At 61.9% G+C, this 112,555-nt stretch carries 98 protein-coding genes and 3 pseudogenes (1 of these 101 cut by a window edge); 51 read left to right on the forward strand and 50 right to left on the reverse strand.

The window, feature by feature from the left end; all coding sequences use genetic code 11:
* The first annotated feature begins 126 nt into the window (after nucleotides 1-126).
* The 3 genes from CFE428DRAFT_RS37220 (at nucleotide 127) to CFE428DRAFT_RS11460 (ending at nucleotide 1,237) form a co-directional block, all read left to right on the forward strand.
* Entirely contained in the window at nucleotides 127-285 is a 159-nt protein-coding gene (locus CFE428DRAFT_RS37220) for a hypothetical protein (RefSeq protein ID WP_157447485.1), read from the forward strand.
* A 182-nt stretch (nucleotides 286-467) separates the two neighbouring features.
* A complete protein-coding gene (locus tag CFE428DRAFT_RS37225; RefSeq protein ID WP_157447486.1) occupies nucleotides 468-635 on the forward strand; it encodes a hypothetical protein in 168 nt (55 codons plus the stop codon).
* An 80-nt stretch (nucleotides 636-715) separates the two neighbouring features.
* Nucleotides 716-1,237, forward strand: coding sequence for a hypothetical protein (locus CFE428DRAFT_RS11460; protein WP_006979696.1), 522 nt, complete (start codon nucleotides 716-718; stop codon nucleotides 1,235-1,237).
* Nucleotides 1,238-1,259: 22 nt separating this feature from the next.
* Here CFE428DRAFT_RS11460 and CFE428DRAFT_RS11465 read toward each other — a convergent pair whose 3' ends face one another.
* Complete coding sequence (locus CFE428DRAFT_RS11465) at nucleotides 1,260-2,159, reverse strand: VPAMP-CTERM sorting domain-containing protein (protein ID WP_006979697.1); 900 nt, start codon at nucleotides 2,157-2,159, stop codon at nucleotides 1,260-1,262.
* A 158-nt stretch (nucleotides 2,160-2,317) separates the two neighbouring features.
* On the opposite strand from CFE428DRAFT_RS11465, the gene CFE428DRAFT_RS11470 reads away from it, so the two are divergent.
* A complete protein-coding gene (locus CFE428DRAFT_RS11470) occupies nucleotides 2,318-2,686 on the forward strand; it encodes a hypothetical protein (RefSeq protein WP_006979698.1) in 369 nt (122 codons plus the stop codon).
* A 79-nt stretch (nucleotides 2,687-2,765) separates the two neighbouring features.
* Entirely contained in the window at nucleotides 2,766-3,512 is a 747-nt protein-coding gene (locus tag CFE428DRAFT_RS11475; RefSeq protein WP_006979699.1) for a hypothetical protein, read from the forward strand.
* A gap of 27 nt (nucleotides 3,513-3,539) precedes the next feature.
* Here CFE428DRAFT_RS11475 and CFE428DRAFT_RS11480 read toward each other — a convergent pair whose 3' ends face one another.
* Entirely contained in the window at nucleotides 3,540-4,487 is a 948-nt protein-coding gene (locus CFE428DRAFT_RS11480; protein WP_006979700.1) for a hypothetical protein, read from the reverse strand.
* Nucleotides 4,488-4,659: 172 nt separating this feature from the next.
* On the opposite strand from CFE428DRAFT_RS11480, the gene CFE428DRAFT_RS11485 reads away from it, so the two are divergent.
* The 3 genes from CFE428DRAFT_RS11485 to CFE428DRAFT_RS11495 all read left to right on the forward strand — a co-directional run bounded on the left by CFE428DRAFT_RS11485 (nucleotide 4,660) and on the right by CFE428DRAFT_RS11495 (nucleotide 7,097).
* On the forward strand, nucleotides 4,660-5,157 hold the full coding sequence (locus CFE428DRAFT_RS11485; RefSeq protein WP_006979701.1) for an FmdB family zinc ribbon protein: 498 nt from the start codon (nucleotides 4,660-4,662) through the stop codon (nucleotides 5,155-5,157).
* The gene (locus tag CFE428DRAFT_RS11490; RefSeq protein ID WP_006979702.1) at nucleotides 5,154-5,627 is read left to right on the forward strand and encodes a hypothetical protein; all 474 of its coding nucleotides are present in this window, start codon (nucleotides 5,154-5,156) and stop codon (nucleotides 5,625-5,627) included. Before CFE428DRAFT_RS11485 ends, CFE428DRAFT_RS11490 begins: the two co-directional genes overlap by 4 nt.
* Nucleotides 5,628-5,702: 75 nt before the next feature.
* Nucleotides 5,703-7,097 carry a DUF1501 domain-containing protein gene (locus CFE428DRAFT_RS11495; protein WP_006979703.1) on the forward strand — a complete coding sequence of 465 codons (1,395 nt, stop codon included), beginning with the start codon at nucleotides 5,703-5,705 and terminating at the stop codon, nucleotides 7,095-7,097.
* Nucleotides 7,098-7,176: 79 nt separating this feature from the next.
* On the opposite strand, the gene CFE428DRAFT_RS11500 is transcribed toward CFE428DRAFT_RS11495, so the two are convergent.
* Nucleotides 7,177-8,517 carry a c-type cytochrome domain-containing protein gene (locus tag CFE428DRAFT_RS11500; RefSeq protein WP_006979704.1) on the reverse strand — a complete coding sequence of 447 codons (1,341 nt, stop codon included), beginning with the start codon at nucleotides 8,515-8,517 and terminating at the stop codon, nucleotides 7,177-7,179.
* A gap of 269 nt (nucleotides 8,518-8,786) precedes the next feature.
* On the opposite strand from CFE428DRAFT_RS11500, the gene CFE428DRAFT_RS11505 reads away from it, so the two are divergent.
* Nucleotides 8,787-9,422: a sigma-70 family RNA polymerase sigma factor gene (locus CFE428DRAFT_RS11505; protein ID WP_006979705.1), complete on the forward strand. Its 636-nt coding sequence runs from the start codon at nucleotides 8,787-8,789 to the stop codon at nucleotides 9,420-9,422.
* 306 nt (nucleotides 9,423-9,728) lie between these two features.
* On the opposite strand, the gene CFE428DRAFT_RS11510 is transcribed toward CFE428DRAFT_RS11505, so the two are convergent.
* From CFE428DRAFT_RS11510 to CFE428DRAFT_RS11550, 9 genes are all read right to left on the reverse strand, one after another.
* Nucleotides 9,729-10,919: a PP2C family protein-serine/threonine phosphatase gene (locus CFE428DRAFT_RS11510; protein WP_006979706.1), complete on the reverse strand. Its 1,191-nt coding sequence runs from the start codon at nucleotides 10,917-10,919 to the stop codon at nucleotides 9,729-9,731.
* A gap of 88 nt (nucleotides 10,920-11,007) precedes the next feature.
* Nucleotides 11,008-11,598 carry a hypothetical protein gene (locus CFE428DRAFT_RS11515; RefSeq protein WP_006979707.1) on the reverse strand — a complete coding sequence of 197 codons (591 nt, stop codon included), beginning with the start codon at nucleotides 11,596-11,598 and terminating at the stop codon, nucleotides 11,008-11,010.
* 157 nt (nucleotides 11,599-11,755) lie between these two features.
* The gene (locus tag CFE428DRAFT_RS11520) at nucleotides 11,756-12,226 is read right to left on the reverse strand and encodes a TPR end-of-group domain-containing protein (protein WP_006979708.1); all 471 of its coding nucleotides are present in this window, start codon (nucleotides 12,224-12,226) and stop codon (nucleotides 11,756-11,758) included.
* Between the two features lies 1 nt (nucleotide 12,227).
* A complete protein-coding gene (gene pepF / locus CFE428DRAFT_RS11525) occupies nucleotides 12,228-14,054 on the reverse strand; it encodes an oligoendopeptidase F (protein WP_006979709.1) in 1,827 nt (608 codons plus the stop codon).
* A gap of 489 nt (nucleotides 14,055-14,543) precedes the next feature.
* Nucleotides 14,544-16,019 carry a hypothetical protein gene (locus CFE428DRAFT_RS11530; RefSeq protein ID WP_006979710.1) on the reverse strand — a complete coding sequence of 492 codons (1,476 nt, stop codon included), beginning with the start codon at nucleotides 16,017-16,019 and terminating at the stop codon, nucleotides 14,544-14,546.
* A gap of 52 nt (nucleotides 16,020-16,071) precedes the next feature.
* Nucleotides 16,072-16,989 (reverse strand): NAD(P)-dependent oxidoreductase, encoded by a 918-nt coding sequence (locus CFE428DRAFT_RS11535; protein ID WP_006979711.1) that lies wholly within the window; start codon nucleotides 16,987-16,989, stop codon nucleotides 16,072-16,074.
* Between the two features lie 128 nt (nucleotides 16,990-17,117).
* Entirely contained in the window at nucleotides 17,118-17,927 is an 810-nt protein-coding gene (locus tag CFE428DRAFT_RS11540; protein WP_006979712.1) for an MBL fold metallo-hydrolase, read from the reverse strand.
* Between the two features lie 261 nt (nucleotides 17,928-18,188).
* Nucleotides 18,189-19,430 carry an MFS transporter gene (locus CFE428DRAFT_RS11545; RefSeq protein ID WP_006979714.1) on the reverse strand — a complete coding sequence of 414 codons (1,242 nt, stop codon included), beginning with the start codon at nucleotides 19,428-19,430 and terminating at the stop codon, nucleotides 18,189-18,191.
* A 74-nt stretch (nucleotides 19,431-19,504) separates the two neighbouring features.
* Entirely contained in the window at nucleotides 19,505-19,744 is a 240-nt protein-coding gene (locus tag CFE428DRAFT_RS11550; RefSeq protein WP_006979715.1) for an FmdB family zinc ribbon protein, read from the reverse strand.
* Between the two features lie 173 nt (nucleotides 19,745-19,917).
* Between CFE428DRAFT_RS11550 and CFE428DRAFT_RS11555 the strand changes: the two genes are divergently transcribed.
* The 6 genes from CFE428DRAFT_RS11555 (at nucleotide 19,918) to CFE428DRAFT_RS11580 (ending at nucleotide 26,762) form a co-directional block, all read left to right on the forward strand.
* On the forward strand, nucleotides 19,918-20,265 hold the full coding sequence (locus CFE428DRAFT_RS11555) for a DUF4870 domain-containing protein (protein WP_006979716.1): 348 nt from the start codon (nucleotides 19,918-19,920) through the stop codon (nucleotides 20,263-20,265).
* A 3-nt stretch (nucleotides 20,266-20,268) separates the two neighbouring features.
* Entirely contained in the window at nucleotides 20,269-21,063 is a 795-nt protein-coding gene (locus CFE428DRAFT_RS11560; RefSeq protein WP_006979717.1) for an Fpg/Nei family DNA glycosylase, read from the forward strand.
* A gap of 144 nt (nucleotides 21,064-21,207) precedes the next feature.
* Entirely contained in the window at nucleotides 21,208-22,404 is a 1,197-nt protein-coding gene (locus tag CFE428DRAFT_RS11565) for a PQQ-like beta-propeller repeat protein (RefSeq protein WP_006979718.1), read from the forward strand.
* A gap of 204 nt (nucleotides 22,405-22,608) precedes the next feature.
* Nucleotides 22,609-23,913 (forward strand): outer membrane protein assembly factor BamB family protein, encoded by a 1,305-nt coding sequence (locus CFE428DRAFT_RS11570; RefSeq protein ID WP_006979719.1) that lies wholly within the window; start codon nucleotides 22,609-22,611, stop codon nucleotides 23,911-23,913.
* A 140-nt stretch (nucleotides 23,914-24,053) separates the two neighbouring features.
* Nucleotides 24,054-24,509 carry an REP-associated tyrosine transposase gene (locus CFE428DRAFT_RS11575; RefSeq protein WP_006979720.1) on the forward strand — a complete coding sequence of 152 codons (456 nt, stop codon included), beginning with the start codon at nucleotides 24,054-24,056 and terminating at the stop codon, nucleotides 24,507-24,509.
* 174 nt (nucleotides 24,510-24,683) lie between these two features.
* Nucleotides 24,684-26,762: a threonine--tRNA ligase gene (locus tag CFE428DRAFT_RS11580; protein ID WP_006979721.1), complete on the forward strand. Its 2,079-nt coding sequence runs from the start codon at nucleotides 24,684-24,686 to the stop codon at nucleotides 26,760-26,762.
* Nucleotides 26,763-27,016: 254 nt separating this feature from the next.
* Here the strand turns inward: CFE428DRAFT_RS11580 and CFE428DRAFT_RS11585 are convergent, their stop codons facing one another.
* The 7 genes from CFE428DRAFT_RS11585 to CFE428DRAFT_RS11620 all read right to left on the reverse strand — a co-directional run bounded on the left by CFE428DRAFT_RS11585 (nucleotide 27,017) and on the right by CFE428DRAFT_RS11620 (nucleotide 32,993).
* Complete coding sequence (locus CFE428DRAFT_RS11585) at nucleotides 27,017-28,009, reverse strand: cytochrome-c peroxidase (protein WP_006979722.1); 993 nt, start codon at nucleotides 28,007-28,009, stop codon at nucleotides 27,017-27,019.
* Between the two features lie 365 nt (nucleotides 28,010-28,374).
* Nucleotides 28,375-29,418: a S1C family serine protease gene (locus tag CFE428DRAFT_RS11590; protein ID WP_006979723.1), complete on the reverse strand. Its 1,044-nt coding sequence runs from the start codon at nucleotides 29,416-29,418 to the stop codon at nucleotides 28,375-28,377.
* 34 nt (nucleotides 29,419-29,452) lie between these two features.
* Complete coding sequence (locus tag CFE428DRAFT_RS33460; protein ID WP_006979724.1) at nucleotides 29,453-29,986, reverse strand: hypothetical protein; 534 nt, start codon at nucleotides 29,984-29,986, stop codon at nucleotides 29,453-29,455.
* Between the two features lie 16 nt (nucleotides 29,987-30,002).
* Entirely contained in the window at nucleotides 30,003-30,719 is a 717-nt protein-coding gene (locus tag CFE428DRAFT_RS11605; RefSeq protein WP_202797414.1) for a sigma-70 family RNA polymerase sigma factor, read from the reverse strand.
* Nucleotides 30,720-31,024: 305 nt separating this feature from the next.
* Nucleotides 31,025-32,146: a M24 family metallopeptidase gene (locus CFE428DRAFT_RS11610; protein ID WP_006979726.1), complete on the reverse strand. Its 1,122-nt coding sequence runs from the start codon at nucleotides 32,144-32,146 to the stop codon at nucleotides 31,025-31,027.
* Between the two features lie 117 nt (nucleotides 32,147-32,263).
* On the reverse strand, nucleotides 32,264-32,623 hold the full coding sequence (locus CFE428DRAFT_RS11615) for a dihydroneopterin aldolase (RefSeq protein ID WP_006979727.1): 360 nt from the start codon (nucleotides 32,621-32,623) through the stop codon (nucleotides 32,264-32,266).
* 7 nt (nucleotides 32,624-32,630) lie between these two features.
* Entirely contained in the window at nucleotides 32,631-32,993 is a 363-nt protein-coding gene (locus tag CFE428DRAFT_RS11620) for a DciA family protein (RefSeq protein WP_006979728.1), read from the reverse strand.
* A gap of 140 nt (nucleotides 32,994-33,133) precedes the next feature.
* Here CFE428DRAFT_RS11620 and CFE428DRAFT_RS11625 point away from each other — a divergent pair, with 140 nt between their 5' ends.
* Both CFE428DRAFT_RS11625 and CFE428DRAFT_RS11630 read left to right on the forward strand, forming a co-directional pair.
* Nucleotides 33,134-33,949: an amidohydrolase family protein gene (locus CFE428DRAFT_RS11625; protein WP_202797415.1), complete on the forward strand. Its 816-nt coding sequence runs from the start codon at nucleotides 33,134-33,136 to the stop codon at nucleotides 33,947-33,949.
* Nucleotides 33,950-33,955: 6 nt separating this feature from the next.
* Nucleotides 33,956-37,792, forward strand: a complete 3,837-nt coding sequence (locus CFE428DRAFT_RS11630; RefSeq protein WP_006979730.1) for a PVC-type heme-binding CxxCH protein — start codon at nucleotides 33,956-33,958, stop codon at nucleotides 37,790-37,792.
* Between the two features lie 40 nt (nucleotides 37,793-37,832).
* Here the strand turns inward: CFE428DRAFT_RS11630 and CFE428DRAFT_RS11635 are convergent, their stop codons facing one another.
* Nucleotides 37,833-38,660 carry a DeoR/GlpR family DNA-binding transcription regulator gene (locus tag CFE428DRAFT_RS11635; protein ID WP_049975617.1) on the reverse strand — a complete coding sequence of 276 codons (828 nt, stop codon included), beginning with the start codon at nucleotides 38,658-38,660 and terminating at the stop codon, nucleotides 37,833-37,835.
* Nucleotides 38,661-38,814: 154 nt separating this feature from the next.
* On the opposite strand from CFE428DRAFT_RS11635, the gene CFE428DRAFT_RS11640 reads away from it, so the two are divergent.
* From CFE428DRAFT_RS11640 to CFE428DRAFT_RS11670, 8 genes are all read left to right on the forward strand, one after another.
* The gene (locus CFE428DRAFT_RS11640; RefSeq protein ID WP_006979732.1) at nucleotides 38,815-40,560 is read left to right on the forward strand and encodes a PTS fructose-like transporter subunit IIB; all 1,746 of its coding nucleotides are present in this window, start codon (nucleotides 38,815-38,817) and stop codon (nucleotides 40,558-40,560) included.
* A gap of 30 nt (nucleotides 40,561-40,590) precedes the next feature.
* The gene (gene ptsP / locus CFE428DRAFT_RS11645; RefSeq protein WP_006979733.1) at nucleotides 40,591-43,050 is read left to right on the forward strand and encodes a phosphoenolpyruvate--protein phosphotransferase; all 2,460 of its coding nucleotides are present in this window, start codon (nucleotides 40,591-40,593) and stop codon (nucleotides 43,048-43,050) included.
* Nucleotides 43,047-43,994: a 1-phosphofructokinase gene (gene pfkB / locus CFE428DRAFT_RS11650; protein ID WP_006979734.1), complete on the forward strand. Its 948-nt coding sequence runs from the start codon at nucleotides 43,047-43,049 to the stop codon at nucleotides 43,992-43,994. The genes ptsP and pfkB overlap by 4 nt, the downstream gene beginning before the upstream one ends.
* Nucleotides 43,991-44,467, forward strand: a complete 477-nt coding sequence (locus tag CFE428DRAFT_RS11655) for a hypothetical protein (RefSeq protein ID WP_006979735.1) — start codon at nucleotides 43,991-43,993, stop codon at nucleotides 44,465-44,467. Before pfkB ends, CFE428DRAFT_RS11655 begins: the two co-directional genes overlap by 4 nt.
* A gap of 2 nt (nucleotides 44,468-44,469) precedes the next feature.
* Nucleotides 44,470-45,330 (forward strand): carbohydrate porin, encoded by an 861-nt coding sequence (locus CFE428DRAFT_RS11660; protein ID WP_237705485.1) that lies wholly within the window; start codon nucleotides 44,470-44,472, stop codon nucleotides 45,328-45,330.
* A gap of 23 nt (nucleotides 45,331-45,353) precedes the next feature.
* Nucleotides 45,354-46,055, forward strand: coding sequence for a histidine phosphatase family protein (locus CFE428DRAFT_RS11665; protein WP_042724857.1), 702 nt, complete (start codon nucleotides 45,354-45,356; stop codon nucleotides 46,053-46,055).
* A 53-nt stretch (nucleotides 46,056-46,108) separates the two neighbouring features.
* Complete coding sequence (locus CFE428DRAFT_RS37230) at nucleotides 46,109-46,264, forward strand: hypothetical protein (protein WP_006979738.1); 156 nt, start codon at nucleotides 46,109-46,111, stop codon at nucleotides 46,262-46,264.
* Nucleotides 46,265-46,346: 82 nt separating this feature from the next.
* Nucleotides 46,347-47,615 (forward strand): MDR family MFS transporter, encoded by a 1,269-nt coding sequence (locus CFE428DRAFT_RS11670; RefSeq protein ID WP_006979739.1) that lies wholly within the window; start codon nucleotides 46,347-46,349, stop codon nucleotides 47,613-47,615.
* Between the two features lie 166 nt (nucleotides 47,616-47,781).
* Here CFE428DRAFT_RS11670 and CFE428DRAFT_RS11675 read toward each other — a convergent pair whose 3' ends face one another.
* The 9 genes from CFE428DRAFT_RS11675 to hemQ all read right to left on the reverse strand — a co-directional run bounded on the left by CFE428DRAFT_RS11675 (nucleotide 47,782) and on the right by hemQ (nucleotide 55,250).
* Nucleotides 47,782-48,243, reverse strand: a complete 462-nt coding sequence (locus tag CFE428DRAFT_RS11675) for a hypothetical protein (RefSeq protein WP_006979740.1) — start codon at nucleotides 48,241-48,243, stop codon at nucleotides 47,782-47,784.
* A gap of 265 nt (nucleotides 48,244-48,508) precedes the next feature.
* Nucleotides 48,509-48,973, reverse strand: coding sequence for an REP-associated tyrosine transposase (locus CFE428DRAFT_RS11680; protein ID WP_006979741.1), 465 nt, complete (start codon nucleotides 48,971-48,973; stop codon nucleotides 48,509-48,511).
* Nucleotides 48,974-49,331: 358 nt separating this feature from the next.
* On the reverse strand, nucleotides 49,332-50,447 hold the full coding sequence (locus tag CFE428DRAFT_RS11685) for a twin-arginine translocation signal domain-containing protein (RefSeq protein WP_006979742.1): 1,116 nt from the start codon (nucleotides 50,445-50,447) through the stop codon (nucleotides 49,332-49,334).
* Nucleotides 50,448-50,631: 184 nt separating this feature from the next.
* Nucleotides 50,632-51,066, reverse strand: coding sequence for a DUF5069 domain-containing protein (locus CFE428DRAFT_RS11690; protein WP_006979743.1), 435 nt, complete (start codon nucleotides 51,064-51,066; stop codon nucleotides 50,632-50,634).
* An 84-nt stretch (nucleotides 51,067-51,150) separates the two neighbouring features.
* A complete protein-coding gene (locus tag CFE428DRAFT_RS11695) occupies nucleotides 51,151-52,116 on the reverse strand; it encodes an NAD(P)-dependent oxidoreductase (RefSeq protein ID WP_006979744.1) in 966 nt (321 codons plus the stop codon).
* 236 nt (nucleotides 52,117-52,352) lie between these two features.
* Nucleotides 52,353-53,027, reverse strand: coding sequence for a hypothetical protein (locus tag CFE428DRAFT_RS11700; protein ID WP_006979745.1), 675 nt, complete (start codon nucleotides 53,025-53,027; stop codon nucleotides 52,353-52,355).
* A 9-nt stretch (nucleotides 53,028-53,036) separates the two neighbouring features.
* Nucleotides 53,037-53,834 (reverse strand): ATP-dependent sacrificial sulfur transferase LarE, encoded by a 798-nt coding sequence (larE, locus tag CFE428DRAFT_RS11705; RefSeq protein WP_006979746.1) that lies wholly within the window; start codon nucleotides 53,832-53,834, stop codon nucleotides 53,037-53,039.
* Nucleotides 53,831-54,337, reverse strand: a complete 507-nt coding sequence (locus tag CFE428DRAFT_RS33465) for a DUF1648 domain-containing protein (RefSeq protein WP_006979747.1) — start codon at nucleotides 54,335-54,337, stop codon at nucleotides 53,831-53,833. Before CFE428DRAFT_RS33465 ends, larE begins: the two co-directional genes overlap by 4 nt.
* Nucleotides 54,338-54,422: 85 nt before the next feature.
* Complete coding sequence (gene hemQ / locus CFE428DRAFT_RS11715; RefSeq protein WP_006979748.1) at nucleotides 54,423-55,250, reverse strand: hydrogen peroxide-dependent heme synthase; 828 nt, start codon at nucleotides 55,248-55,250, stop codon at nucleotides 54,423-54,425.
* Between the two features lie 281 nt (nucleotides 55,251-55,531).
* Between hemQ and CFE428DRAFT_RS11720 the strand changes: the two genes are divergently transcribed.
* Nucleotides 55,532-55,768 carry a ferredoxin gene (locus CFE428DRAFT_RS11720; protein WP_006979749.1) on the forward strand — a complete coding sequence of 79 codons (237 nt, stop codon included), beginning with the start codon at nucleotides 55,532-55,534 and terminating at the stop codon, nucleotides 55,766-55,768.
* An 89-nt stretch (nucleotides 55,769-55,857) separates the two neighbouring features.
* Here CFE428DRAFT_RS11720 and CFE428DRAFT_RS33470 read toward each other — a convergent pair whose 3' ends face one another.
* Nucleotides 55,858-60,267: a PVC-type heme-binding CxxCH protein gene (locus tag CFE428DRAFT_RS33470; protein ID WP_006979750.1), complete on the reverse strand. Its 4,410-nt coding sequence runs from the start codon at nucleotides 60,265-60,267 to the stop codon at nucleotides 55,858-55,860.
* A 264-nt stretch (nucleotides 60,268-60,531) separates the two neighbouring features.
* Nucleotides 60,532-62,031, reverse strand: a complete 1,500-nt coding sequence (locus tag CFE428DRAFT_RS11730) for a hypothetical protein (protein ID WP_006979751.1) — start codon at nucleotides 62,029-62,031, stop codon at nucleotides 60,532-60,534.
* 198 nt (nucleotides 62,032-62,229) lie between these two features.
* Between CFE428DRAFT_RS11730 and CFE428DRAFT_RS11735 the strand changes: the two genes are divergently transcribed.
* The gene (locus tag CFE428DRAFT_RS11735; protein ID WP_131989441.1) at nucleotides 62,230-63,066 is read left to right on the forward strand and encodes a helix-turn-helix transcriptional regulator; all 837 of its coding nucleotides are present in this window, start codon (nucleotides 62,230-62,232) and stop codon (nucleotides 63,064-63,066) included.
* Between the two features lie 247 nt (nucleotides 63,067-63,313).
* Here CFE428DRAFT_RS11735 and CFE428DRAFT_RS11740 read toward each other — a convergent pair whose 3' ends face one another.
* Together CFE428DRAFT_RS11740 and CFE428DRAFT_RS11745 are read right to left on the reverse strand one after the other, a co-directional pair.
* On the reverse strand, nucleotides 63,314-63,955 hold the full coding sequence (locus CFE428DRAFT_RS11740) for a M15 family metallopeptidase (RefSeq protein ID WP_006979753.1): 642 nt from the start codon (nucleotides 63,953-63,955) through the stop codon (nucleotides 63,314-63,316).
* Nucleotides 63,952-64,575, reverse strand: a complete 624-nt coding sequence (locus tag CFE428DRAFT_RS11745; RefSeq protein WP_006979754.1) for a 3-keto-disaccharide hydrolase — start codon at nucleotides 64,573-64,575, stop codon at nucleotides 63,952-63,954. Before CFE428DRAFT_RS11745 ends, CFE428DRAFT_RS11740 begins: the two co-directional genes overlap by 4 nt.
* 148 nt (nucleotides 64,576-64,723) lie before the next feature.
* On the opposite strand from CFE428DRAFT_RS11745, the gene CFE428DRAFT_RS11750 reads away from it, so the two are divergent.
* Together CFE428DRAFT_RS11750 and CFE428DRAFT_RS11755 are read left to right on the forward strand one after the other, a co-directional pair.
* A complete protein-coding gene (locus CFE428DRAFT_RS11750; protein WP_006979755.1) occupies nucleotides 64,724-67,141 on the forward strand; it encodes a c-type cytochrome in 2,418 nt (805 codons plus the stop codon).
* A gap of 497 nt (nucleotides 67,142-67,638) precedes the next feature.
* Nucleotides 67,639-70,554 (forward strand): PVC-type heme-binding CxxCH protein, encoded by a 2,916-nt coding sequence (locus tag CFE428DRAFT_RS11755; RefSeq protein WP_131989440.1) that lies wholly within the window; start codon nucleotides 67,639-67,641, stop codon nucleotides 70,552-70,554.
* Nucleotides 70,555-70,616: 62 nt separating this feature from the next.
* Here CFE428DRAFT_RS11755 and CFE428DRAFT_RS11760 read toward each other — a convergent pair whose 3' ends face one another.
* Nucleotides 70,617-71,426: an AraC family transcriptional regulator gene (locus CFE428DRAFT_RS11760; protein ID WP_006979757.1), complete on the reverse strand. Its 810-nt coding sequence runs from the start codon at nucleotides 71,424-71,426 to the stop codon at nucleotides 70,617-70,619.
* A gap of 212 nt (nucleotides 71,427-71,638) precedes the next feature.
* On the opposite strand from CFE428DRAFT_RS11760, the pseudogene CFE428DRAFT_RS38890 reads away from it, so the two are divergent.
* Together CFE428DRAFT_RS38890 and CFE428DRAFT_RS38895 are read left to right on the forward strand one after the other, a co-directional pair.
* A pseudogene (locus CFE428DRAFT_RS38890) lies at nucleotides 71,639-74,857 on the forward strand (PSD1 and planctomycete cytochrome C domain-containing protein); the annotation flags it as partial.
* Nucleotides 74,858-75,161: 304 nt separating this feature from the next.
* Complete coding sequence (locus CFE428DRAFT_RS38895; RefSeq protein WP_042724859.1) at nucleotides 75,162-76,601, forward strand: DUF1501 domain-containing protein; 1,440 nt, start codon at nucleotides 75,162-75,164, stop codon at nucleotides 76,599-76,601.
* A 51-nt stretch (nucleotides 76,602-76,652) separates the two neighbouring features.
* On the opposite strand, the gene CFE428DRAFT_RS11775 is transcribed toward CFE428DRAFT_RS38895, so the two are convergent.
* Nucleotides 76,653-77,333 carry an HAD family hydrolase gene (locus CFE428DRAFT_RS11775; RefSeq protein ID WP_006979760.1) on the reverse strand — a complete coding sequence of 227 codons (681 nt, stop codon included), beginning with the start codon at nucleotides 77,331-77,333 and terminating at the stop codon, nucleotides 76,653-76,655.
* Nucleotides 77,334-77,540: 207 nt separating this feature from the next.
* Here CFE428DRAFT_RS11775 and CFE428DRAFT_RS11780 point away from each other — a divergent pair, with 207 nt between their 5' ends.
* Nucleotides 77,541-78,722: an MptA/MptB family glycosyltransferase gene (locus tag CFE428DRAFT_RS11780; protein WP_006979761.1), complete on the forward strand. Its 1,182-nt coding sequence runs from the start codon at nucleotides 77,541-77,543 to the stop codon at nucleotides 78,720-78,722.
* Between the two features lie 298 nt (nucleotides 78,723-79,020).
* Here the strand turns inward: CFE428DRAFT_RS11780 and CFE428DRAFT_RS11785 are convergent, their stop codons facing one another.
* Nucleotides 79,021-79,560 (reverse strand): DUF1802 family protein, encoded by a 540-nt coding sequence (locus CFE428DRAFT_RS11785; protein WP_049975618.1) that lies wholly within the window; start codon nucleotides 79,558-79,560, stop codon nucleotides 79,021-79,023.
* Between the two features lie 91 nt (nucleotides 79,561-79,651).
* Here CFE428DRAFT_RS11785 and CFE428DRAFT_RS11790 point away from each other — a divergent pair, with 91 nt between their 5' ends.
* Nucleotides 79,652-80,368: a CehA/McbA family metallohydrolase gene (locus CFE428DRAFT_RS11790; protein ID WP_006979764.1), complete on the forward strand. Its 717-nt coding sequence runs from the start codon at nucleotides 79,652-79,654 to the stop codon at nucleotides 80,366-80,368.
* Between the two features lie 126 nt (nucleotides 80,369-80,494).
* Here the strand turns inward: CFE428DRAFT_RS11790 and dltB are convergent, their stop codons facing one another.
* The 7 genes from dltB to CFE428DRAFT_RS11820 all read right to left on the reverse strand — a co-directional run bounded on the left by dltB (nucleotide 80,495) and on the right by CFE428DRAFT_RS11820 (nucleotide 87,788).
* Nucleotides 80,495-82,081, reverse strand: coding sequence for a D-alanyl-lipoteichoic acid biosynthesis protein DltB (dltB, locus tag CFE428DRAFT_RS11795; protein WP_006979765.1), 1,587 nt, complete (start codon nucleotides 82,079-82,081; stop codon nucleotides 80,495-80,497).
* Nucleotides 82,078-83,937, reverse strand: coding sequence for a D-alanine--poly(phosphoribitol) ligase subunit DltA (gene dltA, locus CFE428DRAFT_RS33475; protein WP_006979766.1), 1,860 nt, complete (start codon nucleotides 83,935-83,937; stop codon nucleotides 82,078-82,080). Before dltA ends, dltB begins: the two co-directional genes overlap by 4 nt.
* A gap of 4 nt (nucleotides 83,938-83,941) precedes the next feature.
* The gene (locus CFE428DRAFT_RS37235; protein ID WP_006979767.1) at nucleotides 83,942-84,085 is read right to left on the reverse strand and encodes a teichoic acid D-Ala incorporation-associated protein DltX; all 144 of its coding nucleotides are present in this window, start codon (nucleotides 84,083-84,085) and stop codon (nucleotides 83,942-83,944) included.
* Nucleotides 84,086-84,089: 4 nt separating this feature from the next.
* Entirely contained in the window at nucleotides 84,090-84,335 is a 246-nt protein-coding gene (gene dltC / locus CFE428DRAFT_RS11805) for a D-alanine--poly(phosphoribitol) ligase subunit DltC (RefSeq protein WP_006979768.1), read from the reverse strand.
* Between the two features lie 117 nt (nucleotides 84,336-84,452).
* Nucleotides 84,453-85,673: a D-alanyl-lipoteichoic acid biosynthesis protein DltD gene (dltD, locus tag CFE428DRAFT_RS11810; protein ID WP_006979769.1), complete on the reverse strand. Its 1,221-nt coding sequence runs from the start codon at nucleotides 85,671-85,673 to the stop codon at nucleotides 84,453-84,455.
* A gap of 122 nt (nucleotides 85,674-85,795) precedes the next feature.
* Nucleotides 85,796-87,268 (reverse strand): DNRLRE domain-containing protein, encoded by a 1,473-nt coding sequence (locus CFE428DRAFT_RS11815; protein ID WP_006979770.1) that lies wholly within the window; start codon nucleotides 87,266-87,268, stop codon nucleotides 85,796-85,798.
* Nucleotides 87,255-87,788, reverse strand: coding sequence for a sigma-70 family RNA polymerase sigma factor (locus tag CFE428DRAFT_RS11820; RefSeq protein ID WP_006979771.1), 534 nt, complete (start codon nucleotides 87,786-87,788; stop codon nucleotides 87,255-87,257). Before CFE428DRAFT_RS11820 ends, CFE428DRAFT_RS11815 begins: the two co-directional genes overlap by 14 nt.
* A gap of 535 nt (nucleotides 87,789-88,323) precedes the next feature.
* Between CFE428DRAFT_RS11820 and CFE428DRAFT_RS33480 the strand changes: the two are divergent.
* The 9 genes and pseudogenes from CFE428DRAFT_RS33480 to CFE428DRAFT_RS11850 form a co-directional block, all read left to right on the forward strand.
* Nucleotides 88,324-89,172, forward strand: a pseudogene (locus CFE428DRAFT_RS33480) (DUF1549 domain-containing protein); the annotation flags it as partial.
* Nucleotides 89,108-89,416 (forward strand): annotated as a pseudogene (locus tag CFE428DRAFT_RS41030) (DUF1549 domain-containing protein); the annotation flags it as partial. The pseudogenes CFE428DRAFT_RS33480 and CFE428DRAFT_RS41030, both read left to right, overlap by 65 nt.
* 33 nt (nucleotides 89,417-89,449) lie before the next feature.
* A complete protein-coding gene (locus CFE428DRAFT_RS33485; protein WP_006979773.1) occupies nucleotides 89,450-89,818 on the forward strand; it encodes a hypothetical protein in 369 nt (122 codons plus the stop codon).
* The gene (locus CFE428DRAFT_RS33490) at nucleotides 89,734-91,203 is read left to right on the forward strand and encodes a DUF1553 domain-containing protein (protein WP_157447487.1); all 1,470 of its coding nucleotides are present in this window, start codon (nucleotides 89,734-89,736) and stop codon (nucleotides 91,201-91,203) included. The genes CFE428DRAFT_RS33485 and CFE428DRAFT_RS33490 overlap by 85 nt, the downstream gene beginning before the upstream one ends.
* A gap of 133 nt (nucleotides 91,204-91,336) precedes the next feature.
* Nucleotides 91,337-92,770 carry a DUF1501 domain-containing protein gene (locus CFE428DRAFT_RS11830; RefSeq protein ID WP_006979775.1) on the forward strand — a complete coding sequence of 478 codons (1,434 nt, stop codon included), beginning with the start codon at nucleotides 91,337-91,339 and terminating at the stop codon, nucleotides 92,768-92,770.
* A complete protein-coding gene (locus tag CFE428DRAFT_RS11835) occupies nucleotides 92,767-93,699 on the forward strand; it encodes a ThuA domain-containing protein (protein ID WP_006979776.1) in 933 nt (310 codons plus the stop codon). Before CFE428DRAFT_RS11830 ends, CFE428DRAFT_RS11835 begins: the two co-directional genes overlap by 4 nt.
* 184 nt (nucleotides 93,700-93,883) lie before the next feature.
* Complete coding sequence (locus CFE428DRAFT_RS11840) at nucleotides 93,884-94,645, forward strand: ABC transporter ATP-binding protein (protein ID WP_006979777.1); 762 nt, start codon at nucleotides 93,884-93,886, stop codon at nucleotides 94,643-94,645.
* A 109-nt stretch (nucleotides 94,646-94,754) separates the two neighbouring features.
* A complete protein-coding gene (locus tag CFE428DRAFT_RS11845; protein WP_006979778.1) occupies nucleotides 94,755-97,121 on the forward strand; it encodes an ABC transporter permease in 2,367 nt (788 codons plus the stop codon).
* Entirely contained in the window at nucleotides 97,121-98,377 is a 1,257-nt protein-coding gene (locus tag CFE428DRAFT_RS11850; protein WP_006979779.1) for an efflux RND transporter periplasmic adaptor subunit, read from the forward strand. The genes CFE428DRAFT_RS11845 and CFE428DRAFT_RS11850 overlap by 1 nt, the downstream gene beginning before the upstream one ends.
* Nucleotides 98,378-98,689: 312 nt before the next feature.
* Here the strand turns inward: CFE428DRAFT_RS11850 and CFE428DRAFT_RS11855 are convergent, their stop codons facing one another.
* From CFE428DRAFT_RS11855 to CFE428DRAFT_RS33495, 3 genes are read right to left on the reverse strand one after another with little or no spacing between them, the layout of a single operon-like run.
* Nucleotides 98,690-99,049, reverse strand: coding sequence for a Spx/MgsR family RNA polymerase-binding regulatory protein (locus CFE428DRAFT_RS11855; protein WP_006979780.1), 360 nt, complete (start codon nucleotides 99,047-99,049; stop codon nucleotides 98,690-98,692).
* A complete protein-coding gene (gene metF, locus CFE428DRAFT_RS11860; RefSeq protein WP_006979781.1) occupies nucleotides 99,046-99,939 on the reverse strand; it encodes a methylenetetrahydrofolate reductase [NAD(P)H] in 894 nt (297 codons plus the stop codon). The genes CFE428DRAFT_RS11855 and metF overlap by 4 nt, the downstream gene beginning before the upstream one ends.
* A 24-nt stretch (nucleotides 99,940-99,963) precedes the next feature.
* Entirely contained in the window at nucleotides 99,964-100,824 is an 861-nt protein-coding gene (locus CFE428DRAFT_RS33495; RefSeq protein ID WP_049975620.1) for an alpha/beta hydrolase, read from the reverse strand.
* 88 nt (nucleotides 100,825-100,912) lie between these two features.
* Between CFE428DRAFT_RS33495 and CFE428DRAFT_RS11870 the strand changes: the two genes are divergently transcribed.
* The 6 genes from CFE428DRAFT_RS11870 (at nucleotide 100,913) to CFE428DRAFT_RS11895 (ending at nucleotide 105,704) form a co-directional block, all read left to right on the forward strand.
* Entirely contained in the window at nucleotides 100,913-101,638 is a 726-nt protein-coding gene (locus tag CFE428DRAFT_RS11870) for a class I SAM-dependent methyltransferase (protein WP_006979783.1), read from the forward strand.
* Nucleotides 101,639-101,699: 61 nt separating this feature from the next.
* Nucleotides 101,700-101,921: a hypothetical protein gene (locus tag CFE428DRAFT_RS11875; RefSeq protein WP_006979784.1), complete on the forward strand. Its 222-nt coding sequence runs from the start codon at nucleotides 101,700-101,702 to the stop codon at nucleotides 101,919-101,921.
* Nucleotides 101,918-102,322, forward strand: a complete 405-nt coding sequence (locus CFE428DRAFT_RS11880; RefSeq protein WP_042724860.1) for a type II toxin-antitoxin system VapC family toxin — start codon at nucleotides 101,918-101,920, stop codon at nucleotides 102,320-102,322. The genes CFE428DRAFT_RS11875 and CFE428DRAFT_RS11880 overlap by 4 nt, the downstream gene beginning before the upstream one ends.
* A 1-nt stretch (nucleotide 102,323) precedes the next feature.
* Nucleotides 102,324-103,196: a 50S ribosomal protein L11 methyltransferase gene (locus CFE428DRAFT_RS11885; RefSeq protein ID WP_006979786.1), complete on the forward strand. Its 873-nt coding sequence runs from the start codon at nucleotides 102,324-102,326 to the stop codon at nucleotides 103,194-103,196.
* A 135-nt stretch (nucleotides 103,197-103,331) separates the two neighbouring features.
* Nucleotides 103,332-104,495, forward strand: a complete 1,164-nt coding sequence (locus CFE428DRAFT_RS11890; protein WP_006979787.1) for a nucleoside-diphosphate kinase — start codon at nucleotides 103,332-103,334, stop codon at nucleotides 104,493-104,495.
* A gap of 48 nt (nucleotides 104,496-104,543) precedes the next feature.
* Entirely contained in the window at nucleotides 104,544-105,704 is a 1,161-nt protein-coding gene (locus tag CFE428DRAFT_RS11895; protein WP_006979788.1) for a pyridoxal phosphate-dependent aminotransferase, read from the forward strand.
* Between the two features lie 215 nt (nucleotides 105,705-105,919).
* Here the strand turns inward: CFE428DRAFT_RS11895 and CFE428DRAFT_RS11900 are convergent, their stop codons facing one another.
* The 4 genes from CFE428DRAFT_RS11900 to CFE428DRAFT_RS11915 form a co-directional block, all read right to left on the reverse strand.
* Entirely contained in the window at nucleotides 105,920-106,363 is a 444-nt protein-coding gene (locus CFE428DRAFT_RS11900) for a hypothetical protein (RefSeq protein ID WP_006979789.1), read from the reverse strand.
* Between the two features lie 123 nt (nucleotides 106,364-106,486).
* Nucleotides 106,487-106,882 carry a hypothetical protein gene (locus CFE428DRAFT_RS11905; RefSeq protein ID WP_006979790.1) on the reverse strand — a complete coding sequence of 132 codons (396 nt, stop codon included), beginning with the start codon at nucleotides 106,880-106,882 and terminating at the stop codon, nucleotides 106,487-106,489.
* A gap of 358 nt (nucleotides 106,883-107,240) precedes the next feature.
* Complete coding sequence (locus CFE428DRAFT_RS11910; RefSeq protein ID WP_006979791.1) at nucleotides 107,241-109,214, reverse strand: ATP-binding protein; 1,974 nt, start codon at nucleotides 109,212-109,214, stop codon at nucleotides 107,241-107,243.
* Nucleotides 109,207-110,694: an ATPase domain-containing protein gene (locus CFE428DRAFT_RS11915; protein ID WP_006979792.1), complete on the reverse strand. Its 1,488-nt coding sequence runs from the start codon at nucleotides 110,692-110,694 to the stop codon at nucleotides 109,207-109,209. The genes CFE428DRAFT_RS11910 and CFE428DRAFT_RS11915 overlap by 8 nt, the downstream gene beginning before the upstream one ends.
* A 171-nt stretch (nucleotides 110,695-110,865) precedes the next feature.
* On the opposite strand from CFE428DRAFT_RS11915, the gene CFE428DRAFT_RS11920 reads away from it, so the two are divergent.
* The 3 genes from CFE428DRAFT_RS11920 to CFE428DRAFT_RS11930 all read left to right on the forward strand — a co-directional run.
* Nucleotides 110,866-111,699: a PhzF family phenazine biosynthesis protein gene (locus CFE428DRAFT_RS11920; protein ID WP_006979793.1), complete on the forward strand. Its 834-nt coding sequence runs from the start codon at nucleotides 110,866-110,868 to the stop codon at nucleotides 111,697-111,699.
* A gap of 160 nt (nucleotides 111,700-111,859) precedes the next feature.
* A complete protein-coding gene (locus CFE428DRAFT_RS11925) occupies nucleotides 111,860-112,390 on the forward strand; it encodes an SRPBCC family protein (protein WP_006979794.1) in 531 nt (176 codons plus the stop codon).
* A 3-nt stretch (nucleotides 112,391-112,393) separates the two neighbouring features.
* Nucleotides 112,394-112,555: the 5' portion of an ArsR/SmtB family transcription factor gene (locus CFE428DRAFT_RS11930; protein WP_006979795.1), read on the forward strand. Its footprint extends 186 nt past the window's final position; only the first 162 of its 348 coding nucleotides appear in the window; the start codon lies at nucleotides 112,394-112,396; its stop codon lies beyond the right edge, outside the window.

Consider the following 112,555-nt stretch of genomic DNA (forward strand, 5'->3'; position numbering starts at 1 on the left):
GATCGCCCCTCCCAGGGAACCGTTATCACGCCGATTGTTCCACGGAGGCGAGAGCCGCGAGTCTTTTCTTGCGCCTTCAACCAGATGGGTCTGTCATCCAGATTCTCCACGTAGATGACACCTCCCATGCACCGCCTTTTGCTTTTGCTCCTCGCCGCTGTCGTTTTGAGTTCCTGCGCGAGCCAGTCTCCTACCGATGTCACCAAGTCCAGCAAACGCGATGCGTATCATCGCGGTTGGGAGGTATCGAGTTACGTGTCGAGCGAGACGACTGTCGCGAGATAGAGAAACAAAAGAACGGCCGGCTGTTTCATCCCGCCCAAAGCAAGCCTGCGCAAAGGCGCTGCGGTGGGTGCCGCGCGAAATCGGTTTTGATTTTCCGTGCGTGGGAAAAAATGAGTCGCAGGATCGTTGAACGCAGGCGGCTTCCTGCTACGGTGCGCCGCCCCAAAATGCCAGAACTCCGGATGAGAAAAGATTCCGATTACCTTCAGTTTCGCCCATATCACGCCTTTACTGCTCACGCCACGCGCCCAGAGCAGCTCACCGGAGGTATACGGTGGTGGCACGCCGCGATGATCTTTGGCGCGGCGGCGCTGCTGCTTGCGGTGGGAGCGTGGCTCTGCTTCCGCTAGGCCGTTGACGCCCGTCGGATCGACATTGGACGCATGCGGTAAGCGCGTTCATCTTTGTTCGACCGATTTCGATACTACCCTTGAGCACTTTGCCGTCGTCTTCACTCGCCGAGCCTGAAATCGCCTCACCCGAGGCGCTGGATGAACTGATCGCCGCAGTGGCCGATCTGCAGAGCGCGGCTGAACACGAATTGCGTGATCGGCGGGAGTGGCTCAGTCGCGAACTGGCCAGCGTCGAGGCTGAATTGGCGGACTTGGCCGAGGAGTCGCCGGTGGAAGAGAAGCCGCAGCCCAAGGAGACCACGGATTCGGTGAGGAAGCTGACGTTGCCGGAATTGATCGCGGTATTGGAAGCGGCGCCCGAACGCACGCTGAATATCCGCAAGGCGCATTTCGATGTGAAGAGCGTCAAGGCGCTGGCCAAGGCGAATCCGCAACGATTGCAACTCGGCGGCAAGGGTGGCTGGCCGACGGTGACCTTGGTGGAGTTATCCGATCCGCCGCTTCCCGAAACACCGGCGAAGGAATCGCCGCAGGGGACGTTTTCCTTCGGCGAGGCACTCGCTGGGTCGCGTAAGAAGAAACGCAAACCCAAGAAGTGAGCGCCGGAGAACACGTGGTGACTTAACGCGATCGCGGAGCCATCGGCGTCCTGGGCAGGAACGGCGCCGCGATCAGGATCAGCAGCACGGCCAGCACGATGTATCCCCAGCGCGGCATGGCCGGCACCACCGGTGCGGGGCCGATGATGGCTTCGATCTGGTTCGCGTATTGGGCAACGGTCTGGAAGTAGGAATGGTCGGGCTGATTTCCCGGCGTCGAAGGATCTTCATCGTAGAGGGCCTCGTTGTCGGTATCGACGTCGGAATTGATACCGACCAACGTCCACGTGCCGTTGAGATTCTCGAACAGGCCGCCGCCGGAATCACCGCCCGTGAGCTGACCGGTCTGGGGGCCAAAGGTGATGTCGAAGGTCGTCATTAGAAACGTGAAGCCGCTGACCGGATCAGTGCTGTAGTTGCCCAGTGTGGCGCTCGTGCCCCAGCGCTCGAAGCGCGTGGAGTCGTCGCCCCAGTTCCAGCCTTGATTGGGAATGGCCGTGCCTCTGCCCACGCCCCAGCCGATCATGGTGGCCGGTCGGTTGAAGGTGTTATCGATGGTGCTGGCCAGGTGCAAAAAAGGCAGGCCCGGGTCGCTCACGATGCGAATGATGCGCAGATCCGCGTTGGTAATGGCGACCGGGATGAAAGTCGTATCGACCGCGTAGTTGACCCCGTTGAGAAAGACATTGTTCATGTCGTTGTCGACGTGATTGGCGGTCAGGACGTAGCGATTGCCGAGATAGACCCCCGAGGCCCGCGCGCCGAAGTGATCGTCCAGGCGCGCCACGTATTGCCACGGCGCGCCGTTCGTCGGAGTTACGCGGTTGGCGCTTTCGTCGGAGTTGATGACAATGACTCCGAGCGCCGGCCGTGCCAGAGCAACTAGACCGAACACGAAGAACTGTAGGGCGCGGATCTTCATGGCAGTTAAACTGCGTAGAGGAGCGAGTTTCGCCGGAGCGTTCAAGCCCCGAGCCTCTCCGGAGATGAAAATCGGACAATGTTTGCTTTCCTTGTTTCGCCCCGTTCGAGAATCTCGTTGACCACTGCTTGCGTCGCGTTAACAAAGTGTTCCCATCTATGAATCGCCATACATGGCTGACGATGTTGTTTCTCCTCGGGGCCGGGATCGTGGGTTGCGTCCACGCAGAACCCAAAGCGTACGATCTCGTGAAGTATCAGGGCAAAGCCGGGAGCGTGACGATTGCGTTCGATTTCGCCGATGGCTATCCGGAGGCCAGCACGATGAAGATCACCGAAGGCAAAAAGACGACGGCGTTCAATCTGGAGGGATTGGACAACATCCAATTTGTACCGGCGAAGGGCGGCGGCTCGATCAAACGGGTCTCACTGGATCTGAGCGGGGACGATCGCGCTCCGGCCAAGGTGACCGGAAGCTATGTGGCTGGCGAAAAGACGGTTGCCTTCACGTTGACGAAGCGAAAGTAGCCGGATGCGGAACAGGCGACGGATTGGACAAACCGCTTCGCCCTTGCCGCGGCGATGAGGAGTCGCTTTTTTAGACCGAATGTCTTCCTCTTCCTCCCGAGCTTCTGCCCAGCCCAACGACCGGCGATGGCTGGTCATCGTGCTGATTCTCCTCGCCGTGGTGAGCTGTTCCGTCGGTGGCTGGATCTATTGGCAAAAGAGGCAGGCCAGGCAGGAGGAGATGCAGGCCCAGCGGGACAAGACGACGCCTTCGCCGATCAGCGCGATTGAAGATGTCACTGCCGCGCGTGCTCTGGCGAATTACTTGAACCGCATCCGCGCCCAGGTCCGCGAGCACGAGGCGGCCTACGTGCGTCTGCAGCGGTCGAAGGCGCTGGCGTGGAATTTTCCGCAGCGGGAAGATATCGAGAAGGCCCGGCAGGTCGTGCGCGATTTTCTCAGCACCAACCAGCGGCTGGCGGACAGCCTGGAACACGGTGAGAGCTTCATCCGCGCGGAACTGGAGACCGCAAAGGTCCCTGCGGCGGTGCGCGATTCGGTTCTCGAGCGTTATGAGAAGACACAGAAGCCGTTGCTGCCGATGCAACAGCGCATCCGCGAGAGTGACGATGCGATCGGACAGAACGCCCTGGCGGTGCTCGATCTGCTCGATTTCAACTGGGGGAACTGGACCCGCGACGAAGCCACCGGCCGCATCGATTTCCCAAACACGATTACGTTGGCGACCTTCAAGGAGTACGTCGGGAAGATTGCCGACGCCGCGAATGACCGGAAGCAGGCGGAAGACGACCTGGCGAATTACCGCCGGGATCACCCGACGCAGTGAAAAGTCGGGCGGAATGATGAACGGCGGCTAGCGGTGATAAGCCGACGCGGTGTTGTCGAAGGGATCGTAGATGTCGCGGCTATTGCGGGAGGGCGCGTAGACGAAACCGTAGAGGTCCTTTTTGATGTCCACCGGATCGAGTAGCAGGCCCATCTTGGTGGCGCGCGCTTTGTATTCGATGAGCACGCGCCGGGTGCCGTTGAGACCCCACATCTTGAAGCCGGTGCCGAAAAGTCCGCCATTGGGGAAAAGCTCCTCCAGGCCGGCCATCGCGTGGAAGCAATTGATGGCGATCCGATCCTTGCGAGTGAGGCGATCGTCGGCGCGGTATTTGATGGCCCCGCTGTTGAGCAAGTGCAGGCGACGGACGGCAAGATTGAACGCGGTCTCGGTGATTTCGTACGGGCCCCACATGCCGATGGCGTTTTTGGCGTTTACGCCCAACTTGATGGTTTCATCGAGCTTGAAGCTTTTCCCGGGCGAGATCGGGCACTTGTTCCACGAGGCGAAGAGGCGGCTCCCGAAACCATCGAACACGCACAGGTCGGGATTCCGATCGAAATCGTGTGGTATCCAGCTAATGGTGAAAGCCTCGAAGTCGCGGTTCTGGTATCTTCGCAATTCCAGCCCCTCGGTGAGTTGCGGATGCCGGTCATTGGCGAACACGCGGATCACCGACATAAACGAATGCGAAAAGGCCGGGTCGTTGCCTTTGTTCTCGTAGGCGAATGGGATGATGAAATAGCGGTCGTGGGCCAATTTGCCCTTGGCGAGCTTCGCCGTGACTTTGGCTTTGATGTGATTGGTGATCTGCTCGAAGACCGGCACATCGTAGTTGGAAAAATCAGCATCCGGCTTGCCCCAACCGGCATGCGCCCTCGTCGGGGAACCAAGGAAGAGCGCGCAGGCGAGGAAGGCGAGTGCCGAGAACGTGAAAGACGCGAACGCGTGAGAGAGAAGACGGGAATTATTCATCGCACTTCCGATTTCTGCGGAAGAGGTTAACGGAGCGTGCGCAGAGCGGCGAGTGCAAAATGCCAATTTAGAGGAAGCCGATGCGAGACACAACGCCGGCACGGAAGCGAACCGCCTTTTTCCCTGGGCCCTTTACGTCCTAAAGAACCTGCAATAGCGTTGCTATAGAGCGATGAAACAAAGTCTCCTCAATCGCTGCAATGACTGCGGGCATACCTGGTTCCCGAGAGGCTTTGATATTTCCAAAAAGTGCCCGAGTTGCGCGGGAGCGGATGTCGATAAGACCGGTTTTATGTATCTGGCCTTGCTGGCCGTGATGGCGGTTGGGGCCGGCATCTTTTGGGCGACGGATCGCCCCCACAAGGCGGCCCACACGGCGGCGGTCCCCGCGGCCACGCCGATGATGCATATGAAGTCGCGCGGGAGTAAGACCGCGTCGGATATTCCCCTCGGGCCAATCACGATCAACAATGAGGCGGACGGCCGGCGCGAGGCGTTGCGGCTCTACCCGGATCTCGGCATTGCGAATTCCCCGTTGAACCGGGAATTTGTCATCCGCTACAACAGCTACCAGCGGCTCGAACCGGAAGTCTTCCGGAACCCGTCGTGGCCGGTGATCCTGGCGAAGGAAAGTGCGGCGGCGATCGGCGAGCCGTTGAAAACCCCATGAAGATCTGCCCGAATTGCGAGTTCTCCAATGACGAACGCTTTCCGACGTGCGCGTATTGCAACGCGATGATCATGGACGTCCCGGTCACCCCCTCCGCCGATCCCGATGATCTCGAGCACGAGCGGCGCGCGCTTTCCGAAACGCGTCATCGGACGATTCGCGGGCAGGTGGCCTGGGCGGGTGTGCTCTACGCGATCGTCATTGCATTGACCGCAGCGACGCTCGGCCAGGTGGATCATCCGCTGGCGCTCGCGCTTTATGCCGGCAGCGGCTTGCTGGTGACGTTCGCGATCACCCGCAACATCGCCGGGCAGTTTTCCGCGTCGCTGCTGCAAGGCATTCTCACCCTTTTGCTGATCCTCTGTTTTGGGCCCATCCAACTGTTCTCGATATTCATGCTGGTCGGCCACATCATCGTCCCGAGCATCCTGTGGCATTGGATCGAGCTGATCTACAGCGCGAATCGCTGAAGGGCGCCAACCGGTACCCCAGCTTGCGCGGTGGGGCCTAAGCGGCGATAATTTCGGGGATTAAACACGTTGGCCATGTCCCCCTTCGCCTGCCCCAATTTCCAACACGCGGTCAGCCGTCGCCATGCGCTCAAGGTGGGCGGACTCGGGCTGCTCGGGCTGAACTTTCCCCAGATCCTCAACGCCGAGGCTTACGGCACGAATGAGAAGCTGAAGGCCAGGGCCAAGTCAGTGATCTTCCTTTTCCAATGGGGCGGGCCGTCGCACATCGATATGTTCGACATGAAGCCGGATGCGCCCGAGGGCATCCGCGGGCCGCACAAGCCGATCGCCAGCAAGGCCGACGGCATCCAGGTTTCCGAGCATCTGCCGAAGACGGCGAAGATCATGGACAAGGTGACGCTCATCCGGTCCATGCATCACACGATGAAGAATCACAACTCGGCCGGCTATTATGCGCTGACCGGGCATGCGCCGCCGAGCGACGACCAACGCTTGCGCGATTCGCTGGATCTCTTCCCGGGCTATGCATCGATCGTCAACAAGCTGGCGCCGCTGAAGGGCGACATGCCGACCTCGGTGTCGTATCCCTACGTCATTAGCGATGGCTCGGTCACGCCGGGGCAACAAGCCAGCTTCCTGGGCAAGGATAACGATCCGCTGACGGTGCTGGAGGATCCGAATTCACCGTCGTTTTCGTTGCCGGAATTGAGCCTGCCGGTGGACATCCCCTTCGAACGGATGCAGGCCCGCCGCGAACTGCAGCAGCTCATCGACCAGCAGGCGAAGCTCATGGACATCTCGCCGCAGGCGCGGGGATTCGATGGCTACTACGATCGCGCCATCGGCATGCTGCAATCGCCCAAGCTGCGCAATGCTTTCAATCTTTCCGCCGAGCCGGAGAAGGTGCGCGAGGCTTATGGCCGCTCGACTTACGGCCAGAGTTGCCTGCTCGCACGTCGCCTGGTCGAGGCCGGGACGAAATTCGTGACGGTGTATTTTGCGCCGAGCATCGGTGGACAAAGCACCACCGAAGGCGGCTGGGACACGCATGGCTTCAACAACACGCGCATGTTCCCGATCATCGAGAAGTTTCATCTGCCGATCACGGAACAGACGCTGCCCACGTTGCTCATCGATCTCGAGGAGCGTGGGCTGCTCGACTCTACGCTGGTAGTCTGGATGGGCGAATTCGGCCGCACGCCGAACATCAACAAGAACGTGAGCCGTGACCACTGGCCGATGTGCTACACGACGCTTCTCGCCGGCGGCGGGGTGAAGCGTGGCTTCGTCTACGGCGCGAGCGACAAGACGGGTTCGTATCCGGCGGAAAATCCGGTGCGCCCCGACGACCTCGCGGCGACGATCTACGCCGCGCTCGGCATCGACCCGCATACGGAGTTGCGCAGCGCCGCGGGGCGGCCGGTTCTCGCGGCGGATGGGAAGCCGGTGATGGGGATTTTTGCCTGAGTAGTCAGTTCAGTAATCAGTAATCAGTCGCTTGCGCGGAGAGACTGTTTTCTAAGCACTCAACACTAAGCACTCCCGCCTACGGGCTCGCGACGAATCGCCGCACCCAAGTCCCGCACCCGAGATTCCAAACGCACACCGTACCGTCATAGCTGCCGGTGGCGATTTGGTCCGGGTTCGATCCCACGGCGAGGGCGCTGATCGCATCGGGCTGTCCGTAGAGGGTGAAAAGCGTTTCGTCGTCGGGCGTTTCGATGCGCAGCAGACCATCTTCCCCGGCTAAAGCGAGTCCGCCCGTCACCCAGGCCAGACGCTCCGGATGTCCGGCCACGTCGGTCCGCTTCGGCTTCTTCTCGGTGGTCGTCCATTTCCAGTAGTCGAGCGGGCTGTTTTGCGCGAGGGACAGGACGGTGTCGCCATCGTGCGAGAAGATGGCGGCGTAGACGGCCGTTTCGTGGCCGGTGTAGGTCGATTCCAGTTCACCCGTAGCGGCGCTGGAAATGCGCACCGTGCGATCCCGGCTCGAGGAGAGCACGTGGGTGCCGTCGGGAGAGTAGGCCACGCTCTGCACCCAGTCCGCGTGATTGCGCATGATGTGCGCCTGCTTGCCGCTCTTCACGTCGAAGAGCCGGATGGTGCGGTCAGCGCTGCCGGCGGCGAGCTGCGTGCCGTCAGGATTGAAAGCCACGCACAAGGCCATGTCCGGCAAATCGCAGAGGAAGCGTGGCTCGGCGTTCGGGCTGGGATCGATCAGGATCACCGTGCCCCACTGCGCGGGCGAGCCGCCCGCCACGGCGAGTTCTCCGGTTTTGCGATGCCAGGCGAGCGCGCTGATCCGCTCGGGGAGGCCGCCGATACGCCGCACGAGCGCCCCGGTATCGAGATCCCAGATGGTTACCTCGTAATAACCCGACACGGCGAGCTGCGTGCCGTCCGGGCTGAAGGCGAGCGCGGTGATGGGCGCCGGGCGCGGGTACTTCACCGGCGCGGATTTGAGCAGCGACTCGCGGACGAGTTCGGAAAGCGGGCGGTCCGCCGGTCCGCCATCATTGACCGCGCCTTCCTTGATCCAACGTTCGATCAACGCGATCTCGCTGGCCGGGAGAGCGTCCGCCTTCTGCGGCATGCGATCGTTCGCGTCCTTCTCGATGAGTCGTTGATAGAGCTCGGAATCGCCGATCTTGCCGGGCGTCAGCGGAGCAAGGTCGCTGTCGCCGGCCTTGGACATGCGCTTGAGGCTGTCGAGGCGGTAGCCGCCCTTGGCGGAATCCTCGCCATGGCAGGCCGCGCAGCGGCGCTGCAGCATCGGGGCGATCTCCTTCCGAAAGCTCACCGCCGTTTCCGTCGCCGCCCGCGTTTCGCCGAGCAGCGCGACGAGGGCGAAGAGCAGCGACGAAGCGGTCAGGCGAAGAGGGGGCATGGCAAAAATCACCGCCCCACATGACCCGCGGCACGAGCGAAAGTTAGGGCTGGTGCGATGGTAGATGGAGGGTGGCACGAAGCGGCGGAAAAGGGTCGATTCGCGGAGTCAAAAAGAGTCAGGTGTATTGTATCTATACGATACAGATATGTATTGAAATAATACACACTTCGCGGACAAAATCCTGACGCTCCAGAGTAAATGTCCGCTGGCACGGGGATGGCAATAGAGGATCTCGACTCCACTCAAACTTCAACCTCTCGCACGTCATGCTCTACGAATTTGATCAGCAACAAATCGCGACTTTTATCTCGAGCGAGGTGACCGATGAGCAACTCATGGCCCGCATTCAGGCGGGGGACCAGGTAGCGCTTTCGGCCATGTATCATCGGCACACGCCCATCCTCCGCACGGTGATTTCCCGTGTGGTGCACAATGAATCCGACGTCGACGATCTGCTTCAGGAAGTGTTCCTGGAGCTCTGGAACCGTTCGCAAAGCTACGACGAAATGAAGGGCAAGGTCCTCGGCTGGCTGGTGACGCTGGCCCGCCGGCGGGCGATCGACAAAGTGCGCCGCCGCCAGGCCTATGCGCGTGCGGAAGAGCGTCTGCGTCTCGAAACCGAACACGAGCCGCAAATGGCCCGCTCTCACGGGGTGGAAGAGGACGTGAATGCGGCGGACCGCTCGGAAGTTTTCCAGCGCCTGCTGGCCGCTCTGCCGCAGGCCCAGCGTGAGGCTTTGCACCTCGCCTACTATCGCGGCCTGAGCCAGCGCGAGATCGCCGCCAAGACGGGTATTCCGCTCGGCACGATCAAGACCCGCCTCGAGCTCGCAGTGCGCAAGATTCGGACAGCCATCCTCTCACTCGGTGGTGCCGAGGAGTGGGCCCTCAATCACAACTAGCAAGAGAACCATTTGGTTTTGGATTTCGCCTGCGGCCCTCCGCACTCAGGGCCGCGGGCGATCTTGTTTTCGCAGATGCTGCCGCGGCTTTAATGGAACCAAAAGCTGCGTCTGCTGTCGTCTCAGAGACGCGCTTTAAGAGGGTGTAACGAAACTAATTCGGGATGAAGAGTGACCACGAATTACGCGGATTTCACGGATTACAGAAATCCGCGGCGGCTCGTCTCATCCGTGAAATCCGCGTAATCCGTGGTCAAAAACTCCTTTTGTCCGACTTTCGGTACGCCCTCTAAGGGATCCGCCGCATTACGATCGCTGCAGTGCAATCGCGGCGATGTCGTCGTCGCTGGGAGCGCCGTCGGAGTTGCCGCGCAGGGCGGTGAGCAAACGATCGAAGAAGGCGACGCCCGGCTTAATTCCGCGCAAGGTTTCCCGCAAATGGTTGGGCGTGAAGCGTTCGCCATCCGGCGACTTGAAGGAGAACAAGCCATCGGAATAGAGCACGGCGACATCGCCGGCTTCGAGGGTCACGTGTTCCTGCTCGTAAACGTCTCCGTCCTTCAGGCCGAGCAGTGTGCCATGCGGCCCAAAGGCGTCGATGTTGCCATTGACCCTGCGGACGAAGAGCGGAGGGTGTCCGGCGCCGGAGAAGATGACGTCGCCTTGCGGATCGATGAGCGCGCAACAGCCGGTCATGAAGGCGCGTCCGCCGAAGACCTTGCGGAATTCGTGATTGACCGTGCTGAGGATCGCTCCCGGTTCGCGCTCAGTCTCGCAGGCCTGCCGGAAAAGCTGTACCGCGAGGGCGGTCAGCAAGGCGGCGGCGGCGCCATGTCCCGTGGCGTCCACGATCCAGAAGTGCCAGCAGCCGTGGCCCGCCGGACGCCAGCCGAGGACATCGCCGCCGACCTCGATGACCGGTTGATAGATTGACTCGACGCTCCAGCCCTCGGCCGTCGGCAAGCGCGCGGGGATCAGCGCCTGTTGCGTCGCATGCGCCGCCGCGAGATCCGCCTCGTGCTCCGTTCGCCAACGGGCGAGTTCGTCGTTGCGCTGACGCAGTTCATCGGCCATCGAACGCAGGCGCAGTTGCGTGTGAATGCGCGCCGCCAGCACATCGCGGCTGACCGGCTTGGTCACGAAATCGTTGGCTCCGGCTTGCAGACACCCGATTTCCTCCACTTCGCCGGCGTGCGCCGTGAGCATGATGACCGGCAGGTTTCGCAAATCCTCGCGGTCGCTGGCCCGCAAGAGGTGGCAAACCTGAGCCCCGTCCAATTGCGGCATCTCAAAATCGAGCACCAGCAAATCCGGCAATTCGTCGGTCGCCAGGCGGAGCGTCTCCTCTCCATCCGCCGCCTGCCGCACTTCAAAGCCCGAGCGCTGCAAAGATTCGCTGAGCAAGCGCCGGGAAACGGCCTCATCATCCGCGAGAAGCACACGCGGCTTACGCTGATCGGTTACAGTTTCAGAATTGCGGGGCTGATGAGGCTCCATCTCGTCTGGAATCGCGGGTCTCCAACGACGTGGCCGCAAGAAGATTTCAGAATAGAGTGCGATCTCTCGGGTGAGCGAATCGTCGCTCTCAATAGGGCCGAACAAAATAGGGCGGCTTAATTGCCCCGACGTCGGTCATTTTGATGAAGGCTTCCTTTTGCTTGATGTAGTCCGAATCCGATTGCGGCTTTGATTTGGCCTCGCTGCCACTAATTTCCACGTATTCGAAGTAGTCAAATTTCGGAACGCAGACTTGGAAAAAACGAGTCCCTTTGTCGGGGGTGGCGTAACCCGAATCGAATTGCAAGCCGGCCCCCGAATTTAAGGTCCACGACATCGCGTCGCCTTTTTCCAAGTCGACGGATGCGATGACCTCCCCATTGACGATAAACTCGATGTGATGAGTGACTACGGGTGCAGACGCTTTTCCCGGGTGCGATGGCATTGAGACGTTCGTGGTCCGTTCGATCGTCCGATAAACGACTTTCCCGTGCCGCTTGTATTCGACGTAATTGTCCGAGTGCGCGATCTTGAACTGGGGATGAGGCTCCATCCATTCGAAGGTTTTTGGCTCGGAGGGCACCAACTGGGCGTGAAGGTGAATGGGGATCAAAGCAAAGATCAACAGCACGCACCGAGGAAGGAGAGTGAACAACCATTCTTGCAGGGAATATTTCATGGGGGGATAGATTGAGGATCTGGTCTGAAACTTTGCTCCCGGCCCGAGGCGGAATCGATCTTCGAATTCACGGCGAACGGACGAAGAGCGCTTCGCTCCGCAATACGAGGAGCCGCGGTGGGCTATCGCCTGGGAAATCCGATGCAGCGCTGACACCCTACTCTTCCCGCAATGCCGCGAGATCCGGGTCGCTCTTCGCGAATTCGCGGAATTTTTTGTCGAGCTCGAAGCTCTTCTCGAGGTGAATCCGGGCGAGTTCGAGATTGCCCAAGGCGCACTCGTAGCAGGCGAGATTGTAGTGAAAGGTTGGCTCGGCGTGGAGCAACTCAGGGCCGGCGAGCAGCATGTCACGGGCTTCGTCGGTGCGGCCGAGTTCGTGCAGGCAAAAAGCGGCGTGAATGAAGCCGGCTGTTCTATCCGGAGCCACTCTGCAGAGCGAACGGCTTGCCGTGAGCGCCAGTTTCCAGCGTCGCGCTTGCATGAGCACGACGGTGCGCAACTCCACGACCGCCGGGTGGCTCGTGCAATCCTCGGGGAGCGACTCGAGTTCGCCGAGCGCGTCGTCGTACATCCCCAGTTCGCAGTAGCCCTGCGCGGCCAGCAAGGTGCGTTCGTGACCCTCGATCATGCTAACTCAAGAGTCCTTCCAGCTCTTCCACCCGCCGCGCGAAAAGCTGCAGCGTCGCTTCGACCGGCGCGGGGCTCGACATATCGACACCCGCTTTCTGCAGCGTCGGAATCGGAAACTCCGAGCCGCCCGATTTGAGGAAGCCGAGGTAACGCGTCGCGTCTTTGGTCTCGAGCACCTGGCCGGCGAGTGCGACCGCGGCGCTCAGGCCCGTGGCGTACTTGTAGACGTAGAAGGCGCTGTAGAAGTGCGGGATGCGCAGGCACTCCAATTCCAGCGCGCTGTCGATGACGAAATCGGGGCCGAAATACGCTTCGAGCAGTTCACGATAAATACCGCGGAACGTTTCGAGGGTAAGCGGTTCGCCGGCTTCTTCCCGGGCGTGGGCGACCTTCTCGAATTCAGCAAACATGGTCTGCCGAATGACCGTGGCGCGGATGTCATCGATCTGCCGATTGATGAGATAGGCGCGCATCGCCTTGTCCTCGGTGTGTTCCAGCAGATGATGCGTGAGCAGCTCTTCATTGAACGTGCTCGCGACTTCCGCGAGGAAGATCGGGTAATCGTAGGTCTGGAACGGCTGCGAGCGCTGCGAGTGCCACGTGTGCATCGAGTGGCCGGCTTCGTGGGCGAGCGTATAGACGTCGGAGAAGACGTCGTGCTTGTAGTTCATCATGATGTACGGCGGGTTGCCGTAGCTCGAGGAACTGAACGCACCGCTGCGCTTGCCCTTGTTTTCGTAACGATCGCACCAGCGTCCGCGCACGCCCTTGCCGAGGGTCTGCACGTATTCCTCGCCCAGCGGAGCGAGAGCGGCGAGCACCTTGTCGCAGGCCTCATCCCACGAGATATCCGCCTCGATGTTCGCCACGATCGGCACGTTGGTATCGTAGGCGTGGATCTCTTTCAGCCCGAGCACGTGGCGGCGCAGTTCGAGATAACGGAAGAGCGGCTTGAGATTCGCCCGCACGGTGGAGATGAGATTGTCGTAAACGCTCACCGGCACGTCGTCGTGGAAGAGCGCGTTTTCGCGGGCGCTCGAATAATTGCGCGCGCGGGCGCGGAAGACGTCGGACTTGATGGAACTCGCGAGCGTCGAGGCGACGGTGAACTTGTGCGCGTCGAACTCGGCGTAGAATTGGTGCCACGCTTTCTTCCGCAATTCCGGGTCGCGCTTGACCATGAACGAGCCGTAACTCGACTGCGACAGCTCGCGCTCGACGCCCTTCTCGTCAGTGATCTTGCCGAAGACCATGTCTACATTCGTGAGTTGCGAGAAGGTCTCGCTATGTCCACCCAAGGCGCTCGAGCCGAGCGCCAGCAGGCGTTCCTCCGCGGTACTCAAGGTGTGCGGCTTCAGCCGGCGGCGCTTGCGCAGCGGGGTGATCCACTCGGCCAGCGCGGGCTCGCGCAGGTAGGCCTCGAAGGCCTCGTCGGAAATGGCCATGATCTCCGGCTCGACGAAGGCCTGCGATTCGCCGATCAGCGTGAAGAGGTTTTCGAGCTGCGCTTCGCGCGACAGGTTCACGTTATCCGAACTGTCGCCCGAAGTTTGCAACGAGGCGTAGTGCGCGAGGCGTTCGATGGTCAGGCTGAGCGCTTTCTCAAACTCCAGCAGATCGCGCAGGGTCTGCGCCGATTCCCCGACGCGTCCTTTCCATTGCGCGACCTTCGGATAGTCCTGCTGCAGCTTTTCAAAAGCGGCCTGCCAATCGGCCGGCGTGGGATAAAGCAGCGTCAGATCCCAAGTATCCTCGAGGCGGACCTGGTCGCGCGTGGGAATCGCGCCCGCGCCGGTATCGTCTTTGTCAAAAAATAGTGTCTTCATAAGAGTCAGTGGATGTGTCCCGGATTTTCCTTCATGGCCAACGAGGGCAAGATTGCGGTGAAACGGCTGGTTGTCCCGCAGGGACACAGGACCGTAGCCGAGGGTAAAGCGAGCTTGCGAGTGCCACCCCCGGACACTTGTCCTCCACAGAAGCCACCCTGAAAGGGTGGAGGAAACTCCCTATAGTGAGAAATTCCCGCACCACCTCCGGGGTGCATCCGTTTTGAGGGTGTCTTCCGGGGGTGGCGCTCGCAAGCTCGCTTACCCCCGGCTACGGTCCAGCAGCCCTCCGGGCTGAGACCGACGTTCGCTGAAAGTGAAGGCAAATTGACGACGCTCCGCGGGGAGAATTTCCCCGCGGTCAGGAGCCTGAAATTCTGCCGGCCCAAGGGCCGCTGCCAGAATGATTGCGTCATCGCCCGAAGCTAAGTGGTGACCAACGGAGACGCAAGATGGTCGTGGACGTGACCAGGAGAAGAGCCGCGCTGCTCAGTTGTGGAGCGCGCTGCCGGGGCCGGCACCGCCGGGGCCGAGCGCAGCGCCTGGCTGAATCGTGGTGACCGGCGGCTTTGGAAGCTGTCCGGTGGTCGAGATACCGGGCGGGAAGGGGCCGCGTTGGGCCGCCTGCTGCAACAGGGCGCTTTGGGCTTCCTGCTGGTTGTGATTCGCATTCGCCGCCGCGGCCGCTTCATGGGCAAGCAGGAGGTGCTGTTGCGATTGTTGCGCGGCGGCTTGCTGCTGCAGAAGGCGCTGCTGATTGGCGGCGTTTTGGTTGACGAGGAGATGCTGCTGTTGTTGCGCGGCGACGTTCTGGCGCTGGAGCAACTGGCTCTGCGCGGCATTGGCCTGCTCCTGGAGGAGGAAGTGATGCGCTCCGGCGGAGGCGGCGACGAGCAACTGGGCGCGCGCGCTCTGGGCTTCCACCAGCAACAGATGTTGATGCGCGGCGGTGGAGGCCTCGTTCAGCAACAGGAAGTGGTGCTGTGCGGCGGCCGTGTTTTCCAGGAGCAAATGGGCATGCGTACCCGTCGCCGACGTAGTGAGAAGATGATGCGCCGAGCTGGCCGTGGTCTCGAGCAACAGGTGTGAATGCGCGGCGGCGGCAGCGGTCGAAAGCAGATGGTGCGCTGAGCTGGCGGTGGTCTCGAGCAGCAGATGCGAATGTGCGGCCGCGGCGGAAGACAGAAGCAAATGGTGCGCGGACCCGGCCGCTGATGCGAGAAGCAGGTGCGAGTGGGCAGCGGCCGATGCGGTCGAAAGCAGATGATGCGCAGCGGCGGAAGCTTCGGTGAGCAGGAGGTGATGCGAAGCCGCGGTCGATGCCGTGAGGAGCAAGTGGTGATGGGCCGCGGCGGCGGTGGCTTCCTGTAAGAGGTGGGCGTGCGCGGCCGCAGTCGCGGCGACGAGGAGATGGTGCTGCGCACTGGCCGCGGATTCAGAGAGAAGAAGGTGCGCATGAGCCGCGGCCGCGGATTGCTCCAGCAAGAGGTGATGTTCAGTCGCGGCTGCCACGGCGAGGAGGAGCTGATGATGCGAAGCGGCGGCTGCCTGGACGAGGATGAGATGCGCGTGGGCTGCGGATTCCCGCTCTTGCAGCAACAGATGCTCATGCGCTGCCGCTGCTGCCGCCGTGAGAAGGTGCTCCCGGGCCGCTGCGGCCGCGACGTTGAGCAAAAGATGATGGTGGGCGGCCGCGGCCGCCGCTTGCTGTGAGAGGTGATGTTGCGCTGCCGCGGCCGAGGCTTCCAGCAGTTGGTGGTGCGAAGCGGTGGCTTCCTGCTGCTGGAGGAGATGCTGTTGGGCGGCCGCGTGCGCGCGCAGTTGCAAAGCCGCCGCGTCGTCATTCGGCTTGGGCGGCTTCGGCGGAGAGGGCGGTTTCGGCACGGCGAGACTCACCACGGCGGACAGGCACAGCAGGACTGCTGTGAGCGCAAAAAAGATGGGGAGGGAGCGGCGCCGCTTCATGAAACTACTTACACATAGCCTGAGAGATGCTCGCCGGGAAGTCTTTCTTATACTATCTCCCCAAATGCCGGTCCTTGAAGGTCAGTTCGCCGATGCCGGATTTGTCCAGTTCGCCCAGACCTTCGAAGACCATCTTGTCGTATTGCGCCTTGGTGGCTTCGGCGATGGGTAGCTCGAGGCCCTGCTCATGGGCGAGGGTCACCGCGATGGTGCTGTCCTTGGCCGCGTGGGCGGCGCTGAAAAAGCAACTATGGTCGCGATTTTGCATGTCTTCGCCATCGGTCACCAGCACGCGTGAGGCGGCGCCGGTCTGGCTGAAGACTTCACGGACCAGGGTGAGATCCAAGCCGAGCGCACTGGCCAGGCCGAGACCTTCGGCCAGACCGGCGGTGTTGATATTCATCACCATGTTGACCAGCGCCTTCACCTTGGCTGCCGAACCGGTCGGGCCGATGTAACGCACGGAGTTGCCCAGCTTTTCCAGCAGCGGCTTCGCGCGATCGAAGGCCGATTGTTTGCCGCCGCACATGAGATACAGCGTGCCTTCGCGGGCCTGCGTAATGCTTGAGGCCATGCAGGCTTCGAGGCTCTGCGCGCCAGCTTCGGTGGCGCGGGTCTCGACGAGTTCGTGGGTGCCGGGCGAGACGGTGGCACAATTGATGAACAGCTTGCCCTCCGCGACGGTCACGCCGCTCTTGGTGCCGAGCAGCGAATCGCTACCACACCCGACGGAGCCGAAGATGTCGTCCATCGCTTCGTCATCGCTGACGACGGTGATGATGATGTCGGCGGCGGAAGTGACCTCCGGCAACGTGGCCGGGGCGGCGCAGCCGAGTTCCCCGGCGAGGGCCTGGGCGGCGGCGGTATGTTGATCGAAGACGGCGGTGATGGCGAAACCCGCATCCTTCAAGTGGCGAGCCATGTTCGACCCCATGCGGCCGACTCCGACGAACGCTATTTTTTCAGTCATGATGGGAAGGTTGGGATATGACGAGTGACGAATAACGAATGACGAATTTGACGACCGAACGCGAAGGTTTCGTTATTCGACATTCGTCATTTTCATTCGGCCCCGTCGTCGCACATGCGCTTAAACTCTTACGAGAAAAACGGGTTGTGCTTTTTCTCTTCACCCACCGTGGTCAAAGGGCCGTGGCCGGGAGCGATGATGGTGTTGTCGGCAAGGCTGATGATTTCCTTTTTGTTCGTGGCCAGCGCGTCGGCGTAGCTCACGCCGCCGCCGCCCATGGAGCCGGCGAACACGGCATCGCCCACGACGGCGACGGGTTGCGCGAGGCCGGTGACGACAAAGGTGATGCCGCCCTTCGAGTGGCCCCACGTGAGGCGCGATTCGATCTTCAGCGAACCGATCGTCCAGGTACGTCCGGCGGCGAAGGACTCCGCGCCTTCGATGGGCTCGCGTTCGCCGACGAAGGCGGGCGCGCCGGTCTTTTCCTTGAGACGGTCGAGGTCGAAAATGTGATCGCCGTGGGTGTGCGTAAGGAGCACGTATTTCACGCTGAGCTTCTTCTGCGCGATGAGCTCGAGCATGCCACTGCAGTCCGCGCCGGTGTCGAAGGCAATGGCTTCGCCGGTCTTCGGATCCCACACGAGGTAGGAATTCACGGTCATGTCCTCGTAGGGCGTGTTGAATTGCGCCAGGCCGTCGATCGCCACGGGTTGTGGCGCCCAGCTTTCATTGCCCGAAGCGGCCAAGGCATCGGCGCCGAGATGCAGCACCGGAGCCACCTGGCGGGCGGAGGCTTCGTTCCACTCGCCTTCACGCAGGGCATTGATGGCGGCGGCGTCCGCGCCGGATTTCTCGGCGACCTGGCTGTCGCTGAGCTTGAGACCGCGCATCGCTTTGCCGACGATGTCGTTGAATTTGTCTTCGAGAGGAATGGGCATGAGGTGGGGTGAGTGATGTTGTTGGTGGGAAGGTGTGGTGTTGCGACCACGATTTTCCGAGCCCTTTTCTGTTACGCTTTTGCGGAAAAAGCGGTCGGGGAAAAATGCGGGAACATGTGTGGTCATCCGAAATGGATCTTGTAGCGCAGATAAAACGCCCAGACCCAAAGAGCGACGCAGAAGAAGAAAAAGATCAGCAGCGCCATCGCGAGTCGGAAGAATCGGTTGGCGCCTTTCATTGATGATCGGGCGAGCGACCGGCTATGCCGTCGCCACGCCTGTGTCTTCGCCCGGAGTTTTGAAATCGAGCGGCTTCATCGCGAGGATGATCAGAAAGGCGACCACCATAATGCCGGCACTCGCACTGAAGGCGACGATGTAGCTGTGATTCGCGATGGCGAGGACGTCGGGCGCAAGCGGGCGATCCCAGTCGGAAAATGCCGCCGGCAGCGGGAGCGCGGCCAGCGCCGGACCGAGGAACCGGCCGAGCGCACCCGCGGAAGCGTTTAGGCCAAGCACGCGGCCCTGGGCGCGGCCGTGGACGTGCCGCGAGGCCATGCCGGTGAGTGTCGGGACAAGCAGGCCATTGCCGAGCGCCATGAGGGCGGTGACCCAGAGAAAGGCTCCCGTGGTATCCGCTCGCGGGAGCAGATACAGGCTGATGGCGAGCAAGACCGCTCCCAAGGCCGCGACGGGTTTTTCAATGCGATCCATCGGCAAGCGGCGCAGCAGACCGCCCTGCACGAGCACGGCGATGAAGCCGACATAGGCGAAGGCGTAGCTGGTATGGCGCATGTCGTAGTGAAGGTGATCCTGGCAGAAGAGCGCGAAGAGCAGGTGGATGAAGGCAAAGCCGGTCGTGGAGAGCAGGGTGGCGGCGAGCAGCAGGCCGATGAAGCGGCCGCGGCCTTCGGCGAAGACTTCGCCCAGCGGGGAGGCTTCCTTGGGGTGCAGGCGTTTTTCTTCGGTCAGGGTTTCCGGCAGGCGCACCCATACGAGCACGGCATTCAGCACGGAAAGCGCGCCGGCAAAGTAGAAGGGCAGGGAAGGCGAATAAAGGCTGAGCAAGCCGCCGATGGCCGGACCGAGAATGAAACCGAGGCCGAACGCGGCGCCGATCTGACCCATGGCGCGCGAGCGCTGCTCCGGCGGGGTAACATCCGCGATGCAAGCCTGCGCCGTGGCGATGTTACCGCCGCTGCCGCCATCGATAATGCGCCCGAGAAAGAGCATCCACGCCGCGGAGGCTCCGCCGGTAATGAAATAACCGATGGCGGTGCCGATGATGCTGACCAGCAGCACCGGTTTGCGGCCCACGCGATCGGAGATTTTGCCGATGATCGGGCCGGAGAAGAGTTGGACGAGCGAGAAGATGCCGACGAGCCAGCCCAATTCGGTGGGGCCGAGCTTGAAGGGTGCGCTTTTCGCGTAGACGGGCAGCACCGGGATGACGATGCCGAAGCCGATCATCGAGATGAAGATCGTGAGGAAGATGGGTCCCATCGGGGACCGCGCAGGGGTGGGGTTGGCGGATGTTTCCACGGGAACGCGCATGAAAGGCGAGTGCGCGTCGCGCGTCAATGGCAGCCGCAACCGGATCCACACGAACCTCCGCCGCCGCCCATCTGGCGCTGCATGTCGGCATGCTTGGGCGTATTGTATTTGCTCATGTAGCCGAGCCCGCCGCTGATGACGCGCCGGATGGGCTCTCCGGTCTCGGGATCCTTGGTGAGTGGCTCGTCCTTCATGCTCTGCCGCACCTCAAAACGGCGCACGGGTTTCTTCGGATTAGTCGTCTCGTAAATATAGGTGGGCATGGTGGAAAAGGATGAAGGATGAAGGCGGAAGGATGAAGGCGGAAGGATGAAGAATCTCTCCGGGCGTAAGTATCCCGAAAGGCTTTTTCTTAAGCTGGTTCTGGGTATTTTTCCAGTGGCGGTGGAGCGCGTTTACAGTTGTCCAACAGCTCAAGGCGCGGCAAACTCGTGGCATGGACCTTCCAGACAAGGACGCTCGCAACATGGCCATGTTTGCTCATCTCAGCACCTTTGCCGGGCATTTGATTCCCTTCGGCCACATCGCTGGGCCCTTGATCATCTGGTGCCTGAAAAAGGACGAGATGCCGTTCGTCAACGACCAGGGAAAGGAGGCGCTGAACTTTCAGATCACGATGACGCTGGCCTTTATTGTCGCCGGGTTGGCCATTCTCATTCTCGTCGGCATCGTGCTGCTGCCGGCGGTGTGGCTGTTCGATATCATCGTAACGATCATCGCGGCGGTCAAAGCCAACGAGGGCGTGGCCTACCGCTATCCGTGTTCCATCCGATTCATCAGCTAAGCCGTGCCTGAGCTCGCTGAAGTTGAGTATTACCGCAAGGAGTGGGACGCAGGCCTGCGGAAGAAGATTACCGCCGTGGAATTGCATGCGGGGAAGCGCATTTTTCGCGGCGTCGATACGAAACGCCTCGCCGCCACGCTGAAAGGCGCGGCGTATACCGGTTCCGAGGCGCGTGCGAAGCTGATGTGCTTCCGCTTTTCCGGTGGCGTCTGGCTGGGCGTTCACCTCGGGATGAGCGGTGAGCTACGCGTCGAGGCCAAAGACTTTGAGCCAGGCAGGCATGATCACCTCGTGCTCCGGCAGAGCGCGCGATCGCTGGTCTTCAGCGATCCGCGGCAATTCGGGCGCGTGCATTTCCACGAAGGTCGCGCTGAGCCGGAGTGGTGGGCGAAGCTGCCGCCAGCGGTGACGTCGCCGGAGTTCACGCTGGAGCGAATGAGCGCATTCCTGAAGCGCCGTGCGCGGCTCGCGGTGAAGGCGGCGTTGCTCGTGCAGACGGCTTTTCCGGGCGTGGGCAATTGGATGGCCGATGAGATTCTCTGGCAGGCCCGGATCGATCCGCGTGCGCTCTGCGGGAAGTTGTCCAGGAAACAGATCGCCGCAATTTGGGAAAAAGCGCGCGAGATCTGCCAGGTCTCGCTGGATACCATCGGCAAGGATTATTCCGATCCGCCAGAGGACTGGCTCATTCATCAGCGCTGGACGAACAAAGGATTATGCCCGCGCGACGGACTGCAATTGAAGACCGCGACGATCGGCGGCCGCACCACCCGCTGGTGCGCGCGCTGTCAACGTTAACCGCAAAATTCGGATAGCTGCAAAGAGGCGCAAAAGGCACAAAAAGGAAGGCGGTCAGAGGATTCCCCTTTTGCGTCTTTTGCGCTTTTTTGTGGCCAACTCCGTGGTTTGACTCCGTCTTGTCATCCCCGTAGCAGTAGTCGCATGAATCGCCCTCTCCTTCTCGTGGCGTTTGTTTGTTTGCTCGGTTCGGCAGCCATGGCTGACTGGACCTTCTATCGCGGCCCCTCCGAAACGGGCGTGTCCCCGGAAAAAATCGGCACTCTGCCCATGGGCGGCTTGCGCGAACTGTGGAAAGCGAATGTCGGCACGGGTGCGTCATCGATCACCGTGAGCGGTGATCGCGTCTTCACCATGGGCAACGTGCAGCAAAACGACGCCGTCTGGTGTTTCGACGCGAAGAGCGGTCGCGTCCTGTGGAAATACGAATACCCGCTGAATGTGGACAAGCGTAGCTTCGAGGGCGGCACCGCCTCGACGCCGACGGTGGATGGCAACCGGCTCTACACGGTGAGCCATCAGGGCGATCTTTTCTGCTTCGACATCGCGACCGGCAAGCCGCTCTGGTATAAACATTACCAGCGCGATTTCGGCGGGAAGCGGCCTTACTACGGCTACGCCGCGTCGGTGCTCGTGGTGGGCAATACGCTCATCTGCGAAGTCGGCGCGAAGGGCGGCTCGACCATGGCGCTTGACAAGACGAACGGCAACGTGGTGTGGAAGAGCGGCGACGACGACCTGGGTTACGCGTCGCCGGTGTTGGCGGATATCCTCGGCAAACCGACGCTCGTGCTTTTCAAGTCCAACCAACTTGTGGGTCTCGAATCGCAGACCGGCAAGGAACTATGGCGGCACGAATGGAAAACGGAATGGGACATCAACGCCGCTACGCCCTTGGTCAGCGGCAATCGCATCTTCGTCACCTCCGGCTACAACGCCGGCTGTGCGCTGCTGGAAGTCACCGAGAGCGGCGTAAACGAGCTCTGGCGCAACAAGAACCTGCGCTCGCATGTCAATTCCCCGGCGCTGTGGCAGGGGGCGATTTATGGGGTCGATAACCAGGCAAACCCGAAATCCCCGCTCGTATGCCTCGACCTCGCCACCGGCAACGTGAAGTGGTCACAGAAGCTGGGTGGCGGTTCGTTGGTCATCGCGGACGGCAAACTCGTCGTCCTGACCGAACCGGGCGAATTGGTCATCGGCGACACCTCCCCCGCTGGTTTCAAGCCGCTCCTGCACCAGCATGTCCTGCCGAGCCGATGCTGGGTGCAGCCGACCGTGGCGAATGGCCACGTTTATTGCCGGAACAACAACGGGGATTTGGTCGCCTTGGCCTTGTAAAGAACGGAGCCGCCAGGAACCGGAGGCAGCCGCAAAGAGGCGCAAAAACCGCCAAAGAAATCCGGCGGCTGCTCTCTTCTTTTTGCGTCTTTTGTGCCTTTTTGCGGCCATTCCTCCTCAAGCCATCTTTGGCGGCTAAGGCCGCGCTGCTTTTCCGGTTTCATCTTGCGCCATTCTTCGGCTATCTCCTCCGTCCACCGTCGCATGAAAACCCTCCAGACCCTCGCCCTTCTCTCCCTCTCCACGCTCGTCGTCCATGCGGAAAACTGGCCGCAATGGCGCGGCCCGGCGCTCAATGGCACTTCGCCTGAGACCGGCCTGCCGACGACCTGGACGCGCGACACGGTGAAATGGACCGCCCCCATGCCCGGGCCGAGCGGCGCTTCGCCGATCGTCTGGGGTGACACTGTTTTTGTGGTGAGCCCGGATGCAGACAAGAACCTGGCGCTCATCGCGCTGAATCGCAAGGACGGCAAGGTGCTCTGGCAAAAGCAGATCGCCACCGGCGACATCACCAAGGGCCGCGCCAACATGGCTTCGTGCTCCCCGGTCACCGATGGCAAGACCGTCTACGTCGTCTTCGGCACGGGCGACATCGCCGCCCTCGACTTCAGCGGCAAGGTCCTGTGGAACCGCAATCTTTCCTCGGAATACGGCCGCCTGTCGTTCAACTGGATTTACGGCTCCAGCCCGCTGCTCTTCCAAGGCCGCCTCTATCTCCAGGTGCTCCAGCGCAATCCCGCGCCGGCCGATTATCCCGGCCAGGCCGGCGGCGATCCGGCGCGCGAGAGTTTCCTGCTCTGCCTCGATCCGGCTACGGGCAAGAACATCTGGAAAGTGGCTCGGACCTCCACCGCGCACGATGAATCGCAGGAGAGTTTCGGCACGCCGGTACCCGCTGTGGGCAAGGATGGCAAGGTGCAGTTGCTCGTTGCCGGCGGCGATTGTTTGAGTGCGCACGATCCCGCCACCGGCGCGGAATTGTGGCGTGGCTACGGCCTGAATCCCACCCAGCGCGGCGATATGCGTTCCGTCCCTTCGCCGGTGAGCGTCGATGGCCTGGCGATTGCGGCGGGCCCGAAGAAAGGACCACTGCTCGCCTTCCGCACCGACATGAAGGGCGACATCAGCGAGAAGGGACTGGCGTGGAAATTTGATGAGCGGCACACCCCGGACGTCTGCACGCCGGTCTATTACAACGGCAAGCTCTTCGTCCTCGATGGCGATTCGCACACGCTCTCCGCGCTCGATCCCAGGACGGGCGAGAAGAAATGGCAGGGTGAAATTCCCACGCGCGCCGTGGTCCGCAGCTCCCCTGTCGCCGCGGACGGCAAGCTCTACTTCATCGACGAACGCAACAACGTCTTCGTCGTCGGCGCCGGCGACAAGTTCGAGGTCCTGGGCAATATCCCCATGGGCGACAGCGAAGGTACGCGCGCGACCATCGCCATCAGCAGCGGCGACCTCTTCATCCGCACTCCGCAGGCGGTGTATTGCGTGGGGAAGTGAGATAGCACATCCGCGCGGCAACCACGGAGGGATGCGCTCCTGAGCGTGCCCCAATTTTTCTTTGGCTCGCTCGAATCCAAGCTGGCACTCCGCAATCGTTACACATACAAACACGGATCGCGCAGGAGCGCGTCCCTCCGATGGCTGGTCGCAAGCGTCCGATTCACCTTTCTCCCTACTTCGCGGGTAACCGCTCGATCATCATCTACGTAACGGTTGTGACGAAGGACCGGCAGCGATGTCTGGCGAACGACGCGGCCCATGCGCTCTTACGCCAGATCTGGTCCGCCGCCACTTTCTGGCTGGTCGGTCGCTACGTCATTATGCCCGATCACGCGCATTTCTTCTGCGCACCGTCCGATCCCGGGTGCACTCTTGAGAAGTGGATGCAGTATTGGAAAAGCCAGCTCACCAAAGCGTGGCCTGTCGCTGCAGAAAAACCGGTCTTCCAACGCGACCACTGGGACAGAGAGCTACGTTCGGATGAACGCTACGACGAAAAATGGGACTACGTGCGCCAAAATCCCGTCCGAGCCAATCTCGTCGTCACGCCTGACCCGTGGCCATATCAAGGCGAGTTAAACGAACTCCGCTAACGGAGGGACGCGCTCCCGCGCGTTCCCACGCTTCATGGACCAAGACGGCAGGCCCACCACCTTCGCCCAAAAAACGTGGGAACGCGCAGGAGCGCATCCCTCCGATGTTTTCCCTCCGCACTTGCGGCGTCTCCACGCAAAACCTATCTTCGGCTCCCTTTTCCTTTTCCTTGTATGGCTGAAGAACGCAAAACACTCGAACAACGCCACCAGATGTCCGACCTGGAACGCCTGCGCCACAGCGCGGCGCACGTCCTGGCCACGGCCATCCTGCGCATTTGGCCGGAGGCGCAGTTTGCCGCCGGTCCGCCGGTGGAAAATGGCTTCTACTACGACCTCGAAATGCCGCACCGCATTTCACCGGACGATTTCTTGAAGATCGAGGAGGAGATGAAAAAGGAGATCAAGGCGAACCACGTCTTCGAGCGCACCGCCGTTTCGCGCGACGAAGCCATCGCCCTGGCCAATTCCGGCCGTCTCGGCGGTCTCAGCGAGCGCCCGGGCAATGTCTCGAAATTCAAGATCGGCAACCTCGCCGACATTCCCGAGGGCGAAGAAATCTCGCTCTACAAAAATGGCGACTTCCTCGACCTCTGCGCCGGCCCGCACGTCATGCGTACCGGCAATATCGGCGCCTTCAGGCTGACCAGCGTGGCCAGCGCCTATTACAAGGGCGACGAAAAGAATCCGCAGCTCCAGCGCATCTACGGCACGGCTTTCAAGAACAAGACCGAGATGGAAGCCTACTTCACCATGCTGGAGGAGGCGAAGAAGCGCGACCACCGTAAGCTCGGCAAGGAGCTGGAGCTCTTCTGCTTCGACGACGATGTCGGCCCCGGCCTCCCGCTCTGGCTGCCGCGCGGCACCGTGCTCATCGAGGAACTGGAGAAGCTGGCCAAGGAAACCGAATTCGCCGGCGGCTACGACCGCGTGCGCACACCGGTCCTGGCGCGTGAGAACATGTATCTCACCAGCGGGCACCTGCCGTACTACGCGGAGTCCATGTTCCCGCCGATGGAGCTCCGGGAAGATGCAAAGGGCTCCGAAGGATTCATCGATTTCACGCTCAAGCGACTAAGTTTCGATGAGAGCGAGGAATATCTTCGTGAAGCATACCGGAAGGCGAAAGGAACTCATACCTCCGGTAGCTATGTCGATATGGAGGCTGAGTTTGAAGAGTTCTTCCGTGCTATTCCCGAGCAGCAGTTTGGGGACGCTAGTAAGATCGCTCTTGAGCGGCTCTTTCTAGATATGGGGATTGACGAGGCAAAATCAAAAATCGCTCCGCCCGACCGCTACTACCTCAAGGCCATGAACTGCCCGCACCACCACAAGCTCTTCGCTGCGGTGCCGCGCAGTTATCGCGACCTGCCGTTGCGCCTCGCCGAATACGGCACCTGCTATCGCTACGAGCAGAGCGGCGAACTCTTCGGTCTCATGCGCGTGCGTTCCATGCAGATGAACGACGCCCACATCTACTGCACCGAGGAACAATTCGAGAGCGAGTTCCGCGCGGTGAACGAGATGTATCTCAAGTATTTCGCGATCTTCGGCATCGACAAATACGTGATGCGTTTCTCCACCCACGATCCGGCCAAACTCGGCCAGAAATTCGTCGATAACTCCGAGCTCTGGCTGAAGACCGAGGACATGGTTCGCGGCGTTCTCCAGCGCACCGGCATCAACTTCATCGAGGTGCCGAACGAAGCCGCCTTCTACGGCCCGAAGATCGACGTGCAGGTGTGGAGCGCCATCGGTCGCGAATTCACCATCGCCACCAACCAGGTGGACTTCGCCGTCCCGGCGCGCTTCGGCCTCACCTACAAGGATCGCGACAATACCAGCAAGACCCCGCTCTGCATCCACCGCGCGCCGCTCGGTACGCACGAGCGTTTCGTCGGCTTCCTCATCGAGCATTACGCCGGCAATTTCCCGCTCTGGCTCAGCCCCGAGCAAGTCCGCGTCCTGCCCATCGGCGACGAAGAACCGCTCGTCAATTACGCCAAGGCCATCCAGGCCGAGCTCCGCGCCGCGGGCGTCCGCGCCAACCTCGATTCCAGCAGCGACCCGATCAAAGCCAAGATCGCCAGTGCCGAGCAGATGAAAGTGCACACCATGCTCGTCCTCGGCCACCGCGACCTGGAAGCCGGCAACGTCAGCGTCCGTGTCCACGGCAAAGGCAATCTCGGTGCCAAACCGCGTGCCGAAGTCATCGCCGACCTCCTCGCTGCGATCAAGGAGCGCCGCGCGTAGAAATGGAACTGGAGGGAAGCGCTCCGTCGCTTCCTCGATTCAACGTATTCCCTGCACCGACAGAGGGCTCGCCCAAGGACCTGCCGCCGCTTGTCCCGGACGCCGCCACCTCGGCGGTGCCCTCCAGGGCTCTTCTTTGGAGGGCGGTTGTAAGCTGCTCCTCGCCGTCAAAAGACAACGGAGAGCGGGCATTGCTGTCCGCTCTCCGTTGAAAGAGCTTTGCGAGGGGTTGCTCCCCTGATGCCGCCGCCTGCCTACCGACTGGTCGTGTGCGTGGGCGTCCGACTCTTGTCGGTCAGCGTGTGCAGGAAGGTCACGATGTCGTCGACTTCCTGGTCGGTCAGCTTGCGGCCCAACTGGAGCCACGCCATTTCGCGAACAGTGCCGTCCAGTGTGGTCTGGCTGCCGTCGTGGAAGTAAGGGGCGGTGATCTCGATGTTGCGCAGGCTCGGCACCTTGAACTTGAACTTGTCCGCTTCATCCTTGGTGACAGCGAAACGGCCCTGGTCGTCGGTTTTGTAGGCATTGACGGCACCCAGTTTCTGGAAGCTGTTGCCGCCGAAGAGCGGGCCGTTGTGGCAGCCGACGCAGCCGACGGAAACGAACGTTTGCAGGCCCTTGCGCTCGCGGTCGTTGAGCGCGCCGTCTTCGCCCTTGAGGAAATCATCGAAGCGATCGTGGGTGATGAGCGTGTGCTCAAAGGCGGCAATGGCGCGGGCCAGATTGTCGTAGGTGAGCGGCTTGGCGTCCTTGGGGAAGGCCTTGGCAAAAGCCTCTCCATAGCCAGGCACCGCGTTGAGTTTCTCAAGGACGGCGGTTTCGCCGTGCATGCCCATTTCAACGGGATTGAGAATCGGTCCCTTGGTTTGGGCGGCGAGATCGGCGGCGCGGCCATCCCAGAATTGAGCTACATGGAAACCGGCATTCAGCACGGTTGGCGCGTTGCGTCCGCCATGTTTGCCGGCATCACCGAGCGAAGTCGGAGCGGTGTCCGCCCCTCCGCGCTGCTGGTCGATCGCGTGGCAGGAGTTGCACGATTGGGTATTGTTCGCGGAAAGGCGGACATCGAAGAAAAGCGTGCGTCCCAATTCGACCATGTCCGGGGTGTCGGACTCGGAGCCGGGCATTTTGTCGGGGATGGTGCCGAGCACGGCTTTGCTGGTCTGGCGAAGTTCAGCGGGAGTATTTTCGGCGAGGAGAGGAAGGGCTGCGGCGAGAGTAAGCAACAGGGAGATTGCGATTTTCATGAATGGGTAATCTTCAGAGGCGTTTTGGGGCGAAATTCTTAGAGGGTCTACCGAAATTCAATGTGAGCGGGGGAAGGACCACGGATTACGCGGATTGCGCGGATTACAGAAGTCCGTGTCGGCTCGTCTCATCCGTGCGATCCGCGTAATCCGTGCTCAAAAACTCGTCTTGTCAGACTTTCGGTACACTCTCTTAGAGCGGAAACAGCAATAGATGGCGGTGCGCGAGAAACTTCTGCATGGCGTTACTCGTCCGAAAAACGCCCTGTTGCTCTAATCGCTGCAACCATGCCGCACTCATCTCCATTCAGGAGCCTGAATGTGTCCGTGATATCGTTCCGCGATCGAATCCGTCCGCCTGGCGCCTATTGATCAGCCTTCGCGGGGATGGCCGCGGGCGCAGGGGTGGCCGCGGGCGCTGGGATGGCGGCCGGGACAGGGCGGGGGTCGACGGGCATGACGCTGAAATCCTGCTCCGAGCCATCGCGGGCGACGCGGATGGTGGTTTCATCCGTGGCAGTCAGGAAGAAGGAGGCGGCGAGCACGTCTTCCGGTGAGCTGACTTGATGGTTGCCGACCTGGACGATGACGTCGCCGGCATGCAGGCCGGCCTTTTCCGCGGGAGCGTCGGGCAGCACTTCCTCGATCTCGGCCGTGGAGCCGTTGACGGGTTCTTCCAGCGGCTTGATGCGGACGCCAATCCAGCCGGGGCGGACATCGTGGAAACGCATGAAATCCTTGCGCACTTTTTCCGCGGCTTCGATGGGCAGAACGAACGAGCCGTTTCCTGACTCGAGTCGGCTGATGAGGATGCCGACGACTTCGCCGTGAGAATTGACGAGCGGAGCGCCGCCTTCACCACGTTGCACGGGGAGATTGGCGCGGATGTGCGTGGTGGCAAAGAAGCGGCCCTGGTATTTCAACTCGAAGCCGCCGACGGTGCCGAAGACGGGTGTGAGCGGGAGATCCATCGGGTAGCCGATGGCAATGACCGGTGACGCGACGGAGAGCTGATGCGAATCGCCGAAGGTCAGGAAAGGAGTCTCTGCTTCGATCTTCAAAATGGCGACGCCGCTGCGGATGTCGCTGACGAGCCGCTGGGCCTTGTAGTGCGCGCCATTGAAGGAGACGTGAATGTCGTGCGACTCCCCACCTACGGTGTAGGAGGTGTAGAGCATGCCGTTTGGGTCGATGAAGAAACCCGAGCCGGAAAGATAACCACGCTCGTCCTCGGCCTCGATGCGCACGACCGCGTCGCGGCACTTGTGGAAGATGGCCTGGACGTCGCGCTGGATGGCGTCGAGCGTGATCGCCGGTTCGTTGGCTTTCGCGGCATCCGCTGTATCCGCGGCGAAGACCGGGGTGCCGCCGAGCAAACTGCCCGCGATGATTGCCAGAAGAAGCCGCATGGATGGAATGGGGCGGGAGCGCCCGCGCGAGTGCTTAAAAACTGTAAGCGGGAGCCGGCTCATAACTGGCAGGACGCGCGTCGATGACATAGCGCGGCTGTTGCGCCCCGGGCGCCGTGAAGTTTTGAGCAGTCGGTAGCGGAGCGGAAGTCGGCAGAGCGGAAGGACCAAAGGCAGACGAGGGACGCGCCATTTCAATGGCGAGCAGGCTCTTCTGCGAAAAGGCGTTATCTGCGGGAGCGATGTCCCGGGGAGCGTGGGAATCCGCGATGGCCGGCAAGCCGTGTGCACCTACAGGCTCCAGCGAGCCACCGGAAGTCAGGAAACCAATACCCACGATACCCACGACCACCACCGACGCGAGCGCACCGGCATACGAGAGGTGGCTCATGCTGTGTTCGCTGAAGAACGTCTGCATGCGTTCCGCCGCGATCTTCCACAGGGGACGGTGCAGTAGTTCCGAGCGCTGGCGACGATGGATATTTTGCAGGAGCTGATCGAAGTACTGCGGAGGCGGTTGTTCGAAGCGCTTGATCCTTAACAGGGCGGAGAGTTGTTCTTCGGTCATGGGAGATGGCGCAAATTTAGGAGTGAAACTCAGTGAGAAAATTTTGCAACTGGCGATGTGCGTAAAAAAGCCGGGACCGGACGGTGCCCTCCGAGATTCCAAGGATCTTCGCGATCTCCGCGTGGGGCATCCCCTGAATGTCGAACATGGTAACGACCGCCCGATGATCGTGAGACAGTTTCTGCATGGCCTCGTTCAACCTTTTCTGGAGTTCGCTGAGATCGGCTTCGCGCACCGGGGTGCTGGTGGCGGTGAGCTCGATGAACTCTTTGTCGTGCTGCACATTGGAGTCGATGTCATCGAGGCTCAAGGTGTAGCGCCGGCCGCGTTTCTTGAGGAAATTGATGGTCATGTTCACCCCGATGGAGTGAATCCAGGTGTAAAACGACGACTTGCCACGGAAGCCGGCGATGGAGCGGTAGGCCTTCGACCAGATGTCCTGCATGAGGTCGTTGGTGTCCTCGTGGTTGGAGGTCATGTTGTAGACCAGGCCGTAGAGACGCGGGCTGTATTTGACCACGAGCTCATCAAACGCCGCTGCCTCGCCCGCTTGCGTGCGGGCGATCAGTTCGTCGTCTTGTTTGCGGCTCAGGTCATCCTGCATCGTCCGCGCTTTCGTAACAGGCTTCGCGTCGGAGGGGAATGCCGTTTCCGCGGGAGCAGGCGCAGGCGCTGGGGAAGGGCTGAGGGGCCAAAGGCTGGTGGCAGGAAGGGCAGAGGCGAAGCAACTCATGAGTGGGGGCGCCGTGAGGAGGCGCGGATGCGCACGGGGACCGGGGCCGGAACAGGCCGAGCCGAAGCGATGACGAACACTACGAGAAACAGCAACGGTAAGGTCACAAGCATGCGGGGAAATAAGACATCCGCATGGCAAGAGTGTTCAAAATTGGGCGTTTACAGAGAAAAACGTCCGGTAGTTCCCCAAGATGCGTCGGGGGAATTCTTAATCTTAATCTTAATCCCGAACCCAACCGCCGAGGATTAAGATTAAGATTACGATTAAGATTAAGAGGCAGAATTCTGCTTCGAACGAGACTGCTAGATCTCGAACGGCTTCGGAAAGCCGGACAGCAAGCGATTCCCCGTTTGTGTGATCGTGATCACGTCTTCGTGACGGACCCCGCCAAGGCCGGGAATGTAAATGCCTGGCTCGACGGTAACCACCTGGCCGGGACGGAATGTGGTCGCCGCCACCCGCGGCGACTCGTGAATCTCGAGTCCCAGCCCATGACCGAGGCCGTGGAAGAAGCCGTTCCATCGCCCATTTCGCTGTTCGGTGGGGTAACCCTGCGCGGTGAAAAATTCCCGGACGCCGTCCTGCACCTCTTTGCCCACGACCTTCGGCTTCATTGCGCGAAGGGCGCGCTTTTGACCTTCGAGGCAGGTGTCCCAAAGGTGTCTTTGCGCCTCGCTGGCCCGCCCGCGAACGACTGTCCGCGTGAGGTCGCCGAAGTAACCGCTGGCCGCCGAGCGCGGGAAGATATCGAGGATGATCAACTCATTTCCCCGCAAGGGTCCGTGCCCGCGCTCATGGGGATCGCACGCCTGTTCGCCGCCGGCGACAATCGTATTCGCCGGCACGCCCCCCGCGCGCAGGATGGCGGAGTCGATTTCCGCGCGAAGGATTTCGGAAGTGAGCGGCGCGCCATTCCAGCGCAGCGCCTTCTGCGGGCCGATCTTCGCGGCCCGCAATACTTCCACTCCCCGAGCCATGCCGGTTTCCGTAATCGCGATGGCCTGGCGCATGAGTTTCAATTCGTCCGCTGTTTTGTGTTCACGCTCCGGCCAGAACAGCCCCGGTTGCGGCACGAGCTTGATGCCCGCTTTCTCGAGGTCGCGCGCGAGCCCGAGCGGAAAAGACGCCGGCACCGCCACGCGACGGACCTTGCGTTCCTGCAGAAACGCGACCGCGTGATCGACGAAACTGGCGTTCTTGCGCTTTTTCAGGCGCTTCGAGATGTCCGAATACGCCACGATTTTATCCACGCGCGCTTCCTTCCGTCCGCGGTCGATCTCGAGATCGCTGAGTACGATCGTGGAACGCTTTCCTTGCTGCAGGAAGAGAAACGCATCCGGCACGAAAAAGCCGGTGGCGTAAAGCATGTCGGCATCGTGATCGCTCGAAGCGATGATGAGTTTCGGGAGAGGTGCTTTGCTCATGAGATTTGGAAAGGGTAGGGCAGCGCGAAATGGAATCCTATGACTCCTATTCTTCCTATACCTCCTATCCGAAGACCGCCGAATAGGAGGGATAGGAAGAATAGGAATGATAGGATCTCAACCGGCCTCGCGTTCCCGTCGAAGCTGGACCGCGACGAAAGCCGTATCGGGCAGAATATATTTGCGCAGCTCGACCTCGACCGCCCGCAGCGGGTAGCGCGCGAGCAATTGCCCGGCGATTTCTTCCGCGAGCGTCTCGATGAGCTGGCGCGGCCCCGAGAGGCTCAGTGCCTTCACGAAATTGCCCACGTCGAAATAGTCGACCGTGTTTTCGATCCGATCGTCGAGTGCGCGAAAGTCACGGACCGGCTCCAGCACCAGGCTGACCGTGAGACGCTGCGTGGCCGCGCGTTCTTCCGCTGGCACACCGATGTAGGAACGGAGTTCGAGACTCTCGATGCGAATGGAGTCGGCCATGCGTCCTTCAGCCGAGGCGGAACTTGATTTCCCGCACCGTGCGGGCGCCGAAGCGTTGCTTGAGCTTGGCGATGATGTCGCGCTTCCACACGCGATCGAGCTCGAAGTGCACCGTGGGCTGCAGCACGGCGACATAGAGCACGCCGTCCTTGAGTTGCTGCGGTGCGGAGTGTTTGGCGAAGAAATCACCGACGATCTCGCGCCATGCGGCGAGCACTTCATCCGCCTTCAGGCGATCACCAAGGCCGAGGCTTTGCATCACCTTCCGCACGGCATCGCCGACCGCCGTGGTGCGGTCCGCGCGCACGTACGGCTCCGCCTGCCCGCGCCATTCGGCGAGGGCCAGGGCACGGAGTTGCGCAGGCTTCATCAAAGGAAAGTGTCCACGAAAATGGAGGAATGGCACGAAAAAGTATGGCCCACGGTAGCGGCGGTATCGATCCCAGCGGAATCTTCCGGTAACGGGCTGTTTTTAACCTTTTCGGCTAAGGTGGCGCAGTCCCGTCGGTTGTGCCTGACGAATCCAGTTCACCCCTCGAACACATGCGCATCTGGGATTTGCATACCCACTTTCCCGCCATCGGCGGTTCCGCGGAACAGCGCGCCGAGCGACTCCTGCGGGTGGCCGACCGAATGGGCATCGAGCGGCTGTGTCTCTTCATGGGCTTTCCCATGACGCAGGATCCCAAGCCGGAGCGGTTCCGCTTCGAAAATGACCAGGTGTTGAGCGTGCTGCCGAAGTGGCCGGACCGCCTCCTTGGCTTTGTCTATTTGAACCCCAAACACCCGGACGAAAGCCTTGCCGAGCTGGATCGCTGCGTGAAGGACGGCCCAATGGTCGGCGTGAAGCTGTGGGTCGCGCAACATTGCAACGTGCCGGCGGTCGATCGCCTCGTCGAGCGCGCGCATGAATTGCAGGCGCTCGTTTTCCAGCACACGTGGCTGAAAGTAATGGCCAACTACCCCGGTGAATCGACGCCCATGGATTTCGCCGAACTCGCCGGTCGCCATCCGTCGATTCCGCTGGTGTGCGGACACACCGGCGGCGATTGGGAGCAGGGGGTTCGCGTCATCGCCTCGCTCCCCAATGCCTATTCCGATCTCGCCGGTTCCGATCCGGTGGCCGGCTACACCGAAATGGCCGTGCGCGAACTTGGCGCCGAACGCGTGCTCTACGGCAGCGACGCCGGCGGACGCAGCTTCGCTTCGCAACTCGCCAAGGTCCACGGCGCGGACATTCCGGACGAGGCGAAGAAGCTGATCTTCAGCGGAAATCTCATTCGCCTGCTCACGCCGATCCTCCGCCAAAAGGGCATCCAGTTCTGACCTCCCATGAGCGATTCCTCGTTTTCCCTTCCCCGGCGTGACTTCCTGCGCGGCGCCCTCGCCGCGGGTCTGTTCGCCGGGCGGACGTCCTCGTCAGCCGCTCCCGCCGAGCCGCGCAAGACAGCACTCATCGATACCAACGCCTGGCTGGATCCATGGCCGATCCGGCGACTGCGTCTCGAGGACCCAGCGGCGCTCGCGGCGAAGTTGCAGCAAAACGGGGTGAGCCGCGCCTGGGTTTCTTCTTTCGATGGAATCCTCCACAAGGACATCGGCGGCGTAAATACGCGGCTCGCTGAAACTTGCCGGCGGTTTCCGATTTTCGAGCCCTTCGGCATGGTCAATCTCTCGCTCCCGCGCTGGGAAGCCGACGTCGAAGCGTGTGCCCAAAAACATCACATGCGCGGGCTGCGCCTGCTCCCCGGCTATCACGGTTACAAGCTCGATGACCCGCGCTTCGCCGCGCTGCTCCAGCTTGCGACCGAACATCGCCTCGCCGTGCAGATCGCCGCGATGCTCGAAGACGAACGCACGCAAAACCCGCTGCTCCGCGTGCCGCCGGTGGATATTACGCCCTTGCCATCGCTCCTCGCGTCGGTCAGCGGCGCGCGTGTCATGTTGCTGAACTGGGCCGCGCGTCTCCGGCGGCAAGCCGCTCCTGCTCGCGCTGCAAAAAGACCAGCGTGCTCCTCGATGTGGCCATGGTCGAAGGCATCGAGGGCATTGCCGGCGTGCTCGACGATTTCCCCGTCGCGCAGCTCTGCTTCGGTTCCTACGCCCCGGTTTTCTACTTCGAATCCGCGCAACTCAAACTCCGGGAATCCGCCCTCACCGATGCCCAGCACGACGCCATCACCCAAGCCAACGCGCAACGTTTTCTCGGCGCTTGAGCGCCTGGCCGCGCTCATCCTCCTTCTGCCCGGCGCGGCCTTTGGCGCCGAGCCGCTGAAGTTTCCCTCGATCCCCCCGACATCTCCCGCGGAAGCCGAGAAAGCTTTCCACACCCTCCACGGCTTTCACATGGATCTGCTCGCCGCCGAGCCGATGGTCGCGAGCCCCGTGGCCATGGCTTACGACGAAGACGGCCACGCCTTCGTCGCGGAGATGGTGGACTACCCCTACACCGACAAGGCGCACCACAAGGCCAACCAGGAAAATCCCACGGACGCGCCGATCGGTCGCATCCGCATGCTGTTCGATGATGATGGCGACGGGAAATTCGATCGCAGCACGATTTTCGCCGAAGGCCTTTCGTGGCCTACAGGCATCGCGTGCTGGAAGGGCGGCATCATCGTTACCGCCACGCCGGATGTGTGGTACTTCAAGGACACGAAAGGTGATGGCCACGCCGACGCGCGACAAAAACTCTTCACCGGCCTTCGCAAATTCAACGTGCAGGCGGTGATGAACAATCCGGTCTGGGGCCTCGATAACCGGCTCTACATTTCCGGCGGCAGCAATGGCGGCGAAATCCGAAACCTCATGCACCCCGAGCTGAAGCCGTTGAGCCTGCGCCGCGCGGATCTGCGGCTCGATCCACGCAATAATCTGCTCGAGCTCGTGAGCGGCGGAGCGCGCTTCGGCAATGGGCGTGACGACTGGGGTAATCGTTTCCTCTGCAACATCCGCAACCCCGCGCAGCACATCGCGATCGAGAGCCGCTATCTGGCCCGCAATCCTTATCTGCCCGTGGTGAGCGCGCTCACGGATGTCGCGGAATCCGGCGACCAGTTGCCCGTCTATCGCGTGAGCCCACCGGAAGCCTGGCGGGAGCTGCGCGCCAAACGCTGGTCCGCCGATTCCACGGTGACCGCGCACATGCCGCGCAGCGAATTGGTCGGCTCCGGTGTCGTGACTTCATCGAGCGGCATCACTGTTTATCGAGGCGACGCTTATCCCGCGGAGTTTTACGGCAACCTCATCGTCGCGGATTGTGCAGGGAACCTTTTCTACCGGCTGAAGACCAGGCCTGATGGCGTGACTTTCAAAGCCTCGCGGGTGGATGGAAAACAGGAGCTTTGTGCGGGACGCGACATCTGGTTTCGCCCGGTGAATTTCGTCAACGCGCCGGATGGCTGCCTGCACGTGTGCGACATGTATCGCGAGGTCATCGAGCACCCTTGGAGCCTGCCCGATGATATTCACGCCGCGCTGGATCTCGAGCGCGGACGCGATCGCGGCCGGTTGTATCGACTTGCTCCGCCGGGCTTCCAGCCGCGCCCTGCGCCGCATTTGAGCAAGGCGAGCACCGCCGAGCTCGTGGCCCTGCTCGCGCATCCGAATGCGTGGCATCGAGACACCGCTCACCGCCTGCTCTTCGAGCGGCAGGATCAGAGCGCCGTCCCGGCCCTGCGCGAGATGATGTCCAAAAATCAAAACCCGCTCGCTCGGTTGCAAGCGCTGTGGTCGCTGGAAGGTCTCGGGGCGTTGAATGAGACCGATATCGTTGCTGCCACGCACGATTCCGACGAACACATGCGTCGCGCCGCTGTCCTGCTCGCCGAACCTCGGCTGAAAGAGTCCGAGTCGCTGCGTATGGCGGTGATGCACCTGACGGACGATGCCGCTCTGGGCGTGCGTTACCAAGTCGCGCTTTCGCTGGGAGAAGTGCCGGATGCCGCGGCCAAGCCGCTGGCTGCCCTGGCTTCGCATGAGGTTGCGGATTCCTGGATGCGCACGGCGATCCTCAGCAGCGCGGGCGCTCATACGGCGGAGGTGGCCGCAGCCGTCCTGCGCGGAGCGGACTCTCCGGATGCGGCTACGTTCTTGCGCGATGCCGGCGGGGTCATCGGTGGCGAGGCCAAGGCGGACATTTGTCGCGCTTTTCTCGATTTACTTGCAGGTGAAGCGGCGGCGCACGCCAGTTCCGCGGAAGCCGGTGCGCTTGGTCTGGCTAAAGGCCTGGCGCGGCACAGCCAGTCGCCGACGACATTTGCCTCACCGGCCGCCCAGGATTGGTTACGCGCTGTTTCCGCGAAAGCGCAGAGTGGTGCTCTCGCCGCGAAAGCCAGCGTTGAACAGCGCACCGAATCCGTCGCTCTGCTGGCGCTGGCGGATTTCTCCGCGATGCAATCGCTCGCAGGAAAACTCCTTCAGCCCAGCCAACCGGAGCCGGTCTGCGTCGCCTTCATCCAATCGCTCCGCGACAAGCGGGATCCTGGTGTCGCCACGCTTCTGCTCACCGCCTGGCCGGCTCTCACGCCCGGCGCGCGCGAAGCCGCCGTCGGTGTCTTCACTTCGCGTAAGGAATGGCTGGAGCCACTGATTGTCGCCGTGGAGAAGCAGCAGATCCATCCCGCCGAACTCAGCCCGGCGGCCCGCGCAGCGTTGCAGCGGTTTCCCGATGTCGCCCTGCGCGAACGCGCCGGAAAGCTCTTCGTCGCTGCCGGTTCGCGACAGGATGCGATCACGCGTTATCAGCCGGTGCTCACCATGCACGGCGACGCGACGAAAGGGCATGAGGTCTATCGCGCCATCTGCTCCACGTGCCATCGCAAGGGAGACGAAGGCCGCGACATCGGACCGAATCTCGCCACGGTGGGTGCATGGTCGCCGGAACAATTGCTGACCAACATTCTCGATCCCAATCGCGAGGTCGCGCCGAATTTCATGCTTTATGCCGTGGAATTGAAGGACGGTCGCGCGCTGGCCGGAATCATCGCCGCGGAAACGGAAACCGGTGTGACCTTGAAAAGCCTCGATGGGACCGAGCAAAGCTTCGCCCGCACCGAGATTGCCTCGCTGAAAGCTACCGGCACTTCGCCCATGCCCGAAGGGCTCGAGGGGGCGGTGAACATGCAACAAATGGCCGACCTGGTCGCCTTCCTTCGTGATGCGCCGTAGGACGCCTTTCGAACGCAACTCGTAGCGCGCCGGTACGCCTTTAAGCCAGGAACACTTCAATCCCGAGCTGCTCCAGCGAACCTTTCGTTTCCGCCGGCAAATCGTGATCGCAAATCACCGTATGAAACGCCGTGAGCGGCGCGACCTTGATGAATCCCGACCGCCCGAGCTTGCTCGAATCGGTGAGCAGAATCACCCGCCGCGCGGCGCGGATCATCGCGCGCTTCACTTCCGCGATCTCCAGGGTGGTGTCGGTCAATCCGTTCTCGAGATCGAAAGCCTGCGTGCCGAGGAAGGCCTTTTGCACCACCAGTTCGCTGAGGGTGCGTTCTGCGAGTGAGCCGACGGTGCCGGATGATTCCCGGTTGAAGGTGCCGCCGAGCAGAATGATGCGCGCCTGTGTGCGCGCAGCCACTTCGAGCGCCACGTTCAGCGCATTGGTCACCACGGTCAGGGATGCGATCCCTGCGAGAAAAGGCGCCATCTCCACTACGGTCGTCCCTGCATCCATGATGATGGTATCGCCGGGACTCACCAGCGCCGCGGCACAGCGCGCCACGCGCCGCTTTTCCTCCATCTGCAGATGCGCGCGCTGCTCGACTGCGAGCAGCGCGGTGAGCTGGCGTCCGCCCTCTACGGGTAACGCGCCCCCACGATCGCGCACCAGCTGCCCGTCCTTTTCGAGCTGCATGAGGTCGCTGCGGATCGTCACTTCCGAAACCTGGAACTGCTCCGCCAGCTCCGTGACGCGCATCGCGCCATGCTGCCGTACCAGTTCCACGATTTTCGCACGGCGCTGATTGGTCATTGGCGCGCGCTCGCCGAAGGAAGCAGGTTCGATTTCAGGAGTAGGGGGATCTTTCGGCATCTTTCGAAAACGCTATTCAATCATTACTAGCACTCGCTTTCGTAAAGAAAAGAATCCTTACGAAAGTGCATTTCGAAAGAGATAGAAAGATTTCGCTTGCTGATACCGAAACTAATCGTAAGATACCAACAGTTTTCGAAACCGACCTCCTCCCATGAACCTCGTCGCCGTTACCTCCTGTCCGACCGGAATTGCCCATACGCTGCTCGCCGCGGAAGCGTTGAAAAAGACCGCGGCATCGCTGGGACATCATCTCCTCGTCGAAACGCAAGGTTCGGTCGGTGCGAAGAATGTTCTCACCGAGCGAGAGATCGCCGAAGCGGATGCGGTGATCATCGCCGCGGATGTGCATGTGGATACGGGGCGGTTCTCTGGCAAGCCGCTCTTCGAAACCCGCACCGCCGAAGCGATCCGCAACACGGCCACGGTCATCGAGTCCGCGCTGACGCTCGTGTCCAAGCCGGTCGCCGAGCCGTCAGCGCCCGCGGCGCCCATGATCGAAGCCGCCGCCGTGGGTGCGAGCCGGAAGCAACTCGTCGGCATCACCTCGTGCCCGACGGGAATCGCCCACACCTTCATGGCGGCCGCTGCACTCGAAAAGGCGGCGAAAGCGCTGGGCTACGCCATCAAGGTCGAGACACAAGGTTCGGTCGGTGCGAAGAACCAGCTTTCGGCGGAGGACATCGCTGCGGCGGATGCCGTGATCATCGCGGCCGACACGAAAGTCGATCTCTCCCGCTTCGCCGGCAAGCCACTCTACTCCACGAGCACGAAGGCGGCGATGCACGACGGTCAGGCCGTGATCAAGACCGCCCTCGCGCAACCTGTGGGCGGCTCACCCAATCTCGCCGAGGCCGTGGAGCAAGCCAAGGCGGAGCGCTCCAAGTCCCGCACGGGTGCTTACAAGCATCTCATGACCGGCGTGAGCTACATGCTGCCGGTCGTGATCGCCGGCGGCCTCGCCATCGCCCTGGCGTTCGCCATTGGCGGCATTCACGCCGGTGATCATCCGGAGACGCTTGCCGGAGCCCTGAGCCAGATCGGTGGCGCCACGGCGTTTCATCTTTTCGTCGCAGTGCTCTCCGCATTCATCGCGTATTCCGTGGCGGATCGGCCGGGCATCGCGCCTGGTCTGGTTGGCGGGATGCTCGCGCAGAATCTTGGCGCGGGCTTTCTCGGAGGCATCGCCTCGGGTTTCCTCGCCGGCTATCTCACCCGGTTTCTCGCCGAGAAAATCAAGCTGCCGGTGAATCTGGAAGGGCTCAAGCCGGTGCTGATCCTACCCTTCGTCGCCACGATCAGCGTCGGCCTGCTCATGATCTACGTCGTCGCCCCGCCAGTGCACGGCTTGAACCAGGCGATGAACGACTGGCTCAACAGCATGCGCGGCGCGAACGCCTTGCTCCTCGGCGTGCTCCTCGGTGGGATGATGGCCTTCGACATGGGCGGCCCGGTAAACAAGGCGGCCTACACCTTCGCCGTTGGGCTCCTCGCGAGCAAAATCTACACGCCGATGGCTGCCGTCATGGCCGGTGGGATGACTCCCGCGCTCGGTCTCGGCCTGGCCGCGTTCCTGTTCAAAAAACGCTTCGACAATGAAGAGCGCGAAGCCGGTGGTCCGGCCCTCGTGCTCGGGCTTTCGTTCATCACGGAGGGCGCGATTCCTTTCGCGGCGAAAGATCCATTCCGCGTGATTCCGGCGCTGGTGCTCGGCTCGGCCACGGCAGGCGCCATTTCCATGGTCTCCGGCGTGCAATTGCTCGTTCCACACGGCGGCATTTTCGCCGTGCTCATCCCGGGCGCGGTGACTCATCTGCTGCCGTACCTCTCCGCCATCGTGACCGGCACGGTCGTCACGACCGCAGCGCTTTTCGTGCTGAAGAAACCGGTCCGCGCCTGAGTCCCTTCACCTCCCCATCATTCCCCCGCCATGATCCAGCTTACCTCGCAAAATATCCAGTTACACGCGCACGCGAAAAACAAGGAAGACGCCATTCGCCAGGCCGGGCGCGTCCTGGTGGATGCAGGTAACATCGCACCCGGTTACGTGGAAAGCATGCTCGGTCGCGAGCAGCAGGCGAATACTTACCTCGGCAACGGCATCGCCATCCCGCACGGCATGGGCAAGGATCGCGAACTCATTCACCGCACCGGGGTGTGTGTGGTGCAGTTTCCCGAAGGCGTGGAGTGGAACCCGGGTCAGATGGTGCGCATCGTGGTGGGCATCGCGGCGAAGAGCGATGAGCACCTGGGCATTCTCGCTGCGCTGACCGATGTTCTCGATGACACCGCGACCGCGGACCGTCTCGCGCGGACGAACGATCCCGCGGAAATCATCGCTGGCTTGAATCGACAGAAAGAGGGCTCCGAACCGGCGGAAGAGGAAATCGCCGGCACGAAATTCGTCGACGCCAGGCTCGGCACGAGCGCCGGCCTGCACGCGCGTCCAGCTACGGCCTTTGTCGATCTGGCCGGAGAGTATACGTCCGAGATTCGCGTGCGCTACCGCGACCGGGAAGCCAATGGGAAAGCGATGGCCTCACTGCTCAAGCTTGGCGCGGAGGGAGGAACGGTGCTGCGCATCATCGCCAGCGGCGTGGATGCCGATGCGGCACTGGCCGCGCTGAAAGAGGCGGTGGAAGGCGGGCTCGGTGACGAGGAGGAAAAGCCCTCACGCACGGAATCCCGTGCCTGGGTGCCAGAGTCCAGTGGTCGTGCCATTGCGGGCGTGGCCGCTTCCCCGGGACTGGCCATCGGAAAGCTGCATCACTTCCAGGCCGACCATATCGTGGTCAAGGACACCCCGGGCAATCCCGATGCAGAATGGCAGAAATTGCGGAACGCCATCGAAAGCGCGCGCACTCAGCTCCAGGACGTTTACGACTCGATGAAGTCGCGGGTCGGTAAGAACGAGGCGGCGATCTTCCGCGCGCACCAGGCTTTCTTGAGCGACACGGAGCTCTTCGGCGAAGCGACAGCCCTCATCGAAGGCGGTCACAGCGCGGCGTGGTCATGGCAGCAGGCGATCGAAAATCGCGTGAAGGAAGTGCAGAGCGTGAGCGACCAGCGCGTGGCCGGCCGCGCGGCGGATTTGCACGATGTGGGCCAGCGCGTCTTGCGCCTGCTCGCGGAGACGCAGCATAGCGAGCCGTCGTTGCCGGATGAACCATCCATTCTTGTCGCTGACGACCTCACGCCCAGCGATACCGCGAAGCTCGATCCGCAGCGGATTTTGGGCATCGTCACGGTCGCGGGCGGGCCGACCTCGCACACCGCAATCATCGCCCGCTCGCTCGATATCCCGGCGATCGTCGGCGTGGGCGCCGCGGTGTTGGAGTTGACCGCCGGAATCACCTGCATCCTCGATGGCGCCTCGGGCATCCTTTACACCGAACCCAGCGCGGCAGAGCTCGAATCGGCCCGGCAATTTCAGATCGATATCCAGCGCCAGCGCGAGGAGGAGCACTTCGAGCGCTACCAGCCGGCGTTGATGACCGACGGGCATCGCATTGAGGTCGTGGCCAATATCGGGAAGGCGAGCGAAGCCGCGGCGGCGGTGGAGGCCGGCGCGGAGGGCATCGGACTCCTGCGGACCGAATTCCTTTTCCTGGAGCGCGATACGCCACCGACGGAGGACAAGCAGTTCGAGGCCTACTGCGAGATGACCCGCGCGCTCAACGGTCTCCCTCTGATCATCCGCACCCTCGACATCGGCGGAGATAAGGTCGTGCCGTATCTGCCGCAGCCGCACGAGGACAACCCTTTCCTCGGCGTGCGTGGCATTCGGCTGTGCCTGCGCAAGCCGGAGCTCTTCCGGCCGCAGCTCCGCGCGATCTACCGCGCCTCCGTCACCGGGCCGGTGAAGATCATGTTTCCCATGATCGCCACGCTCGAGGATTTGCGCGCCGCCAAGGAAATTGCCGAGCAAGTACGCACGGAGCTCGGCGTACCGCCGGTGGAAATCGGCATCATGGTCGAAGTGCCCTCCGCGGCGGCGATGGCGGCGGAATTCGCTCGCGAATGCGATTTCTTTTCCATCGGCACGAACGACCTCACCCAATACGTGCTGGCCATGGATCGCATGCACGCCGCCCTGGCGAAGCAGGTGGATGGTCTGCATCCTGCGGTGTTGCGCATGATCGATCAGACGGTGCGTGGGGCGCAGTCCGCCGGCAAATGGGTTGGGGTGTGTGGCGGCATCGCCGGCGAACCGCGCGGCGCAGTCATCCTCGCTGGCCTGGGCGTAACCGAATTGAGCATGAGCATTCCGAGTGTGGCGGCGGTGAAAGCGTACCTGCGCGGCATTTCACACACCCAGGCCCAGACCTTCGCCAAACGCGCTCTCGCCTGCCAGGGCGCGGATGCAGTGCGCGAACTTCCTCTTCCATGAAAACCGAACAATTCAGCGTCGTCACCGTGACGCTCAACCCCGCCATTGATCGCACGGTCACCATTCCGAATTTCACGGCGGGCGGGGTGAACCGCGTGGAAACGGCCCGCAATAACGCGGGAGGCAAAGGTGTGAACGTCGCCGCCATGCTCGCGGAAAGCGGGATCCGCGTGGCGGTCACGGGTTTCCTCGGCCGCGAGAACACTTCGAGCTTCGAGGAACTCTTCTCCCACCGCGGCATTGCCGACCACTTCGTGCGCGTCGCCGGCCAGACACGCACCGGCATCAAAGTCGTCGATCCCGTTCTGCATCAGACGACAGACATCAACTTTCCCGGTGCCAGCGTTTCCGCTGCCGACCTGGCGGCATTCACCCATCGGCTCGACATGCTCCATGCGGATTGTTTCGTGCTCGCGGGCAGCCTGCCGCCAGGTGCCGATCCGGGCATTTACCGGGAGCTGATCACCCGGCTGCGTTTGCGCGGCCCACGGATCGTGCTCGATGCAAGTGGCGAGCCTCTTGCCCTGGCCCTCGAAGCCCGGCCCAATCTCATCAAGCCAAACATTCACGAGCTCAGTGAGCTGCTCGGTCGTCCTTTGCCCGACACCGCCGCGGTCGTGGAAGCAGCTCGGGAGCTGGTTTCGCGAGGCATCGAGACCGTCGTCGTATCCATGGGGAAGGATGGCGCCTGCTTCGTGACGGCGCGAGAGGCGGTCGTCGCACGCCCTCCACGGGTGGAGGTGCGCAGCACGGTGGGAGCGGGAGATGCCATGGTCGCCGGCCTGGTCGCCGCGCAATTTCGCCAATGTCCGCTGGCCGACGCCGCGCGGCTGGCCACGGCCTTTTCCGTGCACGCGCTCACGCGTTTCGCCGATGGCGCCGCCGACTTTAACCGATCCATCGAAGCGCTCCTGTCCCAAGTCACCGTCAGCCTGTCCCAATGAACAAACTCGTTCTTTCCTCGCTCCTTCTTGCCGCCCTTCCCGCAGTGGTATTCGCCGGTACGCCATCGCTGCAGGGCTCCATCCTCGATGCCAATATCCACAGCGAACGCTGGCAGGATGGCGACTATCTTTTCGGTGACCTCGGCGGGCTCCGCAGCCGACTCGCCGGCTCGGGTGTCACTTATGACAGCTATTACGTGGCGAATCCGGCGGGCAACGTCAGCGGCGGCAAACGACGCGGCTTTACCTACGTCGATAACTTCTATTTCGGCATCACCTTCGATCTCGAAAAGCTCTTTGCCTGGCGCGGCGCGCAATTGGCTGCCAGCGTGATCAATCGTTCGGGTGGCGGTAGCGTGACGAATGCTTACGTGGGCAGCCAGTACGACGTGCAGCAGTCCACGGAGGCCAGAATTTCTTCTTTTACAATCTCACCCTCGAACAAAAGTTCTGGGGCGATAAATGGAAGCTGAAGATCGGGCGTTTCACCGCGTCGGATGATTTCAATACCTCGCCGATCTACGGCTTGTATATGAACAACGGCATCGACGGGAACATCCCCAACGTCCTCTTCGAAACCCAGTTCTCGGCGTATCCCTTTGCCACGTGGGCGGAGCGATTGCGTTACCATCCCACGCCGGAGTTCAATTTGCAGTTCGGCGTGTTCCAGACTTGGGACCGCATCTTTCAGCGCAGCACCAATGGCCTCGATTGGGGAATCCGGGGCGGCGATGGGGTGATGATGCTCGCGCAGATCGGGTGGACACCGGAATTCTTCAAGAAGTCCGTGCGGGTTGCGAGTGATGGCAAATCTGCCGCCACGCCGCAGATGAAAGGGCTGCCGGGACATTACTGGATCGGCGGTTCCTATTCGCCGTGGAAGGGCTATGCGCAATTTGGCAGCACGGAAAAGGCCTCGGGCAGCTACGGCTTCTACCTGCACGCCGACCAAATGCTGTATCAGGTCGCGCCCGGCTGTGAGCAGGGATTCACGCTCTTCTTCGACACCGGTTATTATCCGCAGGACAACATTTCCATCATGCCCTGGCAGTTCAATGTCGGCGCCTTCTACACCGGGCTGCTGCCGAGCCGAACGAACGACAAGACCATCGCGGGACTGATCTACGGGGAGTTTGGTGGTGACTACGCCAGCACCATCCAGGCGTCGGGCATCGGACGGCCGGAACACGAAGCGGTCCTCGAATTTGGGTATCGCATCCAGTTTACGAAATTCGCCTATCTCCAGCCGGATTTGCAGTACGTCTCTCACCCCTCCGGTACCGGGCGCATTCCCGATGCCGTCGTCGTGGGCGCGCAGTTGGGCTTGTCGTTTTGATCCGTATGCGAACCATGAGGCCTGTGAATACCCGCATCTTTCTCATTCGTCATGGAGCGACCGTCCTTACGGCCGAGGACCGGTTTGCCGGCGCCACCGATGTGCCTTTGTCCGACGAAGGTCGCGAACAGGCGCGCCGGCTTGGGGCGCGGCTGAGCGGCGAAAAAGTCGCCGCCGTCTATGCCTCCACCTTGGGACGAACGATAGAGACCGCGCGCCTCGTTTCCGAACCGCATGGCCTTGAGGTGCAGCCGCGCGAGGGCCTGCGCGAAATTTCGCACGGCCACTGGGAACAGATGACGCGGCGCGAGGTGGACGAGAAATACCCGGAGGAATCAGCGGCGTGGGAAGCGGATCCCTACACGTTCGCACCCGTGGGCGGTGAGAGCGGTCTGGCCGTGACCGCACGTGCGCTGCCGGCGTTGCTGGAGATCGTGCGTTCGCATCAGGGCGAGCAAGTGATGGTGGTGTCGCACAAGGCGACCATTCGGTTGCTCCTGAGTTCGTTGCTCGGCTTCGATCCGCGCCGTTATCGCGATAATCTCGACCAGAATCCCGCGGCGCTGAACATCGTCGATTTCAAGGGCGCTATCCGCGCGCGGCTCACGCTCTTCAACGACACGTCGCACTATATGGATGCCGGCTTGGCGATCCCCGCCGTGCCCACCGCGCGTCTTTCGAAGTGGTGGCACAATCCTCCGGTGCCGAAGAGGGGGGATTTGTAAAAATCGCCGGCTTGACTGTAACTAACCATTTTAGCACCCTAACGCCCACGCTAATGACTCCATCCCTTTCCATCACGCATCCGCTTCCGGCCTATATTGGCTGGCAGGCTTGCTTTGCGCGCGTGGAAATGTTCGTCCCGGTGTTTGTTCACCTCGCCAAAGTCAACCGCCAGCGCCCCACGCAGGGTTGTTATTCGATGACTGATTAGTTTCCAAACTCCAGACCGCCGAATCCCAACCCTGCTCACCGAAAGGTGGCAGGGTTTTTTGTTTTCGCGGTCGACCCGCCCTATGAGTACACCCGCCCAACCCTCATCCCTGATCAGCGACCTGCGCGCTTTGCCGCGGTCGTTCTGGGTGCTTTTTGCCGGCACGTTCATCAACCGCTTCGGCACTTTTGTGTGGCCGTTCCTCACGATCTACCTCACGCGCCAGGGGCATACCCTGGCCGAAGCCGCCTGGGCGATCAGTGGCTTTGGTGGCGGGGCAATCTTTGGCAGCGCGGCGGGCGGTTGGCTGGCCGATCACATCGGGCGGCGCAATACCATCGTGCTCGGAACCTTCACCACGGCGGCTGGGGTGATGCTGCTCTACACCGCGACCTCTCTGCCGGCGATCATCGTTTGCACGGCACTCGTTGGGTCCACCAACGGCACCTATCATCCAGCGGCCAGCGCCTTGATCGTGGATGTGGTGCCGAATGCTTTGCGCGTCCGCGCCTATTCCGCCTTTCGACTCGCGGCCAACGCGGGCTTTGCCTGCGGCGCGTCGGTCGGCGGATTGCTGGCCACTCATTCCCTGTTCTGGCTCTTCGCCGGCGACTCGTTGACCACCGCCTTCTATGGCCTCATCGCGATCTTCTGGCTGCCCCACGGCTTGCGCGGCCAGACGAAGAACGCACCGTGGGGCGATGCCTTTGTTTCGCTCAAGCGCAACCACGCTTTCCAGGGGCTGTGGGTCGCGGCTTTTTGCTCGGCGATGGTTTTCTCGCAGTTCGGCTCGACTTACTCGCTGCACATCCTGCGCTTGGGGTTGACCCTCGATGTGCTCGGCTTTCACCTCGCGCCGGAGACCGTCTACGGTCTTCTCATCGCCTGGAATGGCGTGCTCGTCGTCTTCGCGGAATTGCCGCTCACGTCGCTCACCCTACGCTTCGACGCGCGGCGGGTGATGGCGGCCGGCTATGTGTTGATCGGACTCGGTTTTGGACTCAACGCGTGGTGCGGCAGTGTGCCGACGCTATTGGTGGCGATGACGATTTTCACCATTGGCGAGATGATCAGCTCGCCCACGGCGAGCGCCTCGGTCGCCCGTCTCGCCCCGGAGCGGTTGCGTGGCCGATACATGGGCATGCTGGCTCTGGCGTGGAATGGCGCTGGGGTCCTCGGCCCACAATTCGGCTTCCGCTCCTTTGGTCTCGATCCGCGCTTTGTTTGGTTCGGCTGTGCACTCCTCGGGCTCATGGCCGCGGCGACGACATTGCGTTTCGGCAGATCGGGAGCGCTCCTCGAAAACGAACCGGCTCGCGAGCCTGAGCCGGAGCCCGCCGGCGTGCCGTGACGCCAGCGGCATCGAGAGGATGTACCGAAGTTCAATGTGAGCGTAGGGAGGACCACGGATTACGCGGATTGCACGGATTACAGAAATCCGCGTCGCTCGTCGCATCCGTGAAATCCGCGTAATCCGTGGTCAAAAACTCCTTTTGTCCGACTTCTGGTCCACCCTCTTACAACTCGTCGAGCGCTTCGAGCCTTTCGGTGGTGTAGGGGTTCGGCGGCAGCGTCGCGACCTTCTCCGCGAGCGCCTCCAGCTTGGCCCGGTAGACCGCCTGTTCCTCTTCGGAGAGAACGGGATAGGCGTCGAATAGCAAACAGAACGCGTGGACCCAACTCGGCAGCGCGCGCTGGGCTTCGCCCTGGATTTCCAATGTCTCCGCATCCTGGATGAGCAGTTCCGCCAGGATCACCGCGCGGACATAGCGGTTGGCGCCGGCGGTGGACAGATGCTCGGCGATTCCATTGGGCGAGAGGCCTTTCACCGTTTCGAGCGGCAGCCCGACATTCTCCAGACACAACGCCTGCAAATCCTGGCGCGCCTCCTGAATTTCACCTCTGCGTCGCTTGGCAATGAGCGCGGCCAGCATGGCCGCCGCCTGCTCGATGAGACGCATGATATAGTCCTGAGGCATGCGACAATGGTGGCGTATCCCGGTGACACCTTTCAACCGACATTGTTCGGGAACAGGCTTTCGAACCAGAACTGGAGGGCACCGCTCCGTCGGTGCCGGGTGTTGTCACGGCCAAGGAAGCGACGGAGCGCTTCCCTCCAGCGCTTGCGCGAAGGGATCGCATCTAAGCATCGACGGAGGCTCGCCCAAGGAGCTGCCGCCACTTGTCCCGTATGCCACCGCCTCGGCGGTGACCCTCCAAGCGTCTGGCGGGAACACCCGTCAATTACCAGCGGAGTTCGTTCAGTTCGCCGGAGAAAGGCCAGTCTTCCGGAGATGTCACCAATCCTGCGCGGACGGGATTCTGGAGCGTGTATTCCCATTTCTCATCGTAATGCGCCACGTCACGCAGTTGGGTGTCCCAGAAGTTCAGTTGCCAAATTGGCTGTTCGTTGGGACGCGGCCAGCGGCGTGATGCCAGGTTTTTCCAGTAGCGGACCCAGTGCTTGAGAGCGGGAGGTGATAGTTCTGCCGGCGCGCAGAAGAGATGCACATGATCTGGCATCACGACGTAACGGCCAACAAGCCATCCTCTTGCCATCTGCCAGGAGTCGACGAGAAGGTTCTGGATCTCCGTGGCAGCAAGGATGCGTTTGCGGCCCTGAGTGCAAACCGTGAGATAGATAATGATCGGCGTGTTGCCACGCTCGATCGGCCCCGGATGCGCCGGATGTTTCCGCTCCTTCCACATGCAGGCGTAGCTTATCGAAACGGCACAGCCGTAGTAAAGCCGGGCTTTGGAGGGAAGCGCTCCGTCGCTTCCTTGGTCACGGCAACACCCGGCACCGACGGAGCGGTGCCCTCCAGGCGTCAGGCAGGAACGCACGTGAATGGGCTGCGAAAGCGCATTGGTTTTCGAAGGGGAATTGGAGGGAAGCGCTTCGTCGCTTCCTTGGTCACGGCAACACTCGACACCGACGGAGGCTCGCCCAAGGACCCGCCGCCACTTGTCCCGTACGCCACCGCCTCGGCGGTGGCCCTCCAGGCGTCAGCCAAAACGCGCGTGAATTTTCAGCGGAACCCACCGCCTTCGCGATGGGATCCCCCTGTTACGCCGGGGTGTGCGTGAACTTCCGCACGCGGCCGTAGGGGACCCACTCGAGCACGTAGAGGTTGCCTTTGCTGTCCACGCACATGGCGTGCGGGGCGGCGAATTTGTCTTTCTGCCCGGTCTGGAATTCGTCCTTTTTCACGCCTTTGCCGTCGCCGAGACGGGCGACGCAATTGTCATCCTTGTCGAGGATGGCGACGAGACCGCCAAGGTCCGGGATGTAGATGTGGCCGTCGTGCTGGTAGAAGCAGCAGGGGTTGCGCGCGAAATCACCGGCGATGGTGCGCTTGTAATTCAGATCCAGGTCGTAGACTTCGTAGCGGCCGTTGGCGCGGTCGGCGATGTAGATTTCGGGTTCGCTCTTGAGCGTATTCACCCACACGCCGTGGCAGGTGTTGAAGGTACCGTGCGGGGCGTCCTTGCCCTTCGGCGCGTCCTTGGGGGCGCGTCCACCGATGGTCTTGAGGTGCTTAAAGTTCTTGTCGAAGCGGCTGACGATCTGGCTGCCGTAACCGTCGACGGTGTAGATGTCGCCATTCGGCGCGACGGCCACGTCGGTTGGATTCGTCCAGGTGAATTTCTGGTGCGTAGCGTCCTCGGTTTCCACGTTGCCAATCGTGTAGAGCACTTTGCCCTTGAGATCGGTCTTGTAGATGCGCTTGCCGAGGTTGGGCTGTCCCGCGGCGTCCTTGGCCACGTTTTCGGTAAAATAGAGAAACTCGCCGGCGGGTTCCTTGCTCCAATACACGCAGTGCGCGGTGGCTTTCACCTGCTCGGGATCGTAGCCGTTGCCGAAATCCTTGCTCCACGTCTCCTCGAGCTTCCCATCGGTGCCGAAGACGGCAACGCACGGACTCGTGGAGCGAGAGGTGACGTAGACGCGGTCCTTCGCGTCGACGACGATGCCGCAGCCGAAGCCCCAGCTCATGCCCTCGGGGAGTTGGCCCCAGCTTTCATCGAGCGTGTAGGTCCACTTGCCTTCGCCGATTTTCACCGGGGCGGAGGATTCGGCGGAAGCGAAGCGCGGAGCCACCAGGGCGGCCGCGGAAGCCGCGCTCATTTTCAGAAAGTCACGACGGCCAAGACGACGGGGGAAGAGATATTCGGAGTTCATGGAGGGATGGTTTGGTGAGGTGGAGGTTCTTAATCTTACTCTTAATCCTAATCTTACTCCTCAGGTTCACCCACACAGTGGGGATTAAGAGTAAGATTAAGATTACGATTAAGAAAAAAAGAGCCGGCGGAGAATTCACCCCGCCGGCTCGCAAATGTTAGCTGTCCGCTGCCGGACGGGTGAATTACTTCAGGACGGCCTGATGGAACTCGTACCAGTCGTCGAGGTTGTTCAGGTTCACGGCGTCCTTCGGTGAACCGTCGGGCAGGCCGTTCGCGCTCAGGATGCCCTGGCGGGTTCCGTCGTCGTGAATGTAGCCGGTGACGGCGGCGTTGTGCTTGGCGATGGCGTCGGCGTTGACGCTCTTGCCATTCTGCTTCACCCAAGCTTCGAACTGCGGATAGGTGGGCTTGTTGCTCTTGACGAAGGCCTTGATGGCGGCTTCGTCGACGCCGAGGGCGTTGAGGGTCATGGCGTCATAGCCTTTGCCGCAGCCGGGATAGCCCGCGGCGAGCTGGCCGGTGGCTTCGAGGGACAGCTTCTGCCAGAGGCGGGGCAGGTGGAGGACTCCGAGCGGGCCGGCGGTGCCGGAGCTGATGAGAGGAACGTAAGTGCTCATGATGAACTAATAGGTTTGTTGGTTTGGTTTATTCGCCGAGTCTGAGCCGCTTCATGCGGCGCGGACTCGGCGGAAAGTTTGAAATTACTTCTTCTTTTTCGCAGGCTTCTTCGCCGCCGGTTTCTTCGCCGCGGGCTTTTTCTTCGCGGCTTTCTTCGACGGGCCGCGACCCTTGAAGGTGAGCTCCGCGATGCCGCTCTTGTCGAGTTCACCGAGGCCTGCCTTCACCATCTTGTTGAACTGCGAATATGCCGCCGCGGCGAGAGGGACGACGAGCTTCTGTTCCTTGGCCAGACCGAGGGCGATGCCACTGTCCTTGGCCGCGTGCGCGGCGCTGAAGAAGCAGGAGTGGTCGCGATTCATCATGTCCTCGCCGTCGGTCACGAGCACGCGCGAATTGGCGCCAGTCTGCGAGAAGACCTTCATGAGGATGGGCAGGTCCAGGCCGAGCGCGGAACCGAGGCCGAGGCCTTCGGCGAGACCCGCGGTGTTGATGTTCATGACCATGTTGACCAGCGCTTTTACCTGCGCGGCCTTGCCGGCCTTGCCGATGTAGGTCATCAGCTTCCCGTCATCGGAGAGCTTGCTCAGGATGGATTTCACCTTTTCGAAGACGCCCTCGTCACCGCCGATCATGAGATAGAGCGTGCCGTTGCGGGCTTGGGTGATGGACGAAGCCATGCAGCCTTCGAGCGAAGCGGCGCCGGCTTTCTTGGAGAGCTTCTCCACTTCCACGTGCGTCCTGGGGGCGACCGTCGCGCAATTGACGAATGTCCGGCCCTTGGCGCCCATGAGCAGGTTGTCTTTCTTGTTCGTGAAGACGGCGAGCTGGGCCTTGTCGTCGGTCACGACGGTGATGATGAGATCGCTGAGCTCGGTGACCCGGGCCAGCTTGTCAGTCGCTTCCGCGCCGAGCTCGGTGGCGAGCTCCTGGGCGGCTTCTTTGCGGACGTCATAGACCGCGGCGACGGTGTAACCGACATCTTTCAGCCGCCGCGCCATATTAGCACCCATGCGACCGACTCCGACGAAACCAATTTTTTCAGGCATAAAAATGAGGGGAATGCGTGTTGAGGGAGGACACGAGTAGCCGGGCCGCGAGGCGAGTGGCAAGCGCGACGTGGCACAAACGTTTTACGCGTGCGCGTAAGGGAGGGGGAAAGTGCCCGGATCCAGTGTCGGAAAAGAGTAATCAGTGATCAGTATTCAGTATTCAGTAATCAGTAATCAGTGTCCTCGGAGCGGCATTCACTGAATACTGAATACTGATTACTGGCCACCTGGCGCTACTCCGCCGCCTGCTCGGCGCCAGTCATGCGCAAGCTGGCGGGGCGCAGGGAATTAAGACGCAGCCAGAATTCGTTTCCCTCGCGCTGGGTGTCGATGACTTGCGTCATCTGCAAGGCGTAGAGGATCCGCAAGGCGGCTTCGGGATCGGGGATTTGCAGGCGCACGCCAGACATGGGGACGCGCTTTTCGTTGCCCAGTCGGTGGAGGAGTTCGGCGGCTTCGAGCAGGTCGGAGTCGCTCAGCTTCTGCCAGGCGGCGAGGTTGCCGCCGACGGCGAGGGTCATCCGGGGAACGGCGAGGAGGAAATCCATGAGGATTTCCCACGGGGGCTTGCGATCGACCGGGCGGGCGTTGGGGTTGAGGCGGTTGTCCAACCAGGCCAGGGCGAGGCCGCACAAGGCGCTGACCAGGTAGAGCATCCAGAAGCGGTGAGGGATGTGGGCGTTGGAGACGTCAAGAGCGGCCATGAGGAAGACCAGCATCCAGATGCTCACGAAATACAGCAGCGCCCAGGCAGCCAGGGCGGCGACCAGGGTGGCCGCGGTCAGCATGAGGACCTGACGATTGTGCTCGGCGAAATGCGTGCGCAGTACTTCCGCGGTACCGGCCGGGGTGCGGACCCGGACCGCCGGTGCTTCTCTGTGCCCTTTGCCACCGAAGGCTGCCATCATCCCGCGCCCTTACGCGGGCGAGCGATAGCCGGCGGGGTCGATCTCCACGCCGGCATAGCCCACGGCCAGCAGGCCAGTCGTTAAGTCCTGCTCCACTTCGGGCAGGCGCGCCATTTCCTCCGGGGCGATCTGCACGCGGGCGACCGGTGTGGCGTCGACCGCCTCCTTCACGATATGTCGCACGCGAAAGACGCGGAATCCCAGCGCGCGCACTTTCGCTTCGCCGCGCTCGATCATATCCAGCGCGCCCGCGGTGACCGGCGTGCCCCACGGGATGCGCGAGCTGAGGCACGGCTGAGCGGGAGCGTCGGCGGTGGGCAGGCCGAGTTCGCGTGAGAGTTCGCGGATCTCCGCTTTGGCCAGCCCGGCGTCACGCAGGGGGGCGAGCACGGCGAATTCCGTTGCCGCTTTGCGCCCCGGGCGCTCGTGCTTCATGTCATCGGCATTTTCGCCATAGGCGATCGCGCGGAAACCGCGGTTGTGGGCCAGGGCGTCAAGATTGGTGAAGAGCTCGGCCTTGCAGAAATAACAGCGGTTCGGCGGATTGCTCGCGTAGTCCGGATTGTCGAGTTCGCCGGTCTTCACGACTTCCACGCGCACACCGATCTGCTCCGCGAGGGCGAGCGCATCGGCCAGGGCCTGGCGCGGCAGGCTGGCGCTGTCGGCGATCACCCCGAGCACCTGCGAACCCAAGGTTTTATGCGCTTCCGCGAGCAGGTATGCGCTGTCCACACCACCGCTGTAGGCGATGACGAGTGGAGCATGCGCCTGCAATTGCGCGCGAAGTTGAGCGAGTTTTTCGTTCATGCCGTCTTACGGAAATGGCGGGTGAAGGTGATGCCCCAGACGAGCACGGCGATCAAAAAAGCACCGAGTCCGATGAAGAAAGCAGGCTGCAGTGCAACGGGCGTCCGCGCATTCGCGGCGACGATCGACCCGTTGACGATCGTCAGGAGAGCGAGCAGCAGGGCGGCCAGCCAAAACCCGCGACTCTGCACGTAGTCGAAGGTCTCCTCCCGGCGTTCCGGCGCGAGCCAATAGTCCTTGTGAGGGATATTCAGGCCCCAGCCGTTCAGGCGCCGGATAAACGCGAAATTGCCCAGCACGAAGGCCGGAACGACCGTCCCGAAAATCAACATGAAACAAAGGTAGCCCCCCGGTGTCAGCCAGCCATTGGGCAAGCCATTCGCGCCGAAGTGAGTCGCCACGCGTGCCGGCAGGTGGGCAGACGACCACCAGACGTAGGCGGCAAAGGCCAGCCACGCGAGCACCAGGAGCGCATAGGGCCGCAGGAAAGGACGGGGTTTCATGAGATGACCTCACTAATCTCGCGCAAACGCGTCGACCTGCCAAGTCGTGCCCGGTGAAGCTGTCGCGAAAAGGTCTTCGCCAGGCTCAGAGCTGCACCCGCTGGAAGATCTCTTCCAAGGGCAACTGCAGGCCGATGAAGAAGTCACCGAATTCGGCAAACTGGGCGCTGACTTCGTCGAAACGCATCTCGTAGACGATGCCCTTGATATTGATCGGATCGTGGGCCAGCAGCGTCACACCCCATTCCCAATCGTCGAGCCCGGTCGAGCCCGTGATGAGTTGGAGGATCTTGCCATGCCAGGTGCGTCCTACCTTGGCGTGTCCGCCCATGAGCTTCTTGCGCTCTTCAAAGGGTAGCGCATACCAGTTCTGGCCGGTGGTGCCGCGACGCTTGTTCATCGGATAGAAGCACATCACCGGCCACGGCGGCAGCACGGGGTAGAGGCGGTCCTTCATATACTTTGTCATCCGTTCGCGGAAGGCCACGAGCTTCGCTTCATGTTCCGGCGTGCCGGCAGGGAGGTTCTCCTCCTTCACCAGCGACTCGGCGTATTCCGCCTCGCTCGTCGTGTATTCGCTGCGCTCGGTCATCGAGAGGAAGCTGTAGGTCGGCGACAGGACATCCGGCCCGAGCGCGTTGGTCAGGCGCTTTTCAAAGAAATTGGCCGTGTGCAGGTCGGCGCAGAGCAGCATGAAGCCGAGGTCGGCCTTCGGCGAGACCATGGCGAAAGTCAGAACCTGTGCACCCTCGGTGCCGCGGATCTCGGCCAGGAGATCGCTCAGGCGGGTGCGGGCGGCGAATTGTTCTTCCGGCGAAAGGAGCGACCACGCACCCTGTTCGACTTTGTAAAAAAGGTGCAGCACGTGCCAGCCCTCGGCGGCAACAATGGGGGCGGGAGATTTGTCGGTCATAGGAACCTTAGCATCCGGGTCTTGATGGGGGTGGTCAACGGTGGAATTAAAGGCAGAACATCCAACATCCAACACCCAACGCCCAACATCCAATGGCGCAAGCGGGTGAAGGGAACTGGTGGGTCTGCGGGCGGCTCATTGGATGTTGGATGTTGGGTGTTGGATGTTGGATGTTCTGTTTTTCCGCCTTTCTCCTCTCAAATGGTACGCAAAAATTCGTTGCAATGCGGAGCACTCTCCCTATTTTTGCGCGCTCTAAAACTTAGGACACCAAAAAGACTATGGCCGAACTTGCCAACAAATATCCCGAGAACGTCACCGGCACTTTTTACGTCGATGACCAGTGCATTGACTGCGATCTCTGCCGCGAAACTGCGCCCGCCAACTTCACCCGCAACGATGATGGCGGTCACAGCTACGTTTATAAACAGCCCGAAAACGACGCCGAAGCCGCGCTTTGCAAGGAAGCCATGGAAGGCTGCCCGGTCGAAGCGATCGGCAGCAACGGCGCGGAGTAAATCCCGTTCCCGTTCCGCGTCCTAAAGTCGAAGAACTTTTAAAACTCAAAGCCCTCGCCTGCCAAGGCGAGGGCTTTTTGTTTTACGAGCTACTTCAGCGTCATGAGGTAGGCGAACAGATCGCTCACCTGTTGAGGCACCATCGTCTCGAGCAGGCCTTCCGGCATCATGCCGCGGCGCAGGAATTTCGTGTCGAGGATCTCGTCGCGCGGGATGCGCTGATCTTCCGCGCCGGGCAGGCGCAGCACCACCGCATCCTTGTCATCGCGCACCAGGAAACCTTCGCGAATCCCGCCGTCGCGGAGATTCACGCGGAAGACGTGATAGGCGCTTTCCATCGAGGCATTCGGCGTGATCAGGCGGCGCAGGAGCGCCTCCTGGCCCATCGCACCGGCGCCACTCAGGTTCGGCCCGATGTTGCCGCCCTGGCCATTGATGAGGTGGCAGGTGCGGCAGAGCATGGCCACTTGATTGCCCCGCGCGGCGTCACCGGGTTGATTGGCCAGCGCGCCGTATTTCGCGAATTTCGCGTCCAGCGCCGCCGCTTCCTCGGCGGTGAGAATCGGCGGCAGATCGCTCGTCCGGCCGACCTGGGCGCCATTTTGCAGTGTGCCCCATTCGTCCCCGCCCTTGTTGTAAAACGCGAGACCTTCCGGCTTTTGTTCACCGAACCCGCGATCGAAGTCGCGGCGGATTTCCTGCGGCGTGCGTGCGCGATTCCACAGGCGGTATTCCGCGAACGCGCCCTGCGTGCCGCCCTTCGCCGCTGTCCAGGCGATGCGCAGGTCCTTCAATGCGCCGGGTGCGGGCTTGGTACCGACGCTGTCGGGTTCGCCATCGATGTAGAGGCTCCAGCAATGGTTCGCATTGCGCACCGCGGCGACATGCGTCCAGATCCCGGGCGTCATGGGTTTCTTCGCCACCACCACGTCGTTCAGCGGCGGAAAGGCATACACACGCAGCTTGCCGCCGAAGAAATTGATATCGAGCTGGCCGGGCGCGCCGAGGATGCCATCGACGTTGCCGATCTTGCGCCCCTGCGGAGTGAGCCGCACCCACGTTTCCACGGTCATCGGGCCATCGAAGGTCTGCTTCGTGCCCACCCACGCGTTGTCGGCGCCGTTGAGCATCAGCACTGGACGGAAGAGTGAGCCGACATGGTCGAGCAATTGGCTCAGCGCGGCCTCGTGAGAGCCGAGCACGGTCTGCAAACGGTCGAGCGTCGAGCCATCGAGATCGGCGGTTGGGATCGCGCCGGAATTGAACGCCGCTACGATTACGGAGGCGCCGGCCTGCCGTTGGCTGAGGCGATCGAGAGCGACACGGCGGTCGGCGATGGACAGCTTCGGGTAAAGCGCGAGCAGCCGCGCCGGTGCGTCCGCCGCCTTGGAAACAGCCAGCGAGATGAGCGCATCGCTGCGCAGCAGCGGGTCGGTGGAAGTCTCCGTGAGTTTCGCGAAGAGATCGCTGCGTTGGCTGCCAAAGGAAGCGAGCGCCCGGAGCGCGCTGCTGCGTTTCGCTGCGGCTGCGGATTCATCTTCCGTCAGGGCGACGAGCTTCGGTTCGGTCGCCGCGAGATCGAACGAAGCGGCAAGCCGCAGGCCGAGGTCCTGCGAAGCCGCATCTCCGGACAGCAGGCCGTTGGCCGCTTCGGAAAGCATGGGCGTGAGCTTCGTCGCATCGAGTCGGGTGCGCACGGCGATCAAGGCGTCGAGCGTGGAAGTCCGCGTCGCTGGCTTTGCCAACAGGGTCTTGAGCGCCTCGTCCACGCCGGGCTCTGCCGGAAATTCCGCGAGCCGCAGAATTTCCTCCTGCCCCGGCGCGCGTTCGAGTTGCGGCAGCAGCTTGGCCACGCGGGCGGCGCTGGCTTGCGGATCGAGCGCGAGAGAAGCGAGCAAGCGATTCTCGACCGGCAGCTTCTGGCCTTCCTTGGAATCCAGGAACTGTGCGACCTCCTGCGGGTGTTGCTCCAGGAACATGCGCACGAGATAGCGTTCAAATTCGCGATCGTACGCCTCGCGCACTTTGATCGGCTTGCCGTTGCGGGTCGCCGGCGCGGTGGGCGCCGCCAGCGGAGTCAGATTCATGCCCAGAACGGCACTCATGATCCGGCTGTCTTGATCGACGAACGGCGCAGTCGCGCGGATGAAGGCGGTGCGAACCTCCGGGTCAGGATCCGCGGCGAGCGGGGCGATGGCCCGGAAGCTATCCTCGAGCTGCACCGTGCCGTGAAGTGTGCCATGGCGCTCCTCGGTGACATACTGCGCGGTGTTCGCGTAAATGCGGCCGATCGCATTCACCATTTCTCGGCGGATGTTGCGATCGGGATCTTTCACGAGATCGCTACACAAGGCTACGATCCGAGAAGAGAATCCTTCGCTCGCCCATAGCGCCTCGATTCGCGCGGCGGGATTGGCAGTTTTGTCTGCGATCAGTGCGGTCAGGCGCGGGAAGTCCGGATCCTTCCGATCGCGCAGCGTCTGCCACGCCAGATGGCTCTGGCTCAGCGAATCGCCGCCGAGTTTCGCGATCAATTCATCGCTGCTCAGTTTGGTAAAATCCGGCACGTCGAATGGCTTCGCTCCCGTCGGCTTGATCCGCCAGATGCGGCCGCGGGTCTTGTCGCGATCGGGATGATTGCGCGGCACTTCGTTGTGCGAGATGATCTTGTTGTACCAATCGATGATATAGAGGCAGCCGTCCGGTCCGATGGTGATCGCGGCGGGCCGAAACCACGGATCTTCCGAGACGACAAAGTCATCGAGCTTCTCCAGTTTCCAACGCGGGCCATCGCGGTGCATCTTGATCGCGTTGATGCGACCGGTGATCGGATTCGCGAGGAGCATCACATCGCGCCAGGGCTCGGGAAAAGGTCCCGCTTTGTCCGTGAGCGCGAGGCCGCTCAGTCCCGTGCCGCCCATGCGAAAGTCCGGCGCGGTGCCGGGGAACTCGGGCGCGTAGCTTTTCATTTGCTTGTCCGAGCAGCCGGGGTAGTTGGCGAATTCGTGGAACGGCATCACCGGAAATCCGTAGTCGTTTGCTTCCTGAATGAAGGCTTCGCCCTCACCATTGATCACGAGGCCCCAGATGTTGCACGGACCCTGCGAGGTGATGGTGAACTGCGAGCCGTCGGGCCGGAATTTCGCCATGCGGCATTGGTCGAACTGCACACCGGCCTCGGGGGGATCGCTGGGCTGCCGCACCTTGCCGTAGTTGAACGCACCTTGGGCCATCCAGATCCAGCCTCCGGGCGCGCGCGTGAATTGGTGAGGAAAAAGATGCGAGTCCTGCACCCCGAAACCGGTCAGCACCACCGTGCGCTTGTCGGCCCGGCCATCGCCGGCGGTGTCCTGGAGAAGCTCGATGTTGTGGCCATGCGTGACGTAGCAGCCGTTCCTGTAAGGCAACACTCCGACCGGGATGGCGAGGCCATCGGCGAAGATACGCGGTTTTTGCGGCCCCGGCGCGAAGGGCGTGTCGAAGACGAGCACCTTGTCGCGCGCGTGGCTCGCGTAAAGGGCGTCGGCAGCGGCGGGATTTTCGTTACCATCGACGGGATACTCGAAGGCCGTGCTGGTCCACAGCCGGCCGTGCTGGTCGAAGGTGAGCGGGACGAATTTCCCGATGCCGTCACTTTCCGAGGCGACGAGTTCGACTTCAAAACCCGCGGGAACTTTGAGGGCCGCACGCTCTTGCTCCGGCGTCTTCGCGGTGCTGCCCACGTCGTTGCCTTCCTTCATCTTCACGCCCGCGCCCACATTCTCCCGGGCATCCGAGTCCTTACCGGTGGCGGACTTCTTTTCCGCCTGGAGCTTCGCTTTCACGCCTTCCACGCCACCGAGTTTTCCCCACGTGGGCGCATCCGGTGTCGGCGGCAGTTCCTCGATGAAGACATCCTTCACCTGCACCTTGGTATTGCCGCCCGCGTGGAGTTGGATGCCGAAAATGCCGTCGTAGGGAATGTTGGGATCCTCTTCCTTGTAATCCACGCCGGGTACGCCGTTGATCCACGTGCGGATGCGATTGCCCTCCGCGCGGATTTCGTAGTCGTTCCAATCCCAAAGATGGATCGCCGGATGCACCGTCTTCATGTCCGCGGGCGCGATGAATTTGTTGCGCCGCCCTTCATCGTAAATGCCGGCATACCACGACGGCTCGCCGTAGTCGGCCTGGTAGCCGCAGACTTCGTGGCCGGTCGGGTTGCGCTGGGTGCGGATCTGGATGCCGCTGTTGATCATCCCCGTCTTGGGATCGCCGGTAAGTTTGATCTTCAGGCGCAGAACGAAATTCGAAAACGACCGCTTGGTGCAGAGGAAATCGTTGTGCGGAATTTTGTGAACTTCATCGCCGCCGGTGAGACAGCCGTCCTCCACCTTCCACAGCGAAGGCTCGCGGCTTTCCCAGCCGTCGAGTGTCTTGCCGTCGAAAAGCGAAATCGGCTCGGCATGAAGCAGCGTGCCGAAGAGGAGCAGAGCGGGGAGGAAAAGGAGGCGTTTCATAAGTGCGTGAGTCGGGGATGACGAAACGGACGACCCAATGGTCGCCGGATACTTGGGGTTTGTCAGCCGACGAAAATCCACCTCCGGCAGTGCGAAAGTGAGTGTCAGGCATGGCGAATCAGCGTGGCCACCGGATGGGCTTCACGGAGGGATGCTCTCCTGCGCCTTCCCCAATTTTAGAGGGCGAAGGCGGTGAGAAGTTTGGGAACGCGCAGGAGCGCATCCCTCCGGGAGTAAAGAGGCAGGATGCCGCTGCCGCTCTTCTCACCACGTGCCCGGATCAGGCACCCAGTCCTTCGGCAGTGGCGTGATCTCGATGGATTGTGAACCAGACGGCGGCTCAGCACCGCCCGGAAGTTCCGTGACCGTGTCAGTGATGAACAGGCGCCCGCTCATTTTCGGTGTGATGCCGGGAGCTGGCGGAAGCAACAGCCGCAGTGTCCGGATCGCTTGTGGCGCCTTTTGGTAAACCGCGACATTGGTCAGCGCCGAGGTGTCGGAAAAGGCATTGAGCTGGCGCACGATGTTCACGCTGGTGGCAAGCCTTGGCCAGTTCGGACGCTCGTAACCGTGCTGATGAATGCTGATCGTGGCTTCGAACGTGAGGATCGCGGAGCCGACGACATAGAACCCGCCGAGCACAGTGCCGATCCGCCATTGGCGCAAGGCGCTCACCCCGAGTAATGCGACCAACACCTGCAACGCAAAGGTGCCGAAATAATACTGCGGAGCGGCCGGAATGCGCATCGCACCGAAGAGAAGCGCTTGCAGGACGACGGCCACCAGCACGACCAGCATGATGCTTTCACGCGCCGTCATCATCTGTTGCTTGCGGACGGCCCGCCACGCGCTGCTGGCAGCGGTCCCGATGCCGAGCCAGGCCAGCGGATAGAACAACATCGCACCCGCTTGCGCGCCCACATGCAGCCACCCCGGAGCGATGAGCGGCGCGAGCTTTTCCAAATAGTCTCCGCCGCACAACAGACGCCCGCCAAGAAACGGCGCCAGCGCCGAAGCGAGATGCGAGCCGCCGCCAGGATACCCCTTCTGCACCGAGCCACTCAAGCGCGCGAAAAGCTGCCCGGCAAATTGAACGAAATAGAATCCATCGAACAAGAGGACGATGGCACCGGCGATGCCCAGCGCCCGGCGATCGCGCCATAGAGCGGTGCGGTGCTGCCAGGCCAGCCAGCCGAGAATGGGCACGGCTAGCGGCAGGGATTGCGGGTGAATCGTCGGCACGAGTACGCTTGTGACCACGCACATCCGCAGCGACCAAGCGCGTTGCGTGCGCAGGAAATCGGCGAAACTCGCGAGGGCCAGCGCGCCCACCGGCATGGCATAACTCGCATCCCACAAGACTCGCTGATAAGCGGCGACGTAAGGCGAAATCAGCACCCCGGCCACAAACCAACCGGGCAGCGAGAGACTGCGGGCCAACCAGAGGAGGGCGAAGCCGGTGATTCCCGCGCAGAGCAGGACGTGCAGCACAACCAGTATGCGGGGATCATGCGTGATGAGTAGGAGGAGTTGGTAGATCTGCGTGGGCAGCGGACCGTAGCGGATGCCGAAGTTGCCGTACAAACCGCCTACGGCAAGTTGGCCGTCGTGATTGGCATGCCACGCATTGGCAATGAGCCGCGGCTCATCCATGAGCCAGGAAACATCGCCCGGCCAAAGCGCGAGGAATACGAGGACGAGCACGACCAATCCCGTTGACAGGAGATCTCGGGATGTCGGTGGAGTCGTGGTTTCTTCGGCCATGAGCGCAGGGTTGCTAGCGGATTGCGGGAGAGGGGGCAACTAACGCTTGCGTTTTGGAATGCGGCGCTGCTGCGCCGCTTTGGGAGCCGGTCGTCGAAGGCGGCGGAGCAGCGTTGCATCAAAAACGCGGTCGCACCGGGTGCGGTCTCAATCCTCGCGCGCGACTTCCCAGTCGCACTATGCATAATGCCCCACCTCATGCCCGCCTCTCTCCCCCTCGTCGAAACTACGGTCGATGGCCCGCGCACCAAACGCTGGGTGCTCGAGGCTGGGGCATGCACGGAACTGGCCGCCTGCCGCATAGCGCGCGTTGGATTGGATGATTGCGCGACGCCTTATGCCCGCATCCGGCTGCGGCCAGCGGGCAGTTTTTTTCTCGAAGCGGTGGAAGGCGAAGGGCGCATTCTGCTCGATGGCCGCTGGCAGCGTTTGCGCGCGGGGGAATTGTCCATGGCACCACCGCGCGGGTTGAATGCCTTTCACGCCGTGCCCGGTCGTCGTTGGGTCATTGCCTGGGTGCGCTGCGAAGAACCGCCGTGGATTCGGCCGCTGGTGGGAGCGGGTTCGCCGGTGCGTCTGCGCGCGGGGAAGGGAGAAATGTCGCGGGTGATTGGCGGCCTGCGCAACGAGTGGGAAGGCGCGCGCGACCCGCGCATGGTGCATCACTGGATCGGCCTGTTGCACGGCTTGCTCCAGCGCTTCGCGCAGCCTTGGCGTGGGCAGGAACGGCTCTGGCGCCTGTGGGAGGAAGTCGGGCGCGAGCCGGCGAAACCGTGGACGCTTTCCATGCTGGCCGCGCGCGTGCATATGAGCTCGGAACATCTCCGGCGGCTTTGCTTGCGTGAACTGGGCCGCACGCCGGTGCAGCAGCTCACTTATCTGCGCATCCAGCGGGCGAAGGATTTGCTCGAGAACAGCGACGACAAGCTCGAGGCGATCGCGCCGGCGGTGGGCTATGTGAGCGCGCTGGTTTTTTCGCGGGCGTTCAAACGGTGGGTCGGTTGCACGCCCTCGGAATATCGCGGGGGGAAGTGAAGCGGGGCGCATCCAAATTCGGTGTCATCCTGAGCGGAGTGTCCCGGTGGAAAAGCGGCGGGACACGGAGTCGAAGGACCCGGCCGCTTCCATCAGCGATTCCCTAGCCACCGGTCTGCGACGCTGCAGTAAAAATCATCATTGGCTGGGAGGTTCTCGCTGGTTGTTCCGCCGGGTCCTTCGACTCCGTGTCCCGCCACCAGACCGCCGGGACACTCCGCTCAGGATGACCGCGGGGAGGAGGGGCTCACGGCAGCTTATCCAATGGCACGTCCAGCGGCGGATGCTTCTTCCAGTCGCGGTAATCGAAGTGCCACCACTCGAAGGGATACGGCAGGAAGCCGTGCTTGATCATCGTCGTCTCGAGCAGCTTTGAATTGCGCGCCGCATCCGCGGGAATGCCTGGCGCATCCCGGTGTGCCTTTTCGGTGAAATCATCGAACGGCGTCGGCATCGGTAATTCCTTCCCGTCGCGATCCACCAGCGTCAGGTCCACGGCCGTGCCGCGGGTGTGGCGGCCGGCATTGATCGCCGGATTGGAAACGTAACGATCGTCGTGCACCAGGTCCCACATGCGTTGCTGCACGGAGAGCGGCCGGTAGGCGTCGAAGATCTTCAATCCGAGCCCTTGCGCGGCGAGGTCGTGTTGCACTTCGCCAAGCGCCTTCGCCGTGTTCCGATGCAGATACGCCTTCGCCACGGGATACAACGTGGCGTGCACGAAGTTATCCGGCGTGGCGTAGCGCAGATCGAAGCGAAAGCCCGCGTCCATCGACGCCAGGTCGACCAGTTCGCGAACGGCCGGTGCCTGCGCATCGCGCACCACCGGTGGCGGCTCCGCCCACGCCGCCAGCGCGGTGATCAGCAGGAGCAGCCAGGCCCGTTTCACGGCAGTTCTTCGATGACGATGTCCTTATACCACGCTTCGGTCTTGCCGTTGCCGTGGACTTGCAGGCCGATGAGCCCGCTCTGCTCGATGCTTTCATCGGGCTCGGTGTAATCGCAGGTCAGCACATCGTTGATCCAGAGCTGGATGTGCCGGCCTTCGCAGCGGATGTGATATTCGTTCCACTCGTCCTTTTTCACCGTCTTGTCCATCAGCGCCTTGTCCGGCGTCACGAGCGCTTTCCGGCGACGCGATTCGTCATACAGCGAGCCGAAGTAGCCATCGCCCATGTCGGCCTGGTAGCCGATCATCTCGAAGTTATTCGGGATGCGCACGCTGCGGAATTGGACGCCCCCATTCACAAAACCCTCGGTGCCGACGAGCTTGAATTTCACGTGCAGGTCGAAGTTCTTGAAGCTCTTCTTCGTGGAGAGAAATTCGTTGTGCGGCACCTTCTCCTGGAGCGAGCCGCCGACGAAAGCGCCGTCGACGATCTTCCAGGTTTTCGCCGTGTCGCCCTCCCAGCCGTCGAAGGTCTTGCCATCGAAGAGGGAAACCGGTGCAGCGTGGGCGAGCACGCTAAGAGTGACGGTCGCAAACAGGGCGGGGAGGAAGGATTTCATGACGGCGAAGCATGAGCGGGCCGTTTCGGCTTGGCGAGAATTTGCGCTCATGGAATTTCGTATCGTTTTTGCACTGGATTTATGTCGGGATCACTCAAGCCCGCGATTACGGAGGCGGTCCACACTCACGTCCTCTCCTTCCCGAACTATGCTGCGTTTCCTCCTCCCTTTCGTCGTCCTCATGGCCGTGGCTTCCGCGGAAGAACTGCCGGTGCATCCGCTGGCGCCGGGTTTCACGGTTCGGGAGTTGCCGGTGAAATTGCCGAATACGAATAATGTGCGCTACGGTCCGGACGGCCGCCTTTACGCGATTTGCTACAACGGTGACATCTACGCGCTGAGCGATACGGATGGCGATGGCCTCGAGGACAAGGCCGAGCTCTGGTGGAACAAGCCGGGCGAACTCATTTGCCCGCTCGGCGCGGCCTTTGGCCCGGATGGCGCGCTCTACGTGGCCAGCCGGGGGCGCGTCTCCGCGCTACGCGATACGCAAAAGAGCGGCAAAGCGGACACTCTCGATATCATCGCGAGCGGATGGCCGGACGAAAAGCATCTCGGGCACGGGCGCGTGGACGCACTGGGCCTCGCTTTCAACAAGGCGGGCGATCTCTTCTTCAGCCTCGGCTGCATGGACTACGCGAATGCCTTCCTGCTCGATAAGGACGGCGTCGCGCATTACGACCGGAAGAATGAGCGCGGGACGATCCTGCGCATGCCTGCCGGGACGAAACAGCGCGAGATCGTCTGCACGGGTATCCGCTTCGCCGTGGGCATGGAGTTCAATGCGGCGGGCGATCTTTTCTGCACCGACCAGGAAGGCGCGACGTGGCTGCCGAATGGCAATCCCTTCGACAAGCTGCTGCACATCGAGACCGGCCGGCACTACGGCTTTCCGCCGAGTCATCCGCGCCATCTGCCGAATGTGGTGAACGAACCGAGCGTGTGGGATTACGCTCCGCAACACCAGTCCACCTGCGGCTTTGCTTTCGATGAGCCGGTGGCCGGTGGGCCGATCTTCGGACCGTCCTCTTGGCGCGGCGATGCCATTGTCACTGGCGAATCGCGCGGCAAGCTCTGGCACACCAAGCTGGTGAAGACAGCGGCGGGTTACGTGGCGCAGACCCAGATCTTCGCCACGCTCGGCATGCTCACCATCGATTGCTGCATTTCACCGCGGGGCGATCTCGTGGTGTGTTGTCACGGGGGCGCGCCGGATTGGGGCACGGGCCCCAGCGGTACGGGACGCATCTTTGTCATTAGTTCTCACGAGCCCGAGTCGCCGCACCCGCTCTTCAGTTTCGCCAGCTCGCCCGGGGAAACGAGCGTGGTTTTCAATCGGCCGCTTGATCCGGCGGGAATGCACGGTCTCGCCGAGCGCGCGAATCTCGAAGTGGGCCGCTACGTTTCGGAGGGCGACCGGTTTGAGTCGTTCCGGCCGGGCTACGCGGTGGTCAAGCGTCAGCAGGCCACGCCACGCGAAAAGCTCGCGGTGTTATCCACGGCGCTCAGTGCGGATCGGCGCGTGCTGGCATTGCGTCACGCGGCTCATCCCCAGGCGGAAAACCGCGCGGTTTGGTTGCCGGACGCCGATCTTGGGGCCACGACCAATGGCGTCGAAGCGATATGGCATTCGCAGGGCCCCGGGGCGGGGTGGAGCGGATGGCTGCCTTCACCTGATCTTCTGGTGTCGCGCGAAATGACCGCATCCAGCGCCACGCACACGGAACTCTTCCATGAGAAACTTTCCACCGCCGGTACCCTGACTCTGCGCGGACAACTCGACCTCGCCCACATGCTGCACCCTCCTTTGCAGCTCGAGGGGAAGCTCGACTACGAACCGGCGCCCGAGCATGTCACTGTTGTCTTCCGCGGCGCCGGCGTGCTGGCGATCAAGACGACCGCCAAGGTCGAGCGCGTGAACGACCATGAGTCGCGAATCACGGTCGATCCGATTACCGGCCAATGGGTGCCGTATGAAATCACGCTGGCCACCGGCAGCGCCACGCCATCGTTGGACGTGAGCTGGTTTACGGCGGAGGACTCCCGTCCGCGCGCGCTCGGGTTGCGCCGCTCGTGGTTGCCGTGGGTGCAACCGCTCAGCGACACCGTCGCCCCGCTCGCGCCGCCTCCGGAAATCGCCGGTGGCGACTGGCAACGCGGCAAGACGGTCTTCTTCGGGCAGGTGGCCCAGTGTTCGCGTTGCCATCAGATTCGCGGCGAAGGTGGCCGCATCGGCCCCGATCTCTCGAATCTCGTGCAACGCGATTATGCCTCCGTCCTCAAGGATGTCGTCGAGCCCAGCGCGGCGATCAATCCCGACCACGTCGCCTACATCGCGACGCTGAAAAATGGCGACGCGGTGATGGGTGTTTTGCAGAAGGACGATCCGCAGGAAATCTCGCTCGGCCTCGCTGATGGCACGACCCGCGCCGTGCGGCGCAGTGACATCGCCAGCCTGGCGGCCTCGCCGGTTTCCCTGATGCCGCCCGGGTTGCTCCTGGCGCTCACCGAGCAGCAGCGAAAGGATTTGTTTACCTTCCTGCTCGGCGCGCCGGCAGCGAAATAATCTTTCGCGATAGAGCCTGTATGCACCTCTATTGAGAGCGACGACCGGCCTACGCCGAAGGCGTTAAATCATCCAGCCCAGGGTTGATGCGACGAAGGAGCAATCTACCCTGGGTAAACCGTGGAAAGTCTCTACCCTGAAAGGGTTGTATCCTTCGTTATGGCGGCCATCCGGATGCAACCCTTGCAGGGTAGGGCCGCGACGAGGCGTACACCCAGGGTAGCTCGTTCCTCGCCACCCTGGGCTGGATGATTTAACGCCTTCGGCGTATCTTAGCCGCGCGCTCGCGGAAGAAGTGCGTAGCGGCCTCTTGGCTCGCGATCGCCGTCGCGATCGAATTTTAATTTAATTTGCTCTATCAGTGTAATCCGGAAAATGTTTGTCGCATTCGCACCGGGATTTTGACGGGAAAAATCAAGCGCGGCTGGCGCGCAGGTGCTTTATTGGACGCAATCAGCAGCAGCGTCTCTTCCCTTTAGCCCCCATCGCCTCGTCTTATGAAACGTCGTCTTCTTTCTCTTTTTAGCACAGCCGTATTGTTGAGCGGAATGACATCCGCAGAGGCGAGCAACGGGCCAATTCATGTGCTCTTCCTCGGCAACGAAGCGGCGGGCAGCCGGCAGCATGTGCACCCGCTGATGCGCGAACTGGGACGCGACGCCATTTGGTTTGAATACACCGATGATGCGAAAACGGTGACGCCGGAGCGGCTGGCAATGTTCGATGCGGTCATCGAGGATGGCGCGTCGGCGCCGGAGCTGGAAACGAAGCCGTTGGTGAAAGTCGATTTTACCGGCGACGGAGCGGCATGGAATGCGCCGGAGTTCATCCAGGGTGTGCGCGAGAAAGTGATCGCCGCCGTGGGCGAAGATCGGCGCAAGGATTGGGAAGCGTTTCTCGCCCAGCGCGAACCGGAAGTGCGCGAGCCGCATCCGCAAGTGGCGAACTACGAGAAGCGGCCGAAGCCGCTCACCTTCCAGCATCCCTTCAGCGTGAAGGGCAGCATCGAGCGCACGCAGGTGCCGGCGGATATGAAGCTGAAGGTCTTCGCCCAGGAGCCGGACATCATGAAGCCGATCGCCTTTGCCTGGGATGAGCGCGGGCGCCTGTGGGTGGCCGAGACACGGGACTATCCACACGGCTACAATCCCGACGGCATCGGCAACGACGACATCAAGATTTGCGAAGACACCGATGGCGATGGCGTGGCGGATAAATTCACCGTCTTCGCCGATCACCTGAATATCCCCACGAGCTTCACCTTCGCGAATGGCGGTATCATCGTGGCGCAGCCGCCACGTTTCCTCTTCCTGAAGTCGAGCAAGGGCGACGACCACGCGGACATCCGCGAAGAGATCTTCACTGGCTGGGGCATCGGTGACACCCACGGCCAGGCGGGCAATCTCCACTACGGCTACGATAACTGGCTCTACGGCAGCGTGGGTTACGATGGGTTCGAGGGACTGGTGCGCGGGAAGAAGGAGAAGTTCACCATGGGGACGTATCGCTTCCGGCCCGATGGCAGCGCGCTGCAGTTCCTGCATCAATTCACCAACAACACCTGGGCGCAGAGCGCGAACCAGTATGGCGACCAATTTGGCGGCACCGCGAATGGCGCGCCGATCTTCTACGGCGGCATCCCGGCCACCATTTCCCCGTCCGGTATGCGGGTGATGACGGCGAAGAAGATCAATCTCGAGGACAAGATCCACACCATCACGCCGAACTTCCGCCAGGTGGACGTCTTCGGTGGATACACCGCGGCCTGCGGCAGCTCGTTCATTTACTCGAAGAATCTGCCGCCGCGCCTGCAGGGCAAGGCGATGGTCTGCGAGCCGACGATGAAGGTGATTACGTTGCAGGATGTGCAACCCGACGGCGCGGGCTATGTGGCGAAGGACGGCTTCAATCTCGTCGCGAGTACGGATGAATGGATGTCGCCGGTCTTCGCGGAAGTCGGACCGGACGGTGCGGTGTGGTTCGCCGACTGGCAGAATTTCATCATCCAGCACAACCCTACGCCGAGCCTGGCGCGCGGTGGTTTCAAGGGCGAGACGGGCCCGGGCGGCGCGCACAAGAACGATCTGCGCGATCATTCCCGCGGACGCATCTATCGCGTGGTGTGGGATCAGGCCAAGCCGGTGAAGCCCTCGCTCGCCAATGCAAGCACGGCTGAACTTGTGAACGCGCTCGGCAACGATACCCAGGATTGGCGGCTCACCGCGCAGCGGTTGCTGGTGGAAGGCAAAAAGACGGATGCCGCCGGCGCGCTGAAGAAGCTCGTTACCGCGAACGACGGCAACATCGCTGCGGTGCATGCGCTGTGGACGCTGCACGGCCTCAACCTGCTCGACGACGCCACGGAAAAGGCCGCACTCAGCGCGAAGGATTCCGGTCTGCGCCGCGACGCGGTGCGCGCCTTGGGCAGCGATGCAAAAGCGAGCGCGCTCTTTTTCGGCGCGGGCGTCATCGGCGATCCCGACCTGCACACGCGCCTCGCTGCGCTGGTGAAGCTCGCGGAATTTCCGACCACGCCGGAGATTAAGACCGTGGTGAAAGGCATCGCGGTCGACCCGGCGGTGAAGGCCGACGAATGGCTCTCGCAGGCGTCGAGGATTCTCGCCCGCGTGCACAAGGTGGAAGTATTCAAGGAAGGGCCGAATCTGCTGCCGAATCCGGGCTTCGAAAAAATCGCCGAAGATGGTCTGCCCGAGGGTTGGACGCGCCGCGATTACGGCCGCAAACCGGGCAATGCGAATGCCGAATGGGCGGCGGTGAGCGGCGAGGGCAAGGTGCACAGTGGCGAGCACGCGGTGCGGGTCATCACGCGTGCCGATGCCGATACCAGCTTGCACGCCGACGTGACGGTGAAGCCGAATACGGACTACAAGCTGAGTGGCTGGGTGAAGGCCCACGGCATTCACGGTAAGGTGAGCATCAACGACAACATCGGCCGCGCTGAAACCGACAAGATCACCCGCGAGAGCGATTGGGTGGAAGTGGAGACCGTTTTCAATAGCGGCCAAAAGACCACCGCGAGCATCAACCTGCTGCACGTGGCGAAAGGCGACGGTTATTGGGATGATGTGAAGCTCGTGGAGGTGACGACGGCAGATACGGAAACCCTGCTCGCCGGCGATTCGAAACGCGGTGAGCAGGTCTTCTACAAGCACCAGGTCGCCTGCATTCTCTGCCACTCCCTGCACGGGCAGGGCAGCACCGTCGGCCCGCCGCTCGACGGCATCGCGACCCGCGCCACGCCGGCTTACATCAAGGAATCCCTGCTCGAGCCGAACAAAGTGCTGGCCAAGGGCTACGAATACCTCGGCACCTCACCGATGCCGCCGATGGGCATCGTCCTCAAGCCGCAGGAATTGGCGGATGTGCAGGCGTTCCTGCAGACGCTGAAGTAGGAAAAATTAAAGGTAGAACATCCAACATCCAATGAAGCAGGCGCACTGCAGGACAAGTTGCCCTATTGGATGTTGGATGTTGGACGTTGGGTGTTGGATGTTTGCCGCAGGCCCTCTGTTCGAGCTGCGCTCGTAGCGGATCGATACTTCTCCCGGTATTCTCGCGGCGAGACGCCCATGTGTTTGCGGAAGTGGCGGGCGAAGGCGCTGTGGTCGCAGAAGCCCGCCGTGAGGGCGATTTCGGTAATGGACTGGCGGGTCTCCAGGAGTTCGTCACAAGCCAGCAGCACGCGCAGGCGCATGAGATAGTGCTTCGGCGTGGTGTGGAAGGTGTCGAAGAACTTTCGCTCGAATTGGCGGACGGAGAGCCCGGCCATGCGGGCGAGCTGGCGCACGGAGATGGGTTCGCCGCTGTGCGCCTTGATGTAGTCCGCCACCGGCGCGAGATCGAGATACGGCTGGAGGGCGCGGCGCGAGCCTTCGTAGCTGCGCACGATGCCGCACACACCGACCACCTCGCCTTCCTCATCGAAGAGCGGCAGCTTGTCGGTGATGAACCATTCCGGCTCGCCCTGCCGGCTGGGGAAGAGCTCCACAATCTGCAGCATCGGCTTCCCGGTGCGCATCACTGCCAGGTCGTCCTCGCGATATTTCGCCGCCATGTGTGGCGGGAAGATTTCGGCGTCCGTTCGCCCGATGAGTTCCTCCTCGGTGACGCAGCCGCAACGTTCCACGAAATGACGGTTGCCAAACATGATTTCGCCCTCGGTGTTTTTGGCAAAAAAGAGCGTACCCGGCAGATGCTCGAAGAGCTGCCGCAGGCCATCGGGGCGCACGTGGCGCAGCCACTCGTAGTGTCGGGCGTTGGACATGGTCACCTCTATTAACCCACATCTGTCGAAACGCTGTGAAGGAAAAGGGGCCGAAATGTCTCCGGAACCGCTTAGTTACGTAATTCCGTATCTTGTGAGACTGCCCGGCAACTCCTAGCGTCCGGGGCCTGCTTTCCAGCGCTCCCGCTATGCCCGTTACCCCTCGAATCCGCACCGGCCTGTGCCTCATCGCGCTCCTTCCGCTTAGTGCCATGCCATTGCGCGCCGAAGATGCGTCGTTGCCGGACAAGATCGATTTCAACCGGGACGTCCGCCCGATCCTTTCGGAGAATTGTTTCAAGTGCCACGGCTTCGACCCGAAGCAGCGCAAGGGCGACCGGCGGCTCGACACCCGCGAGGGCGCGCTGGCGGAAAAGGACGGCGTGCGGGCGATTGTGCCGGGCAAGCTGGACGATAGCGACCTCTCGGCGCGCCTTCATTCCACCGACAAGGACGAGCAAATGCCGCCGCCCAAGAGCGGAAAAAGTGTCACCCCGCGACAGATCGCCGTTCTTGACAAATGGATCGAGCAAGGCGCGGCCTATGACGTGCACTGGGCCTTTAAGAAACCGCTGCAGGCACCGCTCCCCGAGGTGAAGCAGACCGATTGGCCACGCAATGCCATCGACCGCTTCGTTCTCGCGCGCCTGGAAACCGAGGGGCTGAAGCCCGCGCCTGAGGCGGATAAATACACGCTTTGTCGACGGCTCTATCTCGATCTCATCGGCCTGCCGCCCACGCCCGCCGAGGCCGATGCCTTCGTCAATGATCCCGCCCCCGACGCCTACGAAAAGCTGGTCGACCATCTCCTCGCCTCGCCGCACTACGGCGAACGCTGGGCGCGCCGCTGGCTCGACCTCGCCCGTTATGCGGATACCAATGGCTACGAAAAGGACCGTCAACGCAGCATCTGGCCGTATCGCGATTGGGTGATCAAAGCGCTGAACGACGGCATGCCGTTTGACGAATTCACCATCGAGCAAGTGGCCGGCGACCTGTTGCCGCACGCCACGCGCGACCAGCACATCGCCACCGGTTTCAATCGCAATACGATGCTCAATGAGGAGGGCGGCATCGATCCGTTGGAATATCGTTACCTCGCGATGATCGATCGTGTGGGCACGGCGGGTACCACCTGGCTCGGTCTGACCGTGGCCTGCGCGCGCTGCCACACGCACAAGTACGATCCCATCCCGCAGCAGGAATTTTACGGTGTGATGGCCTCGCTCAACAACGCCGATGAGCCGGAGATGGACCTCCCGCCACCCGACGCCGCGGCGCAGGAAAAAGCGCGCGAAGAAAAGCTGGAGAAACTCATCGCGGCTCTGCCGGAGAAATGGCCGGTGGAAAGCAAGTATTGGACGCCCCTGCAACCAGTGAGCGTGGAAACTACCAGCGGCGAAGAGCCCAAAATTCTCGGAGACCATTCCGCGCTCTTTACCCCCCCGGGGCCGGAAAAAGACGACTACACCTTTGTCCTCGACGCCGGTCCGGGACCGATCGGTCAACTCCGCCTCGAAGCGCTGACGGACAAATCGCTGCCAAAGAAAGGCCCGGGTCGCGTGGACCATGGGAATTTTGTCCTGAGCGAGATCGTCGTCACCGCCGCACCGATGGATGCGCCGGAAAAAGCGCAACTGGTGAAGACCGCGCGTGTGGAGGCCGATGTCTCGCAGCCCGGTTTCGAAATTGAAAAGGCCGTCGACGGCGAGGTCGAGACGGGTTGGGCTGTGGATCGACAGGACGGCACGGTGAATGCGCCGCACACCGCGACCTTCCATTTCGAGCAGCCGGTGAGTTTCCCCAGTGGCACGCGACTGGTGGTGCGGCTCGAGCAGCAGTACGGAAAGCATCACACCATCGGTCGCGCGCGCTTTAGCGTGGCCGGTGACCAACCGGAACCGCCGATTGCCGAACAACGCCACGGGGCGTTGGAGGCGGCCTTTGTGAAATGGCGCGAGCACGAGCGGGAGCACTCGGCACACTGGACGACGCTGCATCCGGTGACAGCGAAATCTAATTTACCGCTGCTCACCGTGGGCGACGACGGCGCGGTCTTCGTCAGCGGCGACATGTCGAAGAGCGATACCTACGAACTGCATTTTCATAGCGATTTGAAAGGGATCACCGCCGTGCGTCTGGAGGTGTTGCCCGATGAGCGCCTGCCGAAACATGGGCCGGGCCGCATCTTTTACGAAGGGTCGGCGGGCGATTTCATGCTGAGCAATATCGAGCTGCTCTCCGGTGGCGCCAAGCAGCCTTGGGCCCGGGCGACGCACAGTTTTGCCAAGGAAAAATTCGAGGCCGACAAGGCGATCGACGACAATCTGCAGACCGGTTGGAGCATCGATGGCGGGCAGGGACGCAAGCACGAGGCGGTGTTCAACCTGGCTACGCCCCTGGCGGATGCCGGCGACTTCACGATCAAGATGCTCTTCGAGCGCTACTTCGCCTGCGGGCTGGGCAAGTTCCGCATCTCGGTGACGACCGACCCCAGCGCCGAGGCGCGTGAGATGCCCGACAGCGTCGCCGCGTCGCTCCTGACGCCCTACGAAGAATTGACCGCCGAAGAAAAGGCGGCGCTACGTGAGCAGTTTCTCCTCAACGCGCCCGAGTTGAAGACGGCGCGCAAAGAGATCGATGATTTGCGCAAGCCGATCCAATTCACCACGACGTTGGTGATGCAGGAGCGTCCGCCGGAAAATCCGCGTCCGACCTTTGTCCACAATCGCGGTGAATTCCTGCAGCCGACCGATCGCGTCGAAGCGGGCGTCATTTCCATCGCCGGATCGTTCCCCGCGGGCGCGCCGCACAATCGCCTTGGCTTCGCCCAGTGGCTGGTCTCGCGCGATAACCCGCTCACCGCGCGCGTCATCATGAATCGCGATTGGCAGGCGTTCTTCGGGCGCGGCATCGTGCGCACGCTCGGCGATTTCGGTTACCAGGGCGATCCGCCGTCGCATCCGGAATTGCTCGACTGGCTGGCCGTGGAGTTCATGCAACGCGGTTGGTCGGTGAAGCAGATGCACAAGCTCATCGTCATGAGCGCGACCTACCGGCAATCCTCGCGCGCCACGGCGGAAGAAGTCGCGCACGATCCGGATAACAAACTGCTCGCGCGCGGCCCGCGCTTCCGCATGGAAGCAGAGATGGTGCGCGACTCCGCGCTACGCGACAGCGGTCTGCTTTCGGAGAAAATGGGCGGTCCGAGCGTGCATCCGCCGCAACCGGATGGCGTGACTGAAGTGGCCTACGGCAGTCCGAAGTGGAACGCGGATACCGGAGAGGACCGCTATCGCCGCAGCATCTACACCTTCATGAAGCGTACGGCGCCCTTCGCGCTCTACGCGAATTTCGACGCGCCCACGGGCGAGGATTGCCTCGCGCATCGCGACGTTTCGAATACACCGCTGCAAGCGCTCGCATTACTCAACGATGTCGTCTTCCTCGAAGCCTCGCGCGCCCTCGGCCGCCAGAGCGCGACGGAAGAGGGATCGGTGGAAGACCGGGGTGCGAACGCTATTTCGCCGCTGTCTCACCCGGCCGCCGACCGAGGAGGAAGTCGCATTGCTCGTGAAGTTTTACCACACCCAGAAAGACCGTTTCGCCAACGGCGAGCTCGATGCCGGGGGCGCTCGCGAGGAAGACATCGCCAATGTCGACGAATGCGCCGCGTGGACCGCGCTGGCCCGCGCGATGTGGAATTTCGACGAAGCCATTACCCGGAGCTAAACCATGAATCCGATCCAGCAATACTGCCAGCAAGTCACCCGTCGCCACTTCCTCGAGAAGTGCGGAGTCGGCCTCGGCAAAATGGCCCTGGCCGGCCTGCTCACGGACGCCCTTTCGTCGAACGCCCGGGCGATGTCCGCGCCGAATCCGCTCGCGCCGCGGCAGCCGCATTTTGCGGCGAAAGCCAAGCGGGTGATCCATCTCTTCATGGCCGGTGCGCCGAGCCAGCTCGATCTCTTCGATTACAAGCCGGAGCTGGCGAAACTCGAGGGGAAGCCGTTGCCGCCGTCGGTCATCGGTGGGCAGCGCTATGCATTCATTCGTCCAGATGCCGCGGTGCTCGGGCCGCAATTCCAGTTTGCCCGCCATGGCCAGTGCGGCACGGAGCTTTCCGAGGTGCTGCCGCATCTCGCGGAAATTGTGGATGACATCTGCCTCGTCAAATCAGTGCACACCGACCAGTTCAATCACGCGCCCGCGCAGCTCTTTTTCCAGACGGGTTTCCAGCAGCCCGGGCGACCGTGCCTCGGTTCGTGGGCGCTCTACGGGCTCGGCTCGGAGACGCAGGAGTTGCCGTCGTTCGCCGTGATGAGCACGGGTGCCGGCTTGAGCGGTGGCGCGGCGCTTTACTCGAGCGGGTTCATGCCCACACTGTACTCCGGCGTGCGGTTGCGCACCCAGGGCGATCCCATTCTTGATATCTCCAGTCCCGGCGGTGTGGATGCGAAGTTGCAGCGGGATACGCTCGACCTCGTCGGCGAGTTCAATCGCCAACGGTTGGCCACGGATGGCGATCCGGAGATCGCCACGCGCCTCGCGAATTACGAGATGGCGTTCAAGCTCCAGACCTCCGCGCCGGAGTTGATGGATTTGCAGAGCGAAAGTGCCGAGACGCTGGCGCTGTATGGTTGCGATCCGGCGAAGCCGTCGTTTGCGCGGGCGTGTCTGCTCGCGCGGCGCATGATCGAACGCGGCGTGCGATTCGTGAATATTTTCCACGAAGGCTGGGATGCGCATAGCGATGTCGCGGGGAATTCGAAACGCAACTGCGCCACGACCGATCAGGCGACAGCCGCGCTGGTCAAGGATCTCAAGCAGCGCGGTTTGCTCGAGGATACGCTGGTGATCTGGGGCGGGGAATTCGGACGCACGCCGATGGTGGAGACGAACCCGGCGCTCGGTCGCGCGCTCGGGCGAGATCATCATCCGCAGGCCTTCACCATGTGGATGGCCGGTGGTGGCATCAAGCCGGGCATCTCCTACGGCGCGACGGATGACATGGGTTTCCACATCGTCGAGAACGCCGTGGATGTGCACGATATCCAGGCCACGATCCTGCATCTACTCGGCTTCGATCACGAGCGCCTGACCTACCGCTTCCAAGGCCGCGATTTCCGGCTCACGGACGTGCACGGCAAGGTCGTGAAGGAGTTGCTGGCGTAGTTTTTGGACCGATTTTTGCGGTGGAGCTGGAGGGCACCGGGAGAGCGTTTCCTATCCGAAAATCTTCAAGACCGACGGCACGTCGCTCAGATCGGTGAAAAGAAAATCCGGCCCCAGCGTACCGAGCTCGGCCGCGGTGAATTTCCCGGTCGCGATGGCCACAGCCTTCGCACCGATGGCGCGGGCGCAGGTGATGTCGTGCGGCGTATCGCCGAGCACGAAGATACGCTCAGGCGGAAATTCGATACCGTGTCTTTCCTTCGCCCGCTGCCGGGCGAAATGGCCGAGCTGATTGCGATCGTGATGGTCATCGGCGTACGCGCCGAACTCGAAGTAGTGCCACACCCCGTAGTGGGTGAGCTTGATCTCGGCGCCGCGGGCGAGATTTCCAGTGAGCAGGGCGAGGACAATGTCAGGGCGCGGCTTGAGCGCTTCGAGCAGTGTGACAATGCCGGGCAGGAGATGGCCGGGCGAGGTGGGCAGTTCCTCGGGAAGAAATTGCAGGTAGCCGTCGAAGAACGCGGTGAGATTTTCGGGCGTCTCCGGCAGGCCGTGATAGGCGAGCATCTGGCGCGCGATGCCGGAATCGGTGCGGCCGGCGATCTCGACTTTGGCGAGGTCATCCTCGATGCCAAAGCGCGCCTGAAAGCCCCGGCGCAAGGCCCGCTCGCCGGCTCCGCCGGAGGTGAGCAGCGTTCCATCGATATCGAAGAGGAGGAGTTTCTTTTCCAAGGGGCGAAAATGTGCGCGGGGGATGGGGCGATGGCAAGGACGGTCGGGTTAATCTCTTAATCTTAATCGTAATCTTACTCTTAATCCTCCCGGTAATCGCGCGGATGGAGATTAAGATTACGAGTAAGATTAAGATTAGGAATTGTCGTCATTGGCGGGATGGGCGTCGCAAACGGGGCACATCCCCTGCTTGAATCCGGACCACCCATGAAATCCCGCGTCATCGTGCTCCTGCTCGCCCTCGCTGCGCTGGCGGCCAAGATTTATTGCGCCACGACGACGATCGGCACCTCCGACGTGGTCTTCTTCTACAAATTCGCCGGGACCATTCATGCGCACGGCTTGCTGGCCATGTACCAGGCCACGCAATTCTTCAATCACACGCCGCTCGTCGGGTGGTTTTCGGAAGCGGTTTTCGCCCTCAGTCACGGCGATCGCCACGCGTTCGCTTTCTATCTGCGCCTGCCGGCCATATTCGCAGACTTCCTGGGCGTGATCGCGCTGCTGTGGTTCCAGGAAAAGACCGGGCGGCCGAATGGCTGGGCGTTGGCGATCTACGCCGCGAGCCCGGTGGCCTTCATGGTTTCCGGCTATCACGGCAATGTGGATTCGGTGATGGCGTTCGGCGTATTGCTCGCCGCTCTAGCCTGTGTGCTGGAGCGTCCGGCACTCTGCGGCCTGTGCCTTGGTTTTGCCTGCAATATCAAAATCATCCCGCTCATCCTCGTGCCGGCGTTTTTCTTTTTCTGGTGGCATCGAAAGCAGGCCTGGCGGTTTGCGATTCCTTCGGCGCTGACGGTGCTGATCGGCTGGTCGTATCCGCTGTTCACCATCCCCACGGTCTTCCTTAAGGATGTGCTCGGTTACGGTAGCTTTTGGGGCGTGTGGGGGATTACCTACGCGCTGCGGCTCACCGGAAATCCGGCGTTGAGCAGCCTGACCTTTGATACGCCCACGCCCGCTCAATCCGCCATCATCACCGGTTTGAAAGTGCTCATCGTGCTCCTCGCGCTCTTCGTGGCGTGGCGCCGGCGCAAGATGGAGCCGCTGGCGATTTTCCAGACGCTCGCCTTGATCTGGGCGGTGTTCTTTGTTTTCGCGCCGGGGTTTGGCGCGCAATACCTCGCGTGGCTCATGCCGTGTTTCCTCCTCGCAAATGAACGCTGGTTTGTGTGGCTCACCGGGGCGAGCAGCGTGGCGCTATTTGTTTTCTACAATGCAATCTCGAACGGCATGCCTTGGAACCAAGGGTTCACGGTGCACAAGATTGCCGATCAATGGACGCCCGCGCTGGTTCTGCCGTGGCTCGTGCTCACGGCGTTTCTGGTCTGGCAAGTGCGGGTGGCGATGGCGAAACCGTTGATGCACTTGGAGACGCAGGTGGGATAAGCAGTGCTCCCGTTTTCGACGGCGACACCTATGACTTCAACGCAGAGGACGCAGCGCGGCGAAGCCGCAACCAAAAGGGGAGCCACGAACATGCGAAAAGACAGGGAAGGGAAAGTGACCCGCGAATCACCCGAATGACGCGAATGATCTGCCCTCATTCGTGTTATTTGCGTGATTCGCGGGCCAAAAATTCTACGCGTCGTGCGGACATTTTCATGGTTGGCACCGCGGAGAACGCAGAGGAAAGGCATTGACCCTCCTTCCCAAGCAGGAGCTTAGGAATGAGCTGCGGGAGAAATCAAAGCACCGCCCGAATTTCCTTCTCGTGCGCGCTGTGGGTAGCGTCGTTGAGAATGGGGATCAACGAAGTGTCTTCCGGTAGATCAGGGACTTCGATCCACGAACGGCAGCCACCGTACTTCGGCAGATCGGGGAAGACCAGCGGTTGGCTGAGGCGATGGACGCGGACGAAAGCGAGACTCACGCCCGGTTCGTCATCCTGCCGATAACGTTTCTCGATCTCCGCTTCGGTCCAAAGGTGGAATGGGGCGAACGCTTTTACCTTTTCCCAATCGGTGATGGCGCGTGTCCACTCGACATGCACGGCGAAGCTCACCTCGTGCTGGCCATCCTCGCGGGCTTTGGGCAACGGGGTGGCCAGCGGCAGTTTCAGCTTGGCGACCTGCTCGTGAAAGAGCGTGGGGAAGAGCAGAAAATCGGCGTGCTTGAAGCGAAAGCCATCGCGACCCTCGGCGATGCCACCTTTGCGGATGATGATGCTTTGATCACCACGGCCGAGGGCTTCACAAATGAGGGTCCATTCTTTAAAGGCGAACATGGCAAAATTAAGGAGGGCGAAGAACATGCACGCCAGTGCGATTTCACGCCATTTTTCTTTCGCCCATTAAAATCCCACCTCATCCTTGCGCATGGCCTACAACATCGATCTGCATTGCCATTCGTGGTATTCGGGCGACGGCGTGAGCAGCCCGGAGTCGCTGATCGCTTCCGCGCGCAAAAAGGGGCTGCACGGTTTTGCCCTCACCGACCACAATACTTCGGATGGCTGCCGTTACATGCTCGACAAAGGTCTGGTGCGCGAGGACGGCCAACCGGTGGACGATTTCCTGATCATTCCCGGCGTCGAAGTGACGACGGCGGAAGGCCACCTGCTGTGTCTCGGCGTGATCCTGCCGTATTTGAAAGGCACGCCGGCGGCGGAGGTTTGCAAGATCGTGCACGAGATGGGTGGCCTGGCGATTCCGCCGCATCCCTACGATATGTTCCGCGCCGGCATCCGGCAGTCGGTGCTCGATGTGCTGGATATCGATGGGCTCGAGGTTTTCAACGCGGCGACCACGTTGAAGCGTTACAATGCGCAAGCCTTCGAGTACGCGACGATGAAGAAATTGCCGATGACCGCGGGCAGCGACGCGCACCACGAGTCGGCGATCGGCACGGCTTACACCATTCTGCACACCGACGATTTTTCGGTGAAGGGCATCCTCGGCCAGATCAGCAAGGGCACCGAGCTAAACCAGCGCTACATGTCACCGAAAGATGCGCTGCGCAAGACGTGGAATAACTGGTTGCGCTTGCGTCGCCGGCGGGTGCACAAGCCGCCGACCGAGCGCGGGAATAGCTGAGTACAGCGGCGGCCGATGACCATCGGCGGATGGGAGTAATAGGAAGAATAGGAGATATAGGATTCCTATTTTTCTTCCCCTGTCATCCGACGGTCGCAGACAGACCGTCGCTACAAATCAATCCACTCAGCGTGGTGTCGGGACAGGAGTCGCCGGTGGAGGTGTTGGCGTCGCCGTGGGGTTTGCGCCTTCCTTCTCGGGCGTGTTGCAGCTGACCTTGTAAAGATTCTCGGGAATGTCCGGCCCGGAGATGACTCGGGGCGGAGGACCGACGAGGACAGGCATGACCCAGTGTTCTTTGCCATCGTGCACGCTCTTGGGCAGGGCGAAGTGGAAACCGTAGCGGCCATTGCCCATGCCGCGCTCGACCAGGTCGTCGCGCAATTCGTTCGCCGTCACCCGGCCGATCGTGCGGCCATCCATGGAGATATCCAGCACTGCGGGCGTTTTCGGCGTATTGCGATTCCAGACGTAACCGGCGATTTCCTGGCAGGTCAGCTTGTCGACCACTTCTTCGCGTTCAGGCAGTGGCTTGGGTTCGAAACGGCCGGAGAAGAGCAGCAGGCCGAAAGCGATGACATGGAAGGTGATGAGGATGTTGACCCACTTCCACACGGGGCCTTCCAGGAGCTTCCGTGTTTTGTTCCAGCGCGCGAACCAATCGTAACCGCAGAGCAACGCCGCATGGTAGATGCCGTAGAGCCAATAGTACCAGTGCGGGCCGTGCCACACGCCCATGAGGCCAAAGGTCAGGAAGAGGCCGACGTAGGACGCGGTGTGCTTGCTCTTGAACCATTTGCCCTTCGCTGCCGCGAGCAGGAAGCGCATGTAGATGTGATCGCGGAACCAGAACGACAGCGAGATGTGCCAGCGCGTCCAGAAGTCCCGGATGTTCGGCGAGAGGAAGGGCTTGTTGAAATTTTCGACCGTGTGAATGCCGAGCAGATAGCTGATCGAAATGGCGAAGGCGCTGTAACCCGCAAAGTCGAAGAACAGGTAGAACGTGTAAGCATACATGTAGCCCACGACGTGCGCCGCGCCGCCGACGCTCCATGGCTCGACGAAGTACTTAAAGATCAGCGAGGCGATGATGAACTTGTAGAGAAAGCCGCGGAACAGCCGCTGGATGGCGTGGTCCAGGTCGTTGAGAAATTCCTCGCGATTGCGGGTACGCTGCCAGTCTTGCGAGAAGCGGCGGAAGCGATCGATGGGCCCCTCGGAAATCGTCGGAAAGAAAAACAGGAAGCCGATGTAAGTGATCGGTGGGACGGAGGTGACGACGCGGTCGCGGATGCTGAAGACGACATCCAGCGCCCGGAAGGTCACATAGGAAATACCGAGGAAGGCGATCTCAGTGTGCGGAGTGAAGGGCGGGACGTACTTCGCGAGTGCGACCGGTAGCGTGGCCAGCGTGAGGGCGAGCGGAAAGGCGCCGCGGAATTTAAAGCGCAGAAAGGCGATCGCGATCAGCCATTGCCAGCCGAGGAAGATGAGGGCGATCCAGACTTCCTTCAGCGCAAAGCCGGCCCAGATCTCGTGCGATTTCTGAAGCTGCAGCGTGCCGATGATGACGGTGACAAACAGCGCCCAACGCGAATTCGCGCGGCCGAAGAGCCCGAGCAGGATCGCCGGCACGGCAACATAGATCAGGAGCAGCCCGAAATAGGTGAAGTTGCCAAACGGCTCGAGGAAGGCGTTGGTCTCTGGATTCACCGCAGGTGCTCCGCGAGTTTACGTCGATCCGCCTTGCCGTTGGCCGTCATCGGGAAAGCATCCAGAAACCAGAATTTACGCGGCACCATGTAGACGGGCAGGCGTTCGCCGAGTTGTTTCTTGAGCTGGAGAGAGATCTCGAAGTCCGAACCGGTGCCGCGTTCGCGCAGTACGACGAAGCCGGCGAGCGAATCCGGTTTGCCATTCTTCTCGGCGACCAGCACGACGGCGTCGGAGATTTGCGGCAGGTTGCGCAGGTGCGATTCGATGTCGCCGATCTCGATGCGATAGCCGTGCAGCTTGATCTGGCCATCCATGCGGCCCTCGAAAAAGATGAGGCCGCCGCGGGTGCGTCCCCAATCGCCGGTGCGATAGGCGCGCGTTCCATCGGTGGCGAAGAAGGCTTTCTCCGTGAGATCGGGCCGGCCGAGATAGCCGGGGCTGACATTCGGACCGATGATGACGATTTCGCCGCGCTCACCCTCGGGCACCGTGGCGCGCTGCTCGTCCATGATGGCGATGCGGGTACCGGGCATGACCGCGCCGACGGGGAGCGGCGAGTGCTGCGCGATGACCTCGCGTGTCACGAGAATGGACGTAGTCGCCACCGTCGCTTCGGTGGGGCCGTAGGTGTTCCAGACTTCGGCGTTGGGGAAGCGATCGAGCAACTGCGCCGCGGTTTCCGGCGCGAGCGTTTCGCCGCAGAACCAAAAACGGCGGATGTTCGGGAGCATCGCCGGGCCGAAGCTTTTTTCCACCAGGCACATCTGGGCAAAGGACGGCGTGGAGACCCACGTCGTGATGCCGGAGTTCGCGAAATTTTGGTAGAGCACCTTGGGATTCGCGATGGCTTCCTTGGTCACGCTAAAGAGCGTGCCGCCGCTGGCCAGGCTCGAGTAAAGATCCATGACCGAGAGGTCGAACGAGAACGGCGCCTGGTTGAGGAAGGTCTCGTTCAACTCGGGGAACTTTTGCTCGCCGAGCGTCCAGGTGACGAAGGTGGTGAGGCAGTTGAGTGTGATGACCACGCCCTTGGGTTCGCCGGTGCTGCCGGAGGTGAAGATGATGTAGTAAGGATCGTCGCCAGAGACGGGCGTGGGCATGCCCCCCCTTTTCCCTGGCCGGCGACGCTTCATCGCCTCCGCGGCGATCAGGCCCAGGACGCGCCCGAACTCTTGCGGGGATAGCAGCAGTTCCAAATCTTCGCCTACTTGAATGTCGGCTTTGAGCGTCGTCGCAAGTTCGAATCCGATCTCGTTTTCCTCGTTCTCCACCGTTTCCACGACCCTGAACTTCGCGGACAGCTTCACCTCGTCCGACGTCGGATCGATCCCGGCGCCAGAATCCCTGGCTGCGCCGACCAGCTCGCCGGTCGCCCCCCGGGCGGCTTTACGGAGCGCCGCAAGCATCGCTTCGCGTCCCTCGGGCGTGAGCGGGTGCTCGGAGTGGACTGGAAAGCTGAAGCAATGCGGGCCGTCGCCGGAGACGGGCGGCGGCTGTGCGGTGGATCCTGGCTCGGCTAACGCCTCGCGCACTGCCGCCGGAGTCAGCGTGAGCGCCGCATTCGCATTCTGGACGATCCGCTCGATGCGCTGGGGCGGGATGGAGAGATCGATCGGCACGTAAGGGTGCCCGCTTTTCACCGCGCCGAGGAAGGCGACGAGCATCTCGTTCTCCTTGTGGCCGATCACCGCGATCGGCGCGCGATTGTCGCCGAGCTTTTCCGTGAGCCACGCGGCGAGCGCGTCGGATTGGGATTTCAGTTCACCGTAAGTGAGGGTGCGCCCTTCGCTGATATGCGCGGCGCGTTCCGGAGCGATCTCGCCCCAATGGTCGATGCGTGCGAGCAGGTCCACGACTTTAGAAACCCTGGTAGACAAAGGGCGGTGTGGAGAAATCCCCGCGCCCGTAGAGATAGATCAGTGCCACGATGATGCCCAGGTAGTAAAAGACCAGCAGCGTCTGGTGCACGGCCGGACGTTGGAAAAAGGGTGGCACCTGCATGGGCTCAGCTCGCGAGGCGTTGCTCTACGTCGGCGATGAGGAGCCGGGGCGTCGCCCACTTTTCGCGCTCGAATTCCGCCGGCGAAATCTCGATGCCAAACTCCTCGGAGATGGCCACCATGAGGTCAACGGTCTTCATGGAATCGAGCACCTGCGAGTCGTAAAGTGGCAGGTCGAGATTGCGCTCGACCTCATCCGTCTCGGCGACGTTTTTCAGGACTTCGAGCAGTCGGGTGGAAGTAGTGGACATGAGGAATGGAAATGGTGAGTAGCGGTCTGTTTCACCCGGCACTCGGTGAAAATATAAGTTTGCCCGGGCGATCTTTCGAGAGTTTTTGCCGTGGGAGGCTCAGTAGGGACACGGCGGTCAGTCCTCGCGCTCGTGGTAAAAATCGTCGAGCGCCTTGTTGTAGTAGAGCCAGCCCTGGGGGCTGAGATGGTCGAGAAAATCGACGAGGAAGGCGGGATCTTTCTCGTGTTCGCGGAAGTCGAGAAGCTGGACATCATAGCGCGCCGCGGTTTCGTCCAACCGGCGCAAATACGCCGTCCGGGCCGCGGGCGAAACGCCGTAGACTTCGAGTCGGATGTCTTCCACCGGCATGCTCAGGAGCAGCGGCCGGGCGCCGAGTTCGCCGAAGGTGCGCAGGAGCAGTTCCAGGTCGGTCCATTCCTTCGCGCTTTTCACTGCCTTGACGAAATTCTGGGTCTGCACGGCCGTGGTCAGGTGCGCGCTGGCATAGCGCTGCCGCCGGCGGGTCACCTCGTTGCGCTTGGCCTGCAAGGAGGCGTTGTTCACCGCAAATTGGGCGGCGCGCTTCACCAGCGTATTCCAGTTAAGCGCACGCAGACCGCGACGCGACGGCCGGTTCAATTTCGCGTCTTCATCGAGGATATGCAGCGTGGCTTCAAAGTGATCCTGCGCGCGGCCGACCGCGTTCTGTAATTCACCCAGCGGCCAGATGGCATCGTAGAGGAAGCGATCCGCCGGGCTGTTGCCGGCCAGTCGCTGCAGGGCAAACTCGAGCAGCCACTCGTTTTCCAGCGTCTTCGGGTAGTCGAGCATCCGGCGGGCGATGTCGTGCTTCAGGCCGTGGCTCAGGTCACTGCTGAAGGCGAGCTCGTAAGCCTGCAAGTGCGAGAAATTGCCCTCGTACCACTTCGGGTCGAATACCGCAGTGAAAAACCACCCCGGCGACATGGAAAAGGCAACCTTCTTGCCGGCGATGTCCTTGCCCACGGCGGCGACCTTCTGGAGCACCGCCAGCGAGGTGGTGCCCGGCTGGCCGACGGGGAAGACGCGGAAGCCGGTGGGATAATCCTGGAAGAATTGTGACGCGTTGTTCGGCATCTCCTTGGCCAGCTCCGAGCTGCCGTAGAGGACGAGCAAGTCCGGCTGGGCGAAGGCTTTCTTTTGCAGGACAACGCCGTGCAACTTGACTTCGGAAAGATCGGGGGCCAGCGCGTGGACGTAGCGCTTCTCGATTCGATTGCAATAGAAGACGCCGGCCAGCAGCGCGATCAGGGCGATGACTGATGCGATGGAGGCCGCGATGAGATGGCTTCTCTGGGCGGGGGATCCAGCTTTCACGGGGACGCCAATAATGGGCTGAATCGACCGATTCTCAAGGTGAATAAACGATTTCCGGGCGACGCGGGCCGCAAAGCCTGATGGCAGGCTGATCTAGCGACCGCAGCCGGGAGACGACGTATTTAATGCTCCGCCAGCGTGAGCTTTAACGTGGGCGGGGCCAGCGTGGGGTGATGATTGCCGGCAAAGCCGTGCACCGCGGCCGAGTTTCCGGTCTCGGAAGTTTCGCGGACGACGATGAGGGTCGCGCGGCGATTGGCGTCGGTATTGAGGAAATTCGCGAGCGCCTGACCTTCAATGGAAAAGCTGCCGCTCACCACTCCGCGCGGCGTGGTGAAGGTGCCAAGTTTGGCCGCCTTGGTCGTGTCCACCGTGCCGGCATCGGGCGAAAAGGCGGGGGCATTTTCCCAGGTTAGCGTTTCGGCGGACCAATTGTCCTGGCTGTCGTCGGTCACGCCGTAGACGGCGAAGGTACACTCGTCGGTCAGTGAGGCGTAGCCGAAGCCGGTGGCCTCGAAGTTCAGCGTCAGCGCAGCCTCGGCCACGTGGCGGTCGCGTAACGGAGTGAGGTCGAAGCGCAGGTAAGCCTTGCGCCGGTAGCCCTTGGTCGGGGCGTTTTTGACCAGGAGCAGGGTGTCCGAGAAGTGGATCGGGCTGTTCGGCGAGACGACATAGGCCGCGTCGCCGGTGCCGCCGGCGGTGGTGAGGGTGAGTGTCGAGGGATGCAGCGCGCTATCCTTCCGGAGGAAGGCGTAGCGGTCCGGTTCGCCGTCGGCGTTTTTAGCCTCGGTGAAGCGATCCGGCGTGATGGCTGCGGATTCATGCGTGGCCAATCGGCGGACTTCGCCGCTGTGGTCGTGGCGCAATTCCACCTCACCCTTCAGCACCTGCACCTGGCCGCGGCCATTCGGGTCCGCGCTGATGCCGAAATCGGTACCGTGATCGATCAGTCGCGCATTGGTCGTGGCCACGGTGAAGCCGTGGGCCTGCTGCGGCACGTGCGCGGTGAGCGCGCCGCTATGGAGGAAGCAGGTGTTCGGCCCTTGCAGTTCCAATTCCGCCGGGCCTTCGAGCGACACCTCCGCGCCGCTCTGGAAAACCAGTCGGGCGACGCCACTCTCCAGCCGGAGACGACCGGCCTTTAGATGCGACCCCGGCACGGTGGGCAGCGAGGAGTTGTCCCAGCGGGCGCCATTGGTCTCCACCAGCGTGGCCAGCGGCTTTTCCGTGGGACGCGGGACGAACCACCAGATGGCAAAACCGAGCACCAAGGCCGCGGCGATGGCCCCGATCCAGTGAGGAAAGCGAATGATTTTCCCTGTCGGCTCCAGATCCGGGAAGGTCTGCAGGACATCCGAAAGCGGCACGTCGCCCAGCCGGCTGGCGTTCTGCCGCAGCGAGGCGTGCTGGTGCATGATCTCGACATACAGGCAGCGCAGGTCGGCACTGCCGAGGACCAGCGCTTCCAGTCGTTCGCGATCTTCCGGCGAAAACTCGCCGTCGAGCAGGCGATTGCACAGTTCGCGCAATTCGGCTTCTGGAGAGGAGGGGGACGGCGTGCCGCCGGCGTTCTCGTTGGGATCAGACGGCTTCATTTTCGGAATTATGGAGGTTTTTGGTCACGCACTCGTGCAAGACATGCCGCACCCGGCTCAGCAGGCGGTAGAGCGCGCCCACGGTGCGTTCGAGGCGCGAGGCCATGTCTTCGAGCGAAAGTCCTTCCTGGTAGCGCAGGTGCAGGGCGTCGCGATGATCTGCCGGCAGCTTGGCCACGCATTCGTGCAACACCTTCTCGCGCTGCTCCAGTCGCTCGGCGCTCTGTTCCACTTCCTCGGAGACCGTCCGCAGGAAATCCTCGCTGAAATCAAGCCGGTCGCGGTGTTTGCGCTTCCGGTAGGCGAGCACCTGGTGAAACGCCACCTTGCGCGCCCAAGCCCCGAAATTCGTCCCGGTCTCGAACTTCGCGAAATTCCGCCACATCACGACCTTGGCCTCCTGGAGGATGTCATCCGCATCCTGTGGGTGCGGCACCATGGTCATGACGTAAGCCCCCAGCAACCGCTCGTGGCGGGCCAGCAGGAAAACAAATTCTTCGGCGCGATCAGGTGGAGACATGGGGACGGTTCAGGGAGGTTTTCCCAGATAAGTCCGCACGGGCCGCGATCTGGACAAAGTATTTTTTGGATCGACATTCCCGCGACGGTTTTCGTTTAGCGAGCGCAGTGCCAGCCCGGAGGGTGCCGGACCGTAGCCGGGGGTTGAGCGAGCTTGCGAGCGCCACCCTCGGATACCGGCCCTCCACGGTCCCACCCCGGGAGGGGTGGCGGAATCTTTCTTTAATGCGAAATTCCGTCACCATCTTCGGGGTGCATCCGCGTTTGGGGACGTGATCCGGGGGTGGCGCTCGCAAGCTCGCAACCCCCGGCTACGGTCCAGCAGCCCTCCGGGCTGACTCCGGCGCGCGCTAAATAGATTTCCCAGCGGTTCTCGCCAGAAGCACCAGGCGGGAAAATTCGCGAAGAAATTTTGTCCAAAGATCCGTCCACCGGACTTATTGGTCACAAAGACTCTCATGTTTCCCCGAACGACAGTCGTGACTTTGGCCGTGCTTGCCCTGAGCACGCGTGCCGTTGTGGCGGCGGACGATGGGATGGAATTCTTCGAGAAGAAGGTGCGCCCACTGCTGGTGGAGCGCTGTTACGAATGCCACAGCCCGGACAAAAAGGTGAAAGGTGGCCTACGGCTCGATATCCGCGACGGCTGGGTGAAGGGCGGGGACACCGGGCCGGCCATTGTGCCGGGGGAGCCGGACAAGAGTCTGCTCATCAGCGCCGTGCGCTACAAGGATCGCGACCTGCAGATGCCCGAGAAGCGCAAGCTGCCGGACGAGGAAATCGCCATCCTCGAGCAGTGGGTAAAGATGGGAGCGCCCGATCCGCGCACCGGAACCGTCGTGGCCGCCGCCGCGCCGGCGACTAAAAAGCAGGTGGGTCTGAGCATCGCGGAAGGGAAAAAGTTCTGGTGCTACGTGCCGGTGAACAATCCCGCCATTCCAGCGGTGAAAGACACCGCCTGGCCGCGGAGCGACATCGACCGGTTTATTCTCGCGAAGATCGAGGCCGCCCATTTGCAACCCGCGCCGGATGCGTCGCCGGAAGCGCTGGTGCGTCGCGTCTATTACGATCTCATCGGCCTCCCGCCGACACCGGAGGAAATCGATGCGTTCCTGCGGGCTTGTTCCGATGGAAAAGACGATGGGACAACCGGACAATCGGACACGGAGAGGGGGCGCCAACCAGGTGTCTCCCTGTCATCCCCGAAAGCTCACCAAGCCCTGGCGGATCTGGTCGATCACCTGTTGGCCTCCCCGCAGTTCGGCGAAGCCTGGGGCCAGCGCTGGCTGGACGTGGCGCGCTTCGCGGAATCGAGTGGCGGTGGCCGCACATTGCTCTTCAAGGACGCGTGGCGCTATCGCGATTACGTCATCGAGGCGTTCAATCACGACGTGCCGTTCGATCGCTTCACCCGCGAGCAATTGGCCGGCGATCTCCTGCCCCGCGCCCACGTGGGCAGATCGGCGCCGCCAGATCACGGCCACGGCTTTCCTGGCGCTCGGCCCGACGAATTACGAAGAACAGGACAAGCAACAGCTCCGCTTCGACGTCATCGACGAGCAGATCGACACCATCGGCAAGGCTTTCCTCGGCCAGACCATTGGCTGCGCGCGGTGCCACGATCACAAATTCGATCCCATCCCACAGCGCGACTATTACGCCATGGCGGGCATCCTCGCCTCCACGCGCACGCTGCTCAGCTACACCGATAATGTGGCCCGTTGGATTTCCGCGCCGCTGCCTTGCGACGGCGCGGAGGAGGCGGCGCTGCAAGCACACGAGCAAAAGGTCGCCGCGCTGGAGAAACAGCTCACCGATGCCAAGGCGACGCTGGCCGAAGCCTCGAAGGGCGTGAGCATCGCGACGACCAAGCCGGGACGCTCGATCGATCCGAAGTCCCTGCCGGGCATTGTCATCGACGATACGCAGGCCAAGGTCGTCGGCGTGTGGAAACACTCCACCTCGGTCGGCAGCTTTATCGGCGTGGCTATCTCACCGATTACAACACCGACAAAGGCGAGAAGACCGTGACCTTCACGCCGCCGATCCCGCAATCCGGACGCTACGATGTGCGGCTGGCCTATTCCTATTTCGCCGATCGCGCCGACAACGTCCGCGTCACCGTCTTCCATGCCGACGGCGAAGACACCGTCTATGTGGACGAGACGATGGTCCCGCCGATCGACGGCCGTTTCATTTCCCTGGGTAAATATCGTTTTGAAAAAGACGGCGCGGGTTACGTGCTGATCACCAACGAAGGCACGAAGAAATTCGTGACCGTCGATGCGCTGCAACTCGTCCCGGAGGCCGAAGCGACCGCCGCGGAAGTGAAGGAAGACAAAACGAACCCCACCCGGAGCCAGGCCGCGAAACAGGTCAAGGCACTCGAGGCGGAGCTCAAGACCTTGAAGAAAGAAGGGCCGGTGCGCGAGACGGCCATGGCTGTGCACGACGACGATGAAGCCGCCGATACCCAAATCCGCATTCGTGGGGTGCAAAAGCAACGCGGCGACACCGTGCCGCGCGGGTTTCTGCACGTGACGCTCAATACCCAGCCGGTGATCCCGCCGGACGAAAGCGGGCGCAAGGAGATGGCGGACTGGATTGCCAGCGCGCAGAATCCGCTGACCGCGCGCGTCTTTGTGAACCGGGTCTGGGCGTGGCTCTTTGGCTCGGGCATTGTGCGCACGGTGGATATCTTCGGCACGACGGGCGAGAAACCGTCGCATCCCGAGTTGCTCGACTATCTCGCCACGCGCTTCGTCGCCGAGGGCTGGGATGTGAAAAAGCTCATCCGCGAGGTCGTGCTCTCGCGCACCTGGCAGGAAGCGGTGACGAAATCTCCGGCGGCCGATCTGGAGAACCGGCTTTTCATCCACGCGAATCGCCGCCGGCTCGATGCGGATCAATTGCGCGATACCATCCTGGCAGTGAGCGGCGAGCTGAAGCTCGACTACCTCGGGTCGAACATCGCCGGCGCCGGCGAGATCGATGCCAACAACTTTTCCGCGCAGAACATCGAGTACGGTTACGTCTTCAAGGACACGCGCCGCAGCGTCTACACGCCCGCCTTTCGCAACAAGCGGCTGGAGCTCTTCGAGGCGTTCGATTTCGGCGACATCAATAGTTCGGTCGGCCAGCGCAACGTGAGCACCGTCGCGCCGCAAGCGCTCTATCTGCTCAATCATCCCTTTGTCGTCGAGCAGGCCAGCGCGGCGGCGGAACGCACCCTTGCGAATGCGGGCAGCAATGACGAACGCATCGTTGCCGTTTTCCGGCGCAGCCTCGGCCGCACGCCCTCGGCCGGCGAGTTGGAGAAATGCCGCCGTTTCCTCGGCGCCGAGCCGTCGCTCGAGCAATGGGCCGAGCTGCAACACACCCTCTTCGACTGTCTCGATTTCCGTTACATCGACTGATGCGCTCTCACTTCTAACTCTTAATCCTTAATTTTTAATCCTTAATCCTTAATCCTTAATCTCTTTCCTCACGAACGGGTGGAAGGGGATTAATGATTAAGGATTAAAGATTAAGAAACCGCCGCCTTACCCTATGAACAGCCCGCTCTTCTCCCGTCGCTCCGCGCTGCAAACTCTCGGTTGTGGCTTCGGCTATCTCGCGCTCGCCGGGCTCGCCGCCCAGGAACAGGCGCGCGCGATGACCACACCGGTGGCCAATCCGCTCGCCCCCAAGGCGCCGCACTTCAAGCCCCGGGCCAAGCGGATCATCTTCCTCTTCATGCAAGGTGGGGTGAGCCAGGTGGATTCGTGGGACTACAAGCCGCGCCTCATCGAGGACGACGGCAAGATGCTCGATTTCGAAGATCTGCGCAGTCTCGCCAGGACCGGCAAGAGCCCGCAGATGCGCGCCATGAAATCGCTCTGGAATTTCTCCCAGCAAGGGCAGAGCGGCATCTGGTCATCGGACCTTTTCCCCGAGATGTCGAAGCATCTGGATGACATGTGCCTCGTCCGCTCGATGCACACCGATGGCATTGCGCACGGCCCGGCCACGCTCTTTCTGCACACCGGCACGACGACCTTTGTGCGGCCTTCCATGGGTTCGTGGGTGACCTACGGTCTCGGCACGGAGAACGCCAATCTACCGGGCTTCGTCACCATCAGCCCCAGCCTCGGCAACGGCGGCCCGCGCAATTACGGCAACGCGTTTCTCCCGGCGATCTATCAAGGCACGCCGATCGGCCGCGCGGGAGTGCCGGCCAAGGACGCGACGATCCGCAATCTCCAGCCCGCGCGCTCGATGGACGAGGCGAAGAAGCAATTCGATCTGCTGCGCGATCTCAATGCCGAGCAACTCGCGCAGAAACCCGGCGAGAGCGAACTCGACGCGGTAATCAATAGCTACGAACTCGCCTGGCGCATGCAGGGCACCGCGCCGGAGGTGCTCGATTTCAAGAACGAGAGCCCGGAGACGCTCGCGCTCTATGGCATCGATGAAGACAAGACGGATAACTTCGGCCGCCAGTGCCTGCTCGCGCGGCGCTTGTGCGAGGCCGGCGTGCGTTTCGTGCAGGTGAACTACGGCGACAACACCAACAACCCCGCGTGGGATCAGCACTCGAATCTCAAGAAACACGGCGATCACGCGAAAGCCGTGGATAAGCCCGTCGCCGGCTTGCTCGCCGATCTCAAGCAGCGCGGATTGCTCGAGGATACCATCGTGTGGTGGGGCTCGGAATTTGGCCGTACGCCCTACGCGGAAAAGAATGGCACGGGACGCGATCACAATCCCGCCGGCTTCAGCCTGCTGCTCGCGGGCGGCGGCTTCAAAAAGGGTGTGGCTTATGGCGAGACGAACGAATTTGGCCACCACGCCATCGTGAACAAGGTGCACATGCACGACCTCCACGCCACGCTCCTCGCCGCGCTCGGGCTCGATCACGAAAAGCTTACCTACCGTTACGCCGGCCGGAACTTCCGTCTCACCGATGTCTACGGCAACGTCGTCCACGATCTCTTTGCATGAAAACCACCGCCCTCCTCACCCTTCTCGCTCTCACTCTCTTCGCCCGCGCCGACCTCACCGAGGAACAGCAGCGCGTACCGCGCGAGGTCGAGTCGCCGGATCCGAAACTCGCGAAGATCGTGCTCATCGCGGGTAGCGTGAGCAACAAGCCTGGCCAGCACGAATACTTCGCCGGCTGCGCGCTGATGATGGATTGGCTCAAGCAGACGCCCGGTGTGTGGCCGGTGCTCGTCTCCGAAGGCTGGCCGAAAAATGAAGCGATCCTCGACGGCGCGAAAGCCATCGTCGTCTACGCCGATGGGGGAGTGAAGCTGCCTTTCCTCGAGCCCGCGCGCTGGGCGCACATGAAGAAGCTTATGGATACCGGGACGGGGTTCGTGATGCTGCATCAGTCGGTCGATACGCCGCCGGATCACGCGGACGAAATGAAGTCCTGGCTCGGGGCCGCATTTACCTCGGACATTGGCTGCCGTGGGCACTGGGACATGGAGTTCAACGACTTTCCGCCGCACCCGATCCTGCGCGGGGTGACGGCCTTCGCCGCGCCGCTGGACGGCTGGCTCTACAACCTGCACTTCGCCGATGGCGCGGTGCCGCTGCTCTCGGGCGCGGTGCCGGATAAATCGCGAACCTCCGCGGATGCCAAGACCCATCCGGGCCGGCCGGAAGTGATCGCCTGGGCGTATCAGCGGCCGAATGACGGACGCAGCTTTGCTTTCACCGGCTGCGATCTGCATCGCAATTGGCAGATCGAAAGCCAGCGCCGCTTGGTGACCAATGGCATCCTCTGGACGGCGAAGATGGAGATCCCGCAAACCGGCGCTCCGGTGAATTTCAGCCCGGCCAGCATTACGACGAATCTCGACTACAAGCCCGCGCCCAAGCCTAAAGCGCCCGCGTCCGCCGCGGCTGCTGCCCCCGCGCAATAGCGGGAGCGGGTCGAACGGAGGGACACGCTCCTGCGTGTTCCCTGATATTTTCCACCGCCTTGCCGAAAGATGGGGAACGCGCAGGAGCGCATCCCTCCGTGGATCCTCGCCGCGCCCGCTACTCCCTCTCCATACACCTCCCACTTGCGCAAATCGCATTTCCGGCGTCGAGTGTGGCGTTTTCATGGACTCTGCCGCCTCCGCTCGTGCTCCTCCGCATCCCGTTCAAAACGGGCCGGAGCGTGAACCGCTGTTCCGGGCGCGGGATTTGACCAAGGTCTACCCCAGCGGCGAATCCGAAATCCGCGCGCTCGATGGCCTCGACCTCGATCTCTACGAGAGCGAACTGATCGTCCTCCTCGGCGCCTCGGGCAGCGGCAAGTCGACCCTCCTCAATATCCTCGGCGGCCTCGATGTGCCCACCACGGGCACGCTGACCTATCGTGACCTCGACCTGACCGGCGCGAATGAGGATGACCTCACGCTTTTCCGCCGTGATTCGGTGGGGTTCATCTTCCAGTTCTACAACTTGATCCCCAGCCTCACGGCGAAGGAGAACGTCGCACTCATTACCGAAATCTCGCGCGACCCGATGACCCCGCATGAGGCGCTCGCTCTGGTCGCGCTCGACGACCGCATGGATCATTTCCCCTCGCAAATGTCCGGCGGCCAGCAGCAGCGGGTGGCTATCGCCCGGGCCATTGCCAAGCGCCCCGAAGTGCTGCTCTGCGACGAGCCCACCGGCGCACTCGATGTGAAAACCGGCATCACTGTGCTCGAAGCCATCGAACACGTGAACCAGACGCTCGGCACGCTCACGGTGGTCATCACGCACAATGCGGTGATCGCCGACATGGCCGACCGCGTCATCCATCTTTCCGACGGCCAGATCGTGGACATTCAGGAGAACAAGTCGCGCCGCCCCGTGCGGTCGCTGGCGTGGTAGTGATGAAAGTAATCAGTAAACAGTGGTCAGTCATCAGTGTCCTTCCGCTGCGCGCATGCGCTCTCTGCGGCTGATTACTAATTACTGATCACTGAATACTCCCTCGGCAATGCTCTCCCCTCTCGACCTCAAGCTCCTGCGCGACATCGGCAAGATGAAAGGCCAGATGGTGTCGGTGAGCATCGTCATGGCCTGTGGGCTGGCGATGATGATCATGGCGCGCAGTCTCATTCTTTCGCTCGAGTCGACGCGGGATGCCTATTACGCTGATCATCGTTTCGCGGATGTCTTCTGCGATGTGAAGCGGGCGCCGAATGCTTTGCGCTCGCGCCTCGCGCGCATCGATGGCGCGGCCACGGTCGAGACGCGAGTCACCGGTTCGGCCAAGCTCGATATTCCCGGCCTCGCGGAACCGGCGGACGCCACGGTGATCTCGCTGCCGGACGATCGCCCGCAGCAATTGAACCTGCTCTATCTGCGGAGCGGCCGGTTGCCCGAATTCGGACACGCGGATGAGATCGTCGTCGGCGAGGCGTTTGCCAATGCTCATGGCTTCGAGCCGGGCAACGAGATCACGGCGACGATCTATGGCGCACGAGAGACGCTAAAGATCGTCGGCATTGCCCTCTCGCCGGAATATGTCTTCGAAGCGCGGCCCGGCGAAACGTTACCGGACAACAAACGCTTCGGGGTTTTCTGGATGAACGAGCGCGACCTGGCGAAGGCGTTCAAGCTCGATGGCGCTTTCAACAATGTGCTCATCAAAGTCGCGCCCGGGGCCAGCCCGCTCGGGGTGATGGCCGAGCTCGATCGCATCCTGGCGCCGTACGGTGGGCTCGTCGCTTTCGATCGCCACGACCATCCTTCCGCGCAACGCTTGAACGACGAGTTGCGCGTGCTGCACGGTCTCTCGTTTGCCTTTCCCGCTGTCTTCCTGAGCATCGCGGCTTTTATGTCCAGCGCCGTGCTCACGCGGCTCATTCGCCTGCAGCGCGAGCAGATCGCGCAGCTCAAGGCGTTTGGCTATTCGTCAACGCAGGTCGGCTTCCACTATTTGAAATTCGCCATCGTGATCGTCGCGGGGGCAACCGTCGTCGGCGGTGGCGCGGGCATGTGCCTCGGCACGGGAGTGGTGCAGGTTTATCACCGATTCTTTCGCTTTCCGGAACTGCACTTTCACCCGAACTGGAAGATGTTCGGCGTGGCCTTTGCCGTCAGTGCGGGCGCAGCGTTTCTGGGGGTGATCGGCGCGGTGCGCCAGGCGGTGAAACTTCCGCCTGCCGAGGCCATGCGTCCGGAGCCGCCGGCGGAATACAAGATGTCCATCGTCGAGCGCATCGGGCTGTCGAAATTCCTGAGCACGACGTTCCGTATGGCGTGGCGCAATCTCGAGCGCAAGCCGTGGCAGGCGTTTTTCACCGCGTTCGGTCTCGCGCTGGCCACCGGCATTCCGATCGTGCCCGGTGCGATGGGCGATAGCATTCACTATCTGCTCTCGATTCAATGGGATGTTGCCCAGCGGCAGAATGTGACCGTGAGCTTGATTGAGCCCGGCTCGGCCAGCGCGTTGACGGATATCCGCAGCCTGCCGGGCGTGATGATTGCCGAGCCCTTCCGCACCGTGCCGGCGCGGCTGCGCTTTGGTCATCGTTCGCGCCGTCTCGCGGTCACCGGCCTGCCGCGCGATGCTTATCTCAACCGGTTGCTCGACGACAAAGAGCGCGCGGTTGAGTTGCCGCCGAATGGGCTGCTCGTCTCCGCCAAGCTCGCGGAAATCCTCGGCGCGAAAGTCGGCGACCCCATCATCCTGGAAGTGCAGGAAGGAAAGCGCCCGACGCTCGAGGCCACCATCCAGGGGACGATTACGGATTACGCCGGCGTCTTCGCTTACATGGAGATCAATTCGCTTCGCCGGCTCATGCGCGAAGGCGGCACGGTGAGCGGTGCTTATCTCTCCGTGGATACGAACCACTGGGATGACTTTCTCGCCCGGGTGAAAGAAGCGCCTCGGGTCGCCGGGGTATTCATCAAGGAAGCGGTGCGCGGCAGTTTCAAGAAGAGCACCGGCGAGATGATCGGCATGATCACGACGATCTATTTTACCTTCGCGATCATTGTGAGTTTCGGGGTGGTTTATAATAGCGCGCGCATTGCCCTGAGCGAGCGCAGTCGTGATCTCGCGACGTTACGAGTGATCGGCTTTACGCAGCGTGAAGTGGCGGCGGTGATGCTGAGTGAACTGATCATTCTGACCGTGGCGGCGATTCCACCCGGGTTATGGATTGGCTCGCAACTGGCCGCGGCCATTGTCCATACGGCGAGCACAGAGACCGTGCGCATGCCACTGATCCTGACGCCACACAGTTTCGCCATGGCCGTTGTGGTTGTGCTATGTTCGTCCGCCCTTTCCTTCGCAGTAGTTAGCCGGCGTTTAAGTCAGCTGGATCTTCTCGGAGTACTGAAAGCTAGAGATTGATGAAAGCCACCACCACCCAAACATCGCCCACGACACGCCGCCCTGCCGGCGGGCGCAAAACCGCGCTCTGGCGGAAATACCTGCCGCACGCCATCGGCCTCGGGTTGGTGCTTTTGCTTGTCAACGCGTTGCGCCCGCAGCCGCTCGCCGTGGAGATCGGCACGGTGAAGCACGGACCGCTCACGTTGACTGTGTTGGAGGAAGGCAAGACGCGCATCCGGCATCGCTACATCATTTCGCCACCGATCGCGGGGTATCTCAATCGAGTGGCGTTGCGCCAGGGTGACCGCATCGAAGCGGGGAAGACAGTGCTGGCGACCATTCAGCCGCAGCCGGCGAGCTTTCTCGATCCGCGGGCGCGGGCCGAGGCCGAGGCGCGAGTGAAAGCGGCCGAGGCGACGAAGATGCAACGTGAGACGCAGATCGAGCGGGCCACGGCAGCGCTCGACCTGGCGAACAAGGAACTGGTACGCGCGCGCGAATTGAAGAAATCCGGGGCGATTGCCACGCGGGATTGGGACACGGCGGAGAATCAGGTCACCGTCCTGACGCGCGAACTGCACACCGCGGAATTTGGCCGGCAGGTGGCGGATTTCGAATTGATGCAGGCCAAGGCCGCGTTGACCCAGGCCGAGAATCCCGGCTCGGAAAAAGTCGAGCCGATGAAGATCGTTTCGCCGATCGATGGTTACGTGCTGAACGTTTACGAAGAAAGCGCGCGCATGTTGGCCGCGGGCACGCAGATCATGGAAGTTGGCGATACGAACGACATGGAATCCGAGATCGAGTTGCTCTCCAGTGATGCGGTGGGAGTGCACCCGGGGGCGGACGTGAGCATCGAGGAGTGGGGTGGCGATGCGCCGCTTCGGGGCAAGGTCACGGTGGTCGAACCGGGCGGCTATACGAAGGTGAGCTCGCTGGGCGTGGAAGAGCAGCGGGTGAAAGTGCGTGTGGGCCTGGTCGATCCGTTGCCGCCGGGGGCGATGTTAGGCGATCGCTTCCGCGTGGAGGCGCGGATTGTCACGTGGCATTCCGATGATGTCCTGCAAGTGCCGACTGGGGCGCTGTTTCGTCGCGGCGGGGATTGGATGACTTTCGTTTTCGAGAACGGCAAGGCGCATCAGACGAAAGTGGAGGTGGCGCACAATAATGGCGTGGCTGCAGAGGTGCGTGCGGGATTGAAAGAGGGGCAGCGGGTACTGGTGCATCCGCCGGATGCGGTCGCGGAGGGTAGTGCGGTGAAGGCGCGGGAGTAGGGGGGCAGCGGACCGCCGCGAAGCGGCCTCGAAAAAACAACGGGTCATCCTGAGCGGAGCGGGGAAGCATGGGCGGAGCGAAGGACCTCTGACTTCTGCGGGTTCTTGTGCGGAGCTTCTTCGCGTAGCTTTCGATTTTGTGCGCTGGCTGCTTTATCCATTGTGGCGTGGAAAAAATGGACGCGTGGTCACGCGTAATGGGTGGAAGCTCTGCGCGAAAACCCGCGGGAGTCGGAGGTCCTTCGACTCCGCCCATGCTTCCCCGCTTCGCTCAGGATGACCGGCTTTTTTTGGTTGGCGTGAGACGCCAAGTTATCGGTCACCCGCGAGCAACTGCTCCCACTCCTCCTCGCGGAAACCGACGGTGCCACTGCTCTTCGTCAACGCGAAAGGGCGCTTCACCAGGTTCCCATTCGAAGACAGCAGTTGCAGCGCTTCATCCACGCTGAGCTTCGGCAGCCGCGTCTTCATGTCGAGCGCGCGGTAGTCCTGCCCGGCCGTGTTGAAGAGCTTGCGCAGATCATTACCCACGTAGCCGAGCATCTTGCGCAGTTCCGCCACGGTCGGTGGTTGCTCCCGGATGGCGATTACCTCCGGCGTAACCTTTTTCGCCGCGAGGAACTTCAGCGCCTTCCGGCACGTGTCGCACTTTTCGTAGACGTAGACTTTCACGCGTTGAGCAGGCCGAGATTGCGGACGATCTGCACGGTCGAGCGGGCTTTGTTCAGCGTGTAGAAGTGCAGGCCGGGCACGCCGAATTCCAGGAGCGAGGCGCACTGCTCGGTGGCGTATTCGATGCCGTAGGCCGCGACCGCTTCGTCATCGCCGTCGAGTTCGTCGAGCCGGCGCAGGAATTGCGCGGGCAGCTTCGCCCCGCAGAGCGAGACGAAACGCCGTGTCTGCCCAGCGGTGAGGATCGGCATGATGCCCGGGACGATCGGCACAGTGACGCCCAGTTTGCCCACCAGGTGATCGTAAAATTCGTAGTAATCCGCGTTGTCGAAAAAGAGTTGCGTGACCACGAAATCCGCGCCGGCCGCGATCTTGTCGGCGAGATATTGCCAGTCGACGAGTTTGCCCGCGTGCTGGGCGATGTGACCTTCCGGAAATCCGGCGGTGCCGATGGAAAAACCGCTGCGCTCGCGGATGAACGAGACCAGCTCGCGCGAGAATTCGAAGCCGCCCTCGGTCTTGACGAAATCGCCGCCGCTGGGCGGATCTCCGCGCAGTGCGAGGATATTCTGGATGCCGCGGCCCTTGGCCTCATCGAGCACGTGGCCGAGTTCCTCGCGCGTGGAATTCACGCAAGTGAGGTGCATCATCGCCGGCAGATTGTGGTGGCGCTGGATGCGGTCCACGATGCCGAGCGTCTTGTCGCGGGTGCCGCCGCCGGCGCCGTAGGTCACCGAGCAGAAGGCGGGCTTGATCGACATCAAGTCGGGCAGCGTCTTTTCCAAAAGGTTGCGCTCGCCCTCCTCGGTCTTCGTGGGGAAGAACTCGAGAGAGAGCACGGGGCGGCCCGCCAAACGTGCCTCGGCATAGATATCGCGGATGAACTGCATGAGGCCGCGCAGTGTGGACGTGGTTTACGGGGACGACAAGTGCGGGCGTGTGTCAGTGATAAGAAAATCCGAGACCTCCTGCCACCAGGGGAGGAAAGTAGAGTTCGAGACGGTGTTGTGGGTCGCGTCGGTGTCGAACCAGCGTTGTTTGGGGCCGGCATAACTGGCGTAGAGCTTTTCGCTCTGTGCCGCGGTGACCACTTCGTCCTGCCCAGCGATCATGACGGCCACCGGCCCCTGGTATTTGCGCAGGGCCGCGATGTTGTCCCAGCGGTCGTGGAGCATGAGGCGGATGGGCAGCCAGGGATAGTGATGGGAAGCCACCTCGCCGAGGGAGGCGAAGGGTGTCATGAGGAAAATGCCGGAGATTTTTTGCGGCAGGTCGCCAGCCAGGGCGCAGGCGACCCCGGAGCCGAGGGATTCGCCGGTGAGATAGATGGGACGGGAATCCTCCGTGGCGAGTTGCTCCACGGCGGCACGGCCGGCGGCGCAAAAGCTCTCCTGCGAGGGCGTACCGGGGCGTGAGTCATAGCCGGGATATTCAAAGAGGAAAGTCTGCCAGACCGCGCCCTGCTGAAGATGGCCGAAGCCCTTGGCGTATTGCTCGCGGTCAAAGGCGCAGCCGGCGTTGCCGTGGAAAACGATCATCCGATTCTTCGGCTGCACGCCTGCGGGAGGGACCTGCTTCCAGCCGATGCGCTGCCGGTGGGCATCCAGCCATGGCTCGAATCCGACCGATGCGGCGAGTTGAGCCATCTTGTTTTCGGCCGCCAGTGGCCGGGAAGGAAAGTAGATGAGCTTCCTCTGGAGAGATCCGAAGATGAACACGGTGCCGAGGTAAATGAGGACGATGGAGCGCAGGAGGACCAGAAAGAACCGCTTCACGTGCTGTCTATACCCGTGGCCAGTGCTCCTCACAAGGCCGGGTGATGTGGATTGGACAGCGGGCGGCTGACCGTCTTTCATTCCCGCCATGCCCCCGTTCCTCCTTCGCATCCTGCTCGCCTCGATTTTGGTGCTCCCGGCCTTCGCCGATGAGGCAGCCAAGCCCCAGCAGCCACCTTACGAGACGCGCGCGGAGCACGATCGCAGTGGCATCGGCGTCTTCTATCTCGGCCGCGAGATCGCGCACGTCATGGGACATCAGGCTGCCGATTGGCTGGAACGGCCGGAGCGCGAGGAAGAGGAGCGCACGGATTTGCTGATCGATGCACTGAAGTTCCGGGACGGCGAAGTGGTCGCGGATATCGGCTGCGGCTCGGGCTTCATCTCGCGGAAGATCGCCAAGAAGATCGGCTCGGGCACGGTCGAGGGCGTCGATATCCAGCCGGAGATGCTTGCCCTGCTGGCGAAGCGCATGGCGATGTTCCGCATTACCAATGTGAAAGGCGTGCTCGGCACGACCACCGATCCGCAACTGCCGCCGGCCTCGTGCGACACGATGATCATGGTCGACGTCTACCATGAATTCGACAAACCGTACGAGATGATGCGCAGCATGATCTCGGAGCTGAAGCCGGGTGGGCGGATTGTCTTCGTCGAGTTTCGCAAGGAAGACCCGGCGGTGCCGATCAAGGAACTCCACAAGATGAGTCTCGACCAGGTGCGTAAGGAAATGGCCGTGCAACCCGAGCTGGAATTTGTGGAAAGCATCGAAACACTCCCCCGGCAGCACATCATTATTTTCAAGAAGAAGTGAACACGTGCTCGCACAGGGAACTGACCTTGCTTCGGTAAGCGCAGCGCTGTACTCTCCCCGTATGAGCATCACAGTCGTGGTCGAGAACGATACCATCAAGTTACCACCGGGCGTCCATGTTCCGGATGGGACGAAGCTCGAGATCACCCTGCCGGAAGAGACGTCGACCAAAAAGAGTGCATTGCATCCGTATACGAAGCTGGTGGGGTTGGCCGATGATATGCCAGCGGATCTTGCTCGAAATCTAGACCACTACCTTCACGGCCACGCCAAGAAACCGTGAGAGTATTTGCCGACGCGTTTTTCTATGTTGCGCTCATCAATCGACGCGATGGCCACCATGGCCGTGTGAGGGCTTGGGTAGATGCTTTCGAAGGTGAGATAGTGACCACTCAGTGGGTGCTCACGGAAGTGGCAGATGCCTTTGCGGAATCGCATGCCCGGCGTGGGCTTCGAAAAGCTTTTGACGCGCTCGCCGAGCACGCGGCGACGCGGATCATTCCCGTTTCTCCGGAGGATTTTCGTCGAGGTTTGGAGCTTTACGATGCCCGCCCCGACAAGGCTTGGTCTCTTACGGACTGCATCTCCTTCGTCATTATGGAGGAGGAAGGATTGACCGACGCGTTGACCGGCGACCGACATTTTGAACAAGCAGGTTTCCGTGCGCTACTGACTGATTCTTAACGTGACAAAGACACACTATACCTGGCGAAAACTGGCTTCGGCCAAATGGGAAGACGCGTGGGTGGAACGTTTGCGTGAGGTGAGTGATCGGCTCGCGATCACCGCGCTGGCCGGCGCGAAGACCATCCGGCTGGAAGCGTTTCAATTGACCAAAGCCCAAGCGGAGCGGCTGAAGAAGGCTTTTGGCGGGACGGCGTCGGTGCAGAAGCAATTGCGCGCGGTCAGCGAAGCGGTGACCGCGCCGATTCGTGTCCGCGACTGCTTGGTCGTGGTCGGGAGCGAGAGCGCCCGCAAGGCGGAGAAGAAGCAGGCGGGCGACCGGCCGGTCCTTTTGATCCCCGCCGGGATGGCCTTCGGTACGGGCGATCACGCCACCACTGCGACCTGCTTGCGCTTTCTGGCCGATGTCAGTGACGAACTCGCGGACGCGCCATGGGAGATGCTCGATCTTGGAGCGGGCAGCGGCATCCTCGCGCTCGCCGCCCGGTTGCTCGGCGCCCGGAAAGCGGAAGCCGGCGACTTCGATCCTCACGCCGTGCGCACGGCCAAAGAAAATGCGCGGCTCAACGACATCAAAGCCGTCACCATCAAGAAGCTCGACGTCCGCGATTGGAAACCGACGCGGACCTGGAAGGTCGTCGCCGCCAATCTCTTTAGCGACCTGCTGATGGAAGTGGCGCCGAAGATTGTCGCCGCGGTGGCGCCCGGGGGACGACTCGTTTTCTCCGGCATCCTGCGCACCCAGGAGACGGAAGTGGTCGCCGCGTTCCGCAAAACCGGCCTGCAAATCGACCGTCTGGTGCGCAAAGGGAAATGGGTCAGCGGGTTGGCCACGCGTCCGCAAGGCCGAATCTTAACTGGAAAAACTCGTTGACGCTCTTCGGAAGCTGCCGATAGCTTTCCACCCCACTTAAAAACCCCGAAAAATTTAAATAAAATATCCTGCCTGCGTGGGTTTCGCGCCGTGAAATAACGATTTTCCGGTGATCCGCGCGGGCTCTTTTTATCTATGGCCGAAGAACTTTCCTACGTGATCGTCACCCCTTACTCGATCCGCAAGTCGCGCACGGGCGGCATCCTGGCGCGTCTGATTTCGCGCACGGGGCTCGATCTCGTAGCCGCGCGTATGTTTGCCCCCAGCGCCGAGCTCGTGGAGAAATACGCCGCTTCGATCGTCACTGATCCCGAGCCGCGGCATCGCGCCACCCAGGAGCTCATCCGCAAGTACGTCGTCCAGAATTTCACGCCGAGCACCGGTTCCCGGCCACGTGTGCTCCTGCTCGTCTTCAAGGGCGAGGACGCGGCGCTGAAGCTCCGCAACACCGTGGGGCACATCGTGAATGAGCGCACCAGTGGCGAGACCATCCGCGATACTTACGGCGATTACATGGCCAATGAGCACGGCGAAGTCGCCTATTTCGAACCCGGCGTGCTCGCTCCGCCGGACGCCGTCGCCGCCAAGGCCGACCTGCTCCTCTGGGCGTCCTACTCGGATGCCGATGGCGGCCTCCTCGATGAAGCCGTCTCCTTTCCGACCGGCACCAAGGTCGAGAAGACCCTCGTCCTCATCAAGCCCGACAACTTCCGTTTCCCGAACGCCCGTCCCGGCGGCGTCATCGATCTCTTCAGCCGCAGCGGCCTCTACATCATCGCCTGCAAGGTGCATCGCATGAGCGTCGCCCAGGCCGAAGAATTCTACGGCCCCGTGCTCGAAGTGCTGCAGGACAAGCTGCGCGACCGCTCGGGCGAAATCGCCAAGCGCGTGCTCGACAAGGAACTCGGCATCAGCCTTAGCGCCGAAGCGCAGACCAAGCTCGGCGACCTCCTCGGCCCGATCAATGGCCGCGAGAACTGGGAGCAAATCGTCAAGTTCATGGCCGGCCTCAAGCCCAGCGATTGCCCGGCCGACCGGCGCAATGAGCCCGGCTCGGAAAAGTGCATCGCCCTCTGCTACCAGGGCGTCGATGCCGTGCGCAAAATCCGCGAGGTCCTTGGGCCGACGGATCCCTCGAAAGCGCCTCCCGGCACCATCCGCCGTGAATTCGGTTCGACCATCATGGTCAATGCCGCGCACGCCTCGGATTCCGCGGAAAATGCCCAGCGCGAAATGGGCATCGTCCAAATCAAGGAAAACAATTTGAAGCCTCTGATCGAAAGCTGGTTCGGAAAGTAAGCCCCCTGCTTCTTCCCCGACCGAAAACCCAACCCAACCAAACCTGCCATGGAACTCGCCAACCGCGCCACGATCCTCACCCCCTCCCTTACACTCAGCATCGATTCGAAAGCCAAAGCCATGAAGGCCGAGGGCATCGACGTCTGCGGCTTCGGAGCCGGTGAACCGGATTTCGACACGCCCGAGCACATCAAGGCCGCCGCCCAGGCTGCCATCGAGACAGGCTTCACCAAGTACACGCCCAGCAGCGGTACGCCGGAATTGCGCCAGGCCATTGCCGACAAGTTCCAGGCGGAAAACGGCCTCACCTACAAGCCTTCGCAGATCATCGTGAGCAATGGCGCCAAGCACTCCTGCTACAACGCCATCCTCGCCACCATCCAGCCCGGCGATGAAGTCATCATTCCCTCGCCCTACTGGCTGAGCTACCCTGAGATGGTGCGCCTCGCCGGTGGTGAGCCCGTCTTCGTCCAGACCAAGGAAGAGAATGGCTGGAAGATGAGCGCCGATGAATTCCAGGACGCGATGACCCCGCGCACGAAGATGGTCATCATCAACTCGCCCGGCAATCCGACCGGCGCCGTCTACACCAAGGAAGAGCTCCAGGCGATCGTCGAAGTCGCGGTGGACGAGGAAATCCTCATCCTCTCCGACGAGATCTACGAGAAGCTCACCTACGATGACGTGCAGCACATCAGCACCGCCACCCTTCCCGGCGCCTACGACCTGACCATCACCATCAATGGCTTCTCCAAGGCCTACTCGATGACCGGTTGGCGCCTCGGTTACCTCGGCGCCCCCGAGTCGATCGCCAAGGCCATCGACGCCATCCAGAGCCACAGCACGTCGAACCCGTGCTCGTTCGCGCAGAAGGGCGGCCTTGCCGCACTCAAGGGCGACCAGCAACCGGTGGCCGACATGCGCGAAGAGTTCGACATGCGTCGCAACTACATGATCAATCGCCTCGCCTCCATCCCGCGCGTCAGCGTGGTCAAGCCGGAGGGCGCCTTCTACGTGCTGGTGAACATCAGCCAGCTCGGCCTCAGCTCGACGAACTTCGCCGACCGCCTGCTCAGCAAGCATCACGTCGCCGTCGTCCCCGGCGTGGCCTTCGGCAACGACTCCACCGTCCGCCTGAGCTACGCGACCAGCCTCGACGTCATCAAAAAGGGCCTCGACCGCTTCGAAGAGTTCACGAAGACGCTGTAAAGCGCCTCGCGAAACTAACTAAAACTCAATCACGCGCCGCTGGAGAAATCCGGCGGCGCGTTGTTTTTTAAAACGCAGATTCGAGGCTTTGCGAGAAGTCCGCGGTGCCGTGGGGACAAACGCGGAGACGCGGCGGTCGCAGAGAAAAACGGAGGGACGTGCTCCTGCGCGCTCCCTGATATTTCAGTGTGAGTGCCGGGACATAGTCACGATTTCTATCGCTCTTTCGCCTCCGCAAAAGTCTTCTCGACCGTCTCCCGGAACACTGGAGGAATGTTTTCAAGACGAAGGCCACTGGCGCGGTCGTAAATGACGCTCTTCGTGGCCCAGGGATTTCGCCAGTCGAGGAACTCGAGATAGTCAGATGTGGCCCACCAAAGATGATGAGTGTCACCGTGCCAGAAAAACAGGAAGGACTTGTCTCGCTCCGCGTGAGTCGAGGAAGTTTCGGAAATGGAGCGCGAGCCATCGCTTTGAGGCGTCGTTGTTTTGAGGCTGTAGGTGACTTCACCATTTTCGTTGAGAAACAAGCGCAACTCTGTATCGGGTGTCAGTGAATAGGTGCCGAGCCGAGTGATGAAGTTCGCGGGCTCTGAGGCGTTAGCGACGGCTACACCCGCGACCCATAGTGAAATCAAAAAAAGACGTGTCGTGTTCATGCAGCGAATGCGGAGCTATTTTTTCGATTTCCAAAACGCTTTGCTAACTTTGGAAAATGGGAAGCAACTGGGGCGTTCCGCTTCGCCGCGGGCTGACGCATGTCATTAGAGGTCATACCAAAGTCAGGTATTCGAGCCATTGGCGCGCTTAAGTTCCTCGCGGAGGCGGCGGTTTTCGCGTTCGAGGTCGGCAACGCGTGAATTGACCTGGGGTTTCGGAGAGCGGTGACGGCTGTAACGGATGATGTGGTCCTCGGTGAAATAAACCCCGCTGAACATGCTGGTCTTGCATTCCGCGTGATGTTCGTTGCCTTCGGGATCCAGGTAGCGCACCTCGTAAATTCGGTTGTTCCGTTCGCCGAACCAACCTTTGCCAAAGGGCGTCCAATCGCATGAGAGCAAACGCCCATGGCGTTCGGTGATGTAAGTTCGCACCCGGTCCTCGTCCATCACGTCAACAAGCAACCGGAGCGCCATGGCGACAACGGCAAAGATAACGATGCCAATTCCGAATCCCATACGCGGAAAGTGTATGCTGGTTTCCGTTTAGGGAAAGCGCAGAACTTTTGTCGGGAAAGAAGGCGCGCGGAGGTGCAAAAACGAATGATTCCGACGCGTGGGAACGAATAGTGAATGGGCGCGCCTCTGTGCTCCTTTTCCTGCAGTTGCTAACCTGAAAAGTGTACGCAGCCTGCGGAAATTTTTTTCAACCGCAAATGGACGCGAATAGGCACGAATGGCCCAATGCATACGCCAACAATTCTCTGCGGCCCTCTGCGTTCTCGGCGTCCTCTGCGTTTAAATGGATGGGGCCTTTGGTTGCGGCTTCGCCGCGCTGCGCCTCTGCGTTTTCCTTTCGCCCTCAACGAACACCGAACTACCGCTCGCTTGATGTGAGCTGCTGGATGGTCGCGGAGAGGCGTTGCCAGTCGACGGGCTTCGTGACGTGGCTCTTGAAGCCGGCTTCGAGGCATTCGCGGACGTCGGAATCCATGCCGTAGCCGCTGAGGGCGATGCTGGGCATGGCGTGGCCGTCGAGGCTGCGGACAAGGTCCATGCCGCTGCCGTCGGGCAGGCCGAGGTCGCTGATCAGGAGATCGAAGCTTTGGGCTTCGAGAAATTCGCGCGCTTCGCGGACGCGACTGGTCGGAACCACTTCATGTCCGGCGCGACGCAATAGCCGCGTGAGGACAGCGAGCGTAGTTTCGTGATCTTCCAGCAGCAGAATCCGCAGCGGCTCTGCAGGCAGCGCGACGCCGGGGACTTCCGCTTCCGGCTTGGACGGCGCGGAGGCGCAGGCGTCGAACTCGACGGTGAAGGTGGCGCCGCGATTCTGGCCTTCGCTGTGGGCGTGGATCTGGCCGTTGTGCAATTCGACGAGTGCCTTGGAAATGGCGAGCCCCAGGCCGAGACCACCAAAGCGCTTGGTGACTGAGCGGCCGCCCTGTTCGAAGGCGTCGAACAAATGCGGCAGCTTTTCCGGGGCAATGCCGATGCCCTCGTCGCGTACCTCGATAGCCACGCGGTTTGGCCGGGGATTGGAGGTGCGTATGTTCACGCGCGAGCCGTTCGGGCTGAACTTCAGCGCATTATTGATGAGGTTCCAAAAGATCTGCTGCAGTCGCGCGCGGTCCGCCTGCAGGTGGTGTTGCTTCGCGCCAGTCTCGAGACAAACCACGATCTGGCGCCGCACAGTGTCATTCGCCGTGCAGATTTCCAACGCTTCCTGCAGCACGAGGTGCACATCGACCATTTCGGTATGCAGCTCGATCTTGCCGCGCGAGACACGGGTGAGGTCGAGCAGATCGTCGATTAACCGCGCTTCCAGTTCCACGTTACGGCGGATCATGGCGAGATCGTCGCGCAAATCCGCCGGCAACGTGGGATTGGTCACGTGATCGGCCAGCGACATGAGCACCGGGGTGAGCGGGGTGCGCAATTCGTGGGAGAGCGTCGCCAAAAAATGATCCTTCGCCGCATTGGCCGCTTCGGCCTGGGCCATGGCTTCGCGGATGCGTTCTTCGTTGCGTTTGCGCTCGGTAATATCGACCGCGGTGCCGGTGAAGCGTACCGCCCGCCCATCGGCAAACGTCGTACGGCCACGTGCGGCGATCCATCGCTCCACTCCGTCCGTGAAACCGATGGTGCGATACTCCTCGTCCATGCGCCCGTTGCCCTCGGGGGAGAGCATGGCCGCGATCACGCCATCCATGCGCACACGATCATCGGGATGCAGGCCGGCGAGAAAGACCTGGTAATTCACGGTGGCGCCCGGCGGCAGGCCGAAGTGGGCGCGGCAGTGGTCGTTCCAGATCAGCTCGCCGGTGAGGGGGAAAAAATCCCACGTGCCGACGTTCGCCGCATCGGTGGCCAGGCGCAGACGTTCCTCGCTTTCCGCGAGGGCACGCTGGGCGGCTTCGCGCTCGGCGAGGAGATCGCGCACCTGCCATTGCCGCTGGCGGGAACGCAGGGCGGCCTCCACGCTGGAAATGAGCGTCGTGGTGGAAAAGGGGCGCTCCAGCAGCGTGACGAACGTTGCCGGGCGCAAGCGGATCACGATCGCTGTCGCGTGTTCGCGCGGCGCCGAGTGTGTGAGCAACAGAATGGGCAGATCGGACCACGTTGGCTGGGCGCGTAGCGCCGCCAGAAAGCTGGCGAACTCGGGGCTGGCGAGCGCTTCTTCCGCCAGCAGCACGGCGCCGGCATCGCAATTGATCCGCGTCGCCAGATCGGCCAGATTCAAGCAGATGAGCGTGGGCACACCGGTCCGCCCGAGCACATCGGCGGCGAGAAATGCATCCCGCCCCGTCGGCGCGGCGATAAGGACTTGTCCGGAGGGGCGATCAGCCATCGCGTTTGTTGATCATTTTGGACGGATCCCCATGGAAGAACGGCGTGCCCGAAAGGACGCCGTGGAAGTCGGACAGCGGTTCGCCCACGCGCACGCCGTGTTGCGAGACACTCATCTCGCGGATGAAACGTTCGTGGGCTCCACTGCGTTTCTTCATGACCGAGATGGCCTGGCGAAGTTCACCCTGGGCTTCGAAGTGGCGCAGCAGGATGACGGTGTCGGCGAGATAGGTGAGGTCAATGGGCATCTGCATATGTCCGATGAGGCCCGTCTGCTCACCGAGCATGAGCATGGTGGCGCTGTGGGCGGAACAAAAGGAACACAGTTCATGGAGGTGGAGCGTAAGATGGTGCTCCTCCGGCATGGCGGCAAGGTACCCGTTGAGACTATCGATGATGACCAGCCGGACTCCCTCGCGCACTTGGTTGCGGACGCGATGGGCCAGTTCACCGGGACTGACTTCGGCGGGGTCGATTTGGGTGACGCGGATGGTACCGTTTTCGATATAGGTGGTGAGATCCGTCCCGACGAAGGCCGCGCGGGCGAGGAAAAGCGCGCGGGTTTCGTCGAAGGAAAAAATCTCCACCCGTTCGCCGCGTTTCGCTGCGGCCAGGGCGTAGATGGTGGCGATCACGGATTTTCCCGTGCCAGCCGGGCCAATGAGCAGATTGCTCGTGCCGGCATCCAGGCCGCCGCCGAGGAGGGAGTCCAATCCCGCGACCCCGCTGGTGAGCCGGCCTTGATGTGAGGGTTTCCGATCTTCCGCGGCGACGAGCCGCGGGAAGACTTCGATTCCACCCGGGCGAATGAGGTAGTCATGATAGCCACCGCGGAAATTCACTCCGCGGAGCTTGAGGATGCGCAGGCGGCGCCGCTCGGCGCCATAGTCCGGCGCCAGATTTTGCAAGGTGACCACTCCGTGGGCGATGCTCTGAGCTTCGAGATCGCGGGCTACGTCCACGCCATCGTCCAGCAGGAGGACGGTCGTCTTGCGACCCGAGAAAAATTGTTTCAGCGCAAGGAGTTGGCGCCGGTACCGTAACGCGCTGCCGGCCAGCAGCCGGAGTTCCGAGAGTGAATCGAGGACTACCCGCTGCGGTTGCACTCGTTCGACCTCGTCGAGGATGACCCGGGTGATTTCATTCAGCTCGATCTCCGAAGGGTGAAAAAGCGTGCTCTCCGAATCCTCGGTGAGCTGTTGCGCGATGGCCGAAAGTTCCACGATATCGATTCCCTCGAGCGACCAGCCATGCGAGCGCGCGACTTCGGTGAGCTCGTCGCGAGTCTCCGAGAGCGTGACGTAGAGCGTTCGCTCTCCCTGACGTTTTCCTTCGAGCAGAAATTGAATGGAAAGGGTGGTCTTTCCGACTCCGGGATCGCCGAGGATGAGATAAAAGCGGTTGGGGGGCAAACCACCGGCAAGAACGTGGTCGAGGCCTTCGATTCCCGTCAGACAAGGGGTGAAAGACGCTGCGGACATGTTACGTGAATTGGCGTAGAGAGGCGGGAAAGGGGTTTTCAACCAATGATCGCCGGAACCCGCGGAAGTGCGCTTATAGGTGCGGGAAGAAATGTGTAACGGAGCGAGGCGTAGTATCGAACGGCGTGCAAGCGGCCGAAATCCGGAGCGCATCCCTCCGAGTGTCATAGCATGCCTTTCCCGTTGTCCACGTGGGAACGCATCTGCCACAGTCGGCATGTGAAGCTCTCCTATTTCCAAGTCGACGCTTTTACCAAACGGGTTTTTGGCGGGAATCCCGCCGGCGTGTGTCCTCTCGATGAATGGTTGCCGGATGACGTGCTGCAGCACATCGCGGGAGAGAACAATCTTTCCGAGACGGCGTTTTTCGTCGGACGCGATGGGAACTACGATCTGCGCTGGCTGACGCCCACGGTCGAGGTCGATCTCTGCGGCCACGCCACGCTCGCGGCGGCGCATGTGATCTTTCGCGAGCTCGGATATCGCGGGGAAAAGATTCGCTTTCAGACGCGGATCGGCGAACTCGGGGCTTCGCAAGATGGGGACCTGATCACGCTCGATTTTCCTTCATGGGCGGCGAAGCGTTGCGACCAGATTCCGGCGGCGATAACCGGCGCGCTCGGCTGGGTGCCGCGCGAGCTTTTGAAGACGCGCGATTACCTCGCGGTGTTTGGCAATGAGGAGGAAATCCTCAGCCTCAAGCCGGATCCCAAGGAACTGGAGCGGCTGGATTGCCTCGGTGTGATCTGCACGGCACCGGGGACGGATTGCGATTTTGTCTCGCGCTTTTTCGCGCCCGGCGCCGGCGTGCCGGAGGATCCGGTGACGGGTTCCGCGCACAGCACGCTCATCCCGTACTGGAGCGCGCGGCTGGGCAAAAAGAAGCTCCTCGCCCGGCAACTCTCGCAGCGCCGCGGCGAGCTTTTCTGCGAGGATCGCGGGGAGCGGGTCGGGATTGGTGGGCACGCCGCACTTTACAGTCGGGCGCAGTTGGAAGTGGCGTAGGTCTTGTAGCCGGGGTCGGTGAACTCTGGACCGGCCTCACTGGGGCCGACTATAGCGCGCCCGGTCCGAGAGATCGGGCATCGAGCGGGACATGGCAATAATTTAGCGGCATCTAAAATGTCGTTTGACACTTTAGTAATATCTAAATTATGTAGAAGACATGACTGACAAATTCAACGCTGCCGCCCGCAAGGGTCGGGTCATTATCGAAGGCGATCACGCCACCATCATTTTCGAACGGCTGCTTCATCACGCTCCGGAGTTGGTGTGGAACGCGATTACCAACCCCGAGGAGTTGAAGGAGTGGCTGATGTGTTCCTCGGCCAAGATCGATGGGCGCACGGGCGGATCGGTGGACATGGTTTCCGGTCCGGCGCAGTTTCATGCGACCGGCAAGATTCTCACCTGGGATCCGCCGCGGGTTTATGAGCACGAATGGAAAGTGGCGGCGGTGCCGCACATGCCGAACGGCGAGGAGGCGATTTTCCGCTATGAGCTGGCGCCGCAAGGCGAGGATACCTTGCTAACGGTGACGTATCGCCGGCTCACCGCGCAGACAGCACGTGGCTTTGCGCCCGGTACCCATGTGCTGCTTGACCGGCTGGAAGCGCAACTGGACGATGCCCCCCTGCCAGGCTGGATGCCACGATTCGAAGAACTCATAGCGTTGTATCCCGCGTGGTCGAACTGACCCATGCGCCCCATCCAAGAGAAGGATGTCTTTCACGCGATCGCCCATTCCGCACGGCGCACCATTCTCGTTTCGCTCCGTGACGGGGAGAAGCCGGCCAGTGCACTGGCGAAGCCATTTGGTGTTTCCTTTTCGGCGATCTCGCAGCACCTGAAAATCCTCAAG

Source organism: Chthoniobacter flavus Ellin428 (assembly GCF_000173075.1).
Classification (GTDB): domain Bacteria; phylum Verrucomicrobiota; class Verrucomicrobiia; order Chthoniobacterales; family Chthoniobacteraceae; genus Chthoniobacter; species Chthoniobacter flavus.

Excerpts from the sequence above, each read along its gene's own strand:
- CFE428DRAFT_RS37220 (WP_157447485.1), top strand. The coding sequence starts at position 127 with ATGCACCGCCTTTTGCTTTTGCTCCTCGCCGCTGTCGTTTTGAGTTCC.
- CFE428DRAFT_RS37225 (WP_157447486.1), top strand. The coding sequence starts at position 468 with ATGAGAAAAGATTCCGATTACCTTCAGTTTCGCCCATATCACGCCTTT.
- CFE428DRAFT_RS11465 (WP_006979697.1), bottom strand. The coding sequence starts at position 2,159 with ATGAAGATCCGCGCCCTACAGTTCTTCGTGTTCGGTCTAGTTGCTCTG.
- CFE428DRAFT_RS11470 (WP_006979698.1), top strand. The coding sequence starts at position 2,318 with ATGAATCGCCATACATGGCTGACGATGTTGTTTCTCCTCGGGGCCGGG.
- CFE428DRAFT_RS11475 (WP_006979699.1), top strand. The coding sequence starts at position 2,766 with ATGTCTTCCTCTTCCTCCCGAGCTTCTGCCCAGCCCAACGACCGGCGA.
- CFE428DRAFT_RS11480 (WP_006979700.1), bottom strand. The coding sequence starts at position 4,487 with ATGAATAATTCCCGTCTTCTCTCTCACGCGTTCGCGTCTTTCACGTTC.
- CFE428DRAFT_RS11485 (WP_006979701.1), top strand. The coding sequence starts at position 4,660 with ATGAAACAAAGTCTCCTCAATCGCTGCAATGACTGCGGGCATACCTGG.
- CFE428DRAFT_RS11490 (WP_006979702.1), top strand. The coding sequence starts at position 5,154 with ATGAAGATCTGCCCGAATTGCGAGTTCTCCAATGACGAACGCTTTCCG.
- CFE428DRAFT_RS11495 (WP_006979703.1), top strand. The coding sequence starts at position 5,703 with ATGTCCCCCTTCGCCTGCCCCAATTTCCAACACGCGGTCAGCCGTCGC.
- CFE428DRAFT_RS11500 (WP_006979704.1), bottom strand. The coding sequence starts at position 8,517 with ATGCCCCCTCTTCGCCTGACCGCTTCGTCGCTGCTCTTCGCCCTCGTC.
- CFE428DRAFT_RS11505 (WP_006979705.1), top strand. The coding sequence starts at position 8,787 with ATGCTCTACGAATTTGATCAGCAACAAATCGCGACTTTTATCTCGAGC.
- CFE428DRAFT_RS11510 (WP_006979706.1), bottom strand. The coding sequence starts at position 10,919 with ATGGAGCCTCATCAGCCCCGCAATTCTGAAACTGTAACCGATCAGCGT.
- CFE428DRAFT_RS11515 (WP_006979707.1), bottom strand. The coding sequence starts at position 11,598 with ATGAAATATTCCCTGCAAGAATGGTTGTTCACTCTCCTTCCTCGGTGC.
- CFE428DRAFT_RS11520 (WP_006979708.1), bottom strand. The coding sequence starts at position 12,226 with ATGATCGAGGGTCACGAACGCACCTTGCTGGCCGCGCAGGGCTACTGC.
- pepF (WP_006979709.1), bottom strand. The coding sequence starts at position 14,054 with ATGAAGACACTATTTTTTGACAAAGACGATACCGGCGCGGGCGCGATT.
- CFE428DRAFT_RS11530 (WP_006979710.1), bottom strand. The coding sequence starts at position 16,019 with ATGAAGCGGCGCCGCTCCCTCCCCATCTTTTTTGCGCTCACAGCAGTC.
- CFE428DRAFT_RS11535 (WP_006979711.1), bottom strand. The coding sequence starts at position 16,989 with ATGACTGAAAAAATAGCGTTCGTCGGAGTCGGCCGCATGGGGTCGAAC.
- CFE428DRAFT_RS11540 (WP_006979712.1), bottom strand. The coding sequence starts at position 17,927 with ATGCCCATTCCTCTCGAAGACAAATTCAACGACATCGTCGGCAAAGCG.
- CFE428DRAFT_RS11545 (WP_006979714.1), bottom strand. The coding sequence starts at position 19,430 with ATGGGACCCATCTTCCTCACGATCTTCATCTCGATGATCGGCTTCGGC.
- CFE428DRAFT_RS11550 (WP_006979715.1), bottom strand. The coding sequence starts at position 19,744 with ATGCCCACCTATATTTACGAGACGACTAATCCGAAGAAACCCGTGCGC.
- CFE428DRAFT_RS11555 (WP_006979716.1), top strand. The coding sequence starts at position 19,918 with ATGGACCTTCCAGACAAGGACGCTCGCAACATGGCCATGTTTGCTCAT.
- CFE428DRAFT_RS11565 (WP_006979718.1), top strand. The coding sequence starts at position 21,208 with ATGAATCGCCCTCTCCTTCTCGTGGCGTTTGTTTGTTTGCTCGGTTCG.
- CFE428DRAFT_RS11570 (WP_006979719.1), top strand. The coding sequence starts at position 22,609 with ATGAAAACCCTCCAGACCCTCGCCCTTCTCTCCCTCTCCACGCTCGTC.
- CFE428DRAFT_RS11575 (WP_006979720.1), top strand. The coding sequence starts at position 24,054 with ATGGCTGGTCGCAAGCGTCCGATTCACCTTTCTCCCTACTTCGCGGGT.
- CFE428DRAFT_RS11580 (WP_006979721.1), top strand. The coding sequence starts at position 24,684 with ATGGCTGAAGAACGCAAAACACTCGAACAACGCCACCAGATGTCCGAC.
- CFE428DRAFT_RS11585 (WP_006979722.1), bottom strand. The coding sequence starts at position 28,009 with ATGAAAATCGCAATCTCCCTGTTGCTTACTCTCGCCGCAGCCCTTCCT.
- CFE428DRAFT_RS11590 (WP_006979723.1), bottom strand. The coding sequence starts at position 29,418 with ATGCGGCTTCTTCTGGCAATCATCGCGGGCAGTTTGCTCGGCGGCACC.
- CFE428DRAFT_RS33460 (WP_006979724.1), bottom strand. The coding sequence starts at position 29,986 with ATGACCGAAGAACAACTCTCCGCCCTGTTAAGGATCAAGCGCTTCGAA.
- CFE428DRAFT_RS11605 (WP_202797414.1), bottom strand. The coding sequence starts at position 30,719 with ATGAGTTGCTTCGCCTCTGCCCTTCCTGCCACCAGCCTTTGGCCCCTC.
- CFE428DRAFT_RS11610 (WP_006979726.1), bottom strand. The coding sequence starts at position 32,146 with ATGAGCAAAGCACCTCTCCCGAAACTCATCATCGCTTCGAGCGATCAC.
- CFE428DRAFT_RS11615 (WP_006979727.1), bottom strand. The coding sequence starts at position 32,623 with ATGGCCGACTCCATTCGCATCGAGAGTCTCGAACTCCGTTCCTACATC.
- CFE428DRAFT_RS11620 (WP_006979728.1), bottom strand. The coding sequence starts at position 32,993 with ATGAAGCCTGCGCAACTCCGTGCCCTGGCCCTCGCCGAATGGCGCGGG.
- CFE428DRAFT_RS11630 (WP_006979730.1), top strand. The coding sequence starts at position 33,956 with ATGAGCGATTCCTCGTTTTCCCTTCCCCGGCGTGACTTCCTGCGCGGC.
- CFE428DRAFT_RS11635 (WP_049975617.1), bottom strand. The coding sequence starts at position 38,660 with ATGCCGAAAGATCCCCCTACTCCTGAAATCGAACCTGCTTCCTTCGGC.
- CFE428DRAFT_RS11640 (WP_006979732.1), top strand. The coding sequence starts at position 38,815 with ATGAACCTCGTCGCCGTTACCTCCTGTCCGACCGGAATTGCCCATACG.
- ptsP (WP_006979733.1), top strand. The coding sequence starts at position 40,591 with ATGATCCAGCTTACCTCGCAAAATATCCAGTTACACGCGCACGCGAAA.
- pfkB (WP_006979734.1), top strand. The coding sequence starts at position 43,047 with ATGAAAACCGAACAATTCAGCGTCGTCACCGTGACGCTCAACCCCGCC.
- CFE428DRAFT_RS11655 (WP_006979735.1), top strand. The coding sequence starts at position 43,991 with ATGAACAAACTCGTTCTTTCCTCGCTCCTTCTTGCCGCCCTTCCCGCA.
- CFE428DRAFT_RS37230 (WP_006979738.1), top strand. The coding sequence starts at position 46,109 with ATGACTCCATCCCTTTCCATCACGCATCCGCTTCCGGCCTATATTGGC.
- CFE428DRAFT_RS11670 (WP_006979739.1), top strand. The coding sequence starts at position 46,347 with ATGAGTACACCCGCCCAACCCTCATCCCTGATCAGCGACCTGCGCGCT.
- CFE428DRAFT_RS11675 (WP_006979740.1), bottom strand. The coding sequence starts at position 48,243 with ATGCCTCAGGACTATATCATGCGTCTCATCGAGCAGGCGGCGGCCATG.
- CFE428DRAFT_RS11680 (WP_006979741.1), bottom strand. The coding sequence starts at position 48,973 with ATGTGGAAGGAGCGGAAACATCCGGCGCATCCGGGGCCGATCGAGCGT.
- CFE428DRAFT_RS11685 (WP_006979742.1), bottom strand. The coding sequence starts at position 50,447 with ATGAACTCCGAATATCTCTTCCCCCGTCGTCTTGGCCGTCGTGACTTT.
- CFE428DRAFT_RS11690 (WP_006979743.1), bottom strand. The coding sequence starts at position 51,066 with ATGAGCACTTACGTTCCTCTCATCAGCTCCGGCACCGCCGGCCCGCTC.
- CFE428DRAFT_RS11695 (WP_006979744.1), bottom strand. The coding sequence starts at position 52,116 with ATGCCTGAAAAAATTGGTTTCGTCGGAGTCGGTCGCATGGGTGCTAAT.
- CFE428DRAFT_RS11700 (WP_006979745.1), bottom strand. The coding sequence starts at position 53,027 with ATGATGGCAGCCTTCGGTGGCAAAGGGCACAGAGAAGCACCGGCGGTC.
- larE (WP_006979746.1), bottom strand. The coding sequence starts at position 53,834 with ATGAACGAAAAACTCGCTCAACTTCGCGCGCAATTGCAGGCGCATGCT.
- CFE428DRAFT_RS33465 (WP_006979747.1), bottom strand. The coding sequence starts at position 54,337 with ATGAAACCCCGTCCTTTCCTGCGGCCCTATGCGCTCCTGGTGCTCGCG.
- hemQ (WP_006979748.1), bottom strand. The coding sequence starts at position 55,250 with ATGACCGACAAATCTCCCGCCCCCATTGTTGCCGCCGAGGGCTGGCAC.
- CFE428DRAFT_RS11720 (WP_006979749.1), top strand. The coding sequence starts at position 55,532 with ATGGCCGAACTTGCCAACAAATATCCCGAGAACGTCACCGGCACTTTT.
- CFE428DRAFT_RS33470 (WP_006979750.1), bottom strand. The coding sequence starts at position 60,267 with ATGAAACGCCTCCTTTTCCTCCCCGCTCTGCTCCTCTTCGGCACGCTG.
- CFE428DRAFT_RS11730 (WP_006979751.1), bottom strand. The coding sequence starts at position 62,031 with ATGGCCGAAGAAACCACGACTCCACCGACATCCCGAGATCTCCTGTCA.
- CFE428DRAFT_RS11735 (WP_131989441.1), top strand. The coding sequence starts at position 62,230 with ATGCCCGCCTCTCTCCCCCTCGTCGAAACTACGGTCGATGGCCCGCGC.
- CFE428DRAFT_RS11745 (WP_006979754.1), bottom strand. The coding sequence starts at position 64,575 with ATGAAATCCTTCCTCCCCGCCCTGTTTGCGACCGTCACTCTTAGCGTG.
- CFE428DRAFT_RS11750 (WP_006979755.1), top strand. The coding sequence starts at position 64,724 with ATGCTGCGTTTCCTCCTCCCTTTCGTCGTCCTCATGGCCGTGGCTTCC.
- CFE428DRAFT_RS11755 (WP_131989440.1), top strand. The coding sequence starts at position 67,639 with ATGAAACGTCGTCTTCTTTCTCTTTTTAGCACAGCCGTATTGTTGAGC.
- CFE428DRAFT_RS11760 (WP_006979757.1), bottom strand. The coding sequence starts at position 71,426 with ATGTCCAACGCCCGACACTACGAGTGGCTGCGCCACGTGCGCCCCGAT.
- CFE428DRAFT_RS38895 (WP_042724859.1), top strand. The coding sequence starts at position 75,162 with ATGAATCCGATCCAGCAATACTGCCAGCAAGTCACCCGTCGCCACTTC.
- CFE428DRAFT_RS11780 (WP_006979761.1), top strand. The coding sequence starts at position 77,541 with ATGAAATCCCGCGTCATCGTGCTCCTGCTCGCCCTCGCTGCGCTGGCG.
- CFE428DRAFT_RS11785 (WP_049975618.1), bottom strand. The coding sequence starts at position 79,560 with ATGTTCGCCTTTAAAGAATGGACCCTCATTTGTGAAGCCCTCGGCCGT.
- CFE428DRAFT_RS11790 (WP_006979764.1), top strand. The coding sequence starts at position 79,652 with ATGGCCTACAACATCGATCTGCATTGCCATTCGTGGTATTCGGGCGAC.
- CFE428DRAFT_RS37235 (WP_006979767.1), bottom strand. The coding sequence starts at position 84,085 with ATGCAGGTGCCACCCTTTTTCCAACGTCCGGCCGTGCACCAGACGCTG.
- dltC (WP_006979768.1), bottom strand. The coding sequence starts at position 84,335 with ATGTCCACTACTTCCACCCGACTGCTCGAAGTCCTGAAAAACGTCGCC.
- CFE428DRAFT_RS11815 (WP_006979770.1), bottom strand. The coding sequence starts at position 87,268 with ATGAAGCCGTCTGATCCCAACGAGAACGCCGGCGGCACGCCGTCCCCC.
- CFE428DRAFT_RS11820 (WP_006979771.1), bottom strand. The coding sequence starts at position 87,788 with ATGTCTCCACCTGATCGCGCCGAAGAATTTGTTTTCCTGCTGGCCCGC.
- CFE428DRAFT_RS33485 (WP_006979773.1), top strand. The coding sequence starts at position 89,450 with ATGGCGGGCATCCTCGCCTCCACGCGCACGCTGCTCAGCTACACCGAT.
- CFE428DRAFT_RS11830 (WP_006979775.1), top strand. The coding sequence starts at position 91,337 with ATGAACAGCCCGCTCTTCTCCCGTCGCTCCGCGCTGCAAACTCTCGGT.
- CFE428DRAFT_RS11835 (WP_006979776.1), top strand. The coding sequence starts at position 92,767 with ATGAAAACCACCGCCCTCCTCACCCTTCTCGCTCTCACTCTCTTCGCC.
- CFE428DRAFT_RS11840 (WP_006979777.1), top strand. The coding sequence starts at position 93,884 with ATGGACTCTGCCGCCTCCGCTCGTGCTCCTCCGCATCCCGTTCAAAAC.
- CFE428DRAFT_RS11845 (WP_006979778.1), top strand. The coding sequence starts at position 94,755 with ATGCTCTCCCCTCTCGACCTCAAGCTCCTGCGCGACATCGGCAAGATG.
- CFE428DRAFT_RS11850 (WP_006979779.1), top strand. The coding sequence starts at position 97,121 with ATGAAAGCCACCACCACCCAAACATCGCCCACGACACGCCGCCCTGCC.
- metF (WP_006979781.1), bottom strand. The coding sequence starts at position 99,939 with ATGCAGTTCATCCGCGATATCTATGCCGAGGCACGTTTGGCGGGCCGC.
- CFE428DRAFT_RS11870 (WP_006979783.1), top strand. The coding sequence starts at position 100,913 with ATGCCCCCGTTCCTCCTTCGCATCCTGCTCGCCTCGATTTTGGTGCTC.
- CFE428DRAFT_RS11875 (WP_006979784.1), top strand. The coding sequence starts at position 101,700 with ATGAGCATCACAGTCGTGGTCGAGAACGATACCATCAAGTTACCACCG.
- CFE428DRAFT_RS11890 (WP_006979787.1), top strand. The coding sequence starts at position 103,332 with ATGGCCGAAGAACTTTCCTACGTGATCGTCACCCCTTACTCGATCCGC.
- CFE428DRAFT_RS11895 (WP_006979788.1), top strand. The coding sequence starts at position 104,544 with ATGGAACTCGCCAACCGCGCCACGATCCTCACCCCCTCCCTTACACTC.
- CFE428DRAFT_RS11900 (WP_006979789.1), bottom strand. The coding sequence starts at position 106,363 with ATGAACACGACACGTCTTTTTTTGATTTCACTATGGGTCGCGGGTGTA.
- CFE428DRAFT_RS11905 (WP_006979790.1), bottom strand. The coding sequence starts at position 106,882 with ATGGGATTCGGAATTGGCATCGTTATCTTTGCCGTTGTCGCCATGGCG.
- CFE428DRAFT_RS11910 (WP_006979791.1), bottom strand. The coding sequence starts at position 109,214 with ATGGCTGATCGCCCCTCCGGACAAGTCCTTATCGCCGCGCCGACGGGG.
- CFE428DRAFT_RS11915 (WP_006979792.1), bottom strand. The coding sequence starts at position 110,694 with ATGTCCGCAGCGTCTTTCACCCCTTGTCTGACGGGAATCGAAGGCCTC.
- CFE428DRAFT_RS11920 (WP_006979793.1), top strand. The coding sequence starts at position 110,866 with ATGCCTTTCCCGTTGTCCACGTGGGAACGCATCTGCCACAGTCGGCAT.
- CFE428DRAFT_RS11925 (WP_006979794.1), top strand. The coding sequence starts at position 111,860 with ATGACTGACAAATTCAACGCTGCCGCCCGCAAGGGTCGGGTCATTATC.